Origin of the sequence: Marinobacterium aestuarii (assembly GCF_001651805.1) — a bacterium.
Lineage (GTDB): Bacteria > Pseudomonadota > Gammaproteobacteria > Pseudomonadales > Balneatricaceae > Marinobacterium_A > Marinobacterium_A aestuarii.
This window is the reverse complement of the sequence record NZ_CP015839.1, coordinates 4,766,323-4,879,141: the sequence shown is the minus strand read 5'-3', so window position 1 is coordinate 4,879,141 and position 112,819 is coordinate 4,766,323. Positions and strand designations below refer to the sequence as shown.

Genomic DNA, 112,819 nt, shown 5'->3' with positions numbered 1-112,819 from the left:
TATCGAGATCGAACGTCCGGCGCAGAATGCAAAAATCACCATTTACACTGCCCGTCCAGGCATCGTAATTGGTAAGAAAGGCGAAGACGTCGAAAAACTGCGTAACGCTGTTTCTGAGCTGATGGGTGTGCCCGTGCACATCAACATCGAAGAAGTACGCAAGCCTGAGCTTGACGCTACTCTGGTAGCCCAGAGCATTGCAGGCCAGCTGGAACGCCGTGTCATGTTCCGTCGCGCGATGAAGCGCTCGGTACAGAACGCCATGCGTATTGGTGCCAAGGGCATCAAGATACAGCTGGGCGGCCGTCTGGGTGGTGCCGAGATCGCACGTTCCGAATGGTACCGCGAAGGTCGTGTTCCGTTGCACACTCTGCGTGCGGACATCGATTACTCGTCCTTCGAAGCGCACACCACTTACGGTGTGATCGGCATTAAAGTCTGGATCTTCAAAGGCGAGATTCTTGGCGGCATCGAACAGGTGCGTGCTGAGAAGAATGCGCCGAAGAAGAAAGGTAAGTGAGGTAGACGTCAATGCTGCAACCGAAACGTCTTAAATACCGCAAGGTGATGAAGGGTCGCAACCGCGGCCTGGCACTGCGCGGCAGTAAAGTAAGCTTTGGTGAATTTGGTCTCAAGGCTACCGCCCGCGGCCGCATCACTGCTCGTCAGATTGAAGCTGCGCGTCGTACCATGACTCGTCACGTAAAGCGTGGTGGTAAGATCTGGATTCGCGTCTTCCCTGACAAGCCGATCACCAACAAGCCGCTTGAAGTTCGTATGGGTAAGGGTAAAGGTAACGTTGAATACTGGGTTGCCCAGATTCAGCCGGGTAAGGTGCTGTTCGAAATGAGCGGCGTACCCGAATCTCTGGCAGTTGAAGCCTTTGCGCTTGCTGCTGCCAAGTTGCCCTTGGCTACAACCATTGTTAAGCGGACGGTGATGTGATGATTGCTAAAGAACTGCGGGAAAAATCCGTAGATGAACTTCAGCAGGAACTCCTGGGTCTGTTGAAGGATCAGTTCAATCTGCGCATGCAGAAGGCAACTGGTCAGCTGGCACAGAATCACCTGCTTAGCCAGGTTCGTCGCGACATTGCTCGTGTTAAGACTGTACTGAACGAAAAGGCAGGTGACTAAGTATGAGCGCTGAAAAACGTACTCGCACTGTGACCGGTAAAGTTATCAGTGACAAGATGGACAAAACCATCACAGTTCTGGTTGAGCGCAAAGAGAAGCACCCGATCTACGGGAAATATCTCAAGCGTTCTACCAAGCTGCACGCTCATGACGATAAGAACGAGTGTCAGATCGGTGACTGGGTAACCATCGCGGAAACCCGTCCTCTGTCCAAGACCAAAACTTGGTCGCTGGTTCGTATTGAAGAGCGTGCAGCGAAGGTGTAATATATTGCGCCTTTGCTCCATTTGCCTATTTGCCCGAGCTGCACGGCTGAAAAGCATGTGCAGCATGGTGAAAGGTCATATATTTCTGGAGTAGACCATGATTCAGACTGAATCAATGCTTGATGTCGCTGACAACAGCGGTGCCAAGCGAGTGCAGTGCATTAAGGTCCTGGGCGGTTCTCACCGTCGTTACGCAGGTGTCGGTGACATTATTAAAGTTACCGTCAAGGAAGCAATTCCGCGTGGCAAGGTGAAGAAAGGTCAGGTTCTCAAGGCTGTTGTAGTACGTACCCGTAAGGGTGTTCGTCGTCCTGACGGCTCGGTAATCCGCTTTGATACTAACTCTGCGGTATTGCTGAACCAGAACGACGCTCCGATCGGAACGCGTATCTTCGGCCCAGTAACGCGTGAACTTCGCTCTGAGAAGTTCATGAAGATCATTTCCCTGGCGCCTGAAGTGCTCTGAGACCCGGTTGCTATTTGACCGAGTACTTTGAAAACGCCATTCCCGAGAGGGTATGGCGTTTTTGAGCATGAGAGGGTTGCAGGAAACGACATAGGTATAACATGCGCAAGATTCGTCGCGACGATGAAATCATCGTCATCGCAGGTAAAGACAAGGGCAAGCGTGGCACTGTGCTGCGTGTGCTGGCTAACGATCGTGTGATCGTTACAGGCATCAACATGGTGAAGAAGCACACCAAGCCGAACCCTATGCAGGGTCAGGCCGGTGGCATCGTTGAGAAAGAGGCCTCCATGGCCGTTTCCAACGTCGCGATCTTCAATCCGCAGTCAGGCAAGGGCGACCGTGTCGGCTTCAAATTGCTTGAGGACGGCGCCAAGGTGCGTATCTTCAAGTCCACTGGCGAAGTCATTGGCGGATAAGGGGGTTGTTGTCATGTCTAGACTGAAAGCGCTTTACAAAGATACCGTTCGCCTGCAGCTCAAAGAAGAGCTGAATGCGCCGAACATTATGGCTGTCCCCCGCGTTACCAAAATCACCCTGAACATGGGTGTTGGTGAAGCACTGGGCGACAAGAAACAGCTCGAAAACGCTGTTGCCGATATGACGGCTATCGCCGGTCAGAAACCTGTCGTTACCCTGGCGCGCAAGTCTATTGCAGCGTTCAAGGTTCGTGAAGGCTGGCCGATTGGTTGCAAGGTCACTCTGCGTGGTCAGCAAATGTGGGAATTTCTCGACCGTCTGGTCGACATTTCCATTCCGCGTGTACGCGATTTCCGTGGTTTGAACCCGAAATCGTTCGACGGCCGCGGCAACTACAGCATGGGTGTCAAAGAGCAGATCATTTTCCCCGAAATCGATTACGACAAGGTGGACAAGCTGCGTGGGATGGATATCACCATCACCACCACTGCTCAGACCAATGAAGAGGGTCTAGCTCTGCTGGCTGCCCTGAACTTCCCGTTCAAGAAGTGATAGGGGGATACCATGGCTAAACAATCGATGAAAGCACGTGAAGACAAGCGTGCCGCGACTGTCGCTAAGTACGCTGTTAAGCGTGCAGAGCTGAAATCTATCATCAACAGCCCGTCTTCTTCTGAAGATGAGCGTTGGGATGCACTGGTTGCGCTGCAGAAACTGCCGCGTGACGCTAGCCCGGTTCGTCAGCGCAATCGCTGCCAACTGACAGGTCGTCCGCATGGTGTTTACCGCAAGTTCGGCCTTAGCCGCAACAAACTGCGTGAAGCCGCTATGCGTGGTGATGTGCCGGGTCTTAAAAAGGCCAGCTGGTAATCCACCACTGGTTTTACGGTAAGCATGGTGGGCAGGGCAGAACCTAGTACGTTCTGCTACCGCATCACGCTGCACAAGAGAGGAAGTTAAACGCATGAGCATGCAAGATACACTGGCGGATATGTTCACACGTATCCGCAACGGCCATATGGCACAGAAACAGGCCGTATCCATGCCGTCTTCCAAGCTGAAAGTTTCAGTTGCAGAAGTGCTGAAGGAAGAAGGTTACATTGCCAGCTACGCAGTAGAAGGCGATGTGAAACCGGTCCTCAGCGTTGAGCTGAAGTACTTTGAAGGTAAGCCGGTAATTGAAGAGATCAAGCGCGTAAGCCGTCCGGGCCTGCGCATCTACAAAGCTTCCAACGACCTGCCCAAAGTGGCCGGTGGTCTGGGTGTCGCGATCGTCTCCACCAGCAATGGTGTGATGACGGACCGCGCTGCGCGTACCGCTGGAGTCGGTGGTGAAGTGATCTGCACGGTATTCTAAGGGGTTAACAATGTCTCGAGTTGCTAAAAAACCCGTTGTTGTACCTGCAGGTGTAGATCTGAAGGTCGATGGCCTGACCATCACCGCCAAAGGCAAGAATGGTCTTCTGAGCCTGGATGTTCATCCGACTGTTGAAGTTAAACAGGAAGAGAACACCCTGCTGTTCGCCCCCCGCGACAAGAGCAAGCTCGCTAATGCTCTGTCCGGAACCACGCGCTCCCTGGTGAGCAACATGGTTTTCGGTGTTGCAGAAGGCTTTAAAAAGACTCTGGAATTGCAGGGTGTTGGTTACCGTGTTGCGCTCAAGGGCACATCACTGAACCTGACACTGGGCTTCTCCCATCCTGTTGAGTACGAACTGCCTGAAGGTATTACTGCAGAGTGCCCGAATCAGACAACGATTGTTATCAGCGGTGCTGATAAACAGCGTGTCGGTCAGGTAGCCGCAGAGGTGCGTGGCTTCCGTCCACCTGAGCCTTATAAGGGCAAAGGTGTTCGCTACGCTGACGAATATGTTCGCCGTAAAGAAGCGAAGAAAAAGTAAGGCAGGGTTATGAACGCTAAGAAAGAAGCTCGTATCCGTCGCTCACGCCGTTCACGTTTGAAAATGCGTGAACTGGGTGCCGTACGTCTGTGCGTCAACCGTACTCCGCGTCATATCTACGCACAGGTTATCTCTGAAGACGGTGGCAAGGTTTTGGCCTCTGCATCAACCGTAGAGAAAGTACTGCGTGAAGGCGCAACAGGTAATGTTGCAGCGGCCCAGAAAGTGGGTACGCTGATCGCTGAACGTGCTAAAGAAGCCGGTATCACCAAGGTTGCATTCGACCGTTCCGGGTTCAAATACCACGGTCGTGTTCAAGCACTGGCCGACGCAGCCCGTGAAAGCGGCCTGGAATTCTAAGGGGGTCGATTATGGCAAATCACGAACAGAAAGACGGCGATCTCCAGGAAAAACTGGTACAGGTCAACCGCGTCGCGAAAGTGGTTAAAGGCGGTCGGATCTTCGGTTTTACTGCACTATGTGTAGTTGGTGACGGCAATGGCCGTGTAGGTTTCGGTCGTGGCAAGGCGCGTGAAGTGCCGGTCGCGATTCAGAAAGCTATGGAACAGGCTCGTCGCAACATGATCAGCGTTGAACTGAATGGCGGTACTTTGCAGTACGCTATCAACGCTCGTCACGGCGCATCCAGAATCTACATGCAGCCTGCATCTGACGGTACCGGCATCATCGCCGGCGGCGCCATGCGTTCTGTACTGGAACTGGCTGGTGTCCATAACGTCTTGGCCAAGTGCTACGGTTCGACTAATCCGGTAAACGTTGTTCGCGCGACCATCAAAGGTCTGCAGAGCATGAACGCACCGGACGACATCGCGGCCAAGCGTGGCAAGACAGTCGCAGAGATCCTGGGGTAATCGACATGGCTAATACTTTGAAGGTAACTCTGGTTCGCAGCCCGATCGGCATTCTGCCGAAGCACAAGCTGTGTGTAAAAGGTCTCGGCCTGCGCCGTATCGGTCACACCGTTGAAGTGGAAGACACTCCTTCGGTCCGTGGCATGATCAACAAAGTCAACTACATGCTAAGTGTAGAAGGCGAGTAAGAGGAGTTCGTCACATGCGTCTGAACACTCTGAGCCCCGCCGCTGGTTCCAAGCAGGCTCCGAAACGCGTAGGTCGCGGTATCGGTTCTGGTCTTGGCAAAACCGGTGGTCGTGGTCACAAAGGTCAGAAGTCCCGCTCAGGCGGTTCTGTTAAGCCGGGTTTTGAAGGCGGTCAGATGCCTCTGCAGCGTCGTCTGCCGAAGTTCGGCTTTAGCTCCCGTAAAGCCCGTTACGTTGCCGAGATTCGTCTGAACGAACTCAATGCAGTCGTTGCGGACGTAATCGATCTGGCCGCGCTGAAAGCGGCGGATCTCGTTAACCACGATATCAAAGTGGCTAAAGTGATCCTGTCTGGTGAGATCGGCAAAGCAGTAACTGTATCCGGTCTGAAAGTGACCAAGGGTGCACAAGCTGCGATCGAGGCTGCTGGCGGCAAAGTCGAGGCGTAAATGGCTAAGCAAGGACAGATACCGGCGGGCACGCAAAGCGGTTTGGGCGAACTTTGGTCTCGTCTGCGCTTTGTGCTGCTGGCGATCATTGTGTACCGGATCGGGGCTCATATTCCCGTCCCCGGTATCAACCCGGATCGTCTAGCTGCATTGTTTGAACAGAATCAGGGGACTATTCTCAGTCTCTTCAACATGTTCTCGGGTGGTGCGTTGGAGCGTATGAGTATCCTCGCACTGGGCATCATGCCGTACATCTCTGCCTCTATCATTATGCAGCTGATGACGGTTGTGAGCCCCCAGCTCGAAGCGTTGAAGAAAGAGGGTGAGGCGGGTCGTCGTAAAATCAATCAGTATACCCGTTACGGCACGGTGATCCTGGCGACCATACAGTCGTTCGGGATGGCTGTAGGCCTGGCGAATCAGGGTGTGGCGTTCAGTGGTGACATCAGCTTCTATTTCGTTGCTGTCGTGACCCTGGTTGCAGGTGCAGTCTTCCTGATGTGGCTCGGAGAGCAGGTAACTGAACGTGGTATCGGCAACGGTATCTCGATTCTGATCTTCGCGGGTATCGTGGCTGGTCTGCCCAGTGCAATCGGTCAGTCCTTTGAATCGGCGCGTCAGGGGGATTTGAATATCCTGGCGTTGCTGGCGATCGCGGTCATGGCCGTGGCGACTGTTGGCTTTGTAGTGTTTATGGAACGTGGCCAACGCCGCATTACCATCAACTATGCAAAGCGTCAGCAGGGCCGTCGCGTCTATGCAGCGCAGTCGAGCCACCTGCCGTTGAAAGTGAATATGGCAGGCGTTATACCCCCGATCTTTGCATCCAGCATCCTGCTGTTCCCGGCGTCGGTTGGTCAGTGGTTTGGACAGACTGATGGCATGGAATGGTTGCAGGACATGGCGCTCGCGCTAGGCCCAGGCCAGCCGCTCTATATCCTGCTGTTTGCGATCTGCATCGTGTTTTTCTGCTACTTCTATACGGCGATTGTTTTCAATCCCCGTGATGTGGCAGACAACCTGAAAAAATCAGGTGCATTTATCCCGGGAATTCGTCCTGGTGAACAGTCCGCACGCTATATCGATACTGTGCTGGGCCGTCTGACATTGTTTGGTGCTCTATACATCACCGCGGTATCTCTGATGCCTCAGTTCCTGGTGGTTGCGTGGAATGTGCCATTCTACTTCGGCGGTACCTCATTGTTGATCGTGGTAGTCGTGGTCATGGACTTCATGGCTCAGGTGCAATCACACCTGATGTCTCACCAGTACGAGTCCTTGATGAAGAAATCTAACCTCAAAGGCGGTGGCGCAGGCTTCCTGCGTTGATACTGCTAATTGGAGTGGATCATGAAAGTACGCGCATCTGTTAAAAAGATTTGCCGTAACTGCAAGATCGTACGTCGCAACGGTTCCGTGCGCGTGATCTGCAAGGTAGAACCGCGTCACAAGCAGCGTCAGGGTTAATTCCTGGCCCTATAGGGCGTAGAAGGCGAGCGGCCTTGATTTAATTTTGATCAGGGTGTACTATTGCGCGCCTTCTACGAACGTATTAGAAATATTATGGCGCTCACCTAGAAGTCTAGTGAGTGCCTTATGACGGAGTAAATTGAATGGCCCGTATAGCTGGCGTCAATATTCCTGACAATAAGCATGCGGTAATTTCTCTTACTTACATTTACGGGATTGGCCGCACAACCTCGAAAATGATCTGCGATGCTGTTGGTATAGCCCACAGCACTAAAATCGCAGATCTGACAGAAGAGCAGCTTGATAACGTTCGTGGTGAAGTTACCAAGTTGTCTGTCGAGGGTGATCTGCGCCGTGAGGTCAACATGAGCATTAAACGTCTCATGGACCTGGGGTGCTTCCGTGGCCTGCGTCACCGCCGCAATCTGCCGGTACGTGGTCAGCGCAGCAAGACCAACGCGCGTACGCGCAAAGGTCCGCGCAAGCCGATCCGTAAGTAAGTGGTAAGCGATAGGAATTTCCGATATGGCTAAGCCAGGTAATCGCACACGCAAGAAAGTGAAAAAGACGGTAGTGGATGGCTTCGCGCATATCCATGCCTCTTTCAATAACACGATCATCACCATTACCGATCGTCAGGGTAACGCGCTGTCTTGGGCAACTTCAGGAGGCTCCGGCTTCCGTGGTTCGCGCAAGAGCACGCCGTTCGCTGCACAGGTAGCGGCAGAGCGCGCCGGTCAGGCGGCTCTTGAGTATGGTCTGAAAAATCTCGACGTGTTTGTCAAAGGTCCTGGACCTGGTCGCGAGTCAGCAGTGCGTGCACTGAACTCTTGTGGCTATAAAATTGCAAACATCACGGACGTGACGCCCATCCCGCACAACGGATGCCGTCCTCCGAAGAAACGTCGCGTATAAACTGGAGACGGTAAAATGGCCCGATATCTTGGACCTAAGTGCAAGCTGTCTCGCCGTGAAGGTACAGACCTGTTCCTGAAAAGCGGCGTTCGTGCACTCGACAGCAAATGCAAAGCAGAAGCTGTTCCGGGTATGCACGGCGCGCGCCGGGGACGTCTGTCCGACTACGGTCTGCAGCTGCGCGAGAAACAAAAAGTACGTCGTATGTACGGCGTGCTGGAACGTCAGTTCCGCAACTATTACAAAGAAGCGGCTCGCCGCACTGGTTCCACAGGTGAAAACCTGCTCCAGCTGCTGGAAGGCCGTCTTGATAACGTGGTGTACCGCATGGGCTTTGGCTCTACTCGCGCGGAATCCCGTCAGATCGTGTCTCACCGCCAGATCACTGTAAACGGTCAGGTAGTGAACATTGCATCGTACCAGGTGAAAGCCGGTGACGTGGTTGCAGTTCGCGAGAAGTCCAAGAACCAGCTGCGTATCAAGAGCGCTCTGGAGCTGGCTTCTCAGCGTGCTGCTGTTGAGTGGGTTGAAGTGGACGCAAGCAAAATGGAAGGTACTTTAAAGACCGTTCCTGAGCGTAGCGAACTTTCTGCCGACATCAACGAGCACTTGATTGTCGAGCTGTACTCCAAGTAATTCTTGAACTCTTTATTGGTGGAACTATGCAGCGTTCTGTAAACGAGTTTCTAAGCCCGCGTCACATTGACGTACAGGAAATCAGCAAAACTCGCGCTAAAGTGACTCTCGAGCCACTGGAGCGTGGTTTTGGCCACACGCTGGGTAATGCACTGCGCCGCATTCTGCTGTCTTCTATGCCGGGCTTTGCCTTCACAGAAGTAGAGATCGATGGCGTGCTGCACGAGTACAGCACCATTGAGGGCGTTCAGGAGGATGTTATTGAGATCCTGCTGAACCTGAAAGGCGTTTCGGTAGCACTTTACAATGGTGAAGAAGTTACCCTGACCCTGAGCAAGTCCGAGCCGGGTCCTGTGACTGCTGGAGATATTCAGCTGACACAGGATGTGGAAATTGCAAACCCGGAACACGTGATCGCTCACCTGAACGAAGGTGCGAGCCTGAACATGCAGCTGAAAGTAACCCGCGGTCGCGGCTACGTTCCTGCTGACACTCGTACCAGTGACGAGGATGAAACTCGTGCTATCGGTCGCCTGCAACTGGATGCTACCTACAGCCCGGTACGTCGCGTTTCCTACGTAGTAGAAAGCGCGCGTGTCGAGCAGCGTACAGACCTGGACAAGCTCGTAATCGACATCGAGTCCAACGGAACAATTGATCCGGAAGAGTGCATTCGTCGTGCTGCTACGATTCTGCAGCAGCAACTGGCGGTATTCGTGGATCTCGAAGATGCTGCGGACCAGGCCAAGGTCGAGCCAGCCGAGCCGGAGATTGATCCGGTTCTGTTGCGCCCGGTTGATGACCTGGAGCTGACTGTACGTTCCGCCAACTGTCTGAAAGCAGAACAGATCTACTACATCGGGGATCTGATTCAGAGAACCGAAGTAGAACTGCTGAAGACTCCGAACTTGGGCAAGAAGTCGCTGACCGAGATCAAGGACGTGCTGGCATCCAAAGGTCTGTCTCTGGGTATGCGTCTTGAGAACTGGCCACCTGCCAGCCTTAAGAACGACGATAAAGTCGCGTCCTAAGGCAGCGAGTTGAACTGACTTAAGTTGGTAAGGACTTAACAAATGCGTCATCGTAAATCTGGTCGTCATTTTAATCGTACCAGTGCGCACCGCAAAGCGATGTTTAAAAACATGGCAGTGTCTTTGTTCGAACACGAACTGATCAAGACTACTCTGCCGAAGGCGAAAGAACTTCGCCGCTTTGCTGAGCCGCTGATCACCCTGTCCAAGATTGACAGCGTGGCTAACCGCCGCCTGGCTTTCTCTCGTACACGCAGCAAAGAAGCCGTAGGCAAGCTGTTTAACGAGCTGGGTCCGCGCTACAACGCTCGTCCGGGCGGTTACGTTCGCATTCTGAAATGCGGCTTCCGTCCTGGTGACAATGCTCCGATGGCTTACGTAGAACTGGTTGGCCGTCCGGCTGGCCTGACTGCAGTCGACGAGTCTGCTGAAGACTAAACTCTTCAGTTGCGCAAAACACAAAACCCGGCCTATGGCCGGGTTTTTTTGTGGACGAATGAATAGTTTACAGGTGGGGGCTTACGTTTGTGGGAGCCCGCACCACGGGCAAATTGTCTCGGGGTATTATCCCGCGGCGTTGCGCCGATTCGCCCAGAGACCGGGCTCCCACGATCCTCTACAGCAGTGTCCTATTACTAACCCGCGGCGCTCTGTTGCGCCTGCTTGGCCAGCAGCGGTTTGAGGAAGCGGCCGGTGTGGGAGCCTTCGCAGGCCGCCACCTGTTCCGGCGTGCCGGTAGCGATGATCTGGCCACCCCCGGTGCCGCCTTCGGGGCCCAGGTCGATGACCCAGTCGGCGGTCTTGATCACATCCAGGTTGTGTTCGATCACCACTATGCTGTTGCCGTGATCGCGCAGGCGACTGAGCACGTTGAGCAACTGCTGAATATCGTAGAAGTGCAGACCGGTGGTCGGCTCATCGAGGATATAGAGCGTTTTGCCGGTATCGCGCTTGGACAGTTCCTTCGCCAGTTTCACGCGCTGGGCCTCACCACCGGAAAGGGTGGTGGCGGCCTGGCCGAGGCGAATGTAGGACAGGCCCACATCCATCAGGGTTTGCAGACGACGTGACAGGGCGGGGATGGCGTCGAAGAATTCGCGACCTTCCTCCACTGTCATGTCCAGCACTTCGTGAATGCTGCGTCCCTTGTATTTCACTTCCAGGGTTTCACGGTTGTAGCGTTTGCCCTTGCAGACGTCGCAGGGCACGTAGATGTCCGGCAGGAAGTGCATTTCTACCTTGATGACACCATCGCCCTGGCAGGCTTCGCAGCGCCCACCCTTGACGTTGAAGCTGAAGCGCCCGGGTTTATAACCGCGTGAGCGTGCTTCCTGGGTGCCGGAGAAGAGTTCGCGAATGGGTGTGAAAATACCGGTGTAGGTGGCCGGGTTCGAGCGCGGTGTGCGGCCGATGGGGCTCTGGTCGATATCGATGACCTTGTCGAACTGATTCAGCCCCTCAATGCTGCGATACTCAGCGGGATCCAGAGTGGTGGCGTGGTTCAGTTCGGTCGCGGCTATGGGATAAAGCGTGGCATTGATCAGGGTCGACTTGCCCGAGCCTGACACCCCGGTGATGCAGGTAAACAGGCCCACCGGGATTTCCAGGTTGACGTCCTGCAGGTTGTTGCCCCTGGCGCCGTTGAGCTTGAGTAATTTCTTGGGATCGAGCGGCAAGCGCTTGCCCGGCACTTCGATACGTCGGCGCCCGCTCAGGTACTGGCCGGTAATGGAGTTCTCATTGGCCATTACCTCGGCCGGGGTGCCGCTGGCGATGACTTCACCGCCATGCACGCCCGCGCCCGGACCTATGTCGATAACATAGTCGGCCAGCAGTATGGCGTCTTCGTCATGCTCCACCACTATGACGGTGTTACCCAGGTCCCGCAGGTGACGCAGGGTCAGCAGCAGACGCTCGTTGTCGCGCTGGTGCAGGCCGATGGAGGGCTCGTCGAGGATATACATGACGCCCACAAGACCGGCACCGATCTGGCTGGCCAGGCGAATACGCTGAGCTTCACCGCCGGACAGGGTATCGGCGTTGCGATCCAGTGACAGATACTCGAGCCCCACATTCACCAGGAAGGACAGGCGCAGGCGGATTTCCTTCAAAATCTTGTCGGCGATCTCGCCCTGTTTGCCGCTGAGCTCGAGCTGATCAAAGTAGCTGCAGCATTCACCGATGGGCAGGTGGGTGATTTCCGGCAGGGTGCGCTCGTCGATAAAGACATGGCGCGCCTCGCGTCTCAGGCGGGTGCCGTGGCACGAGGGGCAGGGCTGCATGTTGAGGTATTTGGCCAGATCATCCCGCACCATTTCGGATTCGGTTTCGCGGTAACGTCGTTCCAGGTTGTTCAGCACGCCCTCGAAGGGGTGGGCCTTTTCGACGGAATCGCCGCGGTCATTGACGTAGCGAAAGGAGATGTTGTCCCGGCCGCTGCCGTGGAGAATCACCTTGCGGTGCTTTTCGTCCAGATCAATGAAGGGCGTGTCCATGTTGAAACCGGCATGATTGGCCACGGCCTGCAGCTGCTGGTAGTAGTACAGGCTGCGCCTGTCCCAGCCGCGGATAGCACCTTCGGACAGGGTCAGGCTGTGATCGTGCACCACCTTGTGCGGATCGAAATACTGTCGCACGCCCAGACCATCACAGCCCGGGCAAGCACCGTGGGGGTTGTTGAACGAAAACAGCCGCGGCTCGAGTTCCTGAATGCTGTGGCCACAGGTTGGGCAGGCAAAGCGGGCCGAGAAAATCAGTTCCTCGCCATCGCCGTCCATGTAGCTGATCTTGGCCAGGCCATCGGTGAGCGCCAGCGCAGTTTCGAAGGATTCCGCCAGCCGGGTACTGAGATCGTCCCGTACCTTGAAGCGGTCAATCACCACCTCGATATCGTGTTTGCGGTTCTTGTCCAGCTCCGGCGGGCTGTCCAGATCGACGACGATGCCATCGATGCGGGCGCGCACAAAGCCCTGGGTAATCAGCTCGCTCAGTATATGCAGGTGTTCACCCTTGCGGCCCTGAACCACCGGAGCCAGCAGCATCAGCTTGCTGCCCTCTGGCAGAGCCATGACCTGATCCACCATCTGACTCACGGTCTGGGCGGCCAGGGGCAGGTCGTGGTCGGGGCAGCGGGGCTCACCGGCGCGGGCATAGAGCAGACGCAGGTAGTCGTAAATCTCGGTAATGGTACCCACAGTCGAGCGCGGGTTGTGCGAGGTCGACTTCTGCTCGATCGAGATGGCCGGTGACAGGCCTTCGATATGATCAACGTCGGGCTTTTCCATCACGGACAGGAACTGGCGGGCATAGGTGGACAGCGATTCCACATAGCGGCGCTGACCCTCGGCGTAGAGAGTATCGAAAGCCAGTGAGGACTTGCCGGATCCCGACAGCCCGGTGATGACCACCAGCTTGTCACGGGGAATATCCAGGTCGATGTTTTTCAGGTTATGCGTGCGTGCGCCGCGCACCAGAATCTTGTCCATATACCTTCCCGACGAAGAGACCAAAGCCGTTGATTATATAGCGTTCGCCGCCGGGCCAACACCGGTGCTGCGTTTGAATTCGTTTAGCCGCCCCGGCGTTCTTTGGCAGCTCTGTATTTTTAGCCTTAGTTCTCTGGCCGATTAAATGCCATTGCTGATAGCAGCTATGCTCAATAGTCGTGGGCCTGTGCTGGCTGGCGTTGCATTTTTGGCCCTGCGGGCAAGGGCCAGTAACCGGGCGCGGTCAGAGAATCAGGAGCGACAGCGGCGTCAATACATCAAAATAAACGGGATTATGATGTCTATGGATAATCAAGAACGGGTGATTCATGCGCCTGAGTTTACCCCGGGCAATGCCTTGCAGATCCCGATTTATCGGGTATTGCAGCAGGATGGTTCGATCATTCCCGGTGCCGTGGTGCCGGATCTGGACGAGGCCCAGGCCCTGAAGATTTACCGCGCCATGGTATTTACCCGCGTGCTGGATGAACGCATGCTGGCGGCCCAGCGCCAGGGGCGGTTGAGTTTTTATCTGCAATCCACCGGTGAAGAGGCCACCACGGTCGGGTTTGCCGCGGCGCTGGATGATGCCGACATGATCATGGCGCAGTACCGCGAACAGGGCGCGCTGGCCTATAGAGGCTTCTCGATTGAGGAGTTCATGAACCAACTGTTCGGCAATGATCAGGACTACGGCAAGGGTCGGCAGATGCCGATCCATTACGGCTCCCGCGAGCTGCATTACATGACCATTTCGTCTCCGCTGGCGACGCAGATTCCCCAGGCGACCGGCTACGCCTACGGCCAGAAGCTGGCCGGCCAGCAGCGCTGCACTGTTACAGTATTCGGCGAGGGTGCCGCGTCCGAGGGTGACTTTCATGCGGCCCTGAATATGGCGGCGGTGCTCAAGGTGCCGGTGATTTTCCTGTGCCGCAACAACGGCTATGCCATCTCGACGCCGTCCAGCGAACAGTTTGCCGGTGACGGCATAGCGCCACGTGCGGTCGGTTACGGCATGCAGTCCATTCGGGTGGATGGCAACGATGTGCTGGCAGTCTGCAAGGCGATGCAGGAGGCGCGCAAGCTGGCCGTGGAACAGAATGAGCCGGTACTGGTCGAGGCGATGAGCTACCGTCTGGCGGCTCACTCCTCCTCGGATGATCCCTCCGGCTATCGCAACAAGGCAGAAGAGGATAAATGGCGTGCCAAGGACCCGATACTGCGCATGAAAAACTGGCTACTGGCCCAGAACTGGTGGGATGAAGCCCAGGAGAAACAGCTGCTCGAAGAGCTGCGTCAACAGGTGCTGGCAGCAATGAAACTCGCACAGCAGCGGCCACCGGCGAAGCTCGAGGATTTGATCACCGACGTCTATGATGAGCCGCCGGCGCTGCTCAGGCAGCAACTGGAAAATCTCAAGGCCCACATCCGCAAATACCCCGCGGCTTATCCCAAGAGCGCCGGAGGAATTGATCATGGCTGAGATGAACCTGTTGCAGGCGATCAATAACGCCCTGGATATCGCCATGGCGAGCAACGACAAAGTCATCTGTTTTGGCGAGGATGTCGGCGTATTCGGCGGTGTTTTCCGCGCCACCAGCCATTTGCAGGAGAAATATGGCCGGGCCCGCTGCTTCAATACACCCCTGGTGGAGCAGGGGATCATCGGCTTTGCCAACGGCCTGGCGGCCCAGGGATCGGTGCCGGTGGCCGAGATCCAGTTTGCCGATTATATATTTCCTGCCTTCGATCAGATCGTGAACGAAGCCGCCAAGTTTCGCTACCGCTCCGGCAACCTGTTCGATGTCGGTGGGCTGACGATACGTACGCCCTACGGCGGCGGCATCGCCGGCGGGCTCTACCATTCCCAGTCGCCTGAAGCCTATTTTGCCCATACGCCGGGCCTCAAGATCGTAGTGCCGCGCAACCCGCATCAGGCCAAGGGGCTGCTGCTGGCCTCGATCCGTGATCCAAACCCGGTGTTGTTCTTCGAGCCCAAGCGGATCTACCGCGCCTCGGTGGGCGAGGTGCCGGAAGAGGATTACGAACTGCCTCTGGGGCAGGCGGAAGTACTGAAAGAAGGCACGGACATCACGCTGCTGGCCTGGGGGGCTCAGATGGAGCAGATTGAAAAGGCCGCGGAGCTGGCAGAGAAAGAGGGCATTTCCTGCGAGGTCATAGACCTGCGCAGCGTTCTGCCCTGGGATGCCGACACTGTGGCTGCGTCGGTCATGAAAACCGGCCGTCTGCTGATCAGTCACGAAGCGCCGCTGACGGGAGGCTTTGCCGGGGAGATTGCCGCCACTATTCAGGAGCGATGCTTCCTCTATCTGGAGTCGCCCATTAGCCGGGTTACCGGCCTGGATACGCCTTTCCCGCTGGTGCTGGAAAAGGAATACCTGCCGGATCATCTGAAGCTCTTCGAAGCGATCAGGCACAGCGTTAACTTTTAGTGGAGTCTTCCATGATCAAAGATTTTATTCTGCCCGATATCGGTGAAGGCATCGTGGAGTGCGAGCTGGTTGAGTGGCTTATCCAGGAAGGCGACCTGATCGAGGAAGATCAACCGGTGGCCGATGTCATGACCGACAAGGCGCTGGTACAGATACCCTCACCCTTTCATGGCCGGGTAGTGCGTTTGTTCTATCAGCAGGGCGATATTGCCAGGATTCACTCGCCCCTGTTTGCCGTTGAGCTGGCCGAGGAGCAAGCGCCGATTACGCAACCCCCTGTGGTGCAAGCGCCGGCGGCTGCGGAGCAACCGGCAGCGCAGGCCGCCGCCGAAGCGAAAGAAGAGGACTTTATCCTGCCGGACCTGGGGGAGGGCATTGTTGAATGTGAGCTGGTGGAGTGGCTGGTGAAAGAGGGGGACCTGATCGAGGAAGATCAGCCGGTGGCCGATGTCATGACGGACAAGGCGCTGGTACAGATTCCGGCCCCCCGGGCCGGACGGGTGACGCGTCTGTATTATGCCCAGGGCGAAATGGCCAAGATGCACTCCCCTTTGTTCGCCATTATGCCGTCCTATACCCACAGCACTACAACAGCCGCACCGGCCGCCGCTCCGGTCGCTGCTCCAGCTAAAAAGCCCGCGTCATCGATCAAGGCCCCTGCGGCCGCAGCCTGCCAGGCGGCTGTTCCGCAGGCTAGCGCCTCCCGCCCTGGTGGCAAGGTACTGGCAGGGCCTGCGGTGCGTCGCGTGGCCCGCGAATACGGCCTTGATCTTGCGCAGGTTCCCGGCAGTGGCAAGGATGGGCGTATTCTGAAGGAGGATGTGCAGCGTTATCGCGCAAGCCTTGAGCAGGCTCCTAAAGGTGCCGCCACCGCAGCCGTTAGCACTGAGCCTTCTGTTGCGGCTGTAGCGACAGAGAAGAGCGTGCGTATCGAGCCGATCCGCGGTATCCAGGCAGCCATGGCCAAGCGCATGGTGGAGGCGGTATCCAGTATTCCCCATTTCACCTACGGCGATGAAGTGGACATGAGTGCGCTGCTGCAACTGCGCGGCCAGTTGAAGCTCAAGGCCGAACAGCAGGGCGTGCGTCTGACATTGATGCCCTTCATCATGAAGGCGATGGCGCTGGCGGTGCAGTCCTTTCCCATCCTTAATGCGCGGGTGAATGACGACTGCACTGAGCTGCACTATCTGCCGAGCTGCAATATCGGCATGGCGGTGGACTCAAAGATCGGCTTGCTGGTGCCCAACGTCAAGGGGGTGGAGCGCCTCAGTATTCTTGATATCGCCCGTGAGGTGCAGCGCCTGACCGACGCCGCCCGCACCGGCAAGTTACGCCAGGATGACCTGCAGGGCGGCACCATCAGCATCTCCAATATAGGTGCTCTGGGGGGCACCTTTATGGTGCCGGTGGTCAACAAGCCGGAAGTGGCGATAGTGGCGCTGGGTAAAACCCAGACGCTGCCGCGCTTTGATGCAGCAGGCCAGGTGGTGGCCAGCAGCATCATGAACATCAGCTGGTCGGGCGACCATAGAGTGCTCGACGGCGCGACCATGGCGCGCTTCAGTAACCTGTGGAAAGCCTACCTCGAGGATCCGGCCTCAATGCTGCTTGAGCTGGCATAGTTGCCCTAGCCCCTGGCCCTGAGGGGCAGACATCTTGAGGATCCGTGAGCCGACTTGCCTATGCCCAATGATTACCTGCAACAGTTCTATATCCCGGAAGAGCAGTCGATTTACCTGCTCAGCCACCACGATGCCAAGAAACTCAAGGACTGGTTCCGGCTGTGCGAGGCGCAGCTGCAGCAGCTGGGCTATCGGGATATAGAGCTGATCGGCAAGGGGGCCTTCGGCTTTGTCTTCGCCGGCGTTTCTGGCCAGGGCGAGGCGTCGGTATTCAAGTTTTCCCGTATCACGCTGCCGCAGCATCTGCAGGACCGGCTGGAAGAAGAGGCTTTCATGCTGGGGCTGGTGGAGCACCCCCATGTGCCCAAACTGCTGGCCTTCCAAGCGGTGCATGGCCAGTCGATCCTGGCGATGGAGCGGGCGCCGGGGCGGGATCTGGAAAAAATATCGCTGGAGTGGGGGCCGCTGTCGCCGCGCCTGGTGGTGCGGATCGCGGCGCAAATGGCCGATATCCTGCGTACATTGCGCAGCCACGCGGGCAAGCCCATTGTGCACGGCGATATCAAACCCTCCAATATCGTCTTTGACGCCGAGACCGAAACCGCGGCCCTGATCGACTGGGGTTCAACGGTGTTCGCCCAGCTGGATGCAAACAACCAGTTTGTGGCCGCCAATGTGATGGAGCTGATGTCGGATAACATGCAGCAGACCAACGCCCGGCTGGGGGATGTCTACTTTATCGGCGAGGCGCAGCTTAACGGCGGCTTGTCGTCCCCCCGTTTCGATGAAGACGGTCTGGCGGGCACCCTCTATGCCCTGGCGTCGGGGCAATCCTGCCGTTTTGGTTACAAGGCCATTCCGCCCACCTCACTGGGTTTGCCGATCGAGTTTGCAAGGGTGCTGGAAGCCATGCTGGCGCCGGACCCGGTTGAGCGGGCCCGGGCCGGGGATTATTTTCTGGCGAACATGCACCGCATGGCCCGACTTGTGATGGAGGATCTGCCGACGCCAGCGCCGGTGCCCCAGGTGCCCGTGTGGGTCAGCCCGCGCTACCGCGATATTGATACCGTGGTCTATAGCTCGCGCAAGTCATTCCTGCGTGAAGAGGGTGCGCACGATGTTTTAAGTGCGCTGGATGACGCGCCGCTGGAACGCTACTACAAGAACTTTCTGCAGGGGATGGGGGAGACCGAAAAGGCCTTTCTGGCCGCGGTCAGCCGGCTCGGCAAGTACCCGATTGTGGGCGGCCTGGCGGTGCGCTGGGAGGCGAACGGCGTCTATATCGACTCCAGCCTGGCGCTGCACGATGAACGCCTGCGGGCCTCCTTTATTGCCTCGGTCAATAACATGGTGAGTCTGGCGCGGGCCATTTACCGACAGGGTGTCTTCAAAAGCTGTCTGTTCGATGCCCGTGACACCCTGCATATTGAGCGTGACAGCGAGACTGAGCCCTTCGTTGCCCCCGCCGGAATTTCCTTGCCCTATGAGGTCAGCGCGGCACCGGATCTGGAAAACCAGGCGCGGGTGCATTCGTACTTCGAGGATGGCCGTGACCCCGATGAATTCCTGGAATTGCCCCAGGACATCATGGACATCCTCTGGCAGCTCAACAGGATTCACCACACCGGTCTTATCATCTTCGAGAGCCTGCCAACGCATCTGAAGGTGCACAGTTATTACCGTTTGCTGGACCCGCGTCAGGAGCAGGAGTTCGCCCGTTGCCTGAATGCCATCCTGCAGCGCTTGCCGCTAATCGAAGGGTTGGGGGTTTCAGGCTTTATGAAACTGCCCTACAAGGACACGCGCTTCTTCCCCCATATCGAACGTCTCCCCGAAAGGTACTACCCCAAAAATCCGCGCAAGCTGTAGTGGCGCAACAACTTCAACCGCCGCCGGCTAACTTTGCAGACACTGCCGATTGGCCAGTTAATCGATGTACGCACGGCGCAGCCGATTCGTGCCTGAATAGCTTCTTGGTGAAGAGGTCAATACCGGTACCCGGGCTTAGGCTCAGCCAGTATTTAAACGCGAACTTTGCCCTCATATGGGTTGTTTCCCGCCCGTCGCAGAATTTCCAGAACGGCTTTGGCCGCAGGTGCGAGCAAGTGCTCATCGCGTACGATCAGCCCGTAAGGGGCCAGATTGCGGTCCAGGGCTTTTTGCACTCCTTGCGTCAGTGTGACCTGGGTTAGCATGTTGTAGCGCATGTAATGCTGCACCACGCCCTTGGGCAGCAGTGTGAGCATATTGTTCTGTTCCAGCAGGTTGGTGACCATTAACAGGTTTTCGGCGGTAACTACCCGTGTTGGCGGCAGCATTGCGGCACGGTAAAACAATGCTTCAAACTCCGCGCGCATCACGCTGCCATCGGGAGGCAGCACCCAGTCTTCATGCTGCAGGTCGGCAGGTGACAGCGCTCTGCCCGCGCGGATAAGCGGATGGTCGATACGGGCGCACACATGAATGGGTTCCTGGAACATGGGCTCATACTGAAAGCCATATCGGTCGTGCTTGTCGAAATAACGTGCCACCAGGATGTCGAGCTCGCCGTTATCCAGTGCTTCAAGTAGTTGCTCGCTGGAGCCGGTCTGGATGCTGATTTCCAGATCAGGGTGGGTCTGGCGAACCTTATTGAGGGTATCTGGCAGGAGATCTGCGCAGGGTGTGAGAATAGTGCCCAAGCGGACTCGGCCACTCTGCCCATGACGCATGGCACTTATTTCAGCATAGGCACCGTCAAGGGTGCTGAGCAGGTGATTGGCATGGCGAATCATCGTTTCACCGTAGGCGGTCGGGATAACGCCACGGGCTTGGCGCTCGAACAGGTGGACTCCCAGTGCGTCTTCAAGTTCCTTCAGCAGTTTTGATATTGCCGGTTGGGAGATGCTCAGCCCTTCCGCGGCGTGGTTCAGATTGCAGGTCTCACCCAGGGCGGCCAGCACCAGCAGGTGGCGTTGCTTCAGCCTTGCCCGGATAAACCAGTTTGAGTTCACTGACTTCAAGATATTCACTGCCTGTAGGGATAAGACATATTCAAGCTGATATGAATAATCCAATAATTGATATTTGTTAAGTATATCTAGGCTGGATAATCTTTAGCCACCTGTTTTTATTCATTTCGTCCGCTGTCTGTTGGCAGCTTAACAAGTGGAATAACCAGGGCGTGACTGTGCACAAAAACAACAAGCGGAGAATCGCATGAAATTGCTGAAGACATCCATGAGCCCCGGCCTGCTGGCCCTGATGGCGGCTTTTGCGCTGTGCCCGACGGCGGTAACCGCTGCTGAGGACTGGAAATTTCAGATCAACGTCAACGCTGGCGATGACGAATATCGCATTGCTCAGGAGTGGGCGCGTTCGGTGACCGAGAAAACCAGCGGTGAGATCAATATCGAAATCCTTCCGGGTGGCGCTATCGTTGGCAATAGTGAAACGCTGGACGCAGTAGGTGCAGGAATCCTGCAAGGTCACATCAGTGATCCGGGCTATTTCTCAGGCAAGAATCCGGCCTTTGCCATTTATGGCAATATGGTTGGCGCCTGGTCTGACCCTTATCAATTCCTGGGGTACATGCGCGATGCCGGTGGTGAAGCGCGCTACAACAAGCTGGTTGAGCCCTATAACGTTCATCTGATTCGCGCCGGTGCTGTTGGTGCTGAAGCCCTGATCAGCAAACGCAAGATCGAACATCTGAGTGACTTCAAGGGTCTGAAAATTCGGGCGCCTGAAGGCATGGTGTCCAATATTTTCGCGCTCGTCGGCGCAGCTCCGGTTAACCTTCCCGGCTCTGAAGTCTTCACCGCGCTGGAAAAGGGCGTGATTGATGCCGCGGATTACACAGTGTTCTCGACCAACTACAGCCAGGGCTATCACAGATATGCGCCTTTCGCGGCATATCCCGGGTTCCATTCGCTGCCGATGAAGTCAATCTCGATCAACAAGGCGATCTGGGATGGCCTGACTCAGGATCAGCAAACACTGCTGGAAAATTCGGTAGACGAATTCACCGATAATCTGATTAGTGAACTGAAGCAAAAGGATCAGGAGCAGGTGGCCAAAGCCCTTGACACGGGTGACGTCACTATCACGACCCTGTCCGACGAGGAGCTGGTGCAGTTTCGCAACGCCGCGCGCTCCGAGTGGGACACCTGGCGCGGAAAAAACGCCGATACCGCTGAAGCTGTGGATTCTATCCAGGCATATCTGAAAGAAAAAGGTCTTCTCTGATCTCTCCCGCGATATCAGCCTCGCCATTGGATGGCGGGGCTTGAGTCAGGAATAAGCACCATGAACGATAACACCTCACCGTCTGCCGAAAGTCAGACGCAGTCTGCCCTGCCGGTTACTGAGCAGGAAACCACAGGAATGGACAGGCTGGTCGACAAGGCCGGGAAGCTGGCTGCCTGGCTGGTGCTGATCGCAATGTTGATCAGCGTATTCGAAGTCATTTCACGTTACATCTTCAATGCCCCGACGACCTGGGTACATGAAACCACCATTTTCCTGGTGGCCTCTATTTTCGCCATAGGTGGCCCCTATGCGCTGGCACGCAACCGACATATTCAGATTAGGATCGTGCTGGATCTGCTGTCACCCCAAAAACGCCGCTGGCTGGAAGTGCTGAATCTGGTACTGGGCATCGGATTTTGCGTTGCCATTGGCTATGCGGCCTGGGTGCTGGCTCACGGGGCCACCCATACACCCACAGGTGACTGGCGTCTGGAGACATCAGGCTCATCCTGGAACTCCCCGCTGCCGGCGTTCACCAAGATTGTCATCCTCCTGTCCGTTGTGCTGATGGCACTGCAGTTGATTGTCCGCCTCTGCGGGTACTTCAAGAACAAGAAATAACCAGTTGCTGCTACGGGTATCGCTCCATGACTATTGAAATCGCAACCTATTTGCTCGTCTCTTCCATATTTGGCCTGCTGGTGCTGGGTTTGCCGCTGGCCTTTGTAACGGGGTTGGTCGCGGTGCTGTTTACCCTGGGTTGGTTTGGCACCAGTGCCATCCCGCTGGTGGCCAGCCGTATTTTTGGCTTTGTTACCGAGTATTCACTCGTGGCAGTGCCCATGTTTGTCTTTATGGCAGGCTTACTGGATCGCTCTGGGATGGCCAAAGACCTGTTCAACTCCATGCGAGTTTTCTCCGGCCGCCTGCCAGGGGGTGTCGCTGTTCAGACGCTGGTGGTGGCGTTTTTCCTGGCGGCTATATCGGGCATTATCGGCGGTGAAATTGTGCTTCTCGGTGTTATTGCTCTGCCGCAGATGCTCCGCTTGGGTTATAACAAGCGCATTGCGATTGGAGTGGTCTGCGCTGGCGGTTCGCTCGGTACCATGGTGCCGCCGTCTATAGTGCTGATTATTTATGGCCTGATTTCCAGCGTATCAATTGCCGACCTGTTCAAGGCTGCTTTCTTGCCCGCCATTCTGCTGATGGCAGCTTACATGTGCTACGTCGTGTTTATTTGCTGGCGCTACCCTGAAATGGGCGGCGCGCATATAACCGCAAGCAACGATCAGCCTAGGCTCAGTTTTCGTGAAGCGGTACAGGGTATGGCCTATCCGCTGGTAATTGCAGGGCTGGTGCTGGGCAGCATTTACGGAGGAATTGCCTCGGTAACTGAAGCGGCATCCATGGGCGCTGCCGCGGTGATGCTTGCCGTTAAACTGCGGGGTGAATTTACCCTTGGCATGCTCAAAGAGAGCCTGGGTCAGACGCTGGAAACCTGTGGCATGATCGTCTGGATTGGGATCGGAGCCGCCTGCCTGGTCGGAGTCTATAACCTCATGGGTGGCAACCGCTTTGTATCCTCCGCCATCATGGGGCTGGATGTAGCGCCGCTGGTGATCATTCTGGTGATGATGCTGATCTTTCTGATGTTGGGTATGTTCCTGGACTGGATCGGCATTGCCATGCTCTGCCTGCCCATATTTGTCCCTATAGTGCAGCAACTGGGCTTTGATCTGGTGTGGTTTGGCATTCTGTTCGCGATCAACATGCAGGTGTCCTATATCAGTCCACCCTTTGGTCCCGCCGCTTTTTATCTCAAGAGTGTGGCGCCGGCGGACATATCGCTAAAGGATATCTTTGGCGCGCTGGTTCCCTTCATTCTGATACAGCTGGTGGTATTGGGGCTGCTACTGAAATTCCCGCAGATTGCCACTTGGGCGCTGTAGCGCTGAGTGCATGTCGATACTGAATGTAATGCCGGGGATGCCGGCGTTTCAGTCGTGCGGCGTTATTCATTCCCACCGCGATTGTTATGCAAGCCTGTTGGGTTGCCGGCAGGCGCGCGGATCCAAAGACGAAGTAGCGGGAGGTTATCAGCGTGAGTTTGAGGGGCAGAAAACGGATAGCCTTAGCCCTGATCGGCGTATTCTCTGGCTGTGCAGGGCTCATGCGTAAAACAGCTTTAGTATCGTGTGCAGACGAGGTCAAAGCGCAAGCTCTATGTTATCCTTCACGGCTATAGAAAAGCTTGCCGGTGGTAGCGGCAAGCCCTGCAGAGCGAAGTGGAGAAACCGATGGCACGCGGCGTTAATAAAGTAATTCTGGTAGGCAACCTGGGCGGTGATCCGGAGGTGCGTTACATGCCTTCCGGCAATGCGGTGACCAACGTGACTCTGGCGACCAGCGAAAGCTGGAAAGACAAGAACACCGGGCAGATGCAGGAACGCACCGAATGGCACCGGGTGGTATTTTTCAACAAGCTGGCCGAAATCGCCGGCGAATACCTGCGCAAGGGCTCCCAGGTCTACGTTGAGGGCGCGCTGCGCACCCGCAAGTGGCAGGATCAGAGCGGCCAGGACAAGTACACCACCGAAATCGTAGCCAGCGAAATGCAGATGCTCGGTGGCCGTGGTGGTTCCGGTGGCGGCGGCGGTGCCGACGCAGGTGACAACTACAACCAGGATACGGGTGGTGGTTATTCTCAGCAGCCGCAGCAGCGCTCCCAGGCACCACAGCAGCGGCCGCAGCAGGCGCCACAGCAGAATTATCAGCAGCCCCAGGGTGGTCAGCCAGCACCCCAGCAGCGCCCGCAGCAGGCTCCGCAACAGCCGCAGCAGCCGGCGCCGGGCTTTGATGATTTTGACGACGATATCCCGTTCTGAGAGTTACCTTAGATATTTATGTAAAGAATACCTCTGGAGCCCCCGTTTTACGGGGGTTTCGCGTTTTGGCGGTTCTTAAGGAAGAACGCGGACGCGTCGCGCCGGCTGTCCAGGCGAGTCATACGGAATTTAAGTTGATTGATCGTTTAATTAAAATAGATTATGTTGGTGGCATCGCAAATTAACAGACGTCGGTCAGTGTATTGCAGTAACCCGGTTGCGGGTTGTCCAGAACAGCACTGTCGGTCACGGGAGAGCGCATGACACAGCAGAAGTACGACTACATCATCATCGGTGCGGGTTCCGCCGGCTGTGTGCTGGCCAATCGTCTCACCGAGAGCGGCAAGCATCAGGTGCTGCTGATTGAGGCAGGTGGCAGCGACAAGAGCATCTTTATCCAGATGCCCACGGCGCTGTCCTATCCGATGAATTCGCCCAAGTACAGCTGGCCGTTTGAGTCCGAGCAGGAGTCCGGTATCGACAACCGACGCCTGCATTGCCCGCGGGGCAAGGTGCTGGGGGGTTCTTCGTCCATCAACGGCATGGTGTATGTGCGTGGTCATGCCTGCGATTTCGATCAGTGGGAAGAGCAGGGCGTTCAGGGCTGGGGTTATCAGCAGTGTCTGCCGTACTTCAAACGGGCCGAGACCTGGTCCGGCGGTGCCGATGATTACCGTGGTGGCAGCGGCCCGCTGTCGACCTGCAGTGGCAACGAGATGCGCCTCAACCCGCTGTATCAGACCTTTATCGATGCCGGCGTTGAGGCCGGTTACCCGGATACGGCCGACTACAACGGCTATCGCCAGGAAGGTTTCGGCCCCATGCACATGACCGTCAAGGACGGGGTGCGGGCGTCTACCTCCAACGCCTATCTGCGCGAAGCGCTGAAGCGGCCGAACCTGCATTTGGTATCCCGCGCGACCACTCACCGGGTGCTGTTGCAGGGCAAGCGCGCTACGGGTGTGGAATACAGCGTCGGTGGCAAAACACAGACGGCAATGGCCGCTGTCGAGGTTATTCTGTCGGCGGGCTCTGTGGGGTCGCCGATGCTGCTGCAACTGTCGGGTATAGGGCCGCGTGAGGTGCTGGAAGAGGCCGGCGTGGCGCTGCAGCATGAGCTGCCGGGTGTCGGCGAGAACCTGCAAGATCATCTGGAAGTCTATTTCCAGTACCGCTGCAAGCAGCCGATATCACTTAACGGCAAGCTCGGCCTGATCAGCAAGGGCCTGATCGGCACCCGCTGGCTGATGTTCAAAAACGGCCTGGGGGCGACCAATCACTTTGAATCCTGTGCCTTTATCCGCTCGCGCGCCGGGCTGAAATGGCCGGATGTGCAGTACCACTTCCTGCCAGCGGCCATGCGCTACGATGGCCAGGCTGCCTTCGATGGTCATGGTTTCCAGGTGCATGTGGGGCCTAACAAGCCTGCGAGCCGCGGTCATATTCGTATTCGCTCGGCCAACCCCAAGGACACGCCGAGCATTCGGTTCAATTATCTGCAGGCCGAACAGGATGTTATCGACTGGCGTGCGGTTATTCGCCTGAGCCGCGAGATCATTGCCCAGCCGGCATTTGATGCCTACCGCGGTGACGAGATTCAGCCGGGCAAGGATATCCAGAGCGACGCGCAGATTGATGCCTGGGTGCGACAGAATGTGGAGAGTGCCTACCACCCGTCCTGTACCTGCAAAATGGGTGCGGATGATGATGCCATGGCGGTGCTGGATGCGCAGTGCCGAGTGCGTGGCCTGGAAGCGCTGCGGGTGGTGGACTCATCCATCTTCCCGACCATCACTAACGGTAATCTTAACGCACCGACCATCATGGTGGCGGAAAAGGCGGCCGATATTATCCTGGGCAAGGCGCCCTTGCCGGACGCCGGTGTGGATGTCTGGATAGATCCACAATGGCAGCAGCAACAGCGTTTGAACCCGCCGGCCTAGCTGACGGGTCTCCCAGCTTGGCGCTGCGTGACGTGGCAGGTCTTCAGGGCGCCTGCCAGCGCGCAATGATCTGATCGACAAGCTCGGTCAGATCCGCGGCGCTAAAGTCCGGCACCGGCACGCCTGCTGCCGGTAGCATCGCGTTGTGCGTGCGTGTCACCAGCGCGCCGTAACCGCCAGCGGCCTGGGCACCCAGCGTATCCCACAAATGACAGGCGACCAGGCACAGGTCCGACATCGCCACACCCATCTGCGTTGCCACAAGACGGTAGCTTTCAGGCGCCGGCTTGAATTTCTGCACCGACTCAACACTGAATGAATGTTCGAAAAACTCGCTAATCCCGGCGCGCTCCAGCGGCGTGGGTGAGGTTGCGCTGGCCGAGTTGGTCAGGGTCACCAGCCTGAAACCCGCATCGCGCAGGCGGCTGAGCGCTGGCACTACATCGGGATGGGCCGGCATGCTACTCATGCGCAGCTTAAGTTCATCGATGTCGCCATCGGTGATCGCTACCCCATGAATGCTGGCCAGCATGCGCAGGCTTCCCACGGCCAGTTCGCCAAAGGGTGTGTAGAGATTTGAAAGGGTCATTGCCTGGGAATAGAGGATAAGTTGCGCAAACCAGTCTCTGAATACCCGCCGGTCGCCAAAGAGGCGTTCAAACAGAGGCTCAAGGGTGGTGATATCCAGCAGTGTCTCATTCACATCAAATACGATGACAGGCGCAGCTGTGTCCTTGGGCATGGGGGGCTCCTCTTTCGGTGTGTTTGGCGGAGACGACTGCATCATGTCATGGTGGGCCGGTTCATGCGCTGCAGAGAGACATCCAGGTGCTGCTGGATCAGCTGTCTTCGTGCAGCAGGCGCGCCAGTGTCTGGTGCGCCAGGCGTCGGGCGGTGGTGGCGTCTGAGGTTGGGCTGGCCAGGGCACAGTTTATCCACAGGCCATCGATCAGGGATGCCAGCAGCAGAGCGGCATCCTGGGCTTCATTGGCGGGCAGCATTTCGCGAAAGTTGTGCAGCAGATTAGAGCGCATGCGGGCACCGCGGATGCCGGACAGCCGCTGCAGCGCGGCATCGTGGGGTGTTTCGGCCCAGAACGCCAGCCAGCAGGTCACTACTTCAGGCGCAAACTGCTCGGCGGAAAAGTTGCCATCAATGATGGCAGCAATGCGTTCCCGGGGCGAGTTGGCGCGGCTCCAGTCGCTGTAGATTCCATCGGTCAGCTGGCGCATCAGCTGACGCATGGTTTCAGCCAGCAGATCGTTCTTGCCGTCGAAATAGTGGTGAATAATGCCGGTGGAAACCCCCGCGATCTTGCTGATCTTCGCCACAGTGGTATTGGCGTAACCGTACTGATGAATGACGGCTGCTGTGGCTTCAATCAGCTGCTTGCGTCGAATCGGCTGCATTCCAACCTTGGGCATGTCGGTTCCTTGTAGCGAGTGACACCTGGGTCGGACATGATCGTTGTTTTTGGCGAGCGCTTCAACAGCGCAGTCCATGTCGGCCGGGTGCAATCGGATGTCGTTATATGGATGGCAGACGGCGTTTTTCGAGCAGCGCCTGGCACTGATTTACTGGATATTAAACTTAATTGATCGTTCAATAAAAATAAAACAGATGGCCGCGGTACAACAGGGCAGATAGAGGCGTGTGCCGCAAGGCGACGTCGGGGCGATGTCATGTCGCTCGTCGGGCTCGGGGTTGTGTCGCTCGCCGTCCTGAGGACTCGAGTATGAATGCTATTCTATCGGTCGCCATCATCGGGGCCTTGCTGCTGGTGCTGCTTATCCTGGTGCGCTGGGGACGCATGCGCTGTGAGGGGCCCATGCCCACGTCATTGTTTGCCTTTATGGCGATACTCTTCACCTCCGGGCTCGATGTCGGGCTGATCATGTTTCCCCTGGGCGAGTTTCCGGTCTATGCGAGCGAATCGGCCTACGCCTTTACCAACCCCCTGGCGATCGAGTTCGGCTTCTGGGGCTTCCTGGTCTGGGCTTTCTATTTTCTGACCACCTTTTATTTTGTGATCGTTGAACCGCGCCTCAAGCTGTTCGAAATTCCACTGATCAAGTTCGTCAATAATCTGGTGATTATCGGCACCTGTGCCTTTACCGGCTTCCTCTTCCTGAGCTACCTGCCGGACTATGCGCAGGGTATTTCCACACCGCTGAGATACGGCCTCACCGCACTGGTGGTACTGCTGGCGGTCTTCTCCAGCTCGGACGTACGATATGTGAAATGGCTGAGCATAGGCTCAACTTGGCTCTTCTTCGCCCTTATCGGGCTGCTGGCAGTGAATGCCGGCATGGAGCCGGCGGCGCTGTCCGTCAGCCTGGTGCTGATGGGGGATTACTTCGCCAATCTGCAGCACTTTGTGACACCCCTCAGCGACTATCACGCTTTCTATCTGTTCTGGTGGTTCTCCTGGAGCATCATGATCGGCCAGTTTGTTGCCCGCTTTGTCGGTGGCCTGCCGGCCTGGCAGTTGTGCCTGGCGATGCTGGTGATCCCCTCGATCCCCATCGCTATCTGGTTCTCGGTGCTCTATTTCTACTTCGAACAGGCATTGGTGATGAGTACACTGCTCAAGACCTCGATGCTGGTGGTCGGCGTCATCTTTGTGGTCAATTCGCTGGATTCCCTGATCCGGCTCTATACCACCAACCTTGATATCACCGTGGAGCGTTTCGGGTTCTACCCCTACCTCATCGGCAACTGGCTGCTGATGTATGGCCTGGTGCTGCTGTTTCAGTTCACGCCGCTGAAGATCGAGTGGATCGGGCTGGTGGTCATCGCACTTTACGCCGCAGTCTGCCTGCTGATGCTGCGGCCCTCGGCCCGCTTGAGCCTGATGCGCACTTGAGCGCGCAGCTATTGTCAGGGTGCCAGATGGGTGGGCGTTTTCTTTTGCTGTTGTCTGTGCAGGATGCTGGCCAGTATCACAATCAGCCAGCAGGCAAGTACAAAGGGCGCGGTGAAGGCTGGCAGTCCGATGATGCCGAACAGGGGCTGCAATGCTGTTGCCAGTACTACGCCGGCGATGATGATGGCCGGCTGGCGCGGGAAGCGCTGCAGCAGCGCCAGCGCGGCCAGGGCGCCGTTATAGCCGAACAAGCCGGCCGCAATATCCTGGGGCGAGAACAGCGGCGTGTCGGCAAGAACGTTGCAAAGGCTGGCTATGAGGCTGCCAAGCAGTGCGCCAGCCAGGCCCCAGAGCGCATTGCGCGGGGCCGATAGGGCCAGCGCCGCCAGTATCAGCAGCCCGGCGGGTAGCGACCCGAGGAAAAACACCTGGCCGAGGCCGCGTATAAGGCCCGCACTCCATTGCTGCAGTGATATCGCGCCCGTGGCTGCATCCGCCATTGCTGTATCAAGGGCTGCTGCGTGCGAGGTAGCTACATCCGGAATGGCAGCGATCGGCAACAACTCCAGCATTGACGCCAGCAGCCAGGCACTCCAGCTCAGCAGCACAAAGGCACTGGTATAGGGTGGGATGCGCCAGCGCCGGATCTGCAGCTGCACCAGGGGGGCGCTTAGGGCGGAAAACGCGAGGATACAGGCCAGGCTGAACCACGATAGCCCCAGCAAAAGATTCAGCGCCAGTCCCACCAGGGCACCGTTAAAACCGTAGTAGCCAGCGCGTATCATGGCGCTATCGGCCCTGATCAGGCGGGCACCCAGCAGGGCGCCGCCCCAGCCCAGCAAACTGCCGAGCAGCGCCGTGATGGATTCAAGGCCAATGGCCAGCAGAATCAGCGCGCCACAGCCGCGGTGCGACTGAAACAGGACCTGACTAAAGCTGTGCAGCAGCGTATCGCGCCAGCAGGCTGGGGTAAGTTTTGTGTTCACGATGAGTGTTTCCGACAAAAAGGCCGTTCAAACTGTGCCGGCGGTTGCCGCGTTGCGGGGCGCCGCAGTATAGCGCTTTGGCAGCAGGTAACCAAAAAAGGCCCTGTTGCCAGGGCCCTAAGCGCTATGCCAATTCATGAAGGGAATGCATGGCGGATCAGGCGGTTTCTATCCGCAGCAGGTTGGTGGAGCCGGCACTGCCAAAGGGCGCTCCCGCGGTAATGATCACGGTGTCTCCAGTCTTGGTCATTTCGCGGCGGCGGGCTTCCTCCAGTGCCGTGGTGGCGATCTCGTCGACGCTGTTGAAACGCTCGCTGACCTGGGAATAAACACCCCAGGCGACACTGAGCTGGCGTGCCGTTTTCAGGTGGGGCGTGAGCGTCAGAATGACGGCGCCGGGGCGCTCGCGCGAGGCTCGCAGGCTGGTGGCACCGGAGTTGGTAAAGCACACCAGTACCGCAACGGGCAGAATGCGGCTGATGCGCCGTACCGCACAGCTGAGGGCATCGGGTATGGTGGCCTGGGGTTCCGGACGGCTGACATCGAGCTGCGCCTGATAGGCGGGGTCGGCCTCCATGCGGCGGATGATCTTGCTCATCATGGCCACGGCTTCCAGCGGGTAGTCACCGGAGGCGGTTTCCGCCGACAGCATTACCGCATCGGCGCCTTCGGACACGGCATTGGCCACGTCCGTGACTTCGGCGCGGGTGGGCGCCGGCGAAAAACGCATGGATTCGAGCATCTGGGTGGCGACCACCACCGGGCGGCCCAACTGGCGACAGCACTTGATAATGCTCTTCTGGATGCCCGGTACATTCTCCGCCGGAACTTCTACCCCCAGGTCACCGCGGGCAATCATGATGGCGTCGGACAATTCGGCGATGGCATCCAGGTGCTCTACGGCCGAGGGCTTTTCGATCTTGGCCATCAGGAAAGCCTTGTCGCCGATCAGGCTGCGGGCTTCGATAATGTCCTCGGGCCGCTGCACAAAGGACAGCGCCACCCAGTCGACCCCCAGCTGCAGGCCATAGGCCAGGTCCCGGCGGTCCTTTTCGGTCAGTGGGCTCAGTTCCAGTACCGCTTCAGGCACATTGACACCCTTGCGGTCAGACAGCTCGCCGGCATTGCAGGCCTGTGCCAGCACCCCATCGGCACGGGTTTCAACGACCTGCAGGCGCACGCGGCCATCGTCCACGAGCAGCGACATGCCAGGCTTTAGCGCCTGAATGATTTCCGGGTGCGGCAGATTCACGCGCCTGGCATCCCCTGGCGTGCTGTCCAGATCCAGCCAGATGCGGTCTCCCAGTGCCAGCTGCACGGCGCCTTCGGCAAACTGGCCCAGGCGCAGCTTGGGGCCCTGCAGATCCATCAGGATACCCAGCGGGTAGCCGAGTTCGGTTTCCACCTCGCGAATCCAGCCGTAGCGCAGGGCATGATCTTCGTGGGAGCCGTGGCTGAAGTTGAGTCGGAACAGGTTTACGCCGGCTTCTACCAGGGCTCGCACGTCTGCCGCACTGCGGGTTGCGGGCCCCAGTGTTGCCAGTATCTTGGTTTTCTTGTCGGGTGCCATCTGCATATCCTCCAGCGGCGGTGATGAGGGCGGCCGGGCGCCGCAGGGTCATCAATGCTCTGGAATCGGGCTAACAACGATTGATGCGAGCCTGAGTCCGGAACACTGCGTATTCAAAGTATAGGGTGGCTGATCGACGTGGTTAAAAAATGGATCAGGGCTCAGAATCAAGCCGGCAACGGACGTCGACTTTTTCTGGCAGACCAGCCCTGATCCCAAGTAGATGAAGGGCTCCGGATACACCGGGTCCCTTCAGCCGTGAACGCTAACTCGGGGCTCTATTAGCCGCGAATGCTGTGGTTGGCCATGTGCTCCAGGGCCTTGATCATCGCCGAGTGATCCCAGTTTTCACCGCCAAGCGCTGCGCAGGTGCTGAAATTCTGCTGTGCGCTGGCGGTGTTGGGCAGGTTCAGCTTGAGTGCCCGGGCGCCTTCCAGGGCCAGGTTCAGGTCCTTCTGGTGCAGGCTGATTCTGAAGCCTGGATCGAAGGTACCCTTGACCATGCGCTCGCCGTGTACTTCCAGAATCTTGGAGGAGGCAAAGCCGCCCATCAGGGCTTCACGTACCTTGGCGGGATTGGCACCGGCCTTGGAGGCGAACAGCAGGGCTTCGGACACGGCCTGGATGTTCAGCGCGACTATGATCTGGTTGGCCACCTTGGTGGTCTGGCCGTCACCGTTGCCACCCACCAGGGTGATGTTCTTGCCCATAAGGTCGAACAGCGGTTTGGCGCGCTCAAACGCCGCGTCGCTGCCGCCCACCATGATGGTGAGACTCGCAGCCTTGGCGCCCACTTCGCCGCCGGATACTGGCGCATCCAGGTACTCTGCGCCTGTAGCCTTGATGCGCTCGGCGAATGCCTTGGTGGCGATGGGGGAGATGGAGCTCATGTCGATCACGACCTTGCCCGCCGCTGCGCCTTCGGCGACACCGTTTTCACGGAACAGTACGTCTTCAACCTGGGGGGTGTCCGGCACCATCAGGATGATGAATTCGGCTTCCTGGGCGACTTCTTTCGGGTTGGCCAGGGCCACGCCGCGCTCACCCAGCAGGTCGGTGGGAGCAGGGTCATGATGCTCCGAGAAAAACAGGGTGTGGCCTGCGTTCTGCAGGTTCTGAGCCATGGGCTTGCCCATGATGCCGGTGCCGATGAATCCGATCTTTGCCATTGTGTATTCTCCTGTCTAATTAAGCACTTAGACTATTAAATTGTTTTAACTGGAAGCTGCTTAAACGGCATTCATGTCTTTCAGCCAGCCCAGGCCCGCTTCAGTGCTGGTGGCCGGCTTGTATTCACAGCCGATCCAGCCGTCGTAGCCGATCCGGTCGATAAAACTGAAAATAAACCGGTAGTTCAGCTCGCCGGTGCCGGGTTCGTGCCGGCCCGGGTTGTCGGCCAGCTGGATGTGCTGGATGGCGCCCAGGTTGGCCTGCAGCGTCGGGCAGATATCGCCCTCCATGATCTGCATGTGGTAGATGTCGTACTGCAGATTCAGGTTGTCACTGCCCACCTGCTCGCGAATGCGCAGCGCCTGAGCGGTGTTGTTGAGGAAGAAGCCGGGGATATCGCGGGTGTTGATGGCTTCCATTACCAGGCGGATGCCGGCCTGCTTGAGCTTGTCGGCGGCATAGCTGAGGTTTTCCACCAGGGTGGCTTCGGCCAGAGCGTCATCTACGCCTGCGGGCTGGATGCCGGCCAGGCAGTTGACCTGGTCGTTGCCCAGCACCTTGGCATAGCTGATGGCGCGCTCGACGCCTGAGCGGAACTCCTCGATGCGATCCGGGTGGCAGGCGATACCGCGCTCGCCGGCATTCCAGTCACCGGCGGGCAGGTTGAACAGCACCTGGGTCAGGTTATTGGCATCGAGTTTCGCGCGGATTTCACTGGCATCAAAATCGTACGGGAACAGATACTCGACACCGCTAAAGCCGGCTTTGGCCGCGGCGTCGAAGCGCTCGAGGAAGTCGTGCTCGGTGAAGAGCATCGACAGATTGGCGCAAAAACGTGGCATTTCATTTACCTCAATGTTCGGTTGTGCGCAGGAGCGTCGCTCCTGCGGTATCAATCAGTCGAGCATGGAGATGGCGGTGGGCGCGTCTATGCCGCGCTCGGCCAGGTCTTCGAACTCGTTGATGGCGTTGATTTCGGTGCCCATGGCGATGTTGGTGACACGCTCCAGCATGACCTCAACCACTACAGGTACACGGTGCTTGTGCATCAGTTCCTTGGCCTGCTGCAAGGCGGCCTGGATCTGCTCCGGATCGCGCACGCGAATCGCCTTGCAACCCAGCCCTTCAACGACGGCGACGTGGTCAACACCGTAGCCTTCGAGTTCCGGTGCATTCTGGTTCTCGAACGCCAGTTGCACACAGTAGTCCATGTCAAAGCCGCGCTGCGCCTGGCGAATAAGTCCCAGATAGGAGTTGTTCACCAGTACGTGGATGTAGGGCAGGTTGAACTGCGCACCTACCGCCAGCTCCTCGATCATGAACTGGAAGTCGTAATCGCCCGACAACGCCACAACCTGACGTTCCGGATCGGCCTTGACCACACCCAGTGCCGCTGGAATGGTCCAGCCCAGCGGGCCGGCCTGGCCACAGTTGATCCAGTGGCGCGGTTTGTAGACGTGCAGGAACTGCGCCGCGGCGATCTGGGACAGACCGATGGTGCTGACGTAGCAGGTATCCCTGCCAAAGGCCTTGTTCATTTCCTCGTATACGCGCTGCGGCTTGACCGGCACATTGTCGAAGTGGGTCTTGCGCTGCAGGGTGCGCTTGCGCTCCTGACATTCAGCCAGCCAGGCGCTGCGATCCGCCAGCTTGCCGGCGGCTTTCCATTCGCGGGCGACTTCCAGGAAGCGATCCAGTGCGGCGCCTGCGTCTGAGACAATGCCAAGATCCGGCATGAAGACGCGGCCGATCTGGGTCGGTTCTATATCGACGTGGATAAAGCTGCGGTTTTCGGTGTAGACCTCAACGGAGCCGGTGTGGCGGTTGGCCCAGCGGTTGCCGATGCCCAGTACCACATCCGATGCCAGCATGGTGGCGTTGCCGTAGCGGTGGGATGTTTGCAGCCCCACCATGCCGACCATCTGTGGGTGATCATCCGGGATTATGCCCCAGCCCATCAGCGTCGGGATAACCGGAATGCCGGTCAGTTCAGCGAACTCGACAAACTTCTCACAGGCGTCGGCATTGATGATGCCACCACCGGCCACCAGCAGCGGGCGCTCGGCGGCGCTGAGCATGGTCAGCGCTTTCTCGACCTGCTTGCGGGTGGCTGCAGGCCTGGCCTGGGGCAGCGGCTCGTAGGTGTCGATATCAAATTCGATCTCGGCCATCTGTACATCGAACGGCAGGTCGATCAGCACGGGGCCGGGGCGGCCGGAGCGCATGATGTGAAACGCCTTCTGGAACACCCAGGGTACCTGGGCCGGTTCCAGTACGGTGGTGGCCCACTTGGTGACAGGGGCTGCGATGCTGCTGATATCCACCGCCTGGAAGTCTTCCTTGTGCATGCGTGCACGGGGGGCTTGGCCGGTGATGCACAGAATGGGAATGGAGTCGGCGGAGGCGGAATAAAGTCCGGTGATCATGTCGGTGCCGGCGGGACCGGACGTGCCGATACAGAGGCCGATATTGCCGGGGTTGGTACGAGTGTAACCCTCGGCCATATGGGAGGCGCCTTCAACATGGCGTGCCAGCACATGATCAATGCCGCCGAGTTTTTTCATGGCGGCGTACATCGGGTTGATGGCGGCGCCCGGCAGACCGAAGGCGGTGTCGATACCTTCGCGCTTGAGTACCTCAATGGCGGCTTCAATCGCTCTCATCTTTGCCATTACATTGTGCCCTTTATTGGTTATTAATTGTGTACAAAATAATTATGACTGATTCTATGCATTAGCCCTGCTTAAGGTCAAGCCCCCTTCGACTGAAGGCTAAATAGCGGACTATCTATTAAGTTGTTTTAAAACATAATGTTACGGACTAATACTTTAGTCTGTTATATTTTGTATACAAAAAAATATAACAAATGTATTGGATTGGTGGTTTTGTTGGGCTATAGATGGAGTCTGTTTCAGGTCGGTTTGTATTGTTTGACCTTTATTTTTGTAACCGATCTGTGGGGCGTCAGTGAGTACAACCTGGCGTGTTTTCACTACAGCTAACCGCTGGCGGTGTGCCTTGGGCACAGGCCAGCCCGATTTCAGGCGGGCAGGACAAAGAGCCCCAGACAGGGGCCTGTCCTGCAGCGCCAACCGATCTTGTTTAACCTTGTAAAACCTTGAGGAGATGTAAAATGTCGACAGTTAATCTGGCAACGGCACTGAGTATTAGCGCGGCCGCCCTGAGCAAGGGACGGGAGCTTGGAGCAGCACCCTTGACCGTGGCGGTACTTGATCAGGCCGGGCGTGTGGTTTCGTTACAGCGCGAAGACGGTTCCAGTCTGTTGCGGCCCGAGATCGCCACAGCCAAGGCCTGGGGATCGCTGGCGCTGGGCAAGCCTTCGCGCCTGATAGCGGCGGATGCGGAAAATCGTCCGGCCTTTATAGGCGCGGTGAATAGCCTGGCTCAGGGCAACATAATACCCGTGGCGGGCGGTGTGCTGGTGCGTGATGACGCAGGCGTTATCGTGGGAGCTGTGGGTATCAGTGGCGATACTTCGGATGTGGATGAGCTGTGCGCCATGGCCGGCGTGGCGGTGAGCGGCTTGCGGGGTGACAACGGCGTCTGATAGACCGCCTGTGAGCTTCTAACAGGCCCGCTGCCCCTGGCAGCGGGCCTGTTTGCGTTCTGGAGCGCCGATCAGGCCGCTAGACGCTGTTGTGCTCTGGCTGCACCTCGCAGCCCTTGAGCACCAGTCGGGTGATCAGCTCGGCGGCGGTATCGTAGTCCCTGGCCTGCAACTTCTTGCGGCCGGTCACTTCCAGAATTTGCCAGTCGAAATCGGCGTAGGTCTGGGTCGAGGCCCAGATGGTAAACATCAGGTGCTGCGGGTCTACCGCTGCCATGCGCCCATCGGCAATCCACTGTCGCAGCCGTTCGATGCTGCGCTCAGCTTCTGTTTTCAGCTGTTCCAGACTGTCAGCAGACAGGTGCGGTGCGCCGTGCATGATTTCGCTGGCAAAGACCTTGGAGGCATCGGCGTGTTCCCGTGATATGCGCACTTTGGCCTTGATATAGGCCCGTAGCGCCAGTTCCGGCTCTTCCTCGCGGTGAAAAGGCGCGTAGGCCTGCAGCAACGGCTCGATAATGCTTTCGAGCACGGCGCGGTACAGGGCTTCCTTGGATTTGAAATAGTAATAGATGTTGGCCTTGGGCAGGCCGGCCTTGTCGGCGATGTCGCTGGTCTTGGTGGCGGCAAAGCCCGTGTCGGCGAACACCTGGCAGGCGGTCTTGATGATCAGGCGTTTATTGCGTTCGCGAATGCTGGCCATTGAAGCCTGTTCCTTGCTGTGATGCGGGCCCGTGATGAGCCGTTGGACTGAGCGCAGCAGGGAGCTGAATCTTACCATCCCGTACTCAGGCGGCTCAAGGCGCGGCGCGGTGGCAACAGCAAGGCCAGAATGCATTGACGCCATAACGCAAAAGACCGGAAGCGCTGCAGGCTGCAGCACTCCCGGTGCTTGGTATTGGTCAGTTGTCAGATCAGGACGCTGTGCCGCCCAGAGGCTTGGCGCTGTCAGTCAGCGTATCCGCCCGGGTGGCCTGCTGGGTGTCCGTTGTTCTGGACGGGCTGGAGTCTGTCTCAAGGTGCTGGTCCGGGAGATCCTCCTCGGCGTGCTGGGCAGACTCATCCGGCAGGAACAGGCTCAGAATGATGGCGCTGAAGGCACCAATGCTGACCGGCGAGCCGATGATGTTCTGCAGCGTCTTGGGCAGTTCCTGGAGTACTTCAGGTACCGCAGCGACACCCAGGCCAAGGCCGATGGAGACGGCAACAATCAGCATGTTGCGGCGATTCAGTTCACACTGGGCGAGGATCTTCACGCCTGCGGTGGCGACGGTGCCGAACATGATCAGGGTGGCGCCACCGAGTACCGGTTTAGGCATCTGCTGCAGAATGCCACCGATGTAGGGGAACAGGCCGAGCAGCGCCAGTATGCCCGCGATGTAGTAGGCCACGCGGCGGCTGGCGACACCGGTGAGCTGGATCACCCCGTTGTTCTGGCTGAAGGTGGTCATGGGCAGGCTGTTGAGGGCTGCGGCCATGGCGGAGTTGAAGCCGTCGGCCAGAACGCCGGACTTGATGCGGTTCAGGTAGATGGGGCCATTGACCGGCTGGCTCGAGACGATGGAGTTGGCGGTCAGGTCGCCGGTGGTTTCAATCGCGGTGACCACATAGATCACGGCCAGGGAAACAAAGGCGGCGATATCAAACGAGAAACCGTACTTGAAGGGCTGTGGCACCGTCAGCAGCGGCAGGCTCGACAGGCCGCTGAAGTCGACGCGGCCCAGTACCCAGGCGACACTGAAGCCGACCAGCAGGCCGACGATCACGGCGCTGAGACGGATCATCGGATTTTTGAAGCGGTTCATGATGATGATGGTCGCGAGCACCAGGCCGCCGAGGCCGAGGTTCTCCAGCGAACCGAAATCGTCGGCGCCAAAACCGCCAGCCAGGTCGGTCATGCCCACCTTGATCAGCGACAGGCCGATGATGGTAATCACGGTGCCGGTGACCACGGGGGTGATAATCCGGCCCAGACGGTGAATAAAGCGGCTCAGGAAGACTTCGACAAAGGCGGCCAGAAAGCAGACACCAAAGATGGTGGCCAGGATTTCATCGGGGCCACCGCCGGCATTCTTGACGATAAAGCCGACGCTGAGAATGGTGCTGAGGAAGGCGAAGCTGGTGCCCTGTACGCAGAGCAGGCCGGAACCGATGGGGCCGATGCGACGGGCCTGGATAAAGGTACCGACACCGGACACGACCAGCGCCATGCTCACCAGGTAGGGTACTTCACTGCCCAGGCCCAGTACGCCGCCGACGATCAGGGTGGGGGTGATAATACCGATAAAACTGGCCAGCACATGCTGTAGCGCTGCAAAGAATGCCGGGCCGAAGGCCGGTGTATCCTCGAGATGATAGATAAGATCGTGATTGGTTTTGGGGCTTGCCTGTGCCCCGGCGTTTTTTGCTGTCATGGTAAGTGCCTACCCTAGTTATTGTTATGAAGAGCTGGTTGTGGCGAGGGCCGAAACCGCCGCGGGATAACGGGTTTTGACAATGCTGACTAGTTGGTCAGGTAGTGACCAATATAGGGGATGCTAAAAATAATGTCTATAATAATTCAGAATAATGTACACAATTTAAGCCTGTGACGTAATCACTCCCACGGGGCCGGTGGCGCGGAAATACTCGATCAGAAATGCCATTTTAGCAGCAGGGCGGCATTGCGCTCGTCCCGGTCCTGAATGCCAAACTTGTTGTTCCAGTGGGAATATTCCAGCCCGACGTACAGCGATGCTTTCAGCCCCAGGTGCTTGCCGGCGTTCCACTTCAGCTGGGGCGTGAAGTTCATCTCCGAGGCGTTGGTATCTGAGCTGCTGGACCAGTCGAGAAAGCCATCGAGGAGGAAATCGGCATTGCGGGTGCTGAACGGGTAAGCCCAGCTCAGGGTGAGTTGCTCGTCGTCATCCCAGTTGTCGTTGCTGGCCCTGTACAGGTTCAGGTTGAAATAGTGAAAGCCCGGTACATTCAGTGCGAAGCCAATGCCATAGAGCTGATTGTCGAAGCCATCGCCCATTTCCCAGGTGCCCGCCAGCAGTACATCCTTGAGGGGGCCTGCGCTCAGATCGCTGGCGCCGAGTGACGACAGGCTCAGGCGGGGCGAGAACTCGCCATAGAAGGTGCTGCCGCGCGCGTCCGGCATCAGGCGGTCAATGAACAGAAAGGTATCGCCCCAGCTGTGTCCACTGGCGTGCTCAAAGGTGACAGTCTCCATCTTGCCGCTGGGCGTTACCACTTCGTAGTTGCGGCCATTGAGGTAGCTGAGGCTGAAGTCGCTCCAGAGCACGTCGGCATGGGCGGCGCTGGCGAGGGAGCTGCAGAGGAACAGGGCCAAGAGAGGTTTTTGCGGTGTCATCCGGTATCCTTATTGTTGTTGTCGGTGGAGGCTTTTTCCTGACCGGTTAGGCAGGAATAGAGTTGTATGCTCGCCTTTGAATGGATACAAGATCAAGTCTTATTGTGTTCTTTTTAGTGTTGACGGCTGGATGCAAATGCCGGGTGTACGGGAATGGCATTGCCCAAAACGCAAAAAGCCGCCCCGACGGGTGTCGGGGCGGCGGGGAATGGCGATGCCTGCGCGGGCCTGTGTTACTCGGTAGGCGCGCCGGCGGCTATCCAGTTACCGAGCAGGTTGCGCTCTTCCTGCGTCATGTTGGTGATGTTGCCCAGGGGCATGATGTTGCTGGCCACGGCCTGTGCATGAATGCGATCCGCCAGCTGCTTGATCTGGCTGGGTTCATCCATGATCACGCCGCCGGGAGCCGTGCTGAAGGCAGGGCTGGTGGGCGTGGCGGAGTGGCAGCTGGTGCAGCGTTGCTGGATGACGTTGTATACGGCATCGAACTCAACACTTTCAACGGCGGCCGGCTGGGTGCTGCCTGCGGTCTCAACGGTGGCCGGGGCTGTATCAGGCCGGGTGACAAAGGCCAGGGCAACCATGCCCAGCGCAGCGGCAGGCAGAGTCCAGGCCAGTTTCTGGCTTTCGTGGCGGGTGTTGAAGTAATGACGTACCAGTACGCTCAGTACCGCCAGGGCTGCCAGGATCATCCAGTTGGAGGCGCTGCCGTAGGTGCTCGGGAAGTGGTTGCTGATCATGATGAACAGCACCGGCAGCGTCAGGTAGTTGTTGTGACGCGAGCGCAGCAACGCCTTGGCCGGCAGGGTTGGATCGGGTTCGCGCTTGGCTTCGATGGCCCCCACCAGGGCGCGCTGACCCGGCATGATGACGCGAAAGACGTTACCCACCATCATGGTGCCGATAATGGCGCCAACGTGGATAAAGGCACCGCGACCGCTGAATACCAGGCTCAGGCCCCAGGCGGCACCGATGAGCAGTACGAACAACAGGGCACCGAGCAGGGCCGGTTTTTTGCCAAGGGCTGAATCGCACAGGAAATCATAGATAAACCAGCCGGCGACCAGGGCACCTACGCCTATGGCGATGGCGGTGGTCGGGTTCATGTCTGAGCCCGGGGCGACCAGGTAGAGATCGGCATTCAGGTAGAACACGATGGTCAGCAGCGCCATGCCGCTGAGCCAGGTGGCGTAGGCTTCCCACTTGAACCAGTGCAGCTCTTCCGGCATTTTCGGCGGCGCCAGTTTGTATTTCTCGAGGTGGTAAATACCACCGCCGTGGATGGCCCAGAGATCACCCGACAGGCCTTCACGGGGATTGCTGCGGTCGAGGTGGTTTTCCAGCCAGACAAAGTAGAAAGATGCGCCGATCCAGGCAATGCCCACGATCATGTGTACCCAGCGGGCGGTCAGGTTGAGCCATTCGGTAATATGCGGATCCATAGTTCGCTCCTCAGATGCACCGGCCCTGCAAGGCCAGTGACTGAACCTGGGTTTTCTGCTCCCCGGCCCCAAATTGCTGCTAGTCGTTGTGGTTTATGGTTGCGCTTTGAGTACTTGTTTAGCTCAAAGCTCAGGGTTGAGCATGATTTCTTCGCTGTCGTCGAAGAAAAATTCGTCACAGTTGTTGCCGGGCCCGGCACGGTCGACCACCAGGAACTCGTCCTGATCAGTCAGTGCCAGAATCGGGTGGTGCCAGACGCCGGGCCGATAATTCACGCCCTGGGTGCCGTCGCTGTAAAAGGCGCGCAGCCGGGATGATGTCAGATCATCCCCCGGCGGCGCCACCAGAATCAGGAACGGCTTGCCACGCATCGGAATAAAGGCCTGGCTGCCCAGGGGGTGGCGCTCCATCATGCGCACCCGCAGGGGCATGGGGAGTGTCTGGGCCCGGAAAATGCTGATGATCGGGGTGCCTTCAGCGCCGGTTTCCACCTCGGCCAGACGGTGGTAGCGGCGTGTGGAGCCATTATTGATCATGAAAAAGTCATGACCCTCGCTGGCGATCAGGTCTCCGAAGGGGGCAAAGGCCTCCTTGCTCAGCGTTTCAATCTTTAACTTCAGCATGGCGCTATTGCCTCAGGCTTTCTTGGCGATGCGGCCGAGCAGGCGCAGCCGGCTTACACCACCATCGGGGAAGATGTTCAGGCGCACGTGGGTCACCGGGCCAAGATCCTTGATCTGGGCGGCGAAGCTGTGTTCCTGGTGCATTTCCAGTTTCTGGGAGGGCAGCAGTTCGCGCCAGTACAGGCTGCGAGCCTCGATCTGGGAGTCGGTGCCGCCTTCGACATAGGCTGCCTGGATGGAGCAGCTGTCCGGGTAGTTACCCTTGAAGTGGAGGGTATCGACCACGATCTGCTCGATTTCACCGGGGTGCCCCAGGGCGACGATAACCCAGTCATTGCCCGGTGTGCGGCGACGGGCGGTTTCCCAGCCATCACCCATGTTGATACCGCGGCCCGGGTTCAGGATGTTGCTCATGCGACCGAAGTGCTCGTCGCTGCAGGCCAGGGCACGGCCGCCATTCAGGGCCGAGGCCAGGTCGACCTGCTCGCTGCTGTTATGTGCACTCCAGTCGCGGTAGGGCACGCCGTAAACGCGCAGGCGGGCCACGCCGCCATCGGGGTAGATGTTAAGGCGCAGGTGCGTCCAGGCGCGGTCATCGGCAATGGCGTGCAGGTGATGGCTGTTACCCTGCAGTTCAACCGAAGTGAGGATCTCTTCCCAGTGGCTGTCTTCATTGGGTTCGCCTTCGGCGCAGAAGCAGGCATCGATGGAGGCCGACGGCGGGAAGTTGCCGGTAAAAAAGCTGGTGTCGATATCGAAACCCTTGATGGTGCCGGGTACGCCCAGACGGATCACGGCAGAATCGTAACCTTCAAAGCGCTTGCGGCGCGATTCCCAGCCGTCCATCCATTTGCCGTTGTCGTCAAATACACCTTCCTTCCATACCGCAGCATCCGGCTGGAACAGGCGATTGACGTCGGCAAACCAGTCGTCAGTCACGGAAATGGCCTTGGTGCCCAGGCGCGCGTCGGCCAGGTTGATGTACTTGTCGAAATTCTCTGTGCTCATAATGTCCTTGTCCATTGGGTCGTTGCCTGTCGCGGGTCAGCTCTTGGGACTGGTTCTTAAAGAGTCTGCAGCCGGAACAGCGCAATATTGTTGATTTCGGCCAGTGCCCGCGCGAACTCCTGTTCGGGGCTGTTATGGATGCGTTCTTCGAACGCCGCCAGTATCTGGTGCCGATTACTGCCTTTCACCGCCATGATGAAGGGGAACTTGAATTTGTCTTTATAGGCCGCGTTGAGCTCGGTGAAGCGGGCAAACTCTTGCGCATTGCACTCGCTGATACCGGCGCCGGCCTGCTCCGAGGTAGAGGCGGCGGTCAGCTCGCCGCGCACGGCGGCCTTGCCGGCAAGATCCGGGTGGGCATTGATCAGGGCCAGCTGGGCTTCGTGGGAGGCCTGCATCAGCTGCGCGGACATCAGTGCATGCAGCGACTCAATGCTGTCGAGCTCCGCCGTCCGGTGCTCGGCCTGTGCCTGATCGAAGGTCTGTTCAGCGACCCAGGCGGAGTGCTCATAGATATCACCCAGCAGCTGGATGAAAGCTGCGCGACTCAGCATGCTGGGGGTGCAGGTCTTGAACGGGCTCATTTGGACTCCCCGGCCTGGTACGGGTGGGTTTCATGCCAGTGGCGTGCGATATCGACGCGGCGGCTGAACCAGACCTTGTCGTGGCTGTTGGCGTACTTGATAAACTTCTCCAGTGCGGCCATGCGCGCCGGGCGACCGAGCAGGCGGCAGTGCATGCCGATGGACAGCATCTTCGGTGCCTCGGCGCCTTCTTCGTAGAGCACATCGAAGGCGTCTTTCAGGTACTGGTAGAACTGATCGCCGCAGTTGAAACCCTGTGCCTGGGAGAAACGCATGTCATTGGTATCCAGAGTGTAGGGGATAACCAGGTGTCCCTTGCCGTTATTGTCGGTCCAGTACGGCAGGTCGTCGTCATAGGTGTCGGAATCGTACAGGAAGCCGCCTTCCTGCATGACCAGATTGCGGGTGTTCGGGCCGGTGCGGCCGGTGTACCAGCCCAGCGGGCGTTCGCCGGTGATTTTGGTCAGGATATCGATGGCGCGCTGCATGTGGTCGCGCTCTTCGGACTCATCCATGTACTGATAGTCGATCCAGCGATAGCCGTGGCTGCAGATTTCGTGGCCGGCGGCATGCATGGCCTGAATGACTTCGGGGTGGCGCTCGGCGGCCATGGCGACGGCAAAGATCGTCAGCGGTATATCGTGCTTCTTGAACAGGCGCAGCAGACGCCAGACACCCACACGGCTGCCGTACTCGTACAGCGATTCCATGCTCATGTTGCGCTCGCCCTGCAGCGGCTGAGCTGACACCATTTCCGACAGGAAGGCTTCGGACTCCTTGTCTCCGTGCAGGATGCAGCGTTCGCCGCCCTCTTCATAGTTGAGGACGAAAGAGATTGCGATACGCGCGTCGCCCGGCCAGCGGGGGTGCGGGGGATTGGCGCCGTAGCCAATCAGGTCGCGTGGGTAATCATTGCTCACAGGGCGACTCCTTCTCGATATTCCGGTGCAGATTGTCAGGTTCGACTTCGTGCGGTTCTCGCAGAAGCCTTGATGCGTTTTATTGTATACAAAAAATATCAGTCATTGTAAATAAATTTGCCATTTGTTTGTGTGACAAAAGATCGATCTCGAGACAAACAGGGCGCTCTATCTGTGTGCTCCCCTGGTCTGAGTGTCTTGTCTGGCAGCGCTGTTGGGCTGATTGAGGTCTGAGATATCAAGTTGTTGCCAGTTTTGTGTACAAAAAAAATTAAAACTGTGTATATTATTTCTGAAACTGCCCTGCTCGCGTATCGCCGCGAGAGGGGTGTAACGTCAGCAGACTTGATCGAAGAGGAGGAGGAGGCGATACAGCATGGCGCCAGTGATCTGGCGGCCGATGCGAGAGGCCTCTTTAACTATGGGATACCTGACTACACACGTACTGGATGCCGCCCACGGCCGCCCAGGTAATGAAATCCGCATTGATCTCTACCGCATCAAGGGCCAGGAGCGTGAGCTGGTTCTGACGACGGTAACCAACGATGACGGCCGCTGCGACAGTCCGGTACTGGAAGGTGATGCCTTTGTTGCCGGTGTGTACGAGCTGCTGTTCCACGCCGGTGACTACTATCGCGCCCTGGGTGTGGAAATGCCCGAACCTGCTTTCCTTGATCAGGTTGTGCTGCGTTTTGGCATCTCGGCCGAAGACGATCATTACCATGTACCGCTGCTGATCTCGCCCTACAGCTATTCGACCTACCGCGGCAGCTGATCCGCCGCAGGCTCTTAATCGGCGCCATTTAATCGACATCATAAAAACCGCAGCGGCCGAAAAGCCCTGCGGTTTCCCCTTTCAGCTTGCCCCTTTTTCCCGGTGGCTCATTGTTTTAAGCCGTAAGCCGTAAGCCGTAAGCCGTAAGCCGTAAGCTGACAGCTTTAAGCTTACGGCTGAAAGCTCTAAGCACCTCTGGGAATTGGTAATTAGCCATTAGTGGATTGGCGGTACAGAGATACGGGCTCTCGCTCTCGCTCCCTTGCTCCTTGAACCTTGTACCTGCTCTAATAATCACGAATCACGAATCCTGGGTTACGGCCATTGTTGGGTTACGGCCCTTCGGGCCTGCACCTAACCTACATCTCAACTGACATCGTCATTTCCACTCCGGTCATTTTTCCACCCAGTAGGATGCGGTGCAGCGAAGCGAAACCCATCGAGGTGACCGCGGTGCTGGTAATTGGTAAACCGGCAGCTTTCAGCCGTGAGCTGACAGCTTTAAGCTTACGGCTGAAAGCTCTAAGCACCTAGCTCTTGCTCCCTTGCACCTTTCCCCTTACCTCCTTTTCCCTTAAAGCCCGCCATCACCGGCTCAGCAGCGCCGCGGTACCGGCGCTGGCGAAGATACCGGCCGTAAAACGACTGAACCAGGCGCGGCTCGATGCTGTTGTCATAAAGCGTGCCGCGCCGCGGGCGCAGAGGCCGTAGCCCAGCTTGCAGATCAGGTCGGCACAGGCCCAGGTGGCAATCATGATCAGCAGCTGCGACAGCAGGGAGCTGTCGGCGTTGATGAACTGGGGCAGGAAGGCGGCGAAGAACAGGATGTCCTTGGGATTGCTGGCGCCCAGGCCAAAGGCTTGCCAGAACATGGCCCTGAAGCCCGGGATGCGCTGATTTTCGGCCAGGGTGCAGGCATTCAGATGGCCGGCTTCGCGCCAGCTGCGCCAGGCCAGATAGAACAGGTACAGGGCGCCGGCCAGTTTCAGGACGCTGAACAGCTGCTCCGATGCCATCAGCAGTGCACCCAGGCCCAGAGCGGAGGCAGTCAGTAGCAGCACCGAGGCACTGACACCCCCGAGAAAAGCCGGAGTGGTGCGCAGTATGCCGTAGTTCAGGCTGTTGCTGACCATCAGCAGTGACAGGGGGCCGGGGATCAGAATCACCACGAATATCGCGGTGGTATAGAGCAGCCAGGTTTCCAGCAGCATCGGTGTGCCTCCTTACTAGCAAAAGACCCGCAGCGGCCAGGAAGCCGTTGCGGGTGTTGTGCCGGAGGCTGCGGGGTGGCAGCCTCCGGCCGGGGTTGGGGAGCCTCTGACGGCTGCCGCCGGCATTACCGGTCAGCAGCTCAGGCTCCTGGCATTACAGGAAGATGAACTTGGCGACGAAAATGGCACAGAGCACGTACATCGCGGCGGAGATTTTGCTCTGCTGACCGGTGCATACCTTCATGATGGTATAGGTCACAAAGCCCAGGGCGATGCCGTTGGCGATGGAGAAAGTCAGCGGCATCATCACCACGGTCACGATGGCCGGGATCATGTCGGTCTGGTCTTCCCATTCGATCTGGCTCAGGCCGCCCATCATCAGCATGGCTACGTAGATCAGGGCGCCTGCGGTTGCATAGGCCGGGATCATGCCGGCCAGGGGGGCCAGGAAAACAGCGGCAGCAAAGAGTACACCCACGGTAACGGCGGTGAGCCCTGTACGACCGCCGGCGGCGATGCCGGATGCGCTTTCAACGTAGCTGGTCACCGGCGGGCAGCCCACCAGAGAGCCGATAACGCTGGAGCTGCTGTCGGCCTTGAGGGCCTTGCTCATGTTTTCGATATAACCATCTTCGCGAATCAGGTTGGCGCGGTGCGCCACGGCCATCAGGGTGCCGGCAGTATCGAACATGTTGACGAACAGGAAGGCCAGGATCACGCTGATCATGGCGACATCAAAGGCTCCGGCGATATCCATGGCCAGGAAGGTGGGGGCAAGGCTCGGCGGCATGGAAACCAGGCCGCGATATTCCACCAGTCCCAGGCCCCAGCCGATGAGGGTCACGGCCAGGATGCTGATCAGCACGGCGCCGAATACACGGCGATGCGACAGCACGGCAATCATCAGAAAGCAGAGCGCGGCCAGCAGTACCGAAGGCTCGGTAAAGGAACCCATGGTGATTAGGGTGGCCGGGCTGTCGACGACGATACCGGCGGTTTTCAAGCCGATGATACCCAGGAACAGGCCGACCCCGGCGCCCATGGCAAAGCGCAGACTGGACGGGATGCTGTTGAGCAGCCATTCGCGGATATGCCAGAAGCTGAGGATGACGAACAGGATACCGGACAGGAACACGGCTCCCAGGGCGATCTCCCAGTTGTAGCCCATGTCGCCGACTACCGTGTAGGTAAAGAAGGCGTTAAGACCCATGCCGGGCGCCAGCCCGACCGGCCAGTTGGCATAGAGTCCCATCAGGAAGCAGGCCAGGGCAGCGCCTATGCAGGTCGCCACAAAGGCAGCGCCATGGTCGATGCCGGCGTCGGACATGATATTGGGGTTCACGAAAATGATGTAGGCCATGGTGACAAAGGTTGTCATGCCTGCGATCAGTTCGGTGCGGACGTTGGTTTTGTGTTCGCTCAGTTTGAAAAAGCGATCGAGAAAACCAGTGGCCTGGGGCTCATTCATGGAATGAGCGGCATCTTGTTCTTGTTGAATGCTCGCCACGACGCGTACTCCTTATTTCTTTATTGGTATTGAGAGCTGTCGGCTTTGGGCCTTGCTCATCGTTGTAATGGACTGGCTATCCCTGCGTTGCAATACCAGACTGATGCTTCAGCCGGCTGTATTCTAAAATTGTATACAAAAATATCAAGAGTTAGTGGGGGCTCCGATCGGTTACTGAATTCCATTATGAAGTCATAAAGGCGTGAAAATGGATTGCAGCTGGCGCCACCACTGCTGTTCCGGCTTTCCAAAACGCGCGGAGTGCCTGCCGGTGAAAATATCGGCCAGCCGGGCGTCTGTTGCACCGCGGGGCCGGCGGCCGGCGGGGTAAACGGCGAATTGTTCCCATGTCGCGTGTACAATTGTTCGCGCCCTGTGTACTATTCACGGCACTTAAACAATTTCTTTGTGTACTTGGCCGTAATGACGCCCGCATCCGCGGTGCCGCCGACGTACCAGACAGCAGAATGTGGTCACACCTATGAACGATCGATTGCAGCAGATCATCGGCCAGAGCGGCAATCCGCGCGAGGCGCGTACCGGCACCCAGGACGATGTGGTCTATGCGCATATCTTTGATGCCATCCTGGAGCAGCGCCTGGCACCGGGCACCAAGCTGAGTGAAGAAGCCCTGGGCGAGATCTTTGGCGTCAGTCGCACCATTATTCGCCGCGCACTGTCGCGCCTGGCCCATGAGCAGGTCGTTCTGCTGCGGCCCAACCGTGGTGCGGTGGTGGCCGAGCCGAGCCTGGAAGAGGCGCGGCAGATTTCCTTTGCAAGGCGCATTGTTGAGCGCGCCATCACGGAACTGGCGGTTGAGCATGCCACCGGCGAGCAGATTGCCAACATGAAGCGGCTGGTAAAGGAAGAACAGGCCTGTTTCGACAAGGGGGATCGGGGTTCCGGCATCCGCCTGTCGGGCGAGTTCCACCTGCAGCTGGCGCTGATGGCCAACAATGCCCCCCTGCTGAACTTCCAGCGCAGCCTGGTTTCCCAGACGTCCCTGATTATTGCCCGTTACGAAACCGGCAACCGTTCGCACTGTTCCTACGATGAGCACAACCAGCTGATCAAGGCGATTGAACAGCGCGACAAGACCCGCGCGGTCGAGCTGATGATGCACCACCTGGATCATATTGATCACAAGCTGAACCTGCAGGATGACGGCGCGTCCGGTGACCTGCATGCGGTGTTCTCGCACCTGATCAAGGATCGCAGCAAGGGCGCCAAATAAGGCCGCCGTCACACTGCTGTTCAGAGCCCCCTCGCCGTAAGGCAGGGGGCTTTTTTGTGGCAGAAGCATCATCATGGCCGCGGCCTCCGAGGACTTTTGATTAGTCGCGCTGGTGTACGCACTGGCCGGCGGCGAAGGTCGCACGCACGGCGCGGTCGTCACCCAGGGTCATCAGTACGAAGAGGCGCTCGTCCAGGGTGCGGGCCTGCTGCATGCGGTACTGCATCAGCGGTGTGCAGTGGTAGTCGAGCAGCACGAAATCGGCTTCGTTGCCCGGCGCGAAGCTGCCGATGCGGTCTTCCAGGCGCAGCGCCCGGGCACCGCCGAGGGTGGCCAGGTACAGCGACTTGAACGGGCTCAGCTTGGCGCCCTGCAGCTGCATGACCTTGTAGGCTTCATTCAGGGTTTGCAGGATCGAGAAGCTGGTGCCGGCACCGACATCGGTACCAAGGCCGACGTTAACGCCGTGCTGCTCCATCTTCGGCAGGTTGAACAGCCCGCTGCCCAGGAACAGGTTGGAGGTTGGGCAAAAAGCGATGGCGGAGCCGGTTTCGGACAGGCGCCGGCACTCGTCGTCGCACAGGTGAATGCCGTGGGCGAAGACCGAACGCTCGCTCAGCAGGTTGAAGTGGTCGTAGACATCCAGGTAGCCGCTGCACTGCGGGAACAGGGATTTGACCCACTCCACCTCGTCGCGGTTTTCCGACAGGTGGGTGTGCATATAGAGGCCGTCGTATTCGCGCAGCAGCTGCCCGGCGCTGGCCAGCTGTTCGTCGGTGCTGGTCGGTGCAAAGCGCGGCGTGACGGCGTAATGCAACCGGCCCTTGCCGTGCCAGCGCTCGATCAGTTCACGGCTGTCCTGGTAGCCGGATTCGGCGGTATCGGTCAGGTAGTCCGGTGCATTGCGATCCATCAGTACCTTGCCGCCGATCATGCGCAGGTTGCGCTGTTCGGCGGCGCTGAAGAAGGCATCGACCGAGGCCTTGTGCACGGTGCCGAACACCAGGGCGCTGGTGGTGCCGTTGCGCAGCAGTTCGCGGATGAAGACGTCGGCGACTTCGGCGGCGTGTTCCGGGTTTTCAAACTCGCGCTCGGCCGGGAAGGTGTAGTTGTTGAGCCAGTCCAGCAGCTGCTCGCCGTAGGCCGCGATCATGCCGGTTTGCGGGTAGTGAATATGGGTATCGATAAAGCCCGGCATCAGCAGGCCGTTGTCATGTTCGATCACCTCGGTGCCCGCCGGCAGCTCGGCCAGCAGGGATTCGGCCTCGCCCAGGGCTTCTATGCGGCCATCGCTGACGATCAGCAGGCCGTCGTCAAAGTATTCGTAGGACGCCTCGATACCCACCTCCGCCGGATCGGCGATGCTGTGGAGAATGGAGGCGCGGTATGCCGTGCGTGCTGATGTCATGGGGTCTGTCACTCTTGAAGCTTGAAAAAATGTTTGGGCCGGCTCAGGCGGGCCGGCAAATGCTCAGGGCCTGGGGCGCTTTGGCGTGTTTTTTCTGGGCCCCGAAGTCGGCGTTGTAATGGGCGATCACTTCGCCGGCGATGGCGATGGCGATCTCGGCCGGCAGCTTGCCCTTGACCTCCGGCGTGCCCATGGGGCAGATCATGCGGGCCAGCAGGGCATCGTCCATGCCCTTGGCACGCAGCCGGTGCTCGAAGCGCTTGCGCTTGGTGCGCGAGCCTATCAGGCCGAAATAGTCGAAGTCACCGCGCTTGAGGATGCGCTCGCTCAGTTCCAGATCCAGCTGGTGGTTGTGGGTCAGCACGATGCAGTAGCTGTGGGCGGGCAGGTCGTCCACCTCGTCGGTGGGAAACTCGCTGACGACTTTCTCGACGTTATCCGGAATCTGCGCCGGGAACTCGTTGTCGCGCGAGTCTATCCAGCGCACCCGGCAGGGCAGCGTCGCCAGCAGGTTTACCAGGGCGCGGGCGACATGGCCCGCGCCGAACAGTGCGATCTGTACGCCGGATTGCAGTACCGGCTCGAACAGCAGCGAGGTGGCGCCGCCGCAGCACTGGCCGAGGCTGGCGCCCAGGGAGAATTTCTCCAGCCGTACTTCGGTATCGCCATCGCTGAGCATCCGGCGGGCGATCTGCATGGCCTTGTGTTCCAGGTGACCGCCACCGATGGTCTCGTAGCTTTTCTGTGCCGTAACCACCATCTTGGTACCGTTGTTACGCGGCGTGGAGCCGCGCTCGTCCAGAATGGTGACCAGCACGCAGGACTCGCCCCTGTCCCGCAGCTTGTTCAGTGCGCTGATCCAGTCAACCCGGTTCATGGTCTGTTCTCCTACTGTGCCCTAATAGACTGAGCCGTTAAATGTTTTCCACCACCGGCGCTTCGGCCATGGCGGCTTTCATCTGCTCGACGCCCCAGAGCACCCGTTCGGGGGTGGCCGGTGCATCAACGTGCGGGCTGAAGCGGTAATCCCCGACGCTGGCGATGGCATCCTTGAGCGCACACCAGACCGAGATGCCGAGCATGAAGGGCGGCTCGCCCACGGCCTTGGAGTGGAACACCGTGTCTTCGGGGTTCTTGCGGTTTTCCACCAGGCGCACACGCAGGTCGATGGGCATATCGGCCACGGCCGGGATCTTGTAGCTGGCGGGGCTGTTGGTGGTCAGCTTGCCCTGGGGGTTCCAGTTGAGCTCTTCCATGGTGAGCCAGCCCATGCCCTGTACGAAGCCGCCCTCGACCTGGCCGATATCGATGGCCGGGTTCAGGGAGGCGCCCACGTCGTGCAGGATGTCGGTGCGCAGCATGCGGTATTCGCCGGTCAGGGTGTCGAGCAGCACCTCGGAGCAGGCCGCGCCATAGGCGTAGTAGTAGAAGGGCCGGCCGGCGGCCTTGTCACGGTCGTAGTAGATCTTGGGTGTACGGTAAAAGCCGGTACTGGAGAGCGAGATCTGGTTGAAATAGGCCAGCTGGATCAGCTCGTCGAACGGCATCACCTTGTCGCGGATGCGCACGTGGCTGTTGCGGAACTCGATATCCTCCTCGGATACCTTGAAGTGCGCGGCTGCGAAGCTGACGAGTCGGCCACGGATGGTGCGGGCGGCATTTTGCGCCGCCTTGCCGTTGAGGTCCGTACCGCTGGAGGCCGCCGTCGGCGAGGTGTTGGGCACCTTGTCGGTGTTGGTCGCGGTGATCTGGATGCGCTCGACTTCGACCTGGAATTCCTCGGCCACGATCTGCGCAACCTTGGTGTTCAGGCCCTGGCCCATCTCGGTACCGCCGTGGTTGAGGTGGATGCTGCCATCGGTATAGACATGCACCAGAGCGCCTGCCTGATTAAGGAAGGTGGCGGTAAAGGAAATGCCAAACTTCACCGGTGTCAGGGCAATGCCCTTTTTCAGGATTGTGCTGCCAGCGTTGAAAGCGGTAATGGCTTCACGACGCTGCTGGTATTCACTGCTGGCCTCGAGCTCGGCGGTCATCTCGTCGAGCATGTTGTCCTCGACGGTCTGGTAGTAGTGCGTGATGTTGCGCTCGGTCTTGCCGTAGTAGTTGTGCTTGCGCACCTCCAGCGGATCCTTGCCCAGGGTGCGGGCGATGTCATCCATGATGTATTCGATGGCGACCATGCCCTGGGGGCCGCCGAAACCGCGATAGGCGGTATTGGAGGCGGTGTTGGTCTTGCAGCGGTGCCCGGTGACCGTGGCATCGCCCAGGTAATAGGCGTTGTCGGAATGGAACATGGCGCGGTCGACGATGGAGCCCGACAGGTCCGGTGAATAACCGCAGTTACCCGCCAGTACCAGGTCGATGCCGTGCAGTCGCCCCTTGTCGTCATAACCGACATCGTACTCGACATAGAATGGATGGCGCTTGCCGGTCATCAGCATGTCGTCGACCCGGGGCAGACGCATTTTGGTGGGCTGGCCGGTGAGGCGAGCGACCACGGCGCAGAGGCAGGCAGGGCCTGCGGCCTGGGTTTCCTTGCCGCCAAAACCACCGCCCATGCGTCGCATGTCGATGACGATTTTGTGCATGGGTACGTCAAGCACCTCGGCCACCAGTTTCTGCACTTCGGTGGGGTTCTGGCTGGAGGTGTAGACGATCATGCCGTCGTCTTCGGTGGGAATGACCGACGAGATCTGGGTTTCGAGGTAGAAATGTTCCTGACCACCGATATGCAGCTTGCCCTGCAGACGGTGGGGTGCCGCAGCCAGGGCACGGGCGGAGTCGCCGCGCTTGTGCTGGTGGCTGTCGAGCACAAAGTGTTTCTTCTTCAGCGCATCTTCCACGCAGAGCACGGCTTCAAGGTCTTCGTATTCGATGACTGCGGCCATGGCGGCGCGACGGGCATTCTCCAGGCTGTCGGCGGCAACGGCGATCACCGGTTGGCCGACATATTCCACCTTGCCATCGGCCAGCAGCGGATCACCCGGCGCCACGGCACCTATGTCGAGCTGACCCGGTACGTCCTTGCTGGTAATGGCGATGCGTACGCCCGGCATCTGGTAGCAGGGGCTGGTATCGATGCTGAGGATGCGCGCATGGGGCCTGTCACTGAGGCGGGCGTAGATGTGCAGCTGGTTGGGGAACTCCAGCCGGTCATCGATATAGACCGCTTCGCCGCTGACATGCTTGGCTGCGCTTTCATGGGGGATCTTGCGGCCGACGCCGGTGTGCAGGTCCTGGCGCACCAGCGCCATCATTTCGTCCTGAGTTCTGCTGATCTTGTTGTGGTTAGACATAATCGGTCACCCGTGTAGCCAGTTCCGGTGTGCTGAGTTCCAGAAAGTATTTACGCAGCAGGTTGGCGGCCGTGAGCGCGCGGTATTCCTTGCTGGCGCGAAAATCGCTGAGGGGGGTGAAATCTTCACCCAGGGCCTTGGCGGCCGCTTCAATGGTGGCCTGATTCCAGGGCTTGCCGATCAGCGCCTGTTCGCAGCGGCTGGCACGTTTTGGGATGGCGGCCATGCCGCCGAAGGCGATGCGGGCGTCACTGATCTGACCGTCCTTTATGCGCAGGTCGAAGGCGCCGCATACGGCGGAGATATCGTCATCCAGGCGCTTGGAAATCTTGTAGACCCTGAAGCTGTCACGGCCCTGCGCCCGCGGCACAATGATTTTCTCGATGAATTCCGCTTCCTGGCGCACGGTGACGCGGTAGTCCACGAAGTAGTCGGCCAGCGCAATGGTGCGGGTGCTGCTGCCCTGACGCAGAACGATCTGCGCGTCTAGTGTAAGAAGGGCGGGTGGCGAATCGCCGATCGGTGAGGCATTACCGATATTCCCGCCAAGGGTACCCTGGTTACGGATTTGCAGTGATGCGAAACGATGCAGCATGGCACCGAAATCCGGATATTCGTGGGTCAGAACGTCGTAGCAATCGGTCAGTGGCACGGCGGCGCCGATCTCGATGCGATCATCAAACGTCTCGACCTGTTTCAGTTCGGCCACATTGCCGACATAAATCATGACCGGCAAGGTGCGGTGCATCTGGGTGACTTCCAGTGCCAGGTCGGTGCCGCCGGCCAGCAGGCGGGCCTGCGGGTTGTCCTGGTACAGCTGGGCCAGATCCGCCACGGTAAGCGGCGAAAAGCTCTGCCGACCGGCACTGTTCAGCGTGCTGGTGGTATCTGGCTGAATGGCGCGCAGCCGGGATAGCGTCTGCTCGTGTTGCTGATCAAACTGATCCTGGGGTGCGGCGGTGCAGCTGCTGGCGGCGGCGTCCAGAATCGGGCGGTAGCCGGTGCAGCGACAGAGGTTGCCGGCCAGGGCTTCTTCGGCGGCGCTCTTGTCGGCCTGCGGGCTGTTTTTTTGCAGCGCAAACAAGGACATGACAAAGCCTGGGGTGCAGAAGCCGCACTGTGAGCCGTGGCAGTCGACCATGGCCTGCTGCACGCTGTGCATCTGTCCCTGGTGCTTGAGGCCTTCCACGGTGATGAGCTGTTTGCCATCCAGTGCAGACACGAAGGTCAGGCAGGAATTGAGGGTGCGGTAGCGAATACGGTCGTTCACCAGCTCGCCGACGACGACGGTGCAGGCGCCGCAGTCACCCGAAGCGCAGCCTTCCTTGGTGCCGGTCTTGCCGAGATTTTCCCGCAGATAATTGAGGACCGTGACGTTCGGGTCGAGATCGTTCTCTGTCCGCAGTTCCTGATTGAGTAAGAACCTGATCAAGGAAAACCTCCTGCTGTGTGTTTAATTATTAGCCTATGGACCGACTTTAGATTAAATCTGACTTTGAAGTCAACAAAAACTGACTCAGAAGTCAGAAAATAATATAAGGCATTCAGCCTTTAAATGCAGCTTAGCTGCATGGCTGCAACTGTGGGGGACGGAAGGGGTATTAGTCGCCGCGGGGCCTTCTGTTACCCGGGTTGCGGCCGCTGGCGCGGCGCCTGATCGGGGCAGGACAGGGGCTTAAAGTACAGCGCTGCGGCTGTATTGTCGGACAGGGTTCTGTGGTAAGGTGAAATTCTTTCATCGCATTCGCGTATTTCTGAATTTGCTGCTCCCAGTGGAGGTTTGTACATCGCATTATGGCCAGTGATTACTTCAGTCGGCCGGCACGTATTCTGATAACGGGAGCTAATGGTCAGGTCGGGCGTGAGCTGGTTGGCCAGGCGGGCGCGGATGTCTTTTTTGATGTGATCGGCCTGGCACGCAGGCAGCTGGATATCACGGACACGGCGAAGGTCCGTCAGCAGCTCGAACAGCATCAGCCTGACTATGTTATCAATTGTGCCGCCTTTAACCGGGCCGACGCTGCGCAAAAGCAGCGCGAGCACTGCATGCGTCTCAATGCCGAGGCGGTGCAGCAGCTGGCAATCGCCTGCGCCGAGCTGGATATTCCCCTCATCCACCTTTCCACGGATTATGTTTTCGATGGCCACTACGCCAGCGGATACCGTGAAAACGATGCCGTGCGCCCGCTGGGCGTCTACGGCGAAAGCAAGTGGCAGGGTGAGGAATTACTGCGTCGCGCCCATGCGAGGCACATCATTCTGCGGGTGAGCTGGGTCTTCAGTGGCAGTGGACACAACTTCCTGATTCGCACGCTGGAACAGGCGCGCACCGAGGCGGAACTGGTCTCGGTGGATGATCGCCGTGGCTGCCCGACGGCGGCGGCCGATGTTGCCCGCGTGGTGCTGGCGATCGTCAAACAGCTCAAGTGCGGTGCCGACGCCTGGGGCACTTACCATTACTGTGGCGCCGAGATCACCACCCGCTACGCCTTCAGTGAAGCCATCATCGCCACGGCGAGCCAGTACGAGGCGCTCAAGGTGGAGCGGCTGATGCCGGTTGCCAGTATAAATTTCCCCACCGAGGCTGAGCGTCCCGCCAGCTCGGTGCTCAAATGCACCAAGCTTCTCAGTACCTTCGGCATTCGTCAGCGTCCCTGGCGTGGCGAACTGGTTGCCCTGGTGCGCCAGCTGTACGAGCGTTTCTGATTCTGCTCCAGAACCCTGCCTGCCCTGGTATTAATGCCAGGGCGTCGGATCTCGCGTGACCGCAACCCAGGCGATATAGCCAAAGGTGACCAGTGCGGCACCAAAGGCCAGGGTGCGGCTGGTCTTGCTCCGGCCGCGCTTAAGGGCGATGATGCCGAGCACTATGTAGGCCACCAGGGCGAGCAGCTTGGCGCTGAGCCAGTCATTCACAAATGGATATTGCTGCAGCGTCAGGGCCAGGCCCGTGGCGCTGAGCAGCAGGACGGTATCCACCAGGTGCGGTATAACGCGCATCAGGCGCCTGTTCTGCCAGCCTGAACCGATCAGCATCCAGTAGCCGCGCAGCAGAAACAGTGAAATGCTCAGGGTGACTGCAGCCAGGTGCAGGTGTTTCAGGATCATGTACATGGCAGTGAGGCTCTTTCCTTATGGGTGGCTCTGGGTTGATACAGGAATAATTTTTTGTGTATCAAAGTGTTGGGCGCGCAGCGTCGGGCTTTATGTAGCACGGGCGCCATTGTTGCGCACAAGGGCGCGCCTGGCCAGCCCGGGCGCCTGCTGACAGAGATTCAGTTTCAACAATTTTCAGGAGATTTTTATGGGACGTTGCAGCGACGACGCAGATTTTGTTGCACTTAACATTGCTGTGCTGACCGTATCCGATACCCGCACGCTGGAGACGGATACCTCGGGACAGACGCTGGTGGATCGGCTGGAGGCGGTCGGGCATAAGCTGCAGGCGCGGACCATCGTCAAGGATGATGTCTATCAGCTGCGGGCCCAGGTGTCCGCCTGGATTGCAGACCCCAGCATCCATGTGGTGCTGAGCACCGGCGGTACCGGTTTTTCACACCGCGACTCGACGCCTGAAGCGCTGCAGCCGCTGTTTGACAAGCAGATCGAGGGTTTTGGCGAGCTGTTTCGCAGCCTGTCATTTGAGGAAATCGGCACCTCGACCATCCAGTCCCGCGCAGTAGCGGGTCTGGCCAATGGTACGCTGATTTTCTGCCTGCCGGGGTCGACCGGCGCCTGTCGTACCGGCTGGGATCGCATTATTGTCGAGCAGCTCGACAAGCGGCATCGTCCGTGCAATTTCGTCGACATGCTGATGCGTCACGCACAGGAACAGGTATAAGGCATGCAGGGCTCTGATGCTACGCCTGACGCAAAGCCTGGGCTGATACCGGTAGAGGAGGCCATTGAGGCGCTGCTGGCAGATGTTCAACCCATTACAGGCGTCGAACGGCTGTCATTGATGGATGCGGTGGGGCGGGTGCTGGCCGAGGACGTTATTGCGGCTGTGGATGTACCGCCGGCGGCCAACAGCGCCATGGATGGTTATGCCTGCTTTCATGGCGATGCGGCGAAGGCGGGGCTGCGTATCAGTCAGCGCATTCCGGCAGGTTCCGCGCCTGCACCGCTGGAGCCTGGCACGGTAGTGCGTATCTTCACCGGTGCTGAAATTCCGCCAGGCGCCGACACTGTGGTGATGCAGGAGCAGGCCGAGCTTGTGGATGGCCTGGTGCATTTTAGCGTGCAGCCAGAGGCTGGCGACAATGTACGCCCGCGCGGCCAGGATATAGCCGCAGGTGCCGTGGTGGTCGCGGCGGGAACGCGGCTGCAGCCAGCGGATCTGGGGGTGCTGGCATCTACCGGTGTTGCCACAGTGTTGGTCACGCGGCCCTTGCGGGTGGCGTTGCTGTGTACCGGCGACGAACTGGTAGAACCTGGTACTGCACTCAAGCCTGGGCAGATTTACAACTCCAATCGCTATCTGCTGACGGGCCTGCTGCGGCAGCTCGGCATTCAGGTGCTGGATCTGGGTCTGGTGGCCGATAGTGCTGCAGCGACCCGGGCGGCACTGACAAAGGCTGCGAGCCAGGCGGATTGCGTTATCAGCACCGGCGGGGTTTCGGTCGGTGATGAAGATCATGTCAAGGCGGCGGTGGAGTCCCTCGGTGAGCTGCGTCTGTGGCGCCTGCAGATTAAGCCTGGCAAACCACTGGCGTATGGCCGGGTGGGGCAGGTGCCCTTTTTCGGCTTGCCGGGAAATCCTGCGTCAGCGCTGGTGACGTTTTGTCTGCTGGCCAGGCCCTATCTGCTGCGCCTGCAGGGGGCACTTGTCGAGCCGCCGCTGATGCTGCAGGTGCCGGCGGGCTTTGCGCGGCCTCGCCCGGGTGGTCGTCAGGAGTATCTGCGTTCGCGGCTGGAGGGCGGGCGCGCCTGCCCATTTTCGAACCAGAGCTCCGGTGTGCTGTCTTCTGCCAGCTGGGCACAGGGGCTGGTGGTTGTGTCACCGAATACCCGGGTTGCCGAAGGTGATCTGGTGGGCTTTATTCCGTTCTCGGAACTGCTGGGTTGAGGGCGCTGCAAAAGCCCCTCTCAGCGGGTAAAATAGCGCCCAGCTGAACCCAATCACGATAATTAGAGAGCACCATGAGCGACGACAATACCGCGCTGCAGGATCCGTTTAAAGAGATCCGTCCGTACCGCGACACCGAAGTGGCAGAGGTGCTCAACCGGTTGTTGTATAACGAAGAATTTATTCGGGTTGTGACCCGTTATCAGTTTCCGCGCATGGCCGGAGCCTTTGGCTGGCTGTTGCGCCCGCTGGTGCGCATGGCGCTGGCGCGTGAAATAGGCGATGTGGAAACGATTCGTGATTTTCAGGCCCGCGTGGCGAAATATATGGAAAAGATGATCGTCCGCAGTACGACGCGCATGACCTGTTCAGGCATGGAGCGGCTCGATCCGGACGAGGCTTACCTGTTTATCTCCAATCACCGCGATATAGCGCTGGATCCTGCGTTCGTTAACTGGGTGCTGTACAAGGCGGGCATGAATACGGCGCGCATCGCCATTGGCGACAACCTGCTGCGCAAGGGCTACGTATCGGATCTGATGCGGCTCAACAAGAGCTTTATCGTCAACCGCTCGGCCCGTGGCCGCGAGATGATGACGGCACTGAACCAGCTATCCGCCTATATCGATCACAGCATTAGTGAAGGCGCCTCCATCTGGATTGCGCAGCGGGAAGGGCGTGCCAAGGACGGTAATGATCGCACCGATCCTGCCATTCTGAAGATGTTCTACATGTCCCAGCGCAAGCAGCGCTCTTTTGGTGAGGCCATTACCCGGCTGAATCTGGTGCCGGTGTCCATTTCCTACGAATACGATCCCTGCGATGCCGCCAAGGCGCGGGAACTGCACGCCAGAGCCAGCGATGGCTGCTATGCCAAGGGGCAGTACGAAGATCTGGACAGTATCGTCAAGGGCATCACGGGTCTCAAGGGGGATGTGCATGTCGCCTTTGGTGAGCCCATCAAGGGGGAGTTCGAGTCCCCCGAGGCGCTGGCAGCCCTGATTGACCGTGAAATCATTGCCAACTATCAGCTGCATTCCTCCAACCTGATTGCGGCGGATGCTGCCAGTGAGGTCACGGACGAACAGCGCGCGGCTTTCCAGCAGCGGCTGGATGAGCTGGAGCCCGGTGCTCAGGACATCATGCGACAGATGTATGCCAACCCTCTGATCAACAAGCGCAACCTGGAGGCGCCATGAGCAAACTTACGCACCTGGATGACCAGGGGCACGCCCATATGGTGGATGTATCCGACAAGGATGTAACCTACCGCGAAGCTGTGGCGCAGGCCTATATAGAAATGCTGCCGCAAACACTGCAGCTGATTATGGGTGGCGGTCATAAAAAGGGCGATGTACTGGCGGTGGCACGTATTGCGGGCATTCAGGCCGCCAAGCGGACCTGGGAGCTGATACCCCTGTGTCACCCGCTGATGCTGAGCAAGGTGGCGGTGGATCTGGTGCCGGTGCCGGAACATAACCGTATCGAAATTACCGCTACCTGCAAGCTGTCCGGGCAGACAGGGGTGGAGATGGAGGCGCTCACGGCCGCCAGTGTCGCGGCGCTTACGCTCTATGACATGTGCAAGGCGGTCGATCGCGGCATGATCATCTCGGGCCTGCGGGTGATGGAAAAGAAAGGTGGCAAGAGCGGGCACTGGAAGGTAGAGGAATAAGATGAAATTGCAGTTGGTTTATTTTGCCCGCGTACGGGAACAGCTTGGTTTGGATGCCGAGGAGCTGCAGTGTCCTGCGACGCTCGGTCGCGTCGATCAGCTGATCGATTATCTGGTGGCCGAGCGTGGCGAGCGCTGGCAGGCAGTGCTCAAGGCGCCGAACCTGCTGGTTGCAGTTAATCAGGAAATGGTCAGCGTATCGACCTCCCTGGCGGATGGCGATGAAGTCGCCTTTTTCCCGCCGGTTACAGGAGGCTGAAAATGCCTAAAGCGACACCGCTGCATTACCTGCGTGCGACCCTGTTCTATGCCGGCTTTTATCCGGTCACCATTTTGTATTCGGCGTTTTGCCTGCTGGTGGGTTGGGCATTGCCGTTCCGCCCCCGCTTCAAGCTGTTTACGGTGCTGAATTACTTTTACATGATCTGGCTGCGCATTTGCTGCGGCGTGCGTTTTGAAGTGTCGGGGCTGGAAAATCTGCCCCGCAGCGGCGCCTATGTGGTGGTGGCCAATCACCAAAGCGAATGGGAAACCCTGTATTTTCAGACGCTGGTGCGCCCCCAGTCGGTGGTATTGAAGCAGGAACTGCTCAAGCTGCCCTTTTTCGGCTGGGCGCTCGCCATGCTGCAACCCATTGCGCTGGATCGCAGTCAGCGCCGTGGTGCCTTGAAGCAGCTGCTGAGTCAGGGGCGTGATCGTCTGTCGCAGCAGGTGCCGGTGCTGATATTTCCCCAGGGAACCCGGGTCAAGGTGGGTGAGATGGGGCGATTCAACAAGGGTGGCGCCATGCTCGCGGTCGACAGCCAGGTGCCGGTTGTGCCCATAGTGCACAATGCGGGGCTCTACTGGCCGGGCAAGAGCTTTGTGAAGTTTCCAGGGGTAGTGCAGGTGCGTATCGGTGCGCCCCTGGCGACGGTGGAGCGCAGCGTCGATGACGTGCACCGCGAATCGGTGGCCTGGATTGAGCAGGAAATGCGCGAGATCGGTGCCTGAGTTGCTGTATCTATAGTGAAAGCACAAAAAAGCCGCTAAAAAGCGGCTTTTTCGTGGCTGGCAATTCAGGCAGTGCGCAGGCTTAAGCTCAGCCCTTGTACTTTTCGAACACCAGGGTGGAGTTGGTGCCGCCAAAGCCGAAGCTGTTGGACATCACGCGTTCCAGGTTGGCATTGTCGATGCGCGTGGTGGCGATCGGCAGGCCTTCGGCTTCCGGGTCGAGCTGGTCGATATTGGCAGAGGCGCAGATGAAGTTGTTTTCCTGCATCAGCAGGCAGTAGATCGCCTCCTGTGCGCCTGTAGCACCCAGGGAGTGACCAGTCAGCGACTTGGTGGAGCTGACTGTCGGCATTTTGTCGCCGAAAGCCATCTTCATTGCCTTCAGTTCCTGGATGTCACCGGCCGGTGTAGAGGTGCCGTGGGAATTGATGTAGTCAATTGGACCCTCAACCGTAGCCATCGCCTGCTGCATGCAGCGCAGGGCGCCTTCGCCGGACGGTGCAACCATGTCGTAGCCGTCGGAGGTTGCGCCATAGCCTACCAGTTCGGCGTAGATCTTGGCGCCGCGCGCCTTGGCGTGCTCGAGGTCTTCGAGTACCAGCATGCCGGCGCCGCCTGAGATGACGAAGCCGTCACGGTTGGCGTCGTAGGCACGGGAGGCTTTCTCCGGCGTGTCGTTGTATTTGCTGGACAGTGCGCCCATGGCATCAAACATCACGCTCAGGGACCAGTGCAGCTCTTCACCGCCACCGGCAAAGACCACGTCCTGTTTGCCCAGCTGGATCTGCTCCATGGCGTTACCGATGCAGTGTGCGCTGGTGGCGCAGGCAGAGGTAATGGAGTAGTTCACGCCCTTGATCTTGAAGGGCGTGGCCAGACAGGCGGATACAGTGCTGCCCATGGTGCGGGTGACACGGTAAGGACCAACGCGACGGACGCCCTTGGTGCGCAGAATGTCCGCGGTTTCAACGATATCGGCGGATGAAGCGCCACCGGAGCCGGCGATAAGGCCGGTACGTACGTTGGAGACCTGATCTTCGCTCAGGCCGGAATCCTTCACGGCCTGGTCCATGGCCAGGTACGCGTAGGCGGCGGCATTGCCCATGAATCGGAGCAGTTTGCGGTCGATCAGGGATTCAAGGTCAAGGTCGATACTGCCGGCAACCTGGCTGCGAAAGCCGAGTTCCTTGTATTCTTCCTGGAATTTGATACCGGAACGTCCTTCTTGAAGGGCGCTGAGGACGGAATCCTTGTCGGTGCCCAGACAGGACACAATCCCCATACCTGTAACAACGACACGACGCATGTGAGGCCTCTTGTGTTTCACTAAGGTAATGTTCTTTGCGGATATACAGACCGCCTATTCTCCGATAAAGCGCCTCTGAAGGCTACCTGAATTAGGTTTTATCGGGATTGGGCGGGGCTCAGGCCTGTGGCCTGTAGCCCCGGGCGCCTGCTAGAAGTTGTCGGTGGTGGTGAACAGGCCTACGCGCAGGTCCTTGGCGGTGTAGATTTCACGGCCATCAACAAACACGGAGCCGTCAGCGATACCCATGACCAGTTTGCGCTCGATCACGCGCTTGAGGTGAATGTGGTAGGTCACCTTTTTGGCGCTCGGCAGGATCTGACCGGTGAATTTTACTTCACCTGAGCCCAGCGCGCGGCCGCGGCCCTGGTTGCCACGCCAGCCGAGGAAGAATCCAACCAGCTGCCACATGGCATCCAGGCCCAGGCAGCCCGGCATGACAGGGTCGCCCGGGAAGTGGCACTGGAAGAACCAGAGGTCCGGATTGATGTCGAGCTCGGCAATGATTTCGCCTTTGCCATAGAGGCCGCCTTCCGAGGAAATGTTAACGACTCGGTCCATCATCAGCATGTTGTCGATCGGCAGCTGGGCATTGCCCGGGCCGAACATTTCGCCGTGGCCGCAGCTCAGCAGGTCTTTGCGATCGAAAGAAGAAGCTTTTGTCATATGGGAAAGTCTTATAGGTTTCAGCTAAAAATATCCGCCGATTATAGCGGGTCGGACGCCCTGAAGCACTGTTTGGGGCTTGTTTCTGCCTGGGTGGCGCTGTGGTGGGCGCGATCAGACCCGGCAGTGGCGCTGTCAGGACGCCCGATACCCCTGCGATTCAGGCGCTCGGGTCCTGCCTTGGGTGTCAGTGAGTGCGGTTGACCGCGATCTCGGCCAGCTGTGTCAAGGTATCCTTGAAAGAGCTGGCGGGCAGTGCTGCAAGCGCTTCGCAGGCGTTTGCGGCGGCACGCTGTGCGGCGGCACGGGTGTAGTCGATGGCGCCGGTGCGCTGCACTATATCCAGAATCGGCTGCAGGTCGTCCAGGCCGCCCTTGCGAATGCACTGGCGAATCAGCTGGCGCTCTTCGTCGGTGCCGGCTTTCATGGCCTGGATCAGCGGCAGGGTGGGTTTGCCTTCGGCCAGATCGTCGCCGACATTCTTGCCCATTTCCTCGGCGCTGGAGAGGTAATCCATCAGATCATCGACCAGCTGAAAGGCGATTCCCAGGTGGCGGCCGTAAAGCCGCAGCGCATCGCGTTCGGCGGTCGAAGCCTGGGCGAGAATGGCGCCGGTTTCGGTCGCGGCCTCAAACAGGGTGGCGGTCTTGCCGATAATAACCTGCATGTAGGCGTCTTCGGTGGTATCCGGATTCTTGCAGTTCAGCAGCTGCAGCACTTCGCCTTCGGCAATCACATTGGTGGCATTGGAAATGACGTGCATGATGTCCATATTGCCGATTTCGACCATAACCTGAAATGCGCGGCTGTAAAGAAAGTCGCCGACCAGCACGCTCGGTGCATTGCCCCAGCGGGCGTTGGCGGTATCCTTGCCGCGGCGCAGATCCGAATTGTCGACCACATCATCGTGCAGCAGGGTTGCCGTATGAATGAACTCGACAATGGCCGCCAGGGGAATATGCTGCCGCCCCTGGTAACCACAGGCGTTGGCGCTCAGTAATACGAGCAGCGGACGCAGGCGCTTGCCACCACTCTCAACTATATAGTGGCCAATCTTCTCGACCAGCGGGACCGTGGAGCCCAGATGGTTGAGAATGTAGTCATTAACGGCTTCGAACTGCGGCTCGATCGCCGGATTTAGCTGATGTGGCTGCATGTGGGGAGGGTCGTCGGCTGTACGAATGATAAGCGCGCATGCTAGGGGGTGCCTGCAAGGGTGTCAAGAAAGTGCCAGTCTAATGGCCTCGGACGCCGGCCTTGGGGCCCCAGGTTACGCTTTGCTGGCGGGCGCTATAATTCGCGGCCGTCGGGCTTGAGTTTGAGGTGTCTTTACTATAGAATCCCCCGCCCTGAGCTCATCCAAATTTGCTCCCTATCATAGGGTTCCGCCCTTAGAAGTAGGTTGTTATTCAACAGTAGCCGGATGGGCATGACCTGGAGAGAGAAATGTACGCAGTAATCGTTAGCGGTGGTAAGCAGTACCGCGTTCAGGAAGGACAGACTGTACGGCTCGAGAAGCTGCCTGCAGAACTGGGTTCCAATGTAGAATTTGACCGTGTGCTGCTGGTTGGCGCCGGTGATGACATCAAAATAGGTGCGCCGGTTGTTGATGGTGCCAAGGTAACTGCTGAAGTTGTTGAGCACGGCCGTGGCAAGAAAGTGACCATCCTGAAGTTCAAGCGTCGTAAGCACCACATGAAGCGTCAGGGTCACCGTCAGTCGTTCACTGAAGTGAAGATCACTGGCATCAGTGCTTAACGCAACCCAGATCAGGAGATAGAAAATGGCTCATAAGAAAGCTGGTGGCTCGACTCGTAACGGTCGCGACTCAGAATCGAAACGCCTTGGTGTGAAGCGCTACGGTGGTCAGGTTGTTGCTGCAGGTAACATCCTGGTTCGTCAGCGTGGCACCAAGTTCCATGCCGGCACCAATGTTGGTCTGGGCAAGGACCACACTCTGTTCGCGAAAGCGGATGGCGTAGTAAAATTTGAAATCAAAGGCGAAAAGAAGCGTAAGTACATCAGTATCGTACCTGCCTGAAGCGCACTTTGATGTTCGAAAAAGCTCCGCCTGTGCGGGGCTTTTTTCGTATAGGGCTGTGATTTACTGTATTTGCATGTGCAAAGCGGCGGTTGCGTCATTCATGACGGCGCCGGGTCTCGGGCCTGTTGAGGCTCGCGGTTGTGCGTGGTGTCGTGTGTGTGAGGCTATTCGGGCAGTGTTCGCGCTATATTCAGTGCAGGATCCTGACCCGTCGGGGAGGTTTTAATGAAGTTTGTCGATGAAGCGTTGATCTCGGTGGAAGCCGGTAAAGGTGGTAACGGCTGCATGAGTTTCCGGCGCGAGAAGTACGTTGCCAGAGGCGGCCCCGACGGTGGTGACGGTGGTGATGGCGGTTCGGTATTTGTTGAGGCGGATAGCAGCCTGAATACGCTGATCGACTTTCGTTTTACGCGTCACTACAAGGCGCAGAACGGTCAGAATGGCATGACGCGTCAGTGTACCGGCTCCAAGGGTGAAGACCTTGTGCTGAAGCTGCCGGTAGGTACCACGGTTGTCGATCAGGATACCGGTGAAGTGCTGGCGGATCTGACGGTTGAAGGGCAAATTGAAAAAGTGGCCCAGGCGGGCTTTCATGGCCTTGGCAACATTCGCTACAAGAGTTCAGTTAACCGTGCGCCGCGTCAGACCAGTAATGGATCTCCGGGCGAGGCGCGTAACCTGAAGCTGGAGCTCAAGGTGTTGGCGGACGTGGGTCTGCTGGGCTTGCCGAATGCGGGCAAATCGACCTTTATTCGCTCGGTGTCTTCCGCCAAGCCGAAAGTGGCCAACTATCCCTTCACGACTCTGGTGCCGAACCTGGGTGTGGTGCGTACCGAAAGTCATCGCAGCTTCGTGATTGCCGATATTCCGGGCATTATCGAAGGAGCAGCAGAAGGCACGGGTCTGGGTATTCGATTCCTGCGTCACCTGGCGCGCAACCGCTTGTTGCTGCATCTGGTCGATATGGCGCCCTGGGATGAGCAGGGCTCTGCGCAGTCGGCTTGTGTGGCGGTGGCTGAGCTGAAAAAATTCAGCGCGACGCTGGAAGCTCAGCCGCGCTGGCTGGTGCTGAACAAGCTGGATCTGGTGCCTGAAGAAGAGCAGGAAGAGCGCTGTCAGGCGGTGGTTGATGCGCTGGGCTGGGAAGGGCCTGTGTATCGCATCTCGGCGCTGAACAAGGAGGGCGTGCAGGTTCTGGTTCAGGATATTCAGGGCTTCCTTGATAGGCGTGCGCTGGAAATTCAGCAGGACCCGGACTTGCTCGATGTTGAGCGTGATACCCGTCTGCAGATCGATGCCGAGGCGCGTGAGTGTGTCGAAGCGATGCGTATGGCTATTCGGGCGCGGCGCTCGGGTGAAGATGATGACTGGGATGATTTCGACGATGACGAGTTCGACGTTGATGTCGAATGGGCTCGCTAGTAACTAGTTAGAGGATTCACGGGTGTCCACGGGTAGGAACAGGCTGAAAACGGGCGGGCGCTGGGTCGTAAAGATCGGTAGCGCGCTGCTGACCAATGACGGTCGCGGGCTTGATCAGGAGGCGATTTCTCGCTGGGTTGATCAGCTGGCCGCTCTGCGTGCTGCAGGCATGGAAGTATTGCTGGTGTCCTCGGGCGCGGTTGCTGAGGGTATGTCGCGTCTGGGGTGGGCTAACCGCCCGCACGAAATGTACCGTTTGCAGGCCGCGGCGGCCATTGGTCAGATGGGGCTGGTGCAGGCCTATGAGGCTAATTTCCAGCGCCACGGCACTCACACGGCGCAAATTTTGCTGACGCATGAAGATCTGTCCAATCGGCGGCGTTATCTCAATGCCCGCGCGGCCCTGGGTGAGCTGATTCGCCTGGGTGTGGTGCCGGTGGTGAACGAGAATGACACTGTCGTTACCGATGAGATCCGCTTTGGGGATAACGATACGCTCGGTGCTCTGGTGGTCAACCTGATTGAGGCGGATGGGCTGATTCTGCTGACGGATCAGCTGGGGCTGTTTGAGGCTGATCCGCGCTCCAATCCCGGTGCGGCCTTTGTATCCGAAGCGCGGGCAGAGGATGATGCGCTGATCGCCATGGCTGGTGGTGGTGGCAAGCTGGGTCGCGGTGGTATGGCGACCAAGGTGCGCGCTGCGCGCCTGGCGGCGCGCAGTGGTGCCGTGACAGTCATTGCCAGTGGGCGTGAGCCGGATGTGCTGCTGCGGCTCAAGGCGGGTGATGCTGTGGGCACGCTGCTGGTGCCTGAGCGCAGTCCTGAGGCTGCGCGCAAGCAGTGGATTGCGGGGCATTTGCAGGCGCGTGGCACTCTGGTGCTGGATGCGGGTGCTGTGGCGGCGTTGCGTGAGCGCGGTAAAAGCTTGTTGCCGGCCGGTGTGCGCAGTCTGTCCGGGAATTTCTCGCGCGGCGAGATGGTGGTTCTGCAGGATGAGCAGGGGCTGATCATCGCGCGCGGGCTGGCGAATTACGGTGCTGAAGATGCGCGCAAGCTGATCGGCAAGCCAAGCTCAATGATCGAGTCGTTGCTCGGTTATATGGCTGAGGTGGAGCTGGTACATCGCGATAACCTGGCGCTGGCCTGATGGGGCTGGTCGTCGGGCCCTGCTGGTCGGGGCGAGTATTGCGAGTAGTGTGAGCGTGTGCGGTCTCTATATCGCGGATTGCAGACATAAAAAAAACCGGCCTTGGCCGGTTTTTTTGTGGCAGGGCTTTATGGGCCCTGCGGTACATCAGGCGGCTGGTGTTTCGCCCAGTGCCTTGATGCGTGCGTTCAGGCGGCTCTTGGTGCGAGCGATCTGGTTCTTGTTGAACAGACCCTTGTTTACAGAGCCGTCCATGATCGGCTGGGCGGTTTTGAACGCGCCTTCAGCTGTGGCCTTGTCGCCACTGTCGATCGCTTTAACGACTTTCTTGATGTAAGTACGCACCATGGAGCGCAGGCTAGCGTTATGCTGGCGACGCTTCTCCGACTGGCGAGCGCGTTTACGAGATCCTGCGGAATTTGCCACAGTCCGGCTCCTTCAAAGTTGTTTGGAAAATCATCGGCAGTAAACGCCGAAAATTGAGACGCGAGATTATTCCTGTTTGACGTGAGACTGTCAATAAAGTAGCGGAATTATTATCTACGACGCAGTAAGATGCAGCGCATTGTACAGCGCCTTGCAGCTTGGGGATAGGGATCGTGGCAGACGAGGGTAGAGAAACCAGAAAGAGTGCGGGTTTGCTGCGCTCCAGCGGTCTGGTTGGGTTGATGACATTGTTATCGCGCATCCTGGGTCTGGTGCGTGATGTGGTGGTGGCGAGCCATTTTGGGGCCTCCGGCAGTGCCGATGCCTTTTTCGTTGCTTTCAAGATTCCCAATTTTCTGCGCAGGCTCTTTGCCGAGGGTGCCTTTTCTCAGGCCTTTGTCCCCGTGCTGTCCGAGTATCGTACCCAGCGCACGCTGTTTGATGTGCAGCTACTGGTGGCGCGGGTGGCGGGCAGTCTGGGTTCGGTGCTGATCTGCATAACGGTGCTGTCGGTGGTGGCAGCTCCCGTGCTGACGGCGATCTTTGCGCCCGGTTTCTATATGCACGACAGCGAGCGCTACGAGCTGGCGTCGGAAATGCTGCGTATCACCTTCCCGTACCTGGGGCTGATCTCCATGACGGCCTTTGCCGGGGCTATTCTCAACAGCTATGAGCGCTTCGCGGTGCCGGCCTTTACGCCGGTGCTGCTGAACCTCTGTCTGATTGGTGCCACGCTGCTGTTCAGTGAATGGTTTGAGCGGCCGGTTTTCGCACTGGCCTGGGGCGTACTGGTGGCGGGCTTCGTGCAGCTGGCATTTCAGCTGCCTTTTTTGTGGCGCATTCGCTTGTTGCCGGGCCCTGTGGTGGATTTCAGTCATCCGGGTGTGAAGAAGATCATGACGCTGATGCTGCCGGCGCTGTTTGGGGTGTCTGTGGCGCAGGTCAATTTGTTGCTGGATACGGTGCTGGCGTCCTTTCTGCAAATGGGCAGCGTGTCCTGGCTGTATTACTCGGATCGCCTGTCCGAGCTGCCGCTGGGGGTGTTCGGCATTGCCATTGCGACGGTGATATTGCCGGCGCTGTCGCGCAAGCATGCTGAAAAATCCCTGGATCAATTCTCCCATACGCTGGACTGGGCACTGCGCATGGTGCTGTTGATCGGTCTGCCGGCGGCGCTGGCGCTGGTCTTGCTGGCAGAGCCCTTGCTGATCACCCTGTTTCATTACGGCGCCCTGACCGAACGTGATGTCGATATGGCGTCGGGCAGCCTGCAAGCCTACGGCTGTGGCGTGCTGGCGTTCATGCTGATCAAGGTATTGGCGCCGGGCTTTTTCGCGCGGCAGGACACCCGCACACCGGTGCGCATTGCTGTGATAGCGATGGCGGTGAATATGGTGCTGAACCTGATACTGATCTGGCCGCTGGCTCATGTCGGCCTGGCGCTGGCTACGACGCTGTCGGCGTTTCTCAATGCGGGGCTGCTGCTGCGTGGCTTGCTGCGCGAAGGTGTATTCCACTGGCAACCCGGCTGGGGGCTCTGGCTGCTGCGTCTGGGCAGTGCCAATCTGGTGATGGTCGCGTTGCTGCTCTATCTCAGTCCTGCGGTGGTGCAGTGGTTCGACTGGGGGCTGGTGGATCGCGTCTGGCAGATGTCGTTACTGGTACTGCTCGGGGCTGGGGCCTATGCGGCGGTGCTGCTGCTGACGGGCTTGCGTCTGCGCCATCTGCGCGCCTGATGGCCTTGTTATAGCTTCTTGTGGCACTGCGGTACTCGTTGCGCTGCATCTGCGTTATAATTCTGCGGTTTATTTTCAGGCTGTGGCTAGCATTTGATGGAATTGATCCGGGGATTACATAATCTGCGCGACAAGCATCGGGTGTGCGTAGCGACCATCGGCAATTTCGATGGCGTGCACCTCGGGCATGTCAAGGTGCTGGAACAGGTAAAGGCCAAGGGGCGCGAACTGGGTTTGCCCACCGTGGCGATTATCTTCGAGCCGCAGCCGCGCGAGTTTTTTGCAGGCCAGGATGCGCCGGCGCGTCTCACTCGGTTTGATGAAAAAGTACGCCTGCTGCGTGACCAGGGGCTGGATCGGGTGCTGTGCCTGACCTTCAACGAGCGTCTGCGCAGCTTGCCGGCCGCAAGCTTCATCGAAGCGCTGCTGCTGGAAGGGCTGGCGGTGCGCCACTTTGTGGTGGGCGATGATTTCCGCTTTGGCTGCGACCGGGCCGGCGACTACGCCATGCTGCGTGCAGTGGGGGCAACCCAGGGCTTCTCGGTTGAAAACACCAGCACCTGTCTGGTTGATGGCGAGCGCGTCAGCAGTACCCGGGTGCGCCAGGCGCTGACGCTCAATGACCTGGATCTGGCCGAGCGCTTGCTGGGGCGGCGCTATCGCATCAGCGGACGGGTCATGCTGGGACAGCAGCTGGGCAGAACCCTGGGTGTGCCGACGGCGAACGTGCGCATGCACCGTTTTGCCGCGCCGCTGCGGGGTGTCTATGCCGTGCGAGCACAGCTGGACGATGGCCGCCTGATTCCGGGGGTGGCCAACATTGGCATGCGCCCGACCGTCAACGGCACTCAGCCTGTGCTGGAAGCACATCTGTTTGATTTTAAGGGTGATCTTTATGGTCAGCTGCTCAGCGTTGAATTTGCCGCCTTCATTCGTGAAGAGCGCAAGTTCGATGGCCTGGAACAGCTGAAACAGCAGATTTTCAACGATATTGATGTGGCCCGGGCGCTATTGGCCTGTTAAGACCCATAACCTCAAAGCGACTGACATGACCGATTATAAAGCGACACTGAACCTGCCGGATTCGGCTTTCCCGATGCGTGGCAACCTGCCGCAGCGTGAGCCGGCGCGCCTGGCGCGATGGGCCGAAATCGACCTCTACGCCAAACTGCGCGAAGCGGGCAAGGGACGTGAGCAGTTCATCCTGCATGATGGCCCTCCCTACGCCAACGGCAATATTCATATCGGTCATGCGGTCAACAAGGTGATCAAGGACATGATCGTCAAGGCCAAGACGCTGTCGGGCTTTGATGCGCCCTACGTGCCGGGCTGGGACTGTCATGGTCTGCCTATCGAACACAAGGTTGAAACCCTGATCGGCCGCGCCGGTGACAAGGTGCCCTATAGCGAGTTTCGGCAGAAATGCCGTGAATACGCCGCCGAACAGGTCGCCGGGCAGAAAGCCGACTTCATCCGTCTGGGTGTGGTGGGTGACTGGGAAAATCCCTACCTGACGATGAACTTCGACACCGAAGCCAACATAGTGCGGGCGCTGGGCAAGATCATCGAGAACGGTCATCTGGTCAAGGGTTACAAACCGGTGTACTGGAGTGTGGTGGGTCAATCTGCTTTGGCTGAGGCCGAGGTTGAATACCAGAACAAGACCTCCACGGCGATCGACATCCGCTTCACCTTTGCCGATCAGGCTGCGGCCAATGCCCAGTTTGGAAATCCTGCGGGTGAGGGGCCGCTGTCGGTGGTGATCTGGACCACCACGCCCTGGACCATTCCCGCCAACCAGGCGGTGTCGCTGAACGCCGAGCTGGATTACGCCCTGGTGCAGGTGGATATCAATCAGGGTGCCGAGCGCGTTGTAGTTGCCGCTGACATGGTTGACGAGGTGATGGCGCGCTGGGGTATCGAGCCCTACACAGTACTGGGAACCTGCAGCGGTACTGCGCTGGAGCACATGGCGCTGGCGCACCCGTTCTACGACAAGCAAGTGCCAGTGATTCTGGGTGATCATGTCACCACTGATGCCGGTACCGGCGCCGTACATACCGCGCCCGATCACGGCGTGGAAGACTTTGTGGTTGGCCAGCAGTATGGCCTGGGCACGCTCAATCGCGTGCAGGCCAACGGCACCTACACCGATGCCACCGGCGAGTTTGCCGGTATTCACGTCTACAAGGCGGATGGTCCCGTGGTCGAAGCGCTGGAGCGTGAAGGCAAGCTGGTACATCTGAAACGCTTTGAGCACAGCTACCCGCATTGCTGGCGCACCAAGACGCCGCTGATCTACCGCGCCACGCCGCAGTGGTTCATTTCCATGGACGAGAAGGGGCTCAAGACTCAGGCACTCGAAGCCATCAAGGGTGTGAGCTGGTTCCCCGAGTGGGGCCAGAACCGCATCGAGGCCATGGTCGAGCAGAGCCCGGACTGGTGTGTCTCGCGCCAGCGTACCTGGGGCGTGCCTATCACCGTCTTTACCCACAAACAGACCGGTGAGCTACACCCCAATACCTCGGGTCTGATCGAACAGATCGCCACGGCCATCGATCAGGGCGGTATCGATGCCTGGTTCGAACTGGATGCGGCTAGCCTGCTGGGCGCTGATGCCGATCAGTACGACAAGGTCACCGATACGCTGGATGTCTGGTTCGACTCAGGCGTAACGCACCAGGCAGTGCTGCGTGAGCGCAGCGAGCTGCGTTTCCCGGCCGACCTGTACCTCGAAGGCTCGGATCAGCACCGTGGCTGGTTCCAGTCGTCCCTGAAAACCTCTATCGCCATCAATGGCTGTGCACCCTACAAGCAGGTGCTGACCCATGGCTTCACGGTAGACGAAAAGGGCTACAAGATGTCCAAGTCCCTGGGCAACGTGATTGCACCGCAGGAAGTCACCGATACTTTGGGTGCCGACATTCTGCGCCTGTGGGTCTCGGCTACGGATTACTCCGGCGAAATGGCTGTGTCCAAGCAGATTTTGCAGCGTACCTCCGATGCCTATCGTCGCATTCGCAATACCGCTCGTTTCCTGCTGGCTAACCTGAATGGCTTTGAGCCGGCCCGTGACAGCGTGGCGCCCGAAGACATGCTGGCACTGGACCGCTGGGCTGTGGACGCGGCCTACCGTCTGCAGCAGAAGATCACGGCGGCTTACGACAGCTACCGCTTCCTGGATGTCTATCAGCAGGTGCATCACTTCTGCGCCCAGGAGCTGGGTGGCTTTTACCTCGATATCATCAAGGATCGCCAGTACACCACCCAGGCCGACAGTCTGGCGCGGCGTTCCTGCCAGACTGCGCTCTATCATATCGCCGAAGCCCTGACGCGCTGGATCGCACCTATCCTGAGTTTTACCGCTGAAGAGATTCACGAAGTGCTGCCGGGCGAGCGCGAAGACAGTGTCTTCCTGACCACCTGGTACCAGGGCCTCTTTACCCTGCCGGCCGATGATGCCTTTGGGGCGGATTTCTGGAGCCGGGTGCTGGGCGTCAAGAATGCCGTTAACAAGTGCCTGGAAGATGCCCGTAACGAGAAGTTGGTGAAGGCCTCTCTGGCGGCGGAAGTCACTCTCTACGCCGATGAAAGCCTGCAGGCGGATCTGGCGCGCTTGGGCGATGAGCTGCGCTTTGTGCTCATTACCTCCAAGGCCGCGCTGGCACCCTTGTCTGAAGGCACCGATGCCCGCGCCACCGAGATCAAGGGACTGAAAGTGGCGATTGGTGTTTCGGCCCACGCCAAGTGCGGCCGCTGCTGGCATCACCGCGAAGATATTGGCGGTCATGCGGCACATCCGCAGCTGTGCGAGCGCTGCGTCGATAACGTCGATGGTGCTGGCGAAACCCGCCACTACGCCTGATGACCATGAAACGCAGTTCACAGCGTATAGAAGAGCCGGCACTGCCGGGCTCTTCGCTGGTCTGGCTCTGGTTGTCGGTGCTCGTTGCAGCCCTGGATCAGGGCAGTAAATGGCTCGCCGAGACGACACTGGACTACGGCATCCCCAATCCGGTGATATCGGTGTTCGACCTCACGCTGCTCTACAACCGCGGTGCCGCCTTCAGCTTTCTGGCGGATGCCGGTGGCTGGCAGCGCTGGTTCTTTGCACTGGTCGCACTGGTGGTGAGCGTGGCGCTGGTCGTCTGGCTAAAGCGCACCTCCCGGGTGCACTGGTGGCTTGGCATGGGCCTGGCGCTGCTGCTGGGTGGTGCCCTGGGCAACCTCTATGATCGGGTAGTGCTGGGCCATGTAGTGGACTTTATCTCGCTGCATTACGCCGGTTACTACTTCCCCGCTTTCAATCTGGCCGACAGCGCCATTACCCTGGGCGCCGTGCTGCTGATTATCGATACGCTGTTCTTCGAGAAGAGCCGCTCCCGGAACTAAATGAGAGCCTTGCATGAGTGACAAGACAATCGGGCCCGGTACGACCGTGACCCTGCATTTCGCCATCAAACTGGAAGATGGCCAGTTGGTTGATTCCAACTTCGAGAGCAAGCCTGCGACCTTTACCGTGGGCGACGGCAACCTGCTGCCGGGCTTTGAGGAGCCGCTGATGGGGCTGGCCGAGGGCACCGAATCGACCTTCACCATAGTGCCGGAAAAGGCCTTCGGCATGCCGAGCCCCGCCAACGTACAGCGTCTGCCGCGGGCGCAATTCAAGGATATGGAGCTCGAACCCGGGCTGGTTGTCAGCTTTAAGGAGCCCGGCGGTGACCTGCCGGGGGTGGTCAAGTCATTCGATGACCAGGTGGTGCATATTGATTTCAACCACCCGCTGGCGGGCAAGACACTGCTGTTCGATGTGAAGATATTGCAGGTCGCCTGAGCCCACAAAAAAAACGCTGCTGATGCAGCGTTTTTTTATGTTCAGGAGGAACGGTATCCCGCGGGCGCAGGGACGCGCGAGAGCGGGGTGTTTATCTGGGCACCAATGCGCCTAGTAGTGGTGTAGCGGCCAGCTAGCGTTTCCAGCAGGCAGCAGGCGACATGACATTGCTTTGATCCAGTGTCATTACGGCACAGTTTGAGTCCTTGGTTTGGTCGCCAGTGGCAGTGGCTGTGAGGGTGTAGTGTGTGGCTGCCGACGCCAGCGATACAGCAATGTCGAAGGTGAAAAAGTCTGCTGTACCCATATTCAGGTTCTCGGTGGCAAGGCTGGTAGCGTTGCCATAGGTGTTGAAGTATGAGCGGTAGCGCTCTTCACCAATCTGGCCAGCCATAAGCACTTTTTGCGCTTCGGCCCGGCGGCTCTTGCGCACCTGATCCAGGTACGCCGGGTAGGCAAACATCGCGATGATGCCAATAACGACCATAACAATCATCAGCTCAATCAGGGTAAAGCCGCGTGCCGAATACTTCACTATACTTCCCTCGAGTTGCTATCCTTAACCATGCAGTATGCTACCACTCTAGCAGAAGGAATCTATCAAGCTATGGCGCGTGAGAATTCAGGAATGCGTACTGTGCAATTCAGGCATCATCTGGCGGGCGTGACTCTGATTGAGCTGCTCGTGGTTCTGGTGGTGCTCGCTGTCTTTGTAGCCTTGGGTATTCCGTCATTCAATTCTGTCTTTGACCGCCACCGCGTAACCGGTGCGGCCCAGGCTCTCTATGCCGACTTGCAGTACGCGCGGGCTGAATCCATCAAGCGTAATGTGGACGTGGCGGTGAATTTCAATAATACGGCTGGCTGGTGTTACGGTATCACCGATACGGCCCCGTTTGCGGCCTGTGACTGCAACGGCAGTGTCGCCAGTCAAGCCAGCTGCAGTGTGAACGGCCAGCAATATATAGTGACGGATGAACGTTTCCCAGGCGTATCGATGGTGACTAGTCCCGCCAATATGGCCGTAAGCTTTGATCCTACTCGTGGCACTCTCTCTCCGAATGGCAATATCAGCTTCACGGGCGATGCGGCAGAACAAGTGCGGGTGACGACCTATTTCATAGGACGTGTTCGGCTCTGCTCACCGACAGGTTATGCAGGTTACAAACCATGCTAGTGCGCCAGCGCGGTATCTCACTGGTCGAACTGATGATCGCTATGGTATTGGGCTTACTGGTTTCAGCCATCGTGATCGGCATGTTCAGCATGACGGTGGGCAGTACCAAACAGGCTGTGACCACTATCAGGCTGAACCAGGAACTGCGCACCGTGATGGATCTGATGGTGCGGGATATACGTAGAGCAGGTTATTGGAACGGAGCCCTGGCGGCCAGTAACCCTTATGCATCCATAACCGATGCTGGCGCCCCGGCCGCTGTTTATGCGGCGGCGGGTTCCGGAACATTTTTGAATACGACAACCGCGGGCGACAGCGGCCAGTGCGTGATCCTGGGGTACGACACCGATAACGCCGGTGCCAGTACGGCCACCAAGCTGATCGGTTATCGACTCGATACGGTGACCGATGCCGTTGAGGTGCTCTGGGCCAATACGTTTACCACCCCCGCTGACTGCAACATGGGTACTTGGGATAACCTGACCGACGAGCAGGCGATAAAGGTGACGGCGCTTGCGTTTACGCCGGATCCGACTCCGGCATCCTTTGCTGCGGCGACGGTACGCAATCTGACCATTACCCTGACCGCTGAATCCCTCAGCGATGCCAGAATCAAAACAACGATTACGGATCAGGTGCGCATCCGCGCCGATCTTTAGTTCCCAGATCGGGAGCCGGGAGGAAGCTATGAAAGGGCGTCAAACGGGTGCGGCGACGCTGTTTGTCACCATTATCATCTTGGCACTGCTGACCGTGATCGCGGCGGTCAGCGCCAAAATCGGCATGTTCGAGCTCAAGACCTCAGCCAATACGAACCGTGCCAAAGAGGCGTTTCATGCCGCCCAGGGCGGGCTGGATTTTGGCGCTGTGAACTACCTGAAGGATGCCAGCTGGGCAGGTGATAGTCTGGAAATGCCCTTTTTGGGGCCTGGCGCCAGCGTCTCGGTGTCCGCGGTGACGGGCACAAACTCGGTGGTACTGAATGCGGTAGGTGAGTCGGTCGATACCACTGGCTTGGCCCGGGTCGAGGAAAAATTCGCCCGTGTACCTATTCTTGATGTCGGCGAATTGCCGCCGCTGATGGCCAACGGTAACTTTCCTCCCACTGGATCGTTATCGATTATCACTAACCCAAACGGGGGAGGGACGGGGGTCCCCGTCTCAGGGTGGGTCGAAGGGGGTACCAAAACGGGGGGGGCGAGTTGGCAAACCTGCAATGTTGATGAGTGGCTGTATGAAGACCAGAATGCAGACAAGGTAAAGTCGCCGCAAACTGATGGGTTTGTGCTGTGTAATACTTGCAAGTGCTCCCAGGCAATCAACCCGATCTGCAAGGCACAGGATGTCTCTGATGCCGATGCCTGTCCGGATATCGTCGTGAATACAGCCGGTATTCCCAATGTATTTCAGAATCTTTTCGGAGTACACCCGGGTGACAGTGACTCTAGCGGAACCGACGACTGGGAAGAGCTTATGGAAGCCATTGCCAAGGTCAAGTTGGCTAACTGTACTAGCCTGGGGCCCACTTCCGGAGATCAGTTTTATTCTGGTGGTGTCGCCACCCGGCTGCCACTGATATGGGTTGAAGGTAATTGTACGATACCTGCCGGCACTGAAGTGGGCAGTTATGATTCACCTTTTATCCTGTTTGTGCATGGTGATCTAACCATGAGTGCGAATTCTGTATTTTATGGTATCGCCTTAGGTTTCTCAGATAAATATAGTAATCCACCCAATGCCGAATCTAACGCACTTGAAATTAGGGGCGGCGCCGTAGTCTATGGCGTAGTACTCACTACAAATACAGTTACGAGTCCTACGGGTAACTATACCTTGGTGTATGCGGAGAAACTGCTGGAAAAAATTTCGGGGGGTGATGATCCCTTTTACGAACTGGCGCGCTACCCTGGTAGCTGGACCGATACCAAATAGGAGCGGGTCATGAAGGCATCAACAGGTTACCCCCGTCGGCGGTATCTTCAGGGTTTTACACTGATCGAAGTGCTAATTTCGCTTATAGTCGCGGTGATCGGTATCGTAGCAATTTTGCAGCTGCAGGGCGTTTTCCTGAGTACCGCATCGGACTCGCAGCAGCGCGCCATGGCGACGGCTGTGGCGGAAAAGAAACTCGAGGAACTGCGTGGCTTTGATTCAATTGCAACAACCAGCACTAGCTTGGCGAGCTTTGATGCGATTGACAATGGCGCAGGGACTGAAACGGTTACCGCGGGTTCAACCAGTTACACCTATGATCTTGCCTGGACAGTCACGCCCTATAATGCGTCCGGCGCCGCAGCATCCATGGCGAATGCTGATTTCAAAAACGTAACCCTGAATGTAAGTTGGGGGAGTGGTACTGCGGAAAGTGTATCTTTATCCTCCATCATAGGTGCCATCAATCCTCAAATTTCAAAATTTATCGATATTTCTGGGCTTGGAGGCTCGTCAGCTCAAGTGAGTTACACGCCTGGTTTGGCGCCGGATATTATTGCGATTGACTTGGGTGATGGAACGAAGAAAGAAACCAGTAAACCCTTACCTGACGTCTCACAGAAAGGTACCAGTAACGTTGTAAAGTTTGAGGTAGTGACCTATGACGCGCAATATAGGGCGATAACTGAAGATTTTGCTACCCTAAATTGTGTATGTGAACTTGCTGGTACAGGATCAGGGTTGCCGCCGGCAAAAACGGTATACAACGCTACTACGAAGTCACTCGAGACAGATTATTCTTACACGGGCGTTACTAAAAATATCGGTGCTGTTTATAACAGCGGTGGGACTAATGATCAGCCGGACCTCTGTACCCGTTGCTGTCGCGATCATCACGACAATGATGGCGGTACGGATAACAGCTACCGTTGGTATTGGCCACGTAATAGCAGTTATTTTGACCCTTTGACTAAAGATCACTATCATTATAATTATGATGATTCAACTAAAATTTTTAGTTTGGCTACTTTAGCTAATCCTATTTATCGTGAAACCTGCCGATTTAAACGCGTTGATGGTATCTATCGCCTGATGCAGGACTGGAAATTACACGATATTACCGTGATGCCTTACAACTATCTGGCATCGGGCGCCACGGGGAATACGAAGTACAAAACTTATGTCACTAATTATCTTGATCAGCTGCTGACCAGTGGTGACTTTAGTACGCCGGTATCCGTGACCAAGCCGACAGGCCGGGATCTTGTTAGTGGAGCAATGGGTACAGTGACGCAGGGTTCAACAACCCAGCTCTTGTCACGGTCGATTTATGTCGACCCGTTGACGTCCGGAGCGGTGGCAGCTATTCAAAACATCAGGGCTGCGTCTGGGGCTTGGTTGAGCCTAGTGCCATTCTATGAAATTAACTCTGTGTTGTTGTCTAACTGGTCAAGTACGAATACGACTGCAGCGACTGTTGCGAACGAGGGTGTTGTCACAGTCGTGGATCCAGCCCTCGATTATTATGGCAGTTACAATCGTGGGCTTGTTTCCGCCATGGCGGCGGGCACGACTAGTGTGGCAGCAGCCTCCCTTGTCACTAATACAGGCGTGATTGGTCATCGCAATGCAGCCAATGTTACGCTTGCAACCGATGGGCTTTACGATACAGCGGCTAATCAGCGCACAGGCGGTATTACGGTGACGGTTGTCGGAGCTGGTCATATTTCAGGTACTTTCTCCTGTATTCGATCGGGGGGGGGCGTTTGCAATGGTCAGAACATTCCAGCCTATGCAAGTCTTAATATTACGGCCAATGGTACGGCTTGTACCAAAACCAAACAGGGGAATACTTGGACTTGGGACTGTCTGGTACCTACCGGGTGGGTTGGAAATGTCACGTTCAGTTACACCGGTTATACCTTTAAAAAAGTAGGGAGTACGGATACTGCTTCTTCACCTTACAATCTGTCTGCAACTGAACCTGGCTCGGGCTTTGATATTTTGATTACGATTCCCTGATCAGCCAGCCAATTATCAGCCTGCATCAAAAGCGTCCGTGCTTCGGACGTTTTTGGTTTTTGTTCATTGGAATCTTGCAAGCAATAGCGCTGGGGTATCAAGGCGAGGCTCGGCTGCACTGGTATCCTCATCTTTAACCCTTCACAATACGTGCTGCTTTTTACAGTGAACTGGAAGTAGCAGCATGGCGGATTTTTTGATTCTCGGCGGTGGCGTTATGGGTATGCTCACGGCACGTGAGCTGGCCCAGGCCGGTGCTTCGGTGACCCTGGTTGAGCGCGGTGTTTGCGGGCGCGAGTCCACCTGGGCCGGTGGCGGAATTGTTTCACCCTTGTATCCCTGGCGTTACCAGGAACCGGTAACGCAGTTGGCGACCTGGTCTCAGGGCAGTTACGTGCATCTGGCCCAGGATCTGCTGGAGGAAACCGGTATAGATCCGGAGCTGCGCCAGAAGGGCATGTTTATGGTGGCGGTGGATGATGCTGCCGAGGCCCTGGCTTGGGCGCAGCGTTATCAGCGCCCGATGCAGCAGGTCGATGCAGATTTCCTCTATCGCAAGGAATCCAGTCTGCGCCCGGGCCATACGAGTGCCCTCTGGATGCCGGAAGTGGCCAGTATTCGTAACCCCCGCCTGGGCAAGTCGCTGCGCCGTGCGCTGGAATTGAACCCCCGTGTTGAATTGATCGAGCAGGCCGGTGATGCCGCTCTGCTGCTGGAGTCTGAGCGTGTCTGCGGTGTGCGCACCGAGCGCGGTGAGTACCGCGGCGGGCAGACAGTGCTGGCCGCTGGAGCCTGGACGGCGACCCTGCTGGCACAGCTGGGTATAGAGCTGCCGGTGGAGCCGGTGAAAGGGCAGATGATGCTGTTCAAGGCGCCGGTTGGCTTGGTGAACCGTGTGGTATTGCAGGGTGGGCGCTACCTGATACCGCGCAGCGATGGCCGCATTCTGGTGGGCAGTACGCTGGAGCGGGCTGGTTTCGACAAAAAAACCACCACAGAGGCCCGGGAGTCGCTGTACCGCAGTGCGCTGGATATTCTGCCGGCGCTGGAAAACTATCCTGTTGAACATCACTGGGCGGGGCTGCGCCCGGGCTCACCTGAAGGTATACCCTATATAGGTGCGGTGCCGGGCGTGGACGGCTTGCATGTGAATGCCGGACAATACCGTAACGGCCTGGTGCTGGCGCCGGCATCGACCCGCCTGATGGCGGATCTGTTGCTGCAGCGCAGCCCCATCATTGATCCGGCGCCCTATAGCCTGTCGGCGCGGGATTGATCGCTGAGCCCTGAACTAACATCCTGATAGCGGATGCGTCTGTATCCGGAACACGAGACCAAATCGTCGATGAGTAATTCTATTCGGGTCCTGATGGCCCAGATCAATACCTTGGTGGGGGATATCCCCGGCAATACCCAGCGCGTAATCGATATTGCCCTGGATGCCCGGGATCGACAGCACGCCAATGTGGTGCTGCTACCGGAGCTGACACTGTCGGGTTACCCGCCGGAAGACCTGTTGCTGCGGCCGAGCATCCAGACCCGTATCGAAGCGGCGCTGACACGTCTGCGGGAAGAGGTGCGGGATATTCACCTGGTGGTGGGTTATCCGCGTTACCGTGATGGCGTGCTGTTCAATATGGCCGGCGTGATCTACAACGGTGAGCTGGTCGCCGAATATGCCAAACAGTGTCTGCCGAACTATCAGGTGTTCGATGAGATGCGCTATTTCACCGCAGGCGATCAGCCCTGCGTATTCGATCTCAAGGGGGTACCGGTAGCCCTGACCATCTGTGAGGACCTGTGGAAGAGCGGACCCGCCGAGCAGGTGCGCGAGCAGGGTGCGCGCCTGATGCTGAACCTCAATGCCTCGCCCTTTCATGTCGATAAATCGCAGCAGCGCGCCAAGCTGCTGAGCGAGCGGGCGCGTCAGGCTGGCTGCCCGATTCTGTATCTGAACCAGGTGGGCGGCCAGGATGAGCTGATTTTTGATGGCGGCTCCAAAGTGATCGCGGCCGACGGCACCCGTGTATTCCAAGGGCGCTTTTTCGAAGAAACCTTCTTTGTGGCGGAGTATAACGACGCCGATCAGAGCCTGGCGGTTCCGGGTGAAAACTCGGTGGCTTTCCCGTCGATCGAGCAGAGCGTGTATGACGCCCTGGTGTTGGGGGTGCGGGATTACGTCAACAAGAATGGCTTCAAGGGTGTGGTGCTGGGGCTTTCCGGCGGTATCGACTCAGGCGTGACGCTGGCCGTGGCGGTGGATGCCCTGGGTGCTGAGCGGGTGGAGGCGGTAATGATGCCGTTCCGTTATACCTCGTCTATGAGTCAGGAAGATGCCAGCGAGCAGGCGCGCATGCTGGGCGTGCGTTACAGCTCGATCTCGATTGAGCCCATGTATAGCGCCTTTATGGCGCAGCTGGCTGATGAGTTTGATGGTCTGGCGGCCGATACCACCGAGGAAAATCTCCAGGCGCGCTGCCGTGGTGTGGTGCTGATGGCCATTTCCAACAAGAAGGGCGTTCTGGTGCTCACCACGGGCAACAAGAGCGAGATGGCGGTGGGCTATTCGACCCTCTATGGCGATATGGCCGGTGGCTTCGATGTACTTAAGGATGTGCCCAAAACCCTGGTGTATCGCATTGCCGCCTATCGCAACGGACTTTCGCCTGCGATACCGCAGCGGGTGATCGACAGGCCACCCTCAGCAGAGCTGGCGCCGGATCAGACCGATCAGGACAGCCTGCCGGATTACGATGTACTGGATCGGTTGCTGGAGCTTTATGTTGAGCACGACTACAGCGCCCATGCGCTGATTGCCGAGGGCTTTGAGCCTGAAGTGGTGCAGCGCGTGATTCGGCTGGTGGACATCAATGAATACAAGCGGCGCCAGGCCCCTGTTGGCGTGCGTATTACCCAGCGTGGTTTTGGGCGTGATCGGCGCTACCCTATCACCTCGGGCTGGAAAGCTGGCGACTAGGCGTTCGGCGTGGTGTACGTTCGCTTGATTGGAATCTGGGCCTAACCGCTTATTTTACAATAGATCCATAACAAAAAAGGCGCCCAAGGCGCCTTTTTTGTTGCAGCCGTTATCGGCTCAGGGCTGTGCCGGTGCTGTGTCTTCCTCATCGGTGTCGTCGAAGGCACCAAAGGTCATAATGCTGAACCAGGAGCGTTCGGCGTCTTCCGTCGATTCTGTGGCCTTCTCGGTCGCGACGACAGAGTTGGGGCGCTGGACGGGCGCTTCGTCAGTGCTGCCCAGCAGGCCGAAGGTGGCGGTTTCAAGCAGGGACTTGTCGCGCTCCTTGGTGGATGTGTAGCGGAAGTCCGGGAAGTTGCTGCGCAGAACCTCGGCGGCTCTGGCGGCCTGGTCGGTTAGCCCAAGCTCCTCGTAGGCTTCGGCCATAATGCCCAGAGCTTCCGGCACGGCCGGGGTTTCCTGCAGGTTTTCTACCACGTAGCGGCCACGGTTGGCGGCGGCAATCCAGGCGCTGCGCTTCATGTAGTACAGCGCCACATGCACTTCATACTCTGCCAGGCGGTTTTTCAGATACTGCATGCGCTTGAGCGCATCGGGTGCGTACTGGCTGTTGGGGTAGCGTGAGGTGAGGGTCGCGAAACTCTCGAAGGACTCCAGTGCGGCACCCGGGTCACGCTGGGTTTCGTCGATCGGCAGGTAGCGTGATACCAGTGAGCGGTCTTCCTCGAAGGAGGTCAGCCCCTTGAGGTAGTAGGCGTAGTCGATGTTTTCGTGATTCGGGTGCAGGCGCACGAAACGATCGGAGGCTGCACGGGCAGCTTCAGGCTCATAGTTCTTGAAGTAGGCAAAGATCAGTTCCAGCTGGGCCTGCTCGGAGAAGCGCCCAAATGGATAGCGGGCTTCGAGCCGCTGCAGTTTTTCGACCGCAAGACCGTAGTTCTGCGCCTCCAGGGCTTCCAGGGCCTCGGAGTAGAGCTGTTGCTCCGGAACATCCGGTTCTTCTTTCTTGTCTCCGCCAAAAAACGAACAGGCGGACATCAGAGAGACCAGAGTCAGGATGCCAATGACTTTTACAAAGCGCATGTTGATGAGTCCCGATTGCCTACAGCGATACCGAGGACGGTTTCGGTTATACTGGGCCAGTTAATCCAAATGTCCGGCATATTTAAACACAACCGGAACTCAAGCCAAAACATCCTTCTGAATTACGTACCCCAGATGCCAGAACAGAAACCTGAACAGGTTCAATTACAAGCGCGGGTCACCGACGAGCTGGTCGGAAAACGGCTGGACCAGGCCATAGCGCAGCTGTTTCCCGACTACTCCCGATCCCGTCTGCAGGGCTGGATCAAGGACGGTTGCGTCACCGTGGATGGTGAACAAAAACGTACCCGCGACAAACTGCAGGGTGGCGAGCTGATCTGTGTCGAAGCGGAACTCGCACGTATCGAACACCACCAGCCAGAGGCCATGGAGCTGGATATCATCTATGAAGACGATGATATTCTGGTGATCAACAAGCCGGCAGGCCTGGTGGTGCATCCGGCGGCGGGTCATGCCGATGGCACCTTGCTGAACGCCTTGCTGCACCATGTGCCGGAAATCGCACAGGTGCCGCGCGCCGGCATCGTGCATCGGCTGGATATGGATACCACCGGTTTGATGGTGGTGGCCAAGACCATCCAGGCGCAGACCGAGCTGGTGGTGCAGTTGCAGGAACGTTCCATGGGCCGCGAGTATGAAGCGATTGTGACGGGCCTGATGACCGGTGGTGGCAAAGTAGATGCCCCTATGGGGCGTCACAAGACCAGCCGTCAGAAGATGGCGGTGGTGCATATGGGCAAACCGGCCCTGACCCATTACCGTCTGCTGCAGCGCTTTCGTGCCCATTCACATATCCGTCTCAAGCTGGAGTCGGGCCGCACGCATCAGATCCGCGTGCATATGTCCCATATCAACTATCCGCTGGTGGGTGATCCTGTCTACGGCGGCCGTTTTCGCCTGCCCAAGGGCGTTAGCGAAGGTCTGATAAAAACACTGCGCGGTTTTCACCGCCAGGCACTGCATGCCAAGAAGCTTGAGCTGTTTCATCCGGCTACCGGTGAACTGATGTCCTGGGAAGTGGATCTGCCGGAGGACTTCCAGCTATTGCTTAAAGCCCTGCAGCAGGACCTGAGGCGCAACGACGATCTATGAAGCTGATTCATCCGCAGTGGCCGGTATCTGATCGGGTGCAGGCCTGTGTCAGTACCCGGCTGGGCGGGGTCAGCCAGGGTGTTTTCCAGGGGCTGAACCTGGGAGACCATGTTGGTGATGATCCTCAGGCGGTTGCACAGAATCGCAGGCGCCTGACCGAGCAGCTGGGGCTTGAGCGTCCGGCACAGTGGCTGCAGCAGGTCCATGGGACTGAAGTGGTTCAGGCGCTGGATGATGCTCAGGTGCGACAGGCGGATGCCTGCTGGAGTGACCAGTCGGGCCAGGCTTGCGTGGTGATGACGGCAGATTGCCTGCCGGTATTTTTCAGTGATGGTCGCAAGGTCGCCGTGGCCCATGCGGGCTGGCGGGGCTTGGTGGCCGGCATTCTGGAAAATACTCTGGCGGTGTTCGAGCAGCCAGGGCAAGTACACTGCTGGCTGGGACCGGCTATTGGGCCTGAAGCTTTTGAAGTCGGGGCCGAGGTACGGGCTGCTTTCTGCGCAGCGCAGCCAGACGCAGGCCAGGCTTTTCGTCCCCGGGACGGGGTGGCGGGCAAGTATTTCGCTGATATCTATAGGCTGGCGCGTCTGCGGCTTGAGGTTGAGGGTGTTGCATCGGTTTCGGGGGGGGATTTCTGTACCCTGCAAGATGCTGAAAATTTTTATTCCTATCGCCGCGATGGTGAAACCGGTCGAATGGCGAGCCTGATCTGGCTGCGTTGAATGCTATAACCTTCTGACTTTTCGATCAAAATCCTTCCTGTGACGGCTGCGGACCTGCGTGCTCGTGCGTGGCTGTCGCTGCGTGTTACCGCCTAAGAATTCTTGTTTTGCTGAATATGCATACAGGTGTGCTTGCCCGCGGAATTTTTTTCGATCATAGTACTGTATATGCATACAGTAGTTATGGGGTGAATCATGAGTCTGGAACAGTTGCTGGAGCGCGGAGCCGTATGGCGGGCAAGTGAGGTTGTTGCCGAACCTGTTGTAGCGGGGCTAGGGTGCGGACACGCGGAGCTGGATCAGCTGCTGCAGGGGCAGGGCTGGCAGCCAGGCAGCCTGGTTGAGGTGCCTTACGCTACCGAGGGTTGTGGTGAGCTGCGCCTGCTATTTCCGCTACTGACGGCATCGCAAGAGCGCTGGGTGCTCTGGGTTGATCCGCCGCATATTTCCTACGCGCCGGCATTGAAAGCGGCGGGGGTGGCACTGGATCGACTCCTGCTGGTACGCAGCAATAGCCGGCGGGATCGGCTCTGGTGTATTGAGCAGGCACTGAAAAGAGGCTGCTGCAGTGCTGTACTGGGTTGGCTGGGAGATGTGTCGCCACGGGCGTTGCGCCGCTTGCAGCTGGCCGCGGCCGAAGGTGAAGCCTTGGGGTTCATCTTCAGGCCTGCGGCCAGCAAGGACCAGGCTGCGGCGGGGCCCTGTCGCCTGTTGCCGGAGCCCGACCAGGCACCGGACAAGCTGGCGGTCTCTGTTCTGAAGCACAGAGGCGGCTGGCCGTTGTCGCGCCGGGTATTATCATTGCGTCAGCGCAGTCTTGGCAATAGAGCAGCCTCTCTGGCTTCGCAGCCAGCGGCTTCAGCTGCGCGGGTGCGTCCGGTCAGGTGAGCCTGCTGGTCTGGCACAATACTGCGGCATTCCCGGGATTTTCACGGAAGCTGTTGCCACGCCTTAAACTATTGTCACCGGGTATTCTTTTGACTTCACTGCGTCTAGCTGTCAGATTTGTGCAGTGCACAAAATTTGACCGGAGGCAGTTATGGGAGCGCGAAAGCTTAATCTTGCGCTGCAGGGTGGCGGTGCCCACGGGGCTTTTACCTGGGGTGTGCTGGATAGGCTGCTGGAGGAGCCAAAGCTGCAGTTTGAGGGTGTCAGCGGCGCCAGCGCCGGCGCCATGAATGCAGTGATGCTGGCCAGCGGCCTGCAGCAGGGCGGTCATGCAGGTGCCCGCGAGCTGCTGACGCGGTTCTGGCACGAGGTCTCCCTGCATGCGCTACCTGAATTGCCGAAAGGCCTGCCTGCCGCGGGTATTGGCGAGTCGATGGCAGACTGGATGCAGATGTTGAGTTATTACCTGTCGCCCTATGACCTCAACCCGCTGGACATAAACCCGCTGCGCTCCCTGGTTGAACGGATGGTGGATTTCGAACAGCTCCAGGCAGCCTCGCCCATTCGTCTCTTTATTGCCGCGACCGATGTGCAAACCGGCAAGCTGCGGCTGTTCCGAGAGACTGAGATCAGTGCGGATCATCTGCTGGCTTCGGCCTGCCTGCCGACGTTGCACAAGGCCATCGAGATTGACGGGCGCAATTACTGGGATGGCGGCTTCAGTGGCAATCCGGCAATTTATCCGCTGATTTTTGACTGTGCCAGTGATGATGTTCTGGTTATTCTGCTGCAGCCGCTGATGCGTGTCGGTACGCCCGTCAGTGCTTCCGCGATTCGCGAACGTGTGGCGGAGTTCGGCTTTCAAAGTACCTATCTGCGTGAAATGCGGGCCATCAGCTATATGCAGTTCGAAATTCGCAAGACCCCCTTTTCGCTCGGAGCCTTCGAGCGCAGGGTGCGCCGACTGCGTTTGCATCAGATAGAATCCGATGAGCTGCTGGCAAGTCTGGATCGCGCGAGCAAGTACGATACCCGACTACACTTTCTGGAGGCGCTGCGCGACCGCGGACGGGCACAGGCTGATCGCTGGCTGGAACAGAATGGGCATTGCATCGGGCGCTCGTCCAGCTGCGACCTGGGGCTCTTTCTGTAACGGCTCCCAAACGTCTGGTGACTGTCACTGTTTCCTGCAGATAGTGCCGCCCGTGTCAGGACATTCCCATGTAAGCGGCCATGCAACCGGCCATGGATGCACTCATGAAAAGAAGATCCGATCTGCGGCTGTTACTGATGCAAATCCGTACCGAGGCCAAGGTGTGCGATGAAGAGCACCGCAGCTTCGCCAGTTACAGTGGCCTTGCGCCTGAACAGATCGATATTCTCAATGTCTTCCAGACGCCGACCTTTTCCCCTGGCGCAGCCGCAGGCTATGACGCCCTGCTGGTGGGGGGCGCCAGCGAGGCCAATGTACTGGAGCCGGCGCGCTACCCCTTTGTTCATCAGTGTGAAAAGCTGCTGCGCCATGTAGTGACCACTTCGCTGCCAACCTTTGCATCCTGTTTTGGTTTCCAGCTCGCGGTGCTGGCGCTCGGTGGCCGGATTGAGCACCGGGAGGAGGGCTTCGAGATGGGCACCCTGGCGATCCGTCTGGCCGAGGCTGCGCGGGAGGACCCGTTGCTGCACGATACCCCGGACGGTTTTGCCGCCGTATCGGTACACCGGCAGTACGCAGCCCAGGTGCCATCGGGCTGTGAGCGCCTGGCCTTTACCGAACAGTGCGTGCATGCGCTGCGGGTCAGCGGCAAGCCTTTCTGGGCTTTTCAGTTTCACCCTGAGGTGGACAGAGCCACGCTGGTGGAGCGGCTCACCCATTACCGGGATCACTATACCGAGGACGCCGGTCACCTGGAACAGGTGCTGACAACGGCACAGGAGACTCCAGAGTCCAACGGTCTGATGCGAAAATTTGTCGACCGGATCCTGCTGTCGTAGTTGTCCTAGCGGAGCGGTGACAGCAGGGAGGGGGCACCTGTAGAATGAGCCCAACTGAATCGACCACTGAAGAGAGATGATGACGGACGAAAATGCTCAACCCTGTGATGACGAGCAGCCTCCCCGTAGTCGGGGCATTTACCTGCTGCCTAATCTGTTCACAACGGGTGCCCTTTTTTCGGGCTTTTATGCAGTAATCGCTGGCATGAATGGTGACTTCGTCAACGCGGCCATCGCCATTTTTGTTGCCATGGTACTCGATGGACTCGATGGTCGCGTGGCCCGCATGACCAATACCAGCAGCCAGTTTGGCGCCGAGTACGATTCGCTGTCGGATATGGTGTCCTTTGGTGTGGCGCCGGCGCTGGTGGCCTTCACCTGGGCACTGGACAGCGTCGGCAAAATCGGCTGGTTTGCCGCTTTTATCTATGTGGCCTGCGCAGCCCTGCGGCTGGCGCGCTTCAATACCCAGATTGGCTCGGTCGACAAAAAATACTTTATCGGCTTGCCCAGCCCAGCAGCAGCAGCGGCGGTGGCGGGTCTCGTCTGGGCCTGTTCGGAGTTCGAGGTAGAACCGGGGCCGCTGGCCTATGTGGTTGCGGCTTTTGTGGCCTGCTGTGGTTTGCTGATGGTCAGCAACGTGCTGTATTACAGCTTCAAGGAAGTGGATTTCAAAGGCAAAGTGCCTTTTATGATTCTGGCCGGCATTGTGCTGGTGATCGGGGTTATCTCCATCAGCCCTGCGACCTTCCTGTGGCTCTTGTTTCTGCTGTATATGCTGTCCGGCCCGCTGCTGTGGCTGTGGCGCAAGCGCAAGGTACTCTGACGCGGCCGTTTGGTTCTCTGACACTGTGATGATTGGCGCAACGCTGTGCTGGACTTCAACTGACTGCGGCAGCAAAGGCTGCTTTTCAGGAAAGGTTCAGCCAGGGGTTTTAGGCTCAGGGCTTACTTACCACAGTGCCCGCAGGGCCCGCCCATTTGCTGAATTGCACGCAGGGAACGGAACATGCTGATTAAAAGAAGATCCTCGATAAAATCGTCCGAAATCACGCCAGAGTCGGTGTACGTGAATCGGCGACGATTCCTGCAGGGCCTGGCTGGCACCACGGCGCTGGCATTGACACCGGGTGCCTCGGCGATTCCTGCCTATAGCCTGGATAAGGATCAGCCGCAGTACCCCGGGCCTGATTGGCTGCAGGGCGCACTGCGTGACAGTGTCCGCAATGAGGCTTTTTCCACCGACGAAAAGCCCGCGCCCTACGGCAATATCATTACCCACAATAACTTTTATGAATTCGGGCTTGGCAAACAGGACCCGTCGCAAAAGGCGCAGGCGTTCAAAACTGATCCATGGAAGGTCGAAATTGCCGGTGAGGTGAATAAACCGGGCGTGTATAACCTCGAGGATCTGCTCAGGCCCCATGCGCTGGAAGAGCGAATTTATCGCCTGCGTTGTGTTGAAGCCTGGTCCATGGTTATTCCCTGGATGGGTTTTTCACTGGGTGATTTGCTCAAGCGCTTTGAACCCACCTCCAAAGCCAAATATGTTGAATTCACCACGCTGCAGGATTCGGAGCAGATGCCCGGGCAGCGGTCGTTCTTCTCAACGCTGGACTGGCCTTATGTCGAAGGTCTACGCATGGATGAAGCCATGCACCCGCTCACGCTGCTGGCGGTGGGGTTGTACGGCAATGCGCTGCCGCCGCAAAACGGCGCGCCCTTTCGGTTGGTGGTGCCATGGAAATACGGCTTCAAGAGCATCAAGTCGATCGTCAAGATCCGCCTGGTGGAAGAGATGCCGGGTACGACCTGGAACCGTACCGCTTCGGGTGAATATGGCTTCTACGCCAATGTGAATCCGGCAGTTGATCACCCACGCTGGAGTCAGGCAACCGAACGGCGCCTGCCGTCATCTCTGTTTTCTCCCAATATCGTCGACACTAGGCCCTTTAATGGTTATGCCGACGAAGTCGCTGGTCTCTACAGTGGTATGGATTTGCAGCGATGGTTCTGACCGGCATCAGGGCTAATACCCTGAAACCCTATGCGCTCTGGTGGCTGGTGTTCCTGCTGCCGTTGCTGCCGTTGGTATGGCTGTTCGAGCAGGCATGGAGTATGAACCTGGGGGCTGATCCTGCCCAGGCGATTGTCAAGTTCACCGGGCTCTGGACGCTGCGTCTGTTGTGGATAACTCTGGCGGTGACGCCGCTGCGACGGATCTTTCACTGGGGCTGGCTGCAGCGCTACCGTCGCATGCTGGGCCTTTACGCGCTCTTCTATGCCATGGTGCACTTGCTTGCCTTCGCCACCTTTATTCTGGGTTGGCGTCCGGATCTGTTGTGGCGTGAACTGAGTGAACGGCCCTATATAGTGGTGGGCTCGCTGGCCTTGCTGTTGCTGATCCCGCTGGGGATTACTTCAACCCGAGGCATGCAGCGTCGCCTGGGTGCGCGCTGGGTCAAGCTGCACCGCCTGGTGTATGTGATTGCCTTGCTGGCCATGGTGCATTTCATCTGGCAGATCCGCAGTTCCTTTGAAGATCAGCTGTTTTATGGCGTCATTCTGGCCGCATTGCTAGGCTATCGCATCTGGATGCGACGCAACTCCCTAAAGCGCAAAAATCTGCTGAGGTAATCGCAGCGGTTTGTTCCTGGCGGTTCCATCGTTGATAGCCGCCTGTTTTTCCTCTTTGTCATTTCTTCCCCTTTTCGCACCTTATTGAAAGACGTGCCGTGGCCTGATTCAGGTTATGCACGGTTGTGCCCAGCCTGCGGTGGCCACAAATCGGTGGGCTTCGGCTATACCTTTAGCATCCATTGTTGATGTGAAAGGGAGGCGTCAAATGTCGGATCCTAAAAAAAATGGGCTGTTCAAGGCCGCATTAAGTGCGCTGGCCGCGATGTTTGGCGTCCAGTCGGAACGTAATCGACAAGAAGATTTTTCATCTAGCTCACCACTACGCTACCTGCTGACGGGCGTGCTGATGGTGGCATTATTTGTCGTCGGCGTCATTTTACTGGTGCGTTTGGCCCTTATGCTGGCAGGAGGCTGATCCAACCTTGCATTCCCGGGCAGGCTGCTATACTCACTCTTAACCAAGTGATCTGGTAGGGAAAATTCCGCATGATCGTAACACTTGGGCGGTTCTGCAGACCTTGTGAGAGGCCCGGTAATGATAAAAAGAGTCTGGCTCCTGCCATGGATAGGATTGTTTGTTTCCCTGCCGGCCAACGCCGCCTGGGAGGTGAATATCACGCCGGGAGCGACTGCGATCGCGCGTGAAGTTTACGATCTTCACATGATTATTTTTTGGATTTGCGTCGCCATCGGGGTAGTGGTGTTCGGCGTGATGCTCTGGTCCATTATCCACCATCGAAAATCCCGCGGCGCCGAGGCCCGCAATTTTCACGAAAATACAGCGGTAGAAATTCTCTGGACGTTGATCCCCTTTGTCATCCTTATCGCCATGGCGATCCCCGCCACCGCGACCCTGATCAAGATGTACGACAGTACCGATGCCGATATTGATATTCAGGTGACTGGTTATCAATGGAAATGGCGTTATCAGTACCTGGGTCAGGACATCGACTTTTTCTCGTCTCTGTCCACACCGCGAGAGCAAATCAATAATGAAGCCGCCAAAGGCGAGAACTATCTGCTGGAGGTCGATAACCCTCTGGTACTGCCGGTTGGCAAGAAGGTTCGTTTCCTGTTTACCGCTGCCGATGTTATCCATTCCTGGTGGGTGCCGGATCTTGCTGTAAAGAAAGACGCCATACCCGGCTTTATCAACGAGTCCTGGGCCATTCCTGAAGAGCCCGGCATCTACCGTGGGCAATGTACCGAACTCTGCGGTCGCGACCATGGCTTCATGCCCATAGTGGTTGAAGTCAAACCCCAGGCCGAGTTTGATCAGTGGCTGGCGGATACACGCAGCGCCGCACAGGCGCAGGCGGCTGCCGCAACCGAGGAATGGACGCTGGAGCAGCTGATGGAACGTGGCGAACAGGTCTACAACACCAGTTGTGCGGCCTGTCATCAGGCGAGCGGACAGGGTATTCCCGGGGCCTTCCCTGCGCTGGCGGGCAGCCCCATGGTGACGACTGATATCGATGCCCATATCAACATCGTTTTGCACGGCAAGGCGGGCACCGCAATGCAGGCCTTCGGGGCCCAGCTGAATGCGGTCGATCTGGCGGCTGTTATTACCTATGAACGTAATGCCTGGGGCAATGATACTGGTGACAGTGTCAATCCACAGCGGATTACCGAACTGCAGCAGTAGGAGATAAACATGGACACTACGCTCAGTCCGACTGTGGACACTACCGAACATGGTCACGGGCCTGCCAAGGGCCTGGGTCGCTGGTTCTTTACCACCAATCACAAGGACATAGGTACGCTCTATCTGTGGTTCAGTTTGCTGATGTTCCTTACCGGCGGCTGTATGGCACTGATGATACGGGCCGAGCTGTTCCAACCGGGGTTGCAGCTGGTACAGCCGGAGTTTTTCAACCAGATGACCACCATGCATGGTCTGATCATGGTGTTTGGTGCCGTAATGCCGGCCTTTGTCGGCCTGGCTAACTGGATGATTCCAATCATGGTGGGGGCGCCGGACATGGCGCTGCCGCGCATGAACAACTGGAGCTTCTGGATACTGCCCTTCGCCTTCTCGTTGATGCTCTCGACACTCTTTATGGAGGGCGGTGGTCCCAACTTCGGCTGGACCTTCTACGCACCCCTTTCAACCACCTATGCGCCGCCGAGCGTAACCTTCTTTATCTTTGCGATTCACATGATGGGCTTCAGCTCGATCATGGGTGCAATTAACATCATCGCCACCATCCTTAACATGCGCGCGCCTGGCATGACGATGATGAAGCTGCCGCTGTTCGTCTGGACCTGGTTGATCACGGCTTTTCTACTGATAGCGGTCATGCCGGTACTGGCCGGTGTGGTGACCATGATGCTGATGGATATCCATTTTGGCACCAGTTTCTTTAATGCCGCCGGCGGTGGTGATCCGGTGCTGTTCCAGCATGTATTCTGGTTCTTCGGTCATCCGGAGGTCTACATCATGATTCTGCCGGCCTTCGGCATTGTCAGTGAAATCATACCGACCTTCGCCCGCAAGAAACTGTTCGGCTATGCCTCCATGGTGTACGCGACCTCGTCCATCGCCTTGCTGTCGTTTCTGGTCTGGGCGCATCACATGTTTACGGTCGGCCTGCCGCTGGCTGGCGAGCTGTTCTTCATGTACGCGACCATGCTGATTGCTGTGCCCACAGGGGTTAAGGTGTTCAACTGGGTCGCGACCATGTTCCATGGCTCCATGACATTTGAAACTCCCATGCTATTCGCGCTGGCTTTTGTGGTGCTCTTTACCATCGGTGGTTTTTCCGGCCTGATGCTGGCCATTGCTCCGGCTGATTTCCAGTACCACGATACCTACTTTGTGGTGGCGCATTTCCACTATGTGCTGGTGCCAGGCGCTATTTTCTCGATCATGGCGGGGGCCTACTACTGGCTGCCTAAATGGACGGGACACATGCTCAACGAGCGTCTTGGCAAGGCGCACTTCTGGCTCAGCTTTATTGGCGTCAATGTTACCTTTTTCCCGATGCACTTCCTCGGTCTGGCGGGCATGCCCCGGCGTATTCCGGACTATGCGCTGCAGTTTGCCGACTTTAATGCCGTGGCCAGTGTCGGTGCCTTTATCTTCGGCCTCTCTCAGCTGCTGTTTGTGTACAACATCATCAGCTGTATCCGCAGCGGCGAGCGGGCCACGGATCAGGTGTGGGAGGGCGCCCATGGGCTGGAATGGACGCTGCCATCGCCCGCACCCTATCACACCTTTTCCCAGCCTCCGGTGATCAAGTAACAGCGGGAGGTTTGGCTGATGGATGCTCTGCAGCGCAAGAACAGGCGGCTGGTACTGCAGCTGGTGCTTGGCGGTATCTTAATGTTTGGCTTTGGTTTTGCTTTGGTGCCGCTCTACGACGTTTTCTGTCGTATTACCGGGCTTAACGGCAAGATTACCAATACAGGCCCTATTGCCGTGGAAGAGGCGGATAGCAGCCGAGATATACGGGTGCAGTTCCTCGGCGTGAATAACGAGGCCATGCCCTGGGAGTTTCGTCCGATGCTGAATACGGTGTCGGTGAATCCTGGTGAAATGCGCCAGATGGCGTATTTCGCCCGTAACCCGACGTCCAGTCGCATGGTGGCGCAGGCCGTTCCGTCGGTGACTCCCGCCGAGGCTGCGCAGTACCTGCACAAGGTCAGCTGCTTTTGCTTCGATCAGCAGGCGCTTGAGGCGGATGGGCGCATGGAGATGCCGCTGCTGTTTGTCATCGATAAAAAGCTGCCGGCTGAGATTCATACCATCACGCTTTCATACACCCTGTTCGATATCACTCCACAGCTGTCTACCGGGCAGATAAAAAAAGATGACACACAGAGGTCGACGCTATGAGTTCTGCTGCGTATTACGTACCGAATCAAAGTCGCTGGCCGATACTGGCCTCCATCGCGCTCTTTCTGATGGCCGTCGGTGCCGGGAACCTGATCAATGACCTGAGCGCCGAAACATCCGGCGGAGTGGGCGTCTGGTTCCTGTTACTGGGCGCCCTATGCATGATGGCGATTCTGTTTGCCTGGTTTCGTAACGTCATCAACGAAAGCATGTCCGGACTCTATAACGAACAGATGGATCGTTCGTACCGCTGGGGCATGAGCTGGTTTATCTTCTCTGAAGTGATGTTCTTTGCCGCTTTTTTCGGCGCCCTGTTTTATGTCCGTACACTGGCAGTTCCCTGGCTGGGTGGCGAAGGCGACAAGGGTGTTTCGAATATGCTGTGGGAGGGCTTTCAGGCGCAGTGGCCCCTGATGACGACGCCGGATATGGAAACCTTTCCTGGCCCGCAGGAGGTGATCGATCCCTGGCACCTGCCGCTGATCAATACAGTACTGCTGGTGTCTTCAAGCTTCACCGTGACCCTGGCGCACAAGGCGCTGAAAGTGGGTGAGCGCAGTCGTATCGTGCTCTGGCTGGCCGCTACGGTGCTTCTGGGCTCCGCGTTTCTGGTGTTTCAGGCCTATGAATATATTGAGGCCTATCATGATCTCGGCCTGACACTGCAGTCCGGCGTTTACGGTGCCACCTTCTTTATCCTCACGGGTTTTCATGGTCTTCACGTTACCCTGGGCAGTGTGATGCTGCTTATCATCTGGCTGCGGGTGTTGCGCGGGCATTTTGATGCCGACAATCATTTCGCTTTTGAAGCTGTCACCTGGTATTGGCACTTTGTGGATGTCGTCTGGGTTGGCCTCTTTCTGTTCGTCTATATCCTCTGATGTATCGGCAGCGGGGCCCTCAGCGATTAAGCCAGGGGGCATGGCTGCCGAGCTCGCCGGTGTAAAAGCCGTACAGCAGCACCAGAAGCAGTAAGGCGCTGAAGCCTACTCGAAGGAACAGTGAGTTGACGGTGCGGTTGGAACGGCCCCGGTCCGTTAGTAGAAAGTAGAGACCGCAGAAGAGGCTGACAAGAATTGCGATAAACAGGACGGCGATTATAGGCTTGAGAAACATTCAGGTTATCCGCAAAGAGTATGGCATGAGTAAAGGCGACAGACGATCAGGTTTCAAGTGGCTTTTGATACTCAGTGCATTCTTGCTCCTGCCGCTGTTGCTGTATCTGGGCAGCTGGCAGTTAGATCGTGCGGCAGAAAAGGAACAGCTGCTCAATGCCTGGAATGATGACAGCGTTGTCGTCACAAAGCTGTCGCAGTTGCATGACTTTGGCGACAGAAAGCTGCTGCAGGCACGGTTGGAGGGCGAGTTACTGCCAGGGCAGTGGCTGCTGCTGGATAATCGCACCCGTGGCGGATACGCAGGCTATGAACTGATTGGCTTGCTGCAAACGTCCCAAGGCTCTGCTCTGTTGCCGGTCAATCTAGGCTGGATACAGGCCTCCCCCGATCGATCCCGGCTTCCCTCCATTGAGTTACCCGAATTGCCATCCGCCTTTTCCGGCCGCATGCACCCTATAGAGCCAGCTTTCGTGCTGGCGCAAGACGCCTGGTCTTCTGGCTGGCCGCTCAGGGTTCAGACGCTGGATGTTGATCGGCTACAGTCTGTAATACAGCAGCCGGTACTGCCCTGGGTTCTGGAGGTGGTTGAGCCTGTGGATAAGCGTCTGACGACAGACTGGCCGCTGGCTTCATTAAAGCCTGAACGGCATTTGGGTTATGCAGTGCAATGGTTCGCAATGGCCATAGCGCTGTTCATTTTGCTGCTCTGGTATTGGCGCAATACGTTATGCAAGGGAGTGAATGATTGATGCGTAAAAGCACCTTTTGGTGGGTTTTTGTTGTGGCGGCAGGACCTATGCTGCTGGCCATGTTCATGTATTTTACCGGTGTAGGTATTCCTGTCGGGCGAACTCACCACGGGGAGCTTATCGCCGACGGCCGTTCGGTGAATGACTGGTCGCTGGCAACGGCGGCCGGGGAGCCATGGCAAATGAACGAACACTGGCAGTTAATGCTCACTCAGCCTGCAGGCTGCACCGGCTGTAGTGACTGGGCAGGAAAAATGCCTAATCTGCATACGGCTCTGGGCAAGGAGCGGGATAGGGTCGAGTGGCACCAGGTGCTGCCAGCCCCTGCCGACAGTGGTCTTGTGAGTCCGGATCTTTCTCAGCTGGGGGCGGCCGTGTGGGTAGTCGATCCACTTGGCAATCTGGTGCTGCGGTACGATCTGACGCAGGAGCCCCAGGCCGTGCTGGATGACCTGCGCAAGTTACTCAAACTCTCCAAACTGGGCTGACGCTGGAGGCTGACGATGCCGCAACGCTCCGCATCCGTTTTACTGGTTAATCTCGCCCTGGTACTCGCCCTGCTGGTAGTGATGCTGGGAGGCTGGACCCGCATTAACGATGCCGGCCTTGGCTGTCCAGACTGGCCCGGCTGCTATGGTCATATAGTGTTGCCAGGCTCTGAGCAGGCCCTGGCCCAGGCTCAGGCGCTGTATCCGGATCAGCTGCTGGTGGCGGGCAAGGGCTGGTTGGAAATGGTCCACCGCTACGCCGCCAGCAGCCTGGGATTGCTGGTCCTGCTGCTGGCCTGGCTGGGCTGGAAACGTCGAGCTGAAAGCAATTATCCCGTGGGGCTCAGTGTTGCGCTGCTGATTCTGGTCTGTGTGCAGGGGGCCTTCGGCATGTGGACGGTGACACTGAAACTGCTGCCCATTGTCGTCACCCTGCATCTGCTTGGGGGGCTCGCCATTTTGTCACTGCTGGTCCTGTTGCGTTTTCGCGTCCTGCGCTGGCATCGGGCTGCGCAACGGCCAGATGTGTTGCAGACAGTAGCGGTACGCCGGCGCCAAGGTAAAGGTTGGATCATGCTTGCGACTGCTGTGCTTTTTGGACAGATTGCACTGGGAGGCTGGACCAGCGCCAATTATGCCGGCTGGGCCTGTACCGACTGGCTGCAATGCGAGCAGGGTGGCGCTGTGTCGCTGGATTTCGCGGCCGGTTTTACGCCTGCGCTCGAGACGGGCCCCAACTACCAGGGTGGGCATATGCCGCGTGAGGCCCGCGCTGCCGTGCAGATGACCCACCGGGCGGGGGCTGTGGCGGTGCTGATTCTGATTGCGCTCATGATCTGGCGCTTGGGTAGAGCCGGTTGGCCCAGGCCCGCCCTGGTGACGGTCGCATTGCTCGTTGTTGTCCAGATTGGTCTGGGTATCGCAAATATCATCTATGCTGTTCCTATCCCGCTGGCAATGGCGCATCACGGTGGCGCTGTAGTTCTGCTACTCAGCTTGGTGTGGTTATCCCAGCAGGATCTCGTTGTTGACAAGGAGACTGTCTATGCCTGTGCGCAAAGTTGTTGAGACTGCCCATGCTCATGTGACCTGGCGGGATTATCTGGAACTATGCAAGCCCCGTGTAGTGGCGGTGATGCTGCTGACGGTACTGGTTGGCATGGGGCTGGCCCGACCCGAACTTCCCTCCCTTGGGCTAATTGTTGTGACTTTGCTGGGGGTCGCGATGGCGGCGGGCTCGGCTGCCGCCGTTAACCATGTGATGGATCGTCATATCGATGAAAATATGGCCCGTACCCGAGGGCGTCCGTTGCCTAGCGGGAAAATGAGCGCACAGCAGGCATTGCTGTTCGCCGCCACTATGGGGACTTTGGGCATTGGTGTGCTGGCGCTCTGGGTCAATCCGCTGACGGCCTGGCTTACGCTGTTATCCCTGATCGGTTATGCGTTTATCTATACGATGTTTCTCAAGCGTGCGACGCCGCAGAATATCGTCATAGGGGGTGTCGCAGGTGCGGCGCCGCCGCTGCTGGGCTGGACTGCCGTATCCGGGGTTATGGAACCCAATGGCTTGCTGCTGGTACTGATTATTTTTGCCTGGACACCGCCGCACTTCTGGGCGCTGTGCATTGCCCGCAAGGAGGATTACATCAAGGCAGGTATCCCGATGCTGCCGGTGACTCACGGCGAGAGCTTCACCCGACTGCATATCATGCTCTATACGCTGCTAATGATTGCCACTACGGCGATGCCTTTCCTGACGGGCATGAGCGGAATCCTCTATCTGGCGGGAATCTCACTGCTAAATCTGCGTTTCCTGCAATGGGCCTGGCGGGTCATGCATGCAGGCGATAATCGCCAGATTCCCATGCAGATGTTCCGCTACAGTATCAGTTACATCATGCTGCTGTTCGCGCTATTGCTGGTGGATCACTATGTCGTTTTTACCTATTAAATACTGTCACAAAGTATCGTAGTAGGATCTACACTGTCAGTGAGTTTGGAAAAGGGCTGCTCAGGATTGGCTTGAGGTTGGCCCATACGATATAGCCCCGGATTTCAGGGAAGGACGTTCAGGGCTAAGAAGAGGGGAGTGCCATATGTTCCTGCAACACATGATGGGTATGCTGTATCACCCTAAAGAAGAGTGGGGGTCGATACGCAAGGAGCAATACACAACACTGCACGTCTTTTTATCCCAGATCAGCATTCTGGCCGCTATTCCCGCTGTATCTCTGTTTATTGGTACGACCCAGGTAGGCTGGAGCTTTGCCGGTGGTAACTTCGTTAAGCTGGAAGTCGCCAGCGCCTTGCCGGTGGCGATAGCCTTCTATTTCGCCATGTGGGTAGCCGTTGGCTTTATTGCCTATGCGGTGCACTGGATGGAAAAAACCTATGGTGGCAATGTATCGATGGATGAGTGCATCGTACTCACCACATTTACTGCCACTCCGCTGTTCCTCTCTGGCCTGGCAGGCCTGTACCCGATGCTCTGGTTCAATGTAATTGTTGGCATGATAGCGTTGAGCTATACCGTATATCTGCTGTACACCGGTGTGCCTGTGATCATGCAGATACCGGAAGATCGCGCTTTCTTCTTCTCGTCCTCGATTTTGACCGTCGGACTCTGTGTACTGGTAGGTGTACTGGCCGCCTCCGCCATTCTGTGGGGAACCTATATCCCTCTCAGCTATACCTCTGGCTAGTCATTCTCATATTCGGAAAAGCTATACAGAAGAAGGCGCCTGAACCAGGCGCCTTCTTCTGTATAGGCGCTTTCTAGCCTGTGACTTCTGCCTCCGTGCTTGTAGCGCGAGGCGGTTTTTCAGCGAATGGGACCTGGCCTTGGTCGACCTCTGTATGCATGCCGCTCTATATTAGGCCCGCAGCCTGGGTTTTAAGCCCTAAAACCCCCTTTTTGGGTTTTATTACAGTTAATTACACAGGGGCTGTTGACTCTGATCGGGGGCAATGTAGAATGCGCACCTCGCTTAGGGAAAGCGGCTTTGAAAGCCACCGAACAGAGCGAGCAAGTCGGAAGTAAGTGGTTGATTTTCAAGTGTTTAGCTTGATGAATCGGCCGGCAGTATCGGCTTGTGAGTCACTCGTTTTTCTCCTCGGCTTCGGTCGGAAATGTTGAAAAAAAGAGTTGACTTAAAACGCCGAGACGCTAGAATATGCGCCTCACTTGAGACACGGGATCAGCGGCAACGATCCTTGAGTCCAAACGCTCTTTAACAGATTGATCAGATAATTCGTGTGGGCGCTTGTCAGGATAAGGCATAAATAGCTTTATCAAGGTAAGCAACCCTAATGTGAATTCATTTAAGTTGTTATAGCTTGAGTCAGAATTATCGATACTTCGGTATCTTGATTTAAAACTGAAGAGTTTGATCATGGCTCAGATTGAACGCTGGCGGCAGGCCTAACACATGCAAGTCGAGCGGTAGAGAGAAGCTTGCTTCTCTTGAGAGCGGCGGACGGGTGAGTAACGCGTAGGAATCTACCTGGTAGTGGGGGACAACATTCGGAAACGGATGCTAATACCGCATACGCCCCAAGGGGGAAAGGAGGGGATCTATTTATAGACCTTTCGCTATCAGATGAGCCTGCGTAGGATTAGCTAGTTGGTAGGGTAAAGGCCTACCAAGGCGACGATCCTTAGCTGGTCTGAGAGGATGACCAGCCACACTGGGACTGAGACACGGCCCAGACTCCTACGGGAGGCAGCAGTGGGGAATATTGGACAATGGGGGCAACCCTGATCCAGCCATGCCGCGTGTGTGAAGAAGGCCTTCGGGTTGTAAAGCACTTTCAGTGGTGAGGAAAGGGTAACGGCTAATAACCGTTACCTGTGACGTTAGCCACAGAAGAAGCACCGGCTAATTCCGTGCCAGCAGCCGCGGTAATACGGAAGGTGCGAGCGTTAATCGGAATAACTGGGCGTAAAGCGCGCGTAGGTGGTTGAGTCAGTCAGATGTGAAAGCCCCGGGCTTAACCTGGGAACTGCACCTGATACTGCTTAACTAGAGTACGGTAGAGGGCAGTGGAATTTCCTGTGTAGCGGTGAAATGCGTAGATATAGGAAGGAACACCAGTGGCGAAGGCGACTGCCTGGATTGATACTGACACTGAGGTGCGAAAGCGTGGGTAGCAAACAGGATTAGATACCCTGGTAGTCCACGCCGTAAACGATGTCGACTAGCCGTTGGGAGACTTGCTCTCTTAGTGGCGCAGCTAACGCAATAAGTCGACCGCCTGGGGAGTACGGCCGCAAGGTTAAAACTCAAATGAATTGACGGGGGCCCGCACAAGCGGTGGAGCATGTGGTTTAATTCGACGCAACGCGAAGAACCTTACCTACTCTTGACATCCAGAGAACTCGCTAGAGATAGCTTGGTGCCTTCGGGAGCTCTGAGACAGGTGCTGCATGGCTGTCGTCAGCTCGTGTTGTGAAATGTTGGGTTAAGTCCCGTAACGAGCGCAACCCTTGTCCTTATTTGCCAGCACGTAATGGTGGGAACTCTAAGGAGACTGCCGGTGACAAACCGGAGGAAGGTGGGGACGACGTCAAGTCATCATGGCCCTTACGAGTAGGGCTACACACGTGCTACAATGGCCGGTACAGAGGGCTGCAAACCCGCGAGGGGGAGCCAATCTCACAAAACCGGTCGTAGTCCGGATCGCAGTCTGCAACTCGACTGCGTGAAGTCGGAATCGCTAGTAATCGTGGATCAGAATGCCACGGTGAATACGTTCCCGGGCCTTGTACACACCGCCCGTCACACCATGGGAGTGGGTTGCACCAGAAGTAGCTAGTCTAACCTTCGGGAGGACGGTTACCACGGTGTGGTCCATGACTGGGGTGAAGTCGTAACAAGGTAGCCGTAGGGGAACCTGCGGCTGGATCACCTCCTTAAACGACATGGCTTGTTCTGGCATAGCGTCCACACGAATTATCTGATCTTGAAGTTAAAGCGAGTGAGCTTTAAACAGTGTGTCCTGTTCACAGGGTGCATGATTTAAAGCTTCAATGCTTTATCGCTCTTTAACAATGTGGATTCGAATTAATTCGAGATATGTCTTGTACTGTAGTACAAGCGCCAATGGCGAAAAATCTTATCGAACTCTCGTCCTTACCAGACGCCTTCGGGTTATATGGTCAAGTGACGAAGCGTGCACGGTGGATGCCTTGGCAGTCAGAGGCGACGAAAGACGTGGTAGCCTGCGAAAAGCTTCGGGGAGGTGGCAAACAACCTTTGATCCGGAGATGTCTGAATGGGGAAACCCACCCAGTTTACTGGGTATCTTTTAGCTGAATACATAGGCTTTAAGAGGCGAACTCGGGGAACTGAAACATCTAAGTACCCGAAGGAAAAGAAATCAATTGAGATTCCCTTAGTAGCGGCGAGCGAACGGGGATTAGCCCTTAAGTTGGTTTGGTGTTAGCAGAAGGCCCTGGAAAGTGCCGCCGTAGTGGGTGATAGCCCCGTATGCGAAAACGCCTTATCAATGAAAACGAGTAGGACGGGACACGTGTTATCCTGTCTGAACATGGGGGGACCATCCTCCAAGGCTAAATACTCCTGACTGACCGATAGTGAACCAGTACCGTGAGGGAAAGGCGAAAAGAACCCCTGTGAGGGGAGTGAAATAGACCCTGAAACCGTGTACGTACAAGCAGTGGGAGCGGTTCTTGAGACCGTGACTGCGTACCTTTTGTATAATGGGTCAGCGACTTAATTTCAGTAGCAAGGTTAACCGTCTAGGGGAGCCGTAGGGAAACCGAGTCTTAATAGGGCGTTTAGTTGCTGGGATTAGACCCGAAACCGGGCGATCTATCCATGGGCAGGTTGAAGGTTGAGTAACATCAACTGGAGGACCGAACCGACTACCGTTGAAAAGTTAGCGGATGACCTGTGGATCGGAGTGAAAGGCTAATCAAGCCCGGAGATAGCTGGTTCTCCTCGAAAGCTATTTAGGTAGCGCCTCATGTCTCACCACCGGGGGTAGAGCACTGTTTCGGCTAGGGGGTCATCCCGACTTACCAACCCGATGCAAACTCCGAATACCGGTGAGTGCAATCATGGGAGACACACGGCGGGTGCTAACGTCCGTCGTGAAAAGGGCAACAACCCAGACCACCAGCTAAGGTCCCAAAGTTATCACTAAGTGGGAAACGATGTGGGAAGGCTCAGACAGCTAGGAGGTTGGCTTAGAAGCAGCCACCCTTTAAAGAAAGCGTAATAGCTCACTAGTCGAGTCGGCCTGCGCGGAAGATATAACGGGGCTAAGTGATACACCGAAGCTGTGGATGCCATTTATGGCATGGTAGAGGAGCGTTCTGTAAGCCGTTGAAGGGAAAGCTGTGAGGCATCCTGGAGGTATCAGAAGTGCGAATGCTGACATGAGTAACGATAATGGGGGTGAAAAACCTCCACGCCGGAAGACCAAGGTTTCCTATCCAACGCTATTCGAGGTAGGGTGAGTCGGCCCCTAAGGCGAGGCAGAAATGCGTAGTCGATGGGAAGCAGGTTAATATTCCTGCACCGGCGGTAACTGCGATGAGGGGACGGAGAAGGCTAGGCGAGCGCAGCGTTGGTTGTCTGCGTTTAAGGATGTAGGTTGGGGGATTAGGCAAATCCGGTCCCCCTTAAGACTGAGATCTGATGACGAGGTTCTTAGGAACTGAAGTCGTTGATGCCACGCTTCCAGGAAAAGCCTCTAAGCTTCAGGTTACCGCTGACCGTACCCAAAACCGACACAGGTGGTCAGGTAGAGAATACCAAGGCGCTTGAGAGAACTCGGGTGAAGGAACTAGGCAAAATGGTGCCGTAACTTCGGGAGAAGGCACGCTCCTGATGGTGACCCCCTCGCGGGGTGAGCTGTTGGGAGTCGAAGATACCAGGTGGCTGCGACTGTTTATTAAAAACACAGCACTCTGCAAACACGAAAGTGGACGTATAGGGTGTGACGCCTGCCCGGTGCCGGAAGGTTAATTGATGGGGTTAGCGCAAGCGAAGCTCTTGATCGAAGCCCCGGTAAACGGCGGCCGTAACTATAACGGTCCTAAGGTAGCGAAATTCCTTGTCGGGTAAGTTCCGACCTGCACGAATGGCGTAACGATGGCCACACTGTCTCCACCCGAGACTCAGTGAAATTGAAATAGCTGTTAAGATGCAGTTTACCCGCGGCTAGACGGAAAGACCCCGTGAACCTTTACTATAGCTTCACAGTGGACTTTGACATTACTTGTGTAGGATAGCTGGGAGGCTTTGAAGCGTGGACGCCAGTCTGCGTGGAGCCAATCTTGAAATACCAGCCTGGTACTGTTGAGGTTCTAACTCTGGACCGTAATCCGGTTCGAGGACATTGTGTGGTGGGTAGTTTGACTGGGGCGGTCTCCTCCCAAAGAGTAACGGAGGAGCACGAAGGTACCCTCAGCATGGTCGGAAATCATGCATTGAGCGCAAGAGTAGAAGGGTGCTTGACTGCGACACTGACACGTGGAGCAGGTACGAAAGTAGGTTCTAGTGATCCGGTGGTTCTGCATGGAAGGGCCATCGCTCAACGGATAAAAGGTACTCCGGGGATAACAGGCTGATACCGCCCAAGAGTTCACATCGACGGCGGTGTTTGGCACCTCGATGTCGGCTCATCACATCCTGGGGCTGAAGCCGGTCCCAAGGGTATGGCTGTTCGCCATTTAAAGTGGTACGCGAGCTGGGTTTAGAACGTCGTGAGACAGTTCGGTCCCTATCTGCCGTGGGCGTTTGAGATTTGAGAAGAGTTGCTCCTAGTACGAGAGGACCGGAGTGAACGAACCTCTGGTGTTCCGGTTGTCACGCCAGTGGCATTGCCGGGTAGCTACGTTCGGACGGGATAACCGCTGAAAGCATCTAAGCGGGAAGCCCCCTTCAAGATGAGATCTCACTGGGGCCTTGAGCCCCCTAAAGGGCCGTTTAAGACTAAGACGTTGATAGGCGGGGTGTGTAAGCGCTGCGAGGCGTTGAGCTAACCCGTACTAATTGCCCGTGAGGCTTGACCATATAACGCCCAAGGCGTTTGGTTGCCTGCTGTTGCCGCAAGGCCAGCAGGCGAAAAGCACGAGAGACGAGATTGACGCATTGGCAAGAGCTTGTGCTGCAGACAGACATAGAGTGAAAGCTCACCCTCGAATTAAGCTACGTCGCGACAGACCACACGCTGTCGAGGCCAGAATCCATATTGTACAAGTTTTGCTTGGCGACAATAGAGCTGTGGAACCACCTGATCCCATCCCGAACTCAGTAGTGAAACGCGGTATCGCCGATGGTAGTGTGGGGTTTCCCCATGTGAGAGTAGGTCATCGCCAAGCATTTATTTAAACAGAAAAGCCTCGACCTTCGGTCGGGGCTTTTTTGTATGTGGATTTTGCAAGAAAACAGTAAACCAGCAAAAGAGCCACCTGATCCCATCCGCTTTTTATCCGCCGCGGCGCCCAGTAGTGAAACCCAGTACCTCCAAGGGTAGCGTAGTGTGCTCCATGTGAAAGTAGGTCATCGCCAAGCATTTAATAACGGAAACCCCGGTCTCGATGAGGCCGGGGTTTTTCCGTATGGGGTATTGTTCAGCGATGACCCTCACATGGGGCAGGTAGACAGCGCCGCTCGCGGCCGCCCAGCCATGTGATAGTAGGGTCAAAACGGGACTTGTCGAAGCGCAGCTTTGACCCGTTTTGACGACCGCAGCATACTTGTCTGCGGGACGGCTCGCCTGCAAGGCGCCAAGCATTTATTCAACGAAAACGCCTCGACCTTCGGTCGGGGCTTTTTCGTATGTGGGGTTTAAAATAAAATAGTAAACCTGCACAAGCGCTACCTGATCCTATCCGCCCCAGCGCCCAGTAGCGCTCCGCTTCTGAGCATCCATGCTCACTGTAAACGGCCTCAAGTGTTTCGATCAATCTCAATAAGCGCTGTCGTGCCCTGTGCTTAGTTTTAGTTAAGTATCGAGCTCAAAGCCAGTAGCTTGACTGTGTTCAAGCAGCCGGCGGTCTCTGTCGCGAACGCTGGAGCAACGACAGCGTGGTGCATAACTGGATTCACCCGACCTCTCAGTAAGATACCGCTTTTGTTTGGATACGGGGTGGTTAGACAAAGCCGCAGTGTGGCTGCATCAGGGCACGTTCAAATGGGCAGATGCAGCAACGCCTGGGGGACTATTGATGAGAGCTATTGAGAAGGATGTTGCGGAGGCTTATAGGGAAGGGGACTGCGAATCGCCGGGATATCCCCGGAGCCGTTGGCTCCGAGGGGGCAGCGAGGCGGAAGCCTCAGGAACGTTTCCTGGCGGCGGCCTTTTCTTTGGCAGCTTCTTCCTTGTCTGGCAGTGGCACAACAAGGGTGGGGATTTTGGAGTGCCGCAGCACGCTTTTGGCTACACTGCCGAGGAAGGTATGCATGATGCGGCCTTTCTCATGGGCGCCCATCACGATCAGGTCGCACTGCAGTTCCCGTGACTTCTTGAGGATATTTTCCGCCGGATAGTTTTCCACAATATCGACGGAGACTATTTTTGAGCGAAACGCCTTTTCTTCCGGTGCCAGTACATCCCAAAAATAATCCTGGCGTTCATTCAGTCGCTCGCGGGCGTGCTGGATGCGGTGATGCAGAAAGTCATCCCGGCTCTTGTCATTAAGAACGTAGGTCTGTAACGCGAAGTGAGCATCGTCCGAGAGCTTTTCAATTACATGCAGTACGTGAATATCGGCGCCGGTGGATTTGGCTAGATAAACTGCGTACTTGAACGCAAAGGAGGCGTTCTTCGACAGGTCGGTACAGTAAAGTATCTTTTTGAATTCTGGCAGCATGCTATTTACCTCAAATTCTTCAATATGCCGCATGAAAGGCCCGTACCCATTAATGATGCGGGCCTGGTCAGGATCACTAATAGCCCAGCAACCTTGGCAGGAAGAGCGTCAGATCCGGGAAGAAGGCGATGATGAAGACGCCAACGATGGATGCAAACGCAAAGGGTAGAGCCCGCAGGGAAATCTCTTCGATAGAGGTGCCGGATATGCCAGACGCAATAAACAGATTTTCACCCAGTGGCGGCGTCTGAAAGCCAATCCCCAGACAGCAGACGACAACAATACCGAAATGAACGGGGTCTATACCCAGGCTGTAGGCGATGGGCAGCAGTACCGGCGTCAGTATCATGATGGCGGCCAGGGTTTCCATGAACATGCCAACAAACAGCAGGAAGGCGATAATCATGGTCCAGATCAGATAGAGGTTGTCGGTAATGCTGAGCATGGATTCGGCCACGATGGCGGGAATCTGGTTTTCAACCAGCAGACGCCCGAATACTGTGGCGGTGAACAGGATCAGCAGCACGCGCCCGCTCAGCCAGGTGGTGGTTTCCAGGGAGTGGAAAATGCTTTCTAGCTTGAGCTCCTTGTGAATGAACACACCCACGAACAGGGTATAGAAGATGGCGACGATGGCGGATTCGGTCGGGGTAAAGAAGCCGGTATATATACCCCCCAGAATCACCAGCGGCGCGAGTATCGACCAGAAACCCTCCTTGAATGCCTTCAATATTTGGTCGGATGACCAGCCATCGCTGGTGCCATGGTAACCGCGTTTTTTGCAGCTCACGTAGTTCATGATCAGCAGGGTGGTGGCGATAATCAGCCCCGGTGCGAAGCCTGCAATAAAGAGTTTGGGAATGGATACTGTCTGAAACTCGCCAAACTTGGCGATGGCTTCAGGTGGCGCGACCATGCCGATCGCTGAAATACCGAAGATCACCATGGGAATCGACGGCGGAATTATAATCCCCAGGCTGCCGGCCGATGCCGTAATCGCCGATGCATAGCCTTTGTCGTAACCGCGCTTGATCATGGCCGGAATCATCAGCATGCCCACCGCTGCGGTGGTTGCGGGGCCGGAACCGGATATGGCACCAAAGAACATGCACGCCAGTACAGCAGCGGCAGATATACCACCGGTCACAGGGCCGGCAAAGCTTTCCGCCAGATGCACCAGGCGGCGTGAAATACCGGCGGCCTCCATCAGGGCACCGGCCAGAATAAAGGCAGGCAGCGCCATTAGCGGAAAGGAACCGACGGAGGTAAAGGCGATCTGGACAAACTTGATCGGGTTCTCGTCCAGATAGAGAAATGACACAAGTGCCGATACGCCCAGGGCGACGGTAATAGGTGCGCCCATCAGCAGCAGGCCGATGAAGCTACCAAACAGAATTAATACGATGGATGATTCAACCATTACAAACTCCTGACCTAGACGGACTTGCTATTCTGATTGTCTGAGTCCATCAGCTTTTCGACTTCGAGCGACTCGGGATCTCGAATATCAATGCCTTTGATCAGCTTGTAATAATTAACCTGCAGAATGCGAATAGTCATCAGGGAAAATGCGATAGGCAGAATCAGGTAGATATATTTCATGGGGACGCCGAGCGTCTGAGATTTCCAGAACAGGTTCATCTTGTGGAATACAAAGTCGTAGCTCAGGTACACGAAATAACAGTTAAAGCAGACCCAAATAAGGTCAGAAATGGCTTCCATGACGACCCCTACCTTGGGGGGCAGGAGTTTGAACTGGAAGGTGACACGGTTGTGGGCCGATAGTTTGGCTGCATAGCTGGCGCCAAAGAATACGAACCAGACAAACATGTAGGTCGAAAGCTCTTCAGTCCATGAAAGAGAATGCTGGAACAGCTCCCGTGAAATGATCTGCAGGAACAGCAGTATGACGAAGACGGAGAGGAGAGTTCGGCAGATGTAACTCTCGATATTACCGAGAATCCTGAATAGAACCGTGGCTTTTGCCATAGTGAGTTCTCCTGGAAATGCGGGCTGGCCTACCCGACGGGCAGCAGCGTCATGCATTTTAACGTGCTGATATAAAGCCAGAAGGCTGCCGGAATAGGGCTGATCAACGTGCTCGGACCAGCCTGTCCAGACAGCCTTCTGGTGGAAACCGATTCATTGCGCGGCCACCGCAAGGGCGGCTGCTAACAAGGGATCAGATTTCGTCGCGGCCCAGCGATTTCAGTACGTTGTTCAGGACGTCCTTGCCGCCGATGCTGTCGACATACTTCGGCCAGACTTTGCTTGTGGCAAGGTCGATCCACTCTTTCTCATTATCGGCCGGATCCGCGATGACCATGCCTTTCTCGGTCAGCTCTGCCTTGATCTTGCTTTCCTGATCCCGCAGGAACTGAGCGCTGTGGGCAGTGGCAGCCTTGCCGGCTTCCAGGATGGCGGCCTGGTCTTCGGCGGACTGATCCTGGAACACGGACTCGCTGACAATCAGCGGCTCAATGGAGAACAGGTAGCGCAGGTTGGTGACGTACTTCTGCACTTCATCAAACTTCATCGCATAGACGGTGATGTACGGGTTGTCCTGGCCATCGACAACGCCCTGCTGCAGTGCGGTGAAGGTTTCGGACCAGGCCATAGGCGTGGCGTTGATACCCCAAGCCTTGTAGGTATCGATCATGATTTCGTTTTTGGGCACGCGAACTACAACGTCTTTCAGATCTGCCGGGGTGGTGACCGGGTGCTTGGAGTTGGTCAGCACGCGAAAGCCGGAATAGGCCCAGCCGATGATGCGTACGCCGGCATCCCGCAGGGTGTTCTCGACCAGTTGTTCACCGACAGGGCCCTGGGTCAAGGTGATGGCATCGTCCAGGCTCTGGATCATGTACGGCAGAGTGAGGGCGCCGACGCTGGGGGAGAAGGGAGTAACGTTGTTGATGGCCAGGATAGAGAAATCCAGGGTGCCGATTGCAGCGTCGTTCACGGTGTCCTGCTCGCTGCCGAGCTGGCCATTCATAAACAGTTTGGCGTCATGTTTGCCGCCGGTTTTTTCCATCAGAACTTCATTGAATTTCTTGCCCAGCTCATGCTGGGTGCCGCCTGCGGCATCACCGACCGCGACCTTGAAGGTTTTGGCCTGGGCCATTGTGCTTACCACCGCGGAAACAGCGAGGCAGAGTGACAGGGATAGAACTTTCGTAGCCTTACTTGTAAATTTCATTTGTAGCTCCGATTCTGGGTCCATCAGCGAGTGCTGGGTTGTTATTATTCTAGTCGGCTCTGCCGGGCGCGAGGTCTGGCAATGCCTTTCAGGGCATCAGTCCGCGCCCCGAACGCTCACCCTGCAAGGGTAGGCGGTCGTTTTATATTCAACTTTGCCAGTGGGAATGTTTAGGACCACTTCATATCCATGGCTGGGGCCAAGAGATAATGTGGCGAATTGACCAGCGTCAACGCAGAGAAATCGTGGTGGGAACAGCCCTGTGCAGGCTGCTTTTCTAGCGGGTTTCGGCTTGATATAAAAAGGGGCTGGCGCTCAAGGCCCAGCCCCTTTCAGGGGTGTGCAGTCGAGGCGGCAGGGCGCCTCGGTCGGTTCTAGTTGCCGCTGGCCAGCTGGGTGGCGTTGATCAGCATCGACTGACCCACGGTCACGTAGTCCGGATCGGCCATGGGGGAGTCAGGCTCCGCGGTCGCCAGCTGGTCTTCCTCAGCCTCGCAGGCGGTGATAGCGTGATCCACCAGCGCATCCGCCGCATCCAGTGCATTGGGTTCAAGGGTGACTGCGGCCGTGCCGATGGCCTGCTCTGCATCGGCCAGATCAGCGTCGCAATGGTTCGCCTGGGCGCTACCGGCCAACAGCAGGGCAAGGGTGGCGCAAACAGCAATAGTACTCTTCATGACAAGTCTCCTGAGCATCTCGATGCTAGTTAGTGTTTGCGCAAATGGCATAAACGCTGACATTGGCAGTCGTATTTGTACCCGATCTTGTCAGAGTGGCCGACCAGCTTCCATCGGTGGCTGGGTAACTGTGAATGACCACCCAGTTCGAATTCGCATTAAATAGTCCACCGCCGAGCACTTTTTTCCCAAGCGGACAAGGTGCGGTGCACGTGACGCTAGTTGTTCCAGCGACTGACGTGGTGCAATCCATTTGAATTCGCTCATAGTTGCTAAGCCCAGTTGGCCCCTGCGGTCCTGTGGCACCGGGTGCTCCGGTGTCACCCTTATCGCCTTTAGCACCATCAATACCGGTTGCTCCGGTGTCACCCTTATCGCCTTTAGCACCATCAGTACCGGGTGCTCCGGTGTCACCCTTATCGCCTTTAGCACCATCAATACCGGTTGCTCCGGTGTCACCCTTATCGCCTTTAGCACCATCAATACCGGGTGCTCCGGTGTCACCCTTATCGCCTTTAGCACCATCAGTACCGGGTGCTCCGGTGTCACCCTTATCGCCTTTAGCACCATCAATACCGGTTGCTCCGGTGTCACCCTTATCGCCTTTAGCACCATCAGTACCGGGTGCTCCGGTGTCACCCTTATCGCCTTTAGCGCCATCAGTACCTGCCGGTCCCTGTGGGCCTGCGGGCCCTTGCGGACCTACCGGTCCTCCGGTCGTTTCTAATATCAATACTCTCGCCGCAACAGCGCCTAGGCCACCCGCCAGGTTATCGGTGTTGGCTTTGAGTGTGTCAGTGTCCTTCTTCAGGTTATCCGTATTAGCCTTCAGGTTGGAGGAGTCCGTTTTCAGTTTGATAACATCGGTTTCCAATGCATCAGCGCCAAAGGTGGCCGCTGCAGGTAGCCCCATGGCGGCGGTAATGGCGATGGCCAGTAAAGACAGCTTTTTCATTTGCTAACACCCCTGCTGTTCAGTTCGTGGAGCAACCCTATCAATTGGGTTCTATCCATATAGCCCTTATTCCCGGGCGGAATTGATGACATGGGTCGGGCGCACCGCCGATCCGGTTGTGACTCTGTGCATAATTCGCTGGAAGCGCCATGCGGCGCTGATGGGGCTGACTGGGTTGGCG

111 protein-coding genes and 3 rRNA genes (1 of these 114 cut by a window edge) are annotated in these 112,819 nt (G+C 57.5%); 77 read left to right on the top strand and 37 right to left on the bottom strand.

Features of this window, described 5'->3' with window-relative positions; all coding sequences use genetic code 11:
- The 21 genes from rpsC to rplQ all read left to right on the top strand — a co-directional run.
- Positions 1-520, top strand: partial view of a 30S ribosomal protein S3 gene (rpsC, locus tag A8C75_RS21415; protein WP_067290728.1) — the 3' portion only. The gene continues 161 nt to the left of window position 1, outside the view; only the last 520 of its 681 coding nucleotides appear in the window; its start codon lies off the left edge, out of view; the stop codon is at positions 518-520.
- An 11-nt stretch (positions 521-531) separates the two neighbouring features.
- The gene (rplP, locus tag A8C75_RS21410; RefSeq protein ID WP_067290727.1) at positions 532-945 is read left to right on the top strand and encodes a 50S ribosomal protein L16; all 414 of its coding nucleotides are present in this window, start codon (positions 532-534) and stop codon (positions 943-945) included.
- On the top strand, positions 945-1,136 hold the full coding sequence (rpmC, locus tag A8C75_RS21405; RefSeq protein WP_020682704.1) for a 50S ribosomal protein L29: 192 nt from the start codon (positions 945-947) through the stop codon (positions 1,134-1,136). Before rplP ends, rpmC begins: the two co-directional genes overlap by 1 nt.
- Before the next feature lie 2 nt (positions 1,137-1,138).
- Positions 1,139-1,402, top strand: coding sequence for a 30S ribosomal protein S17 (gene rpsQ, locus A8C75_RS21400; protein WP_020682703.1), 264 nt, complete (start codon positions 1,139-1,141; stop codon positions 1,400-1,402).
- A gap of 97 nt (positions 1,403-1,499) precedes the next feature.
- Positions 1,500-1,868 carry a 50S ribosomal protein L14 gene (gene rplN, locus A8C75_RS21395; RefSeq protein ID WP_067290726.1) on the top strand — a complete coding sequence of 123 codons (369 nt, stop codon included), beginning with the start codon at positions 1,500-1,502 and terminating at the stop codon, positions 1,866-1,868.
- Between the two features lie 101 nt (positions 1,869-1,969).
- Entirely contained in the window at positions 1,970-2,287 is a 318-nt protein-coding gene (gene rplX / locus A8C75_RS21390; RefSeq protein ID WP_067386402.1) for a 50S ribosomal protein L24, read from the top strand.
- 13 nt (positions 2,288-2,300) lie between these two features.
- On the top strand, positions 2,301-2,840 hold the full coding sequence (gene rplE / locus A8C75_RS21385) for a 50S ribosomal protein L5 (RefSeq protein ID WP_067386401.1): 540 nt from the start codon (positions 2,301-2,303) through the stop codon (positions 2,838-2,840).
- A gap of 12 nt (positions 2,841-2,852) precedes the next feature.
- Positions 2,853-3,158 carry a 30S ribosomal protein S14 gene (gene rpsN, locus A8C75_RS21380; RefSeq protein ID WP_067386399.1) on the top strand — a complete coding sequence of 102 codons (306 nt, stop codon included), beginning with the start codon at positions 2,853-2,855 and terminating at the stop codon, positions 3,156-3,158.
- Between the two features lie 94 nt (positions 3,159-3,252).
- A complete protein-coding gene (gene rpsH, locus A8C75_RS21375) occupies positions 3,253-3,645 on the top strand; it encodes a 30S ribosomal protein S8 (protein WP_067290717.1) in 393 nt (130 codons plus the stop codon).
- 10 nt (positions 3,646-3,655) lie between these two features.
- On the top strand, positions 3,656-4,189 hold the full coding sequence (gene rplF / locus A8C75_RS21370) for a 50S ribosomal protein L6 (RefSeq protein ID WP_067386397.1): 534 nt from the start codon (positions 3,656-3,658) through the stop codon (positions 4,187-4,189).
- A gap of 9 nt (positions 4,190-4,198) precedes the next feature.
- Positions 4,199-4,549 (top strand): 50S ribosomal protein L18, encoded by a 351-nt coding sequence (rplR, locus tag A8C75_RS21365; RefSeq protein ID WP_067290709.1) that lies wholly within the window; start codon positions 4,199-4,201, stop codon positions 4,547-4,549.
- Between the two features lie 11 nt (positions 4,550-4,560).
- Positions 4,561-5,061, top strand: a complete 501-nt coding sequence (rpsE, locus tag A8C75_RS21360; protein WP_067290705.1) for a 30S ribosomal protein S5 — start codon at positions 4,561-4,563, stop codon at positions 5,059-5,061.
- Positions 5,062-5,066: 5 nt separating this feature from the next.
- A complete protein-coding gene (gene rpmD / locus A8C75_RS21355) occupies positions 5,067-5,249 on the top strand; it encodes a 50S ribosomal protein L30 (protein ID WP_067290702.1) in 183 nt (60 codons plus the stop codon).
- A gap of 14 nt (positions 5,250-5,263) precedes the next feature.
- Positions 5,264-5,698, top strand: a complete 435-nt coding sequence (gene rplO, locus A8C75_RS21350; RefSeq protein ID WP_067386395.1) for a 50S ribosomal protein L15 — start codon at positions 5,264-5,266, stop codon at positions 5,696-5,698.
- Complete coding sequence (secY, locus tag A8C75_RS21345) at positions 5,699-7,027, top strand: preprotein translocase subunit SecY (protein WP_067386394.1); 1,329 nt, start codon at positions 5,699-5,701, stop codon at positions 7,025-7,027.
- A gap of 21 nt (positions 7,028-7,048) precedes the next feature.
- Positions 7,049-7,165 carry a 50S ribosomal protein L36 gene (gene rpmJ / locus A8C75_RS23245; RefSeq protein WP_007021200.1) on the top strand — a complete coding sequence of 39 codons (117 nt, stop codon included), beginning with the start codon at positions 7,049-7,051 and terminating at the stop codon, positions 7,163-7,165.
- 146 nt (positions 7,166-7,311) lie between these two features.
- Positions 7,312-7,668, top strand: a complete 357-nt coding sequence (rpsM, locus tag A8C75_RS21340; RefSeq protein WP_020682691.1) for a 30S ribosomal protein S13 — start codon at positions 7,312-7,314, stop codon at positions 7,666-7,668.
- Positions 7,669-7,693: 25 nt separating this feature from the next.
- On the top strand, positions 7,694-8,083 hold the full coding sequence (gene rpsK, locus A8C75_RS21335; RefSeq protein WP_067290691.1) for a 30S ribosomal protein S11: 390 nt from the start codon (positions 7,694-7,696) through the stop codon (positions 8,081-8,083).
- A gap of 15 nt (positions 8,084-8,098) precedes the next feature.
- Entirely contained in the window at positions 8,099-8,719 is a 621-nt protein-coding gene (rpsD, locus tag A8C75_RS21330) for a 30S ribosomal protein S4 (protein ID WP_067290688.1), read from the top strand.
- Between the two features lie 26 nt (positions 8,720-8,745).
- The gene (locus tag A8C75_RS21325; protein WP_067290685.1) at positions 8,746-9,750 is read left to right on the top strand and encodes a DNA-directed RNA polymerase subunit alpha; all 1,005 of its coding nucleotides are present in this window, start codon (positions 8,746-8,748) and stop codon (positions 9,748-9,750) included.
- 42 nt (positions 9,751-9,792) lie between these two features.
- Positions 9,793-10,188: a 50S ribosomal protein L17 gene (gene rplQ, locus A8C75_RS21320; protein ID WP_020682687.1), complete on the top strand. Its 396-nt coding sequence runs from the start codon at positions 9,793-9,795 to the stop codon at positions 10,186-10,188.
- Positions 10,189-10,385: 197 nt separating this feature from the next.
- Here the strand turns inward: rplQ and uvrA are convergent, their stop codons facing one another.
- Positions 10,386-13,235, bottom strand: a complete 2,850-nt coding sequence (gene uvrA, locus A8C75_RS21315) for an excinuclease ABC subunit UvrA (RefSeq protein WP_067386393.1) — start codon at positions 13,233-13,235, stop codon at positions 10,386-10,388.
- A 304-nt stretch (positions 13,236-13,539) separates the two neighbouring features.
- Between uvrA and A8C75_RS21310 the strand changes: the two genes are divergently transcribed.
- From A8C75_RS21310 to A8C75_RS21295, 4 genes are read left to right on the top strand one after another with little or no spacing between them, the layout of a single operon-like run.
- Entirely contained in the window at positions 13,540-14,718 is a 1,179-nt protein-coding gene (locus tag A8C75_RS21310; RefSeq protein WP_067386392.1) for a thiamine pyrophosphate-dependent dehydrogenase E1 component subunit alpha, read from the top strand.
- Positions 14,711-15,688, top strand: coding sequence for an alpha-ketoacid dehydrogenase subunit beta (locus tag A8C75_RS21305; protein ID WP_067386390.1), 978 nt, complete (start codon positions 14,711-14,713; stop codon positions 15,686-15,688). Before A8C75_RS21310 ends, A8C75_RS21305 begins: the two co-directional genes overlap by 8 nt.
- An 11-nt stretch (positions 15,689-15,699) precedes the next feature.
- The gene (locus tag A8C75_RS21300) at positions 15,700-17,313 is read left to right on the top strand and encodes a dihydrolipoyllysine-residue acetyltransferase (protein ID WP_067386388.1); all 1,614 of its coding nucleotides are present in this window, start codon (positions 15,700-15,702) and stop codon (positions 17,311-17,313) included.
- Positions 17,314-17,373: 60 nt separating this feature from the next.
- A complete protein-coding gene (locus tag A8C75_RS21295) occupies positions 17,374-19,182 on the top strand; it encodes a protein kinase domain-containing protein (RefSeq protein ID WP_067386386.1) in 1,809 nt (602 codons plus the stop codon).
- Positions 19,183-19,334: 152 nt separating this feature from the next.
- On the opposite strand, the gene A8C75_RS21290 is transcribed toward A8C75_RS21295, so the two are convergent.
- Positions 19,335-20,306, bottom strand: coding sequence for a LysR substrate-binding domain-containing protein (locus A8C75_RS21290; protein WP_227820037.1), 972 nt, complete (start codon positions 20,304-20,306; stop codon positions 19,335-19,337).
- A gap of 205 nt (positions 20,307-20,511) precedes the next feature.
- Here A8C75_RS21290 and dctP point away from each other — a divergent pair, with 205 nt between their 5' ends.
- The 5 genes from dctP (at position 20,512) to betA (ending at position 26,371) form a co-directional block, all read left to right on the top strand.
- The gene (dctP, locus tag A8C75_RS21285) at positions 20,512-21,540 is read left to right on the top strand and encodes a TRAP transporter substrate-binding protein DctP (RefSeq protein WP_067386384.1); all 1,029 of its coding nucleotides are present in this window, start codon (positions 20,512-20,514) and stop codon (positions 21,538-21,540) included.
- Positions 21,541-21,600: 60 nt separating this feature from the next.
- Positions 21,601-22,164, top strand: a complete 564-nt coding sequence (locus tag A8C75_RS21280) for a TRAP transporter small permease subunit (protein WP_067386382.1) — start codon at positions 21,601-21,603, stop codon at positions 22,162-22,164.
- Between the two features lie 26 nt (positions 22,165-22,190).
- Positions 22,191-23,492: a TRAP transporter large permease gene (locus tag A8C75_RS21275; RefSeq protein WP_067386380.1), complete on the top strand. Its 1,302-nt coding sequence runs from the start codon at positions 22,191-22,193 to the stop codon at positions 23,490-23,492.
- A gap of 348 nt (positions 23,493-23,840) precedes the next feature.
- Positions 23,841-24,428 (top strand): single-stranded DNA-binding protein, encoded by a 588-nt coding sequence (gene ssb / locus A8C75_RS21270; protein ID WP_067386377.1) that lies wholly within the window; start codon positions 23,841-23,843, stop codon positions 24,426-24,428.
- 260 nt (positions 24,429-24,688) lie between these two features.
- A complete protein-coding gene (betA, locus tag A8C75_RS21265) occupies positions 24,689-26,371 on the top strand; it encodes a choline dehydrogenase (protein WP_067386376.1) in 1,683 nt (560 codons plus the stop codon).
- A 43-nt stretch (positions 26,372-26,414) separates the two neighbouring features.
- Here betA and A8C75_RS21260 read toward each other — a convergent pair whose 3' ends face one another.
- Entirely contained in the window at positions 26,415-27,113 is a 699-nt protein-coding gene (locus A8C75_RS21260) for a haloacid dehalogenase type II (RefSeq protein ID WP_067386374.1), read from the bottom strand.
- A 97-nt stretch (positions 27,114-27,210) separates the two neighbouring features.
- Positions 27,211-27,795, bottom strand: a complete 585-nt coding sequence (betI, locus tag A8C75_RS21255) for a transcriptional regulator BetI (RefSeq protein WP_067386372.1) — start codon at positions 27,793-27,795, stop codon at positions 27,211-27,213.
- Between the two features lie 311 nt (positions 27,796-28,106).
- On the opposite strand from betI, the gene A8C75_RS21250 reads away from it, so the two are divergent.
- The gene (locus A8C75_RS21250) at positions 28,107-29,237 is read left to right on the top strand and encodes a BCCT family transporter (RefSeq protein ID WP_067386370.1); all 1,131 of its coding nucleotides are present in this window, start codon (positions 28,107-28,109) and stop codon (positions 29,235-29,237) included.
- A gap of 14 nt (positions 29,238-29,251) precedes the next feature.
- Here A8C75_RS21250 and A8C75_RS21245 read toward each other — a convergent pair whose 3' ends face one another.
- From A8C75_RS21245 to gcl, 5 genes are all read right to left on the bottom strand, one after another.
- Entirely contained in the window at positions 29,252-30,223 is a 972-nt protein-coding gene (locus A8C75_RS21245) for an urea transporter (RefSeq protein ID WP_157890346.1), read from the bottom strand.
- Positions 30,224-30,380: 157 nt separating this feature from the next.
- On the bottom strand, positions 30,381-31,793 hold the full coding sequence (gene pyk, locus A8C75_RS21240) for a pyruvate kinase (protein ID WP_067387579.1): 1,413 nt from the start codon (positions 31,791-31,793) through the stop codon (positions 30,381-30,383).
- 281 nt (positions 31,794-32,074) lie between these two features.
- Positions 32,075-32,962 carry a 2-hydroxy-3-oxopropionate reductase gene (locus A8C75_RS21235; protein WP_067386367.1) on the bottom strand — a complete coding sequence of 296 codons (888 nt, stop codon included), beginning with the start codon at positions 32,960-32,962 and terminating at the stop codon, positions 32,075-32,077.
- Between the two features lie 60 nt (positions 32,963-33,022).
- Entirely contained in the window at positions 33,023-33,805 is a 783-nt protein-coding gene (gene hyi / locus A8C75_RS21230) for a hydroxypyruvate isomerase (protein ID WP_067386364.1), read from the bottom strand.
- A gap of 54 nt (positions 33,806-33,859) precedes the next feature.
- Entirely contained in the window at positions 33,860-35,635 is a 1,776-nt protein-coding gene (gcl, locus tag A8C75_RS21225; RefSeq protein ID WP_067386362.1) for a glyoxylate carboligase, read from the bottom strand.
- 461 nt (positions 35,636-36,096) lie between these two features.
- On the opposite strand from gcl, the gene A8C75_RS21220 reads away from it, so the two are divergent.
- A complete protein-coding gene (locus A8C75_RS21220; RefSeq protein ID WP_067386360.1) occupies positions 36,097-36,531 on the top strand; it encodes a GlcG/HbpS family heme-binding protein in 435 nt (144 codons plus the stop codon).
- A gap of 79 nt (positions 36,532-36,610) precedes the next feature.
- On the opposite strand, the gene A8C75_RS21215 is transcribed toward A8C75_RS21220, so the two are convergent.
- The 8 genes from A8C75_RS21215 to puuE form a co-directional block, all read right to left on the bottom strand.
- A complete protein-coding gene (locus A8C75_RS21215) occupies positions 36,611-37,234 on the bottom strand; it encodes a TetR/AcrR family transcriptional regulator (RefSeq protein ID WP_067386358.1) in 624 nt (207 codons plus the stop codon).
- Positions 37,235-37,445: 211 nt separating this feature from the next.
- Complete coding sequence (locus A8C75_RS21210; protein WP_067386356.1) at positions 37,446-38,945, bottom strand: nucleobase:cation symporter-2 family protein; 1,500 nt, start codon at positions 38,943-38,945, stop codon at positions 37,446-37,448.
- A gap of 218 nt (positions 38,946-39,163) precedes the next feature.
- Complete coding sequence (locus tag A8C75_RS21205; protein WP_067386354.1) at positions 39,164-39,886, bottom strand: outer membrane protein OmpK; 723 nt, start codon at positions 39,884-39,886, stop codon at positions 39,164-39,166.
- Positions 39,887-40,119: 233 nt separating this feature from the next.
- Positions 40,120-41,328: a urate hydroxylase PuuD gene (locus A8C75_RS21200; RefSeq protein WP_067386353.1), complete on the bottom strand. Its 1,209-nt coding sequence runs from the start codon at positions 41,326-41,328 to the stop codon at positions 40,120-40,122.
- A 123-nt stretch (positions 41,329-41,451) separates the two neighbouring features.
- Complete coding sequence (locus A8C75_RS21195) at positions 41,452-41,952, bottom strand: ureidoglycolate lyase (protein WP_067386352.1); 501 nt, start codon at positions 41,950-41,952, stop codon at positions 41,452-41,454.
- A gap of 12 nt (positions 41,953-41,964) precedes the next feature.
- Entirely contained in the window at positions 41,965-42,960 is a 996-nt protein-coding gene (gene alc / locus A8C75_RS21190; RefSeq protein ID WP_067387577.1) for an allantoicase, read from the bottom strand.
- A 56-nt stretch (positions 42,961-43,016) separates the two neighbouring features.
- A complete protein-coding gene (uraD, locus tag A8C75_RS21185) occupies positions 43,017-43,544 on the bottom strand; it encodes a 2-oxo-4-hydroxy-4-carboxy-5-ureidoimidazoline decarboxylase (protein WP_067386351.1) in 528 nt (175 codons plus the stop codon).
- Positions 43,541-44,464, bottom strand: a complete 924-nt coding sequence (puuE, locus tag A8C75_RS21180) for an allantoinase PuuE (protein ID WP_067386348.1) — start codon at positions 44,462-44,464, stop codon at positions 43,541-43,543. Before puuE ends, uraD begins: the two co-directional genes overlap by 4 nt.
- A 421-nt stretch (positions 44,465-44,885) precedes the next feature.
- On the opposite strand from puuE, the gene uraH reads away from it, so the two are divergent.
- Entirely contained in the window at positions 44,886-45,239 is a 354-nt protein-coding gene (gene uraH / locus A8C75_RS21175) for a hydroxyisourate hydrolase (protein ID WP_067386347.1), read from the top strand.
- A gap of 587 nt (positions 45,240-45,826) precedes the next feature.
- Here the strand turns inward: uraH and A8C75_RS21170 are convergent.
- Entirely contained in the window at positions 45,827-46,450 is a 624-nt protein-coding gene (locus A8C75_RS21170) for a LysE family translocator (RefSeq protein ID WP_067386344.1), read from the bottom strand.
- 154 nt (positions 46,451-46,604) lie between these two features.
- Positions 46,605-47,918, bottom strand: coding sequence for an NCS2 family permease (locus A8C75_RS21165; protein ID WP_120785221.1), 1,314 nt, complete (start codon positions 47,916-47,918; stop codon positions 46,605-46,607).
- Between the two features lie 520 nt (positions 47,919-48,438).
- Between A8C75_RS21165 and A8C75_RS21160 the strand changes: the two genes are divergently transcribed.
- The gene (locus A8C75_RS21160; RefSeq protein WP_067386341.1) at positions 48,439-49,191 is read left to right on the top strand and encodes a GntR family transcriptional regulator; all 753 of its coding nucleotides are present in this window, start codon (positions 48,439-48,441) and stop codon (positions 49,189-49,191) included.
- Between the two features lie 100 nt (positions 49,192-49,291).
- Here A8C75_RS21160 and guaD read toward each other — a convergent pair whose 3' ends face one another.
- From guaD to xdhA, 4 genes are read right to left on the bottom strand one after another with little or no spacing between them, the layout of a single operon-like run.
- Entirely contained in the window at positions 49,292-50,599 is a 1,308-nt protein-coding gene (gene guaD, locus A8C75_RS21155; RefSeq protein ID WP_067386340.1) for a guanine deaminase, read from the bottom strand.
- A 43-nt stretch (positions 50,600-50,642) separates the two neighbouring features.
- Positions 50,643-51,476, bottom strand: a complete 834-nt coding sequence (gene xdhC, locus A8C75_RS21150; RefSeq protein WP_067386339.1) for a xanthine dehydrogenase accessory protein XdhC — start codon at positions 51,474-51,476, stop codon at positions 50,643-50,645.
- Between the two features lie 37 nt (positions 51,477-51,513).
- The gene (gene xdhB / locus A8C75_RS21145; protein ID WP_067386338.1) at positions 51,514-53,898 is read right to left on the bottom strand and encodes a xanthine dehydrogenase molybdopterin binding subunit; all 2,385 of its coding nucleotides are present in this window, start codon (positions 53,896-53,898) and stop codon (positions 51,514-51,516) included.
- Positions 53,891-55,330, bottom strand: a complete 1,440-nt coding sequence (gene xdhA / locus A8C75_RS21140; RefSeq protein WP_067386336.1) for a xanthine dehydrogenase small subunit — start codon at positions 55,328-55,330, stop codon at positions 53,891-53,893. Before xdhA ends, xdhB begins: the two co-directional genes overlap by 8 nt.
- 362 nt (positions 55,331-55,692) lie before the next feature.
- On the opposite strand from xdhA, the gene rfbD reads away from it, so the two are divergent.
- On the top strand, positions 55,693-56,604 hold the full coding sequence (gene rfbD / locus A8C75_RS21135) for a dTDP-4-dehydrorhamnose reductase (RefSeq protein WP_067386334.1): 912 nt from the start codon (positions 55,693-55,695) through the stop codon (positions 56,602-56,604).
- A gap of 30 nt (positions 56,605-56,634) precedes the next feature.
- Here rfbD and A8C75_RS21130 read toward each other — a convergent pair whose 3' ends face one another.
- A complete protein-coding gene (locus tag A8C75_RS21130) occupies positions 56,635-57,012 on the bottom strand; it encodes a SirB2 family protein (RefSeq protein WP_067386333.1) in 378 nt (125 codons plus the stop codon).
- A gap of 190 nt (positions 57,013-57,202) precedes the next feature.
- On the opposite strand from A8C75_RS21130, the gene moaB reads away from it, so the two are divergent.
- From moaB to A8C75_RS21100, 6 genes are all read left to right on the top strand, one after another.
- Positions 57,203-57,739, top strand: coding sequence for a molybdenum cofactor biosynthesis protein B (gene moaB, locus A8C75_RS21125; protein ID WP_067386331.1), 537 nt, complete (start codon positions 57,203-57,205; stop codon positions 57,737-57,739).
- Positions 57,740-57,742: 3 nt separating this feature from the next.
- Entirely contained in the window at positions 57,743-58,966 is a 1,224-nt protein-coding gene (locus A8C75_RS21120) for a molybdopterin molybdotransferase MoeA (RefSeq protein WP_067386329.1), read from the top strand.
- Positions 58,967-59,040: 74 nt separating this feature from the next.
- On the top strand, positions 59,041-60,165 hold the full coding sequence (locus tag A8C75_RS21115; protein WP_067386327.1) for a 1-acyl-sn-glycerol-3-phosphate acyltransferase: 1,125 nt from the start codon (positions 59,041-59,043) through the stop codon (positions 60,163-60,165).
- The gene (moaC, locus tag A8C75_RS21110; protein WP_067386325.1) at positions 60,162-60,641 is read left to right on the top strand and encodes a cyclic pyranopterin monophosphate synthase MoaC; all 480 of its coding nucleotides are present in this window, start codon (positions 60,162-60,164) and stop codon (positions 60,639-60,641) included. The genes A8C75_RS21115 and moaC overlap by 4 nt, the downstream gene beginning before the upstream one ends.
- Before the next feature lies 1 nt (position 60,642).
- Entirely contained in the window at positions 60,643-60,900 is a 258-nt protein-coding gene (gene moaD, locus A8C75_RS21105) for a molybdopterin converting factor subunit 1 (protein WP_067386323.1), read from the top strand.
- Between the two features lie 2 nt (positions 60,901-60,902).
- Positions 60,903-61,634: a lysophospholipid acyltransferase family protein gene (locus tag A8C75_RS21100; RefSeq protein ID WP_067386321.1), complete on the top strand. Its 732-nt coding sequence runs from the start codon at positions 60,903-60,905 to the stop codon at positions 61,632-61,634.
- Positions 61,635-61,722: 88 nt separating this feature from the next.
- Here the strand turns inward: A8C75_RS21100 and fabB are convergent, their stop codons facing one another.
- The 3 genes from fabB to ispB all read right to left on the bottom strand — a co-directional run bounded on the left by fabB (position 61,723) and on the right by ispB (position 64,762).
- A complete protein-coding gene (gene fabB, locus A8C75_RS21095) occupies positions 61,723-62,940 on the bottom strand; it encodes a beta-ketoacyl-ACP synthase I (protein WP_067386319.1) in 1,218 nt (405 codons plus the stop codon).
- A gap of 150 nt (positions 62,941-63,090) precedes the next feature.
- Positions 63,091-63,606, bottom strand: a complete 516-nt coding sequence (gene fabA / locus A8C75_RS21090; protein WP_067386318.1) for a bifunctional 3-hydroxydecanoyl-ACP dehydratase/trans-2-decenoyl-ACP isomerase — start codon at positions 63,604-63,606, stop codon at positions 63,091-63,093.
- Positions 63,607-63,793: 187 nt separating this feature from the next.
- Positions 63,794-64,762, bottom strand: a complete 969-nt coding sequence (gene ispB, locus A8C75_RS21085) for an octaprenyl diphosphate synthase (RefSeq protein ID WP_067386317.1) — start codon at positions 64,760-64,762, stop codon at positions 63,794-63,796.
- 290 nt (positions 64,763-65,052) lie between these two features.
- Here ispB and rplU point away from each other — a divergent pair, with 290 nt between their 5' ends.
- From rplU to proB, 4 genes are all read left to right on the top strand, one after another.
- The gene (rplU, locus tag A8C75_RS21080) at positions 65,053-65,364 is read left to right on the top strand and encodes a 50S ribosomal protein L21 (protein WP_067386316.1); all 312 of its coding nucleotides are present in this window, start codon (positions 65,053-65,055) and stop codon (positions 65,362-65,364) included.
- A gap of 25 nt (positions 65,365-65,389) precedes the next feature.
- Positions 65,390-65,647: a 50S ribosomal protein L27 gene (gene rpmA / locus A8C75_RS21075; protein WP_067290518.1), complete on the top strand. Its 258-nt coding sequence runs from the start codon at positions 65,390-65,392 to the stop codon at positions 65,645-65,647.
- Between the two features lie 228 nt (positions 65,648-65,875).
- The gene (gene cgtA / locus A8C75_RS21070; RefSeq protein ID WP_067386315.1) at positions 65,876-67,072 is read left to right on the top strand and encodes an Obg family GTPase CgtA; all 1,197 of its coding nucleotides are present in this window, start codon (positions 65,876-65,878) and stop codon (positions 67,070-67,072) included.
- Between the two features lie 22 nt (positions 67,073-67,094).
- The gene (proB, locus tag A8C75_RS21065; RefSeq protein ID WP_067386314.1) at positions 67,095-68,219 is read left to right on the top strand and encodes a glutamate 5-kinase; all 1,125 of its coding nucleotides are present in this window, start codon (positions 67,095-67,097) and stop codon (positions 68,217-68,219) included.
- 147 nt (positions 68,220-68,366) lie between these two features.
- Here proB and rpsT read toward each other — a convergent pair whose 3' ends face one another.
- A complete protein-coding gene (rpsT, locus tag A8C75_RS21060) occupies positions 68,367-68,645 on the bottom strand; it encodes a 30S ribosomal protein S20 (protein ID WP_067296758.1) in 279 nt (92 codons plus the stop codon).
- A 242-nt stretch (positions 68,646-68,887) separates the two neighbouring features.
- Here rpsT and murJ point away from each other — a divergent pair, with 242 nt between their 5' ends.
- From murJ to A8C75_RS21035, 5 genes are all read left to right on the top strand, one after another.
- Positions 68,888-70,381 (top strand): murein biosynthesis integral membrane protein MurJ, encoded by a 1,494-nt coding sequence (gene murJ, locus A8C75_RS21055; RefSeq protein WP_236954758.1) that lies wholly within the window; start codon positions 68,888-68,890, stop codon positions 70,379-70,381.
- Positions 70,382-70,477: 96 nt separating this feature from the next.
- The gene (gene ribF / locus A8C75_RS21050; RefSeq protein WP_067386312.1) at positions 70,478-71,404 is read left to right on the top strand and encodes a bifunctional riboflavin kinase/FAD synthetase; all 927 of its coding nucleotides are present in this window, start codon (positions 70,478-70,480) and stop codon (positions 71,402-71,404) included.
- A gap of 25 nt (positions 71,405-71,429) precedes the next feature.
- The gene (gene ileS / locus A8C75_RS21045) at positions 71,430-74,246 is read left to right on the top strand and encodes an isoleucine--tRNA ligase (protein ID WP_067386311.1); all 2,817 of its coding nucleotides are present in this window, start codon (positions 71,430-71,432) and stop codon (positions 74,244-74,246) included.
- On the top strand, positions 74,246-74,773 hold the full coding sequence (gene lspA / locus A8C75_RS21040) for a signal peptidase II (RefSeq protein WP_084784192.1): 528 nt from the start codon (positions 74,246-74,248) through the stop codon (positions 74,771-74,773). Before ileS ends, lspA begins: the two co-directional genes overlap by 1 nt.
- Before the next feature lie 13 nt (positions 74,774-74,786).
- A complete protein-coding gene (locus tag A8C75_RS21035) occupies positions 74,787-75,215 on the top strand; it encodes an FKBP-type peptidyl-prolyl cis-trans isomerase (RefSeq protein WP_067386310.1) in 429 nt (142 codons plus the stop codon).
- Between the two features lie 133 nt (positions 75,216-75,348).
- Here the strand turns inward: A8C75_RS21035 and A8C75_RS21030 are convergent, their stop codons facing one another.
- On the bottom strand, positions 75,349-75,750 hold the full coding sequence (locus A8C75_RS21030) for a type IV pilin protein (protein ID WP_084784191.1): 402 nt from the start codon (positions 75,748-75,750) through the stop codon (positions 75,349-75,351).
- Positions 75,751-75,822: 72 nt separating this feature from the next.
- Between A8C75_RS21030 and A8C75_RS21025 the strand changes: the two genes are divergently transcribed.
- From A8C75_RS21025 to A8C75_RS21000, 6 genes are all read left to right on the top strand, one after another.
- Positions 75,823-76,392, top strand: coding sequence for a GspH/FimT family pseudopilin (locus tag A8C75_RS21025; protein WP_162272115.1), 570 nt, complete (start codon positions 75,823-75,825; stop codon positions 76,390-76,392).
- On the top strand, positions 76,386-77,051 hold the full coding sequence (locus tag A8C75_RS21020; protein WP_067386308.1) for a PilW family protein: 666 nt from the start codon (positions 76,386-76,388) through the stop codon (positions 77,049-77,051). Before A8C75_RS21025 ends, A8C75_RS21020 begins: the two co-directional genes overlap by 7 nt.
- A gap of 28 nt (positions 77,052-77,079) precedes the next feature.
- Positions 77,080-78,324, top strand: coding sequence for a pilus assembly PilX family protein (locus tag A8C75_RS21015; protein WP_067386307.1), 1,245 nt, complete (start codon positions 77,080-77,082; stop codon positions 78,322-78,324).
- Between the two features lie 9 nt (positions 78,325-78,333).
- The gene (locus A8C75_RS23475) at positions 78,334-80,346 is read left to right on the top strand and encodes a prepilin-type N-terminal cleavage/methylation domain-containing protein (protein WP_120785220.1); all 2,013 of its coding nucleotides are present in this window, start codon (positions 78,334-78,336) and stop codon (positions 80,344-80,346) included.
- 184 nt (positions 80,347-80,530) lie between these two features.
- Positions 80,531-81,622, top strand: a complete 1,092-nt coding sequence (thiO, locus tag A8C75_RS21005) for a glycine oxidase ThiO (protein ID WP_067386305.1) — start codon at positions 80,531-80,533, stop codon at positions 81,620-81,622.
- Positions 81,623-81,691: 69 nt separating this feature from the next.
- Positions 81,692-83,323, top strand: a complete 1,632-nt coding sequence (locus A8C75_RS21000; RefSeq protein WP_084784189.1) for an NAD+ synthase — start codon at positions 81,692-81,694, stop codon at positions 83,321-83,323.
- Positions 83,324-83,440: 117 nt separating this feature from the next.
- On the opposite strand, the gene A8C75_RS20995 is transcribed toward A8C75_RS21000, so the two are convergent.
- Positions 83,441-84,406 carry an outer membrane protein assembly factor BamD gene (locus A8C75_RS20995; protein WP_067386303.1) on the bottom strand — a complete coding sequence of 322 codons (966 nt, stop codon included), beginning with the start codon at positions 84,404-84,406 and terminating at the stop codon, positions 83,441-83,443.
- A gap of 135 nt (positions 84,407-84,541) precedes the next feature.
- Here A8C75_RS20995 and rluD point away from each other — a divergent pair, with 135 nt between their 5' ends.
- The 13 genes from rluD (at position 84,542) to A8C75_RS20930 (ending at position 96,483) form a co-directional block, all read left to right on the top strand.
- Positions 84,542-85,519, top strand: coding sequence for a 23S rRNA pseudouridine(1911/1915/1917) synthase RluD (gene rluD, locus A8C75_RS20990; protein WP_067387572.1), 978 nt, complete (start codon positions 84,542-84,544; stop codon positions 85,517-85,519).
- Positions 85,516-86,241 carry a peptidoglycan editing factor PgeF gene (gene pgeF, locus A8C75_RS20985; protein ID WP_067386302.1) on the top strand — a complete coding sequence of 242 codons (726 nt, stop codon included), beginning with the start codon at positions 85,516-85,518 and terminating at the stop codon, positions 86,239-86,241. The genes rluD and pgeF overlap by 4 nt, the downstream gene beginning before the upstream one ends.
- A 195-nt stretch (positions 86,242-86,436) precedes the next feature.
- Positions 86,437-87,129, top strand: coding sequence for a translesion DNA synthesis-associated protein ImuA (imuA, locus tag A8C75_RS20980; RefSeq protein ID WP_067386301.1), 693 nt, complete (start codon positions 86,437-86,439; stop codon positions 87,127-87,129).
- 151 nt (positions 87,130-87,280) lie between these two features.
- Complete coding sequence (locus A8C75_RS20975; RefSeq protein WP_067386300.1) at positions 87,281-88,282, top strand: patatin-like phospholipase family protein; 1,002 nt, start codon at positions 87,281-87,283, stop codon at positions 88,280-88,282.
- A gap of 104 nt (positions 88,283-88,386) precedes the next feature.
- Positions 88,387-89,121 (top strand): glutamine amidotransferase-related protein, encoded by a 735-nt coding sequence (locus tag A8C75_RS20970; RefSeq protein WP_227819980.1) that lies wholly within the window; start codon positions 88,387-88,389, stop codon positions 89,119-89,121.
- 79 nt (positions 89,122-89,200) lie between these two features.
- On the top strand, positions 89,201-89,947 hold the full coding sequence (pssA, locus tag A8C75_RS20965) for a CDP-diacylglycerol--serine O-phosphatidyltransferase (protein WP_084784295.1): 747 nt from the start codon (positions 89,201-89,203) through the stop codon (positions 89,945-89,947).
- Between the two features lie 183 nt (positions 89,948-90,130).
- The gene (gene msrP / locus A8C75_RS20960) at positions 90,131-91,138 is read left to right on the top strand and encodes a protein-methionine-sulfoxide reductase catalytic subunit MsrP (protein ID WP_067386298.1); all 1,008 of its coding nucleotides are present in this window, start codon (positions 90,131-90,133) and stop codon (positions 91,136-91,138) included.
- Complete coding sequence (locus A8C75_RS20955) at positions 91,129-91,758, top strand: protein-methionine-sulfoxide reductase heme-binding subunit MsrQ (RefSeq protein WP_067386297.1); 630 nt, start codon at positions 91,129-91,131, stop codon at positions 91,756-91,758. The genes msrP and A8C75_RS20955 overlap by 10 nt, the downstream gene beginning before the upstream one ends.
- A 208-nt stretch (positions 91,759-91,966) precedes the next feature.
- Positions 91,967-92,176, top strand: coding sequence for a DUF2970 domain-containing protein (locus A8C75_RS20950; protein WP_067386296.1), 210 nt, complete (start codon positions 91,967-91,969; stop codon positions 92,174-92,176).
- A 120-nt stretch (positions 92,177-92,296) separates the two neighbouring features.
- Positions 92,297-93,409, top strand: coding sequence for a cytochrome c oxidase subunit II (gene coxB / locus A8C75_RS20945; RefSeq protein ID WP_067386295.1), 1,113 nt, complete (start codon positions 92,297-92,299; stop codon positions 93,407-93,409).
- A 9-nt stretch (positions 93,410-93,418) separates the two neighbouring features.
- Complete coding sequence (ctaD, locus tag A8C75_RS20940) at positions 93,419-95,008, top strand: cytochrome c oxidase subunit I (protein WP_067386294.1); 1,590 nt, start codon at positions 93,419-93,421, stop codon at positions 95,006-95,008.
- Between the two features lie 18 nt (positions 95,009-95,026).
- Complete coding sequence (locus tag A8C75_RS20935; RefSeq protein ID WP_067386293.1) at positions 95,027-95,602, top strand: cytochrome c oxidase assembly protein; 576 nt, start codon at positions 95,027-95,029, stop codon at positions 95,600-95,602.
- The gene (locus A8C75_RS20930; protein WP_067386292.1) at positions 95,599-96,483 is read left to right on the top strand and encodes a cytochrome c oxidase subunit 3; all 885 of its coding nucleotides are present in this window, start codon (positions 95,599-95,601) and stop codon (positions 96,481-96,483) included. Before A8C75_RS20935 ends, A8C75_RS20930 begins: the two co-directional genes overlap by 4 nt.
- A 19-nt stretch (positions 96,484-96,502) precedes the next feature.
- On the opposite strand, the gene A8C75_RS20925 is transcribed toward A8C75_RS20930, so the two are convergent.
- Positions 96,503-96,718, bottom strand: a complete 216-nt coding sequence (locus A8C75_RS20925) for a twin transmembrane helix small protein (protein WP_067386291.1) — start codon at positions 96,716-96,718, stop codon at positions 96,503-96,505.
- Positions 96,719-96,743: 25 nt separating this feature from the next.
- Here A8C75_RS20925 and A8C75_RS20920 point away from each other — a divergent pair, with 25 nt between their 5' ends.
- The 8 genes from A8C75_RS20920 (at position 96,744) to rrf (ending at position 106,313) form a co-directional block, all read left to right on the top strand.
- Complete coding sequence (locus tag A8C75_RS20920) at positions 96,744-97,469, top strand: SURF1 family protein (RefSeq protein ID WP_067386290.1); 726 nt, start codon at positions 96,744-96,746, stop codon at positions 97,467-97,469.
- Positions 97,469-97,957 carry a hypothetical protein gene (locus A8C75_RS20915; protein WP_157890345.1) on the top strand — a complete coding sequence of 163 codons (489 nt, stop codon included), beginning with the start codon at positions 97,469-97,471 and terminating at the stop codon, positions 97,955-97,957. The genes A8C75_RS20920 and A8C75_RS20915 overlap by 1 nt, the downstream gene beginning before the upstream one ends.
- 15 nt (positions 97,958-97,972) lie before the next feature.
- Positions 97,973-99,025 carry a COX15/CtaA family protein gene (locus A8C75_RS20910; RefSeq protein ID WP_067386288.1) on the top strand — a complete coding sequence of 351 codons (1,053 nt, stop codon included), beginning with the start codon at positions 97,973-97,975 and terminating at the stop codon, positions 99,023-99,025.
- Positions 99,003-99,911, top strand: a complete 909-nt coding sequence (cyoE, locus tag A8C75_RS20905) for a heme o synthase (RefSeq protein ID WP_067386287.1) — start codon at positions 99,003-99,005, stop codon at positions 99,909-99,911. The genes A8C75_RS20910 and cyoE overlap by 23 nt, the downstream gene beginning before the upstream one ends.
- A 145-nt stretch (positions 99,912-100,056) precedes the next feature.
- The gene (locus A8C75_RS20900) at positions 100,057-100,662 is read left to right on the top strand and encodes a Yip1 family protein (RefSeq protein WP_067386286.1); all 606 of its coding nucleotides are present in this window, start codon (positions 100,057-100,059) and stop codon (positions 100,660-100,662) included.
- Positions 100,663-101,334: 672 nt separating this feature from the next.
- Positions 101,335-102,875: ribosomal RNA gene (locus A8C75_RS20895) — 16S ribosomal RNA — on the top strand.
- Between the two features lie 241 nt (positions 102,876-103,116).
- A 23S ribosomal RNA gene (locus A8C75_RS20890) occupies positions 103,117-106,005 on the top strand.
- A 192-nt stretch (positions 106,006-106,197) separates the two neighbouring features.
- Positions 106,198-106,313: ribosomal RNA gene (gene rrf / locus A8C75_RS20885) — 5S ribosomal RNA — on the top strand.
- Together the 16S, 23S and 5S rRNA genes form the textbook arrangement of a ribosomal RNA operon.
- A 957-nt stretch (positions 106,314-107,270) precedes the next feature.
- On the opposite strand, the gene A8C75_RS20875 is transcribed toward rrf, so the two are convergent.
- The 6 genes from A8C75_RS20875 to A8C75_RS23735 form a co-directional block, all read right to left on the bottom strand.
- Complete coding sequence (locus tag A8C75_RS20875; protein ID WP_227819979.1) at positions 107,271-107,840, bottom strand: universal stress protein; 570 nt, start codon at positions 107,838-107,840, stop codon at positions 107,271-107,273.
- A gap of 43 nt (positions 107,841-107,883) precedes the next feature.
- Positions 107,884-109,227 carry a TRAP transporter large permease gene (locus tag A8C75_RS20870; protein WP_067386284.1) on the bottom strand — a complete coding sequence of 448 codons (1,344 nt, stop codon included), beginning with the start codon at positions 109,225-109,227 and terminating at the stop codon, positions 107,884-107,886.
- A 14-nt stretch (positions 109,228-109,241) separates the two neighbouring features.
- A complete protein-coding gene (locus A8C75_RS20865) occupies positions 109,242-109,796 on the bottom strand; it encodes a TRAP transporter small permease (RefSeq protein ID WP_067386283.1) in 555 nt (184 codons plus the stop codon).
- 193 nt (positions 109,797-109,989) lie between these two features.
- On the bottom strand, positions 109,990-110,931 hold the full coding sequence (locus tag A8C75_RS20860; protein WP_227819978.1) for a TRAP transporter substrate-binding protein: 942 nt from the start codon (positions 110,929-110,931) through the stop codon (positions 109,990-109,992).
- 449 nt (positions 110,932-111,380) lie between these two features.
- On the bottom strand, positions 111,381-111,683 hold the full coding sequence (locus A8C75_RS20855; protein ID WP_067386281.1) for a hypothetical protein: 303 nt from the start codon (positions 111,681-111,683) through the stop codon (positions 111,381-111,383).
- Positions 111,684-111,708: 25 nt separating this feature from the next.
- The gene (locus A8C75_RS23735; RefSeq protein WP_084784188.1) at positions 111,709-112,638 is read right to left on the bottom strand and encodes a collagen-like domain-containing protein; all 930 of its coding nucleotides are present in this window, start codon (positions 112,636-112,638) and stop codon (positions 111,709-111,711) included.
- Between the last annotated feature and the right edge of the window lie 181 nt (positions 112,639-112,819).

Bases quoted from the DNA above. Each gene is read 5' to 3' on its own strand.
- rplP (WP_067290727.1), top strand. From the start codon at position 532: ATGCTGCAACCGAAACGTCTTAAATACCGCAAGGTGATGAAGGGTCGC.
- rpmC (WP_020682704.1), top strand. From the start codon at position 945: ATGATTGCTAAAGAACTGCGGGAAAAATCCGTAGATGAACTTCAGCAG.
- rpsQ (WP_020682703.1), top strand. From the start codon at position 1,139: ATGAGCGCTGAAAAACGTACTCGCACTGTGACCGGTAAAGTTATCAGT.
- rplN (WP_067290726.1), top strand. From the start codon at position 1,500: ATGATTCAGACTGAATCAATGCTTGATGTCGCTGACAACAGCGGTGCC.
- rplX (WP_067386402.1), top strand. From the start codon at position 1,970: ATGCGCAAGATTCGTCGCGACGATGAAATCATCGTCATCGCAGGTAAA.
- rplE (WP_067386401.1), top strand. From the start codon at position 2,301: ATGTCTAGACTGAAAGCGCTTTACAAAGATACCGTTCGCCTGCAGCTC.
- rpsN (WP_067386399.1), top strand. From the start codon at position 2,853: ATGGCTAAACAATCGATGAAAGCACGTGAAGACAAGCGTGCCGCGACT.
- rpsH (WP_067290717.1), top strand. From the start codon at position 3,253: ATGAGCATGCAAGATACACTGGCGGATATGTTCACACGTATCCGCAAC.
- rplF (WP_067386397.1), top strand. From the start codon at position 3,656: ATGTCTCGAGTTGCTAAAAAACCCGTTGTTGTACCTGCAGGTGTAGAT.
- rplR (WP_067290709.1), top strand. From the start codon at position 4,199: ATGAACGCTAAGAAAGAAGCTCGTATCCGTCGCTCACGCCGTTCACGT.
- rpsE (WP_067290705.1), top strand. From the start codon at position 4,561: ATGGCAAATCACGAACAGAAAGACGGCGATCTCCAGGAAAAACTGGTA.
- rpmD (WP_067290702.1), top strand. From the start codon at position 5,067: ATGGCTAATACTTTGAAGGTAACTCTGGTTCGCAGCCCGATCGGCATT.
- rplO (WP_067386395.1), top strand. From the start codon at position 5,264: ATGCGTCTGAACACTCTGAGCCCCGCCGCTGGTTCCAAGCAGGCTCCG.
- secY (WP_067386394.1), top strand. From the start codon at position 5,699: ATGGCTAAGCAAGGACAGATACCGGCGGGCACGCAAAGCGGTTTGGGC.
- rpmJ (WP_007021200.1), top strand. From the start codon at position 7,049: ATGAAAGTACGCGCATCTGTTAAAAAGATTTGCCGTAACTGCAAGATC.
- rpsM (WP_020682691.1), top strand. From the start codon at position 7,312: ATGGCCCGTATAGCTGGCGTCAATATTCCTGACAATAAGCATGCGGTA.
- rpsK (WP_067290691.1), top strand. From the start codon at position 7,694: ATGGCTAAGCCAGGTAATCGCACACGCAAGAAAGTGAAAAAGACGGTA.
- rpsD (WP_067290688.1), top strand. From the start codon at position 8,099: ATGGCCCGATATCTTGGACCTAAGTGCAAGCTGTCTCGCCGTGAAGGT.
- A8C75_RS21325 (WP_067290685.1), top strand. From the start codon at position 8,746: ATGCAGCGTTCTGTAAACGAGTTTCTAAGCCCGCGTCACATTGACGTA.
- rplQ (WP_020682687.1), top strand. From the start codon at position 9,793: ATGCGTCATCGTAAATCTGGTCGTCATTTTAATCGTACCAGTGCGCAC.
- uvrA (WP_067386393.1), bottom strand. From the start codon at position 13,235: ATGGACAAGATTCTGGTGCGCGGCGCACGCACGCATAACCTGAAAAAC.
- A8C75_RS21310 (WP_067386392.1), top strand. From the start codon at position 13,540: ATGGATAATCAAGAACGGGTGATTCATGCGCCTGAGTTTACCCCGGGC.
- A8C75_RS21305 (WP_067386390.1), top strand. From the start codon at position 14,711: ATGGCTGAGATGAACCTGTTGCAGGCGATCAATAACGCCCTGGATATC.
- A8C75_RS21300 (WP_067386388.1), top strand. From the start codon at position 15,700: ATGATCAAAGATTTTATTCTGCCCGATATCGGTGAAGGCATCGTGGAG.
- A8C75_RS21295 (WP_067386386.1), top strand. From the start codon at position 17,374: ATGCCCAATGATTACCTGCAACAGTTCTATATCCCGGAAGAGCAGTCG.
- dctP (WP_067386384.1), top strand. From the start codon at position 20,512: ATGAAATTGCTGAAGACATCCATGAGCCCCGGCCTGCTGGCCCTGATG.
- A8C75_RS21280 (WP_067386382.1), top strand. From the start codon at position 21,601: ATGAACGATAACACCTCACCGTCTGCCGAAAGTCAGACGCAGTCTGCC.
- A8C75_RS21275 (WP_067386380.1), top strand. From the start codon at position 22,191: ATGACTATTGAAATCGCAACCTATTTGCTCGTCTCTTCCATATTTGGC.
- ssb (WP_067386377.1), top strand. From the start codon at position 23,841: ATGGCACGCGGCGTTAATAAAGTAATTCTGGTAGGCAACCTGGGCGGT.
- betA (WP_067386376.1), top strand. From the start codon at position 24,689: ATGACACAGCAGAAGTACGACTACATCATCATCGGTGCGGGTTCCGCC.
- A8C75_RS21260 (WP_067386374.1), bottom strand. From the start codon at position 27,113: ATGCCCAAGGACACAGCTGCGCCTGTCATCGTATTTGATGTGAATGAG.
- betI (WP_067386372.1), bottom strand. From the start codon at position 27,795: ATGCCCAAGGTTGGAATGCAGCCGATTCGACGCAAGCAGCTGATTGAA.
- A8C75_RS21250 (WP_067386370.1), top strand. From the start codon at position 28,107: ATGAATGCTATTCTATCGGTCGCCATCATCGGGGCCTTGCTGCTGGTG.
- pyk (WP_067387579.1), bottom strand. From the start codon at position 31,793: ATGGCACCCGACAAGAAAACCAAGATACTGGCAACACTGGGGCCCGCA.
- A8C75_RS21235 (WP_067386367.1), bottom strand. From the start codon at position 32,962: ATGGCAAAGATCGGATTCATCGGCACCGGCATCATGGGCAAGCCCATG.
- hyi (WP_067386364.1), bottom strand. From the start codon at position 33,805: ATGCCACGTTTTTGCGCCAATCTGTCGATGCTCTTCACCGAGCACGAC.
- gcl (WP_067386362.1), bottom strand. From the start codon at position 35,635: ATGGCAAAGATGAGAGCGATTGAAGCCGCCATTGAGGTACTCAAGCGC.
- A8C75_RS21220 (WP_067386360.1), top strand. From the start codon at position 36,097: ATGTCGACAGTTAATCTGGCAACGGCACTGAGTATTAGCGCGGCCGCC.
- A8C75_RS21215 (WP_067386358.1), bottom strand. From the start codon at position 37,234: ATGGCCAGCATTCGCGAACGCAATAAACGCCTGATCATCAAGACCGCC.
- A8C75_RS21210 (WP_067386356.1), bottom strand. From the start codon at position 38,945: ATGACAGCAAAAAACGCCGGGGCACAGGCAAGCCCCAAAACCAATCAC.
- A8C75_RS21205 (WP_067386354.1), bottom strand. From the start codon at position 39,886: ATGACACCGCAAAAACCTCTCTTGGCCCTGTTCCTCTGCAGCTCCCTC.
- A8C75_RS21200 (WP_067386353.1), bottom strand. From the start codon at position 41,328: ATGGATCCGCATATTACCGAATGGCTCAACCTGACCGCCCGCTGGGTA.
- A8C75_RS21195 (WP_067386352.1), bottom strand. From the start codon at position 41,952: ATGCTGAAGTTAAAGATTGAAACGCTGAGCAAGGAGGCCTTTGCCCCC.
- alc (WP_067387577.1), bottom strand. From the start codon at position 42,960: ATGAGCACAGAGAATTTCGACAAGTACATCAACCTGGCCGACGCGCGC.
- uraD (WP_067386351.1), bottom strand. From the start codon at position 43,544: ATGAGCCCGTTCAAGACCTGCACCCCCAGCATGCTGAGTCGCGCAGCT.
- uraH (WP_067386347.1), top strand. From the start codon at position 44,886: ATGGGATACCTGACTACACACGTACTGGATGCCGCCCACGGCCGCCCA.
- A8C75_RS21170 (WP_067386344.1), bottom strand. From the start codon at position 46,450: ATGCTGCTGGAAACCTGGCTGCTCTATACCACCGCGATATTCGTGGTG.
- A8C75_RS21165 (WP_120785221.1), bottom strand. From the start codon at position 47,918: ATGAATGAGCCCCAGGCCACTGGTTTTCTCGATCGCTTTTTCAAACTG.
- A8C75_RS21160 (WP_067386341.1), top strand. From the start codon at position 48,439: ATGAACGATCGATTGCAGCAGATCATCGGCCAGAGCGGCAATCCGCGC.
- guaD (WP_067386340.1), bottom strand. From the start codon at position 50,599: ATGACATCAGCACGCACGGCATACCGCGCCTCCATTCTCCACAGCATC.
- xdhC (WP_067386339.1), bottom strand. From the start codon at position 51,476: ATGAACCGGGTTGACTGGATCAGCGCACTGAACAAGCTGCGGGACAGG.
- xdhB (WP_067386338.1), bottom strand. From the start codon at position 53,898: ATGTCTAACCACAACAAGATCAGCAGAACTCAGGACGAAATGATGGCG.
- rfbD (WP_067386334.1), top strand. From the start codon at position 55,693: ATGGCCAGTGATTACTTCAGTCGGCCGGCACGTATTCTGATAACGGGA.
- A8C75_RS21130 (WP_067386333.1), bottom strand. From the start codon at position 57,012: ATGTACATGATCCTGAAACACCTGCACCTGGCTGCAGTCACCCTGAGC.
- moaB (WP_067386331.1), top strand. From the start codon at position 57,203: ATGGGACGTTGCAGCGACGACGCAGATTTTGTTGCACTTAACATTGCT.
- A8C75_RS21120 (WP_067386329.1), top strand. From the start codon at position 57,743: ATGCAGGGCTCTGATGCTACGCCTGACGCAAAGCCTGGGCTGATACCG.
- A8C75_RS21115 (WP_067386327.1), top strand. From the start codon at position 59,041: ATGAGCGACGACAATACCGCGCTGCAGGATCCGTTTAAAGAGATCCGT.
- moaC (WP_067386325.1), top strand. From the start codon at position 60,162: ATGAGCAAACTTACGCACCTGGATGACCAGGGGCACGCCCATATGGTG.
- moaD (WP_067386323.1), top strand. From the start codon at position 60,643: ATGAAATTGCAGTTGGTTTATTTTGCCCGCGTACGGGAACAGCTTGGT.
- A8C75_RS21100 (WP_067386321.1), top strand. From the start codon at position 60,903: ATGCCTAAAGCGACACCGCTGCATTACCTGCGTGCGACCCTGTTCTAT.
- fabB (WP_067386319.1), bottom strand. From the start codon at position 62,940: ATGCGTCGTGTCGTTGTTACAGGTATGGGGATTGTGTCCTGTCTGGGC.
- fabA (WP_067386318.1), bottom strand. From the start codon at position 63,606: ATGACAAAAGCTTCTTCTTTCGATCGCAAAGACCTGCTGAGCTGCGGC.
- ispB (WP_067386317.1), bottom strand. From the start codon at position 64,762: ATGCAGCCACATCAGCTAAATCCGGCGATCGAGCCGCAGTTCGAAGCC.
- rplU (WP_067386316.1), top strand. From the start codon at position 65,053: ATGTACGCAGTAATCGTTAGCGGTGGTAAGCAGTACCGCGTTCAGGAA.
- rpmA (WP_067290518.1), top strand. From the start codon at position 65,390: ATGGCTCATAAGAAAGCTGGTGGCTCGACTCGTAACGGTCGCGACTCA.
- cgtA (WP_067386315.1), top strand. From the start codon at position 65,876: ATGAAGTTTGTCGATGAAGCGTTGATCTCGGTGGAAGCCGGTAAAGGT.
- murJ (WP_236954758.1), top strand. From the start codon at position 68,888: ATGACATTGTTATCGCGCATCCTGGGTCTGGTGCGTGATGTGGTGGTG.
- ribF (WP_067386312.1), top strand. From the start codon at position 70,478: ATGGAATTGATCCGGGGATTACATAATCTGCGCGACAAGCATCGGGTG.
- ileS (WP_067386311.1), top strand. From the start codon at position 71,430: ATGACCGATTATAAAGCGACACTGAACCTGCCGGATTCGGCTTTCCCG.
- lspA (WP_084784192.1), top strand. From the start codon at position 74,246: ATGACCATGAAACGCAGTTCACAGCGTATAGAAGAGCCGGCACTGCCG.
- A8C75_RS21035 (WP_067386310.1), top strand. From the start codon at position 74,787: ATGAGTGACAAGACAATCGGGCCCGGTACGACCGTGACCCTGCATTTC.
- A8C75_RS21025 (WP_162272115.1), top strand. From the start codon at position 75,823: ATGGCGCGTGAGAATTCAGGAATGCGTACTGTGCAATTCAGGCATCAT.
- A8C75_RS21020 (WP_067386308.1), top strand. From the start codon at position 76,386: ATGCTAGTGCGCCAGCGCGGTATCTCACTGGTCGAACTGATGATCGCT.
- A8C75_RS21015 (WP_067386307.1), top strand. From the start codon at position 77,080: ATGAAAGGGCGTCAAACGGGTGCGGCGACGCTGTTTGTCACCATTATC.
- A8C75_RS23475 (WP_120785220.1), top strand. From the start codon at position 78,334: ATGAAGGCATCAACAGGTTACCCCCGTCGGCGGTATCTTCAGGGTTTT.
- thiO (WP_067386305.1), top strand. From the start codon at position 80,531: ATGGCGGATTTTTTGATTCTCGGCGGTGGCGTTATGGGTATGCTCACG.
- A8C75_RS21000 (WP_084784189.1), top strand. From the start codon at position 81,692: ATGAGTAATTCTATTCGGGTCCTGATGGCCCAGATCAATACCTTGGTG.
- A8C75_RS20995 (WP_067386303.1), bottom strand. From the start codon at position 84,406: ATGCGCTTTGTAAAAGTCATTGGCATCCTGACTCTGGTCTCTCTGATG.
- rluD (WP_067387572.1), top strand. From the start codon at position 84,542: ATGCCAGAACAGAAACCTGAACAGGTTCAATTACAAGCGCGGGTCACC.
- pgeF (WP_067386302.1), top strand. From the start codon at position 85,516: ATGAAGCTGATTCATCCGCAGTGGCCGGTATCTGATCGGGTGCAGGCC.
- imuA (WP_067386301.1), top strand. From the start codon at position 86,437: ATGAGTCTGGAACAGTTGCTGGAGCGCGGAGCCGTATGGCGGGCAAGT.
- A8C75_RS20975 (WP_067386300.1), top strand. From the start codon at position 87,281: ATGGGAGCGCGAAAGCTTAATCTTGCGCTGCAGGGTGGCGGTGCCCAC.
- A8C75_RS20970 (WP_227819980.1), top strand. From the start codon at position 88,387: ATGAAAAGAAGATCCGATCTGCGGCTGTTACTGATGCAAATCCGTACC.
- pssA (WP_084784295.1), top strand. From the start codon at position 89,201: ATGACGGACGAAAATGCTCAACCCTGTGATGACGAGCAGCCTCCCCGT.
- msrP (WP_067386298.1), top strand. From the start codon at position 90,131: ATGCTGATTAAAAGAAGATCCTCGATAAAATCGTCCGAAATCACGCCA.
- A8C75_RS20955 (WP_067386297.1), top strand. From the start codon at position 91,129: ATGGTTCTGACCGGCATCAGGGCTAATACCCTGAAACCCTATGCGCTC.
- A8C75_RS20950 (WP_067386296.1), top strand. From the start codon at position 91,967: ATGTCGGATCCTAAAAAAAATGGGCTGTTCAAGGCCGCATTAAGTGCG.
- coxB (WP_067386295.1), top strand. From the start codon at position 92,297: ATGATAAAAAGAGTCTGGCTCCTGCCATGGATAGGATTGTTTGTTTCC.
- ctaD (WP_067386294.1), top strand. From the start codon at position 93,419: ATGGACACTACGCTCAGTCCGACTGTGGACACTACCGAACATGGTCAC.
- A8C75_RS20935 (WP_067386293.1), top strand. From the start codon at position 95,027: ATGGATGCTCTGCAGCGCAAGAACAGGCGGCTGGTACTGCAGCTGGTG.
- A8C75_RS20930 (WP_067386292.1), top strand. From the start codon at position 95,599: ATGAGTTCTGCTGCGTATTACGTACCGAATCAAAGTCGCTGGCCGATA.
- A8C75_RS20925 (WP_067386291.1), bottom strand. From the start codon at position 96,718: ATGTTTCTCAAGCCTATAATCGCCGTCCTGTTTATCGCAATTCTTGTC.
- A8C75_RS20920 (WP_067386290.1), top strand. From the start codon at position 96,744: ATGAGTAAAGGCGACAGACGATCAGGTTTCAAGTGGCTTTTGATACTC.
- A8C75_RS20915 (WP_157890345.1), top strand. From the start codon at position 97,469: ATGCGTAAAAGCACCTTTTGGTGGGTTTTTGTTGTGGCGGCAGGACCT.
- A8C75_RS20910 (WP_067386288.1), top strand. From the start codon at position 97,973: ATGCCGCAACGCTCCGCATCCGTTTTACTGGTTAATCTCGCCCTGGTA.
- cyoE (WP_067386287.1), top strand. From the start codon at position 99,003: ATGCCTGTGCGCAAAGTTGTTGAGACTGCCCATGCTCATGTGACCTGG.
- A8C75_RS20900 (WP_067386286.1), top strand. From the start codon at position 100,057: ATGTTCCTGCAACACATGATGGGTATGCTGTATCACCCTAAAGAAGAG.
- A8C75_RS20875 (WP_227819979.1), bottom strand. From the start codon at position 107,840: ATGCGGCATATTGAAGAATTTGAGGTAAATAGCATGCTGCCAGAATTC.
- A8C75_RS20870 (WP_067386284.1), bottom strand. From the start codon at position 109,227: ATGGTTGAATCATCCATCGTATTAATTCTGTTTGGTAGCTTCATCGGC.
- A8C75_RS20865 (WP_067386283.1), bottom strand. From the start codon at position 109,796: ATGGCAAAAGCCACGGTTCTATTCAGGATTCTCGGTAATATCGAGAGT.
- A8C75_RS20860 (WP_227819978.1), bottom strand. From the start codon at position 110,931: ATGGCCCAGGCCAAAACCTTCAAGGTCGCGGTCGGTGATGCCGCAGGC.
- A8C75_RS20855 (WP_067386281.1), bottom strand. From the start codon at position 111,683: ATGAAGAGTACTATTGCTGTTTGCGCCACCCTTGCCCTGCTGTTGGCC.
- A8C75_RS23735 (WP_084784188.1), bottom strand. From the start codon at position 112,638: ATGAAAAAGCTGTCTTTACTGGCCATCGCCATTACCGCCGCCATGGGG.